Raw genomic sequence first — 115,343 nt, forward strand, 5'->3', positions numbered from 1 at the left:
CAGGCGTCAAGCTGTTTGGACTATCAATGCCGTTAATGCGTTGTAGTAACAGAGCCGGGACATCGTACTGCTGGGCGATGGTCTCCAGGGTTTCGCCGCTGCCGACGGTGTACGGTTCTTCCAGCAGGTGTTCCATCGAATAGGCAATCGTACCGCCAAGTTTGTTGAGTAGTACGTTCAATTCGTCTTTCTGGACAGGCGTCAATTCAGGGCGATTTCGCCACGGGGTCAGGCGACGGCAAGCTTCTACGAGATCGCGTTGGGCAAGGTAAACCTCGGCTTCATCCCAATCCGTTTGGAAATCGCCCGGAGAGGGGCCGCCCATGGCATGATTACCCGCTGGCATGCTGTTCATGTCGCTACCAGACGAGTAGACCGACGCCAGTTGATTGCGGGATTCATCTGGGGAAGAAGGGATCTGGGATTCAGTCGGAGGAGCCATCTCAGCCGGATTCTCAAGGGTAGACCCTCCCAGGGGCGGTAAGTCGTTTGCGCCTGCGAACTGCGGTACGTACGGTGTTGCTGGGTTGTCGGAAGCCTTGTCGTCGGGAATCGGTGTCGTCGGAGACGAAGCGAATGACGGTGCCGAGTCGTTTGACTCGCCCAATTGCGGAGCCGTTAGTCGACCGCTAGCAAAGCCCTGCGGACTCGCTGGGTCGGAGTTGAACGGTGGAGGACTCGACGAAGCGGTACCCATCGAATTCATGGCATCGGGCGCCGAGGAACCACCAGGCATTCCCATTCGCGAAAAGTCTGGCAGCGAGAGATCCATGTCACCCGCGGCGTTGGCAACTTCGGGCGGAACTTCTTCCGGCTGATTCAAGACGGTGTAGACGCCGTAACCAATGGCCATCAGCACAATGACCATGCACGCGGTTTTGATCGTTTCCACCTTCGTCCTCCCTGACGATTTCGGCTCATCAAAGGCAATCCATTGTGCCGATAAGTGATGATGCCGAGGTGTGCTCTGACGTTATTTAACCCATCCTCAAGGTCATGCACGACAGCGACGAATACGACGACGAAGATTGGACCGAAGACTACCTGGACGAAGACCAGGAAGATACGATCGAATGCCCCGAATGCGGAGCGGATATCTTCGACGATATCGATGTTTGCCCGAGGTGTGGCCACGCGATTATCCACAGTACGAGTCCCTGGGCTGGGAAATCGTTGCCGTGGGTGATCTTCGGCCTTCTGGGCATCATCGCAGTGATCGTGATGATGACGTGCATTCCTCAACCGCCTGCCTAGCCCGACAAGCGTTCTCAGATAGTAACGAAACCCCGATTCCGCTCAAAGGCCGGTTTCGTAGCGTGCTAGCTGGCCAATTCTCATTTCCCTTGAACGAGGGGAATCCGTCAAAGAAGAAAATTGACCACAGATAATGCAGGTGGGAATCGATACGAAGTAGGACAGCCGTGTGCCCCGGATATCCTGCCCGCGCGAAGCGGGTAGCAGGGCTCACCGGGCGAGATGCTCGTGGCACACATACTCTTCTTGTCGCCATAAACCTCTTGCCGCAACGTCTCCTGTTGCAAATCAGTCGTCTTCACCTCGAAGTCGTTTTCGATAGACTTCCACCCGCTTTTGCAAGGTTGCTTCGAAGCCGCGGGGGACAGGGCGGTAGTATTCGCGGTCGATGCCAAGGTAGCTTTGGGCGGCGATACCATCCGGGGCATTGTGGGCATATTGATATCCTTCGCCATGCCCGAGATCCTTCGCCCCGCCGTAGTGAGCATCGCGAAGGTGGGTCGGTACTGGCTGGACCCGTCCTTCGCGGATGTCGGCCCTGGCCTCGCCGATCGCCACGGTTGCAGCGTTGCTCTTAGGGGCACAGGCCAAGTAAGCGACCGTTTGCGAAAGCGTGAGTTGGCACTCCGGTAGTCCGATCATCTCGCAGGCTTGCATGGCGGAAACCGCGATCGTTAGGGCGTGCGGGTCGGCGTTACCAATATCTTCGCTGGCCGAGATGATCAATCGCCGTGTAATGAAGCGAATGTCCTCGCCTCCTTCCAGCATCTTGGCCAGCCAGTAGATCGAAGCGTCGACATCGCTTCCGCGGATGCTTTTGATTAACGCGCTTGCCGTATCGTAGTGCGTGTCGCCGTCGCGATCGTATTGGACTGCTTTCCGCTGGATGGTTTCCTCGGCCAGTTCTCGTGTGAATTCAATTGGCTTCTCATCGCTCGATAGGACGCCGATCTCCAGCGCGTTGAGCGCACGTCGGGCGTCCCCGTCGCAGACCTCCGCCAGGAACTCAGCCGCTTCGTTGTGCAGTACGACGTCGTGTTTGCCGAGCCCACGATGCGGATCCTTCAAAGCGGCATCCAACACTTCGCGAATTTCTTCCGATGAGAGCGGTTCAAATTGGAAGACCTGGCTGCGGCTGACGAGTGCGCTGTTGACCGCGAAGAAAGGATTGCTGGTAGTGGCCCCGACCAGGATTACGATTCCGTTTTCGACATCTGGGAGTAAGGCGTCTTGTTGCGACTTGTTAAACCGGTGGATCTCGTCGATGAATAGCAAGGTCTTGCGACCCCCAGTGGCGACTTCGCTCTGCGCCTCCTGCAAGACTTCGCGCAGCTCTTTGACGCCAGATGTCACTGCATTGAGCTGGCGGTAGCGACTTTTGGTTTCGGAGGCCAACAATTGGGCGAGCGTTGTCTTGCCACATCCTGGTGGACCATAGAACAAAACGGAAGTCAGCCGATTCGATTTGATCAGGCGCCATAACAACTTTCCTTCGGCCAGGAAATGCTTTTGGCCAAAGAACTCGTTCAAGTTGCGAGGACGCATCCGGGCCGCGAGAGGTTTGGCGCGGTCGAAATTCTTCGATTCGGCTTGTTCAAACAAAGACATAACTCGTGCCGTGGAGCAGGGGAGGGGATCGACTCCTTCCATTGGACCCGGCACCCCGGTTCAGGGCAACCGCCAGGCGTTTTCCACCGGCGAGAAAAATAATTTGCCCACCTTAAAAACGCAACCTATGTTTCAAGTGTCCGGCCGAGTGGGCCCTTTCAGATGGTTGCTCCAATCGTCTGCGGTCGGACAGGGACGCCGCACGGAGCGTTAAGCAACTTCCGCGGTGTGAGCCCGACGTACGTTGATGCTTAACAAACGTACGCCGGGTTTTTTTATTTCTTGACCGGGAAATCTCTCACGCGAACGGCTAGGCTAACGCTTCCAGCATCCCGTTCCAAAGCAAACGCCGGGCTTCGAGGCTTCTAACAGCTGCATCTTCGGCAGCTTGCCATTTGTCGTCATCGTCGCCGCAGAGATGCGAAAGCAGACGATGGGCCATCGGACCGTGGTGGTCGCCGTCGAGTTCAATGTGCCGCTCGAGGTAGAAAACGAATTTCGAAGCGGAGCCAGAGAGTTCGGTATTCACTTGCTGCACGATCTTCTGGAAGACTCCTGGCAGAAGATCTTCCCGCCCGTAAGTGAATCCAGAGGCAATCGCCGGAAGGTTGTCGCTGGCGATTAAGTCAAACGTGTTGGTCACGAATTGAACGATTGGACGCGGAAGATCGGCTTCGTAAAGCGAGGCCGTCACGTCGCGCCCTTGCTCAAGGCGTTGCAGGAAACGGTCGAGCAGGTAACTGTCGGCACCGATCTGCTGCATGGACGACTGGTAGAGCTCGAAGTGGCTGCAGAACCCTCCGTCGCCATCTTCGTCGCTTTCTTCGCCGAGCACGATTTCGTTTACCAAGCGACGGCCCAACTGATTGTCGGTGGGCAGCCAAGGTACCTGAACGCACGTCAGGCGAAGTTGCAGGGCCTTCAACAGCGACATGAAGTCCCACACGGCGAACACGTGGTACTGCATAAACGTACGCAGTGCTGCCGCGTCGCCGATCCGTGCATAAACGGGATGTTCGAGCAGTTCGAGCCGTTGCGGTTCTAGGACTTGTTCGATTCGATCGAGGCGCTCCTGCGCCGCGGGAGGCATCACAATCATGGGACTCTGTTGGGTTACAGCAATGGGGGTTGGATGGGCGGGAACGTGCCCGACCAGCTGAGATTGAAAGCTATCACATATGGTACCAAGCGGGAATGCAACTTCGGCGTTCCGTATGGGAATGAGGCACTAAATAACGAAAAGGTTCCATGAAGTGTTGAGATCGATTAATGTCTTGGTATACGGAACCTACCCCTTCGTAGGGCCGCCTAGGAATCTTTCTCGCCCCAATTACTTCCGAGTACCCCTCTAATGCGCCGACCTTTCGCTTGCCTAATGTTATTTCTGAGTTGGCTGGCACTATCGTCGTCAGTAACCGCAATTCATGCGGCGGAAGCAACGGGCGATCCTGCGGTCGTCCTCCAGACGCCAGGATTGGTTTCGTTTTGGACGTTCGGGGAAGAAGCCGGCCAAGCCCGCAAGTCGATTGCTGATGAGGGGGAATATCCCTTGAGCGAGGTGAATGGTCCGATTCCTCGTTCCGACCGAGGTCCTTACTCTGGCTTCAGCATGGACCTCAACGGCAAGCAGTATTTGCAGTTGCCCTATGAGGAGACCGGCAAGCTGAACATCAGTGGGCCAGAGGCTCAGGTCAGCATGTTTGCCGTGGTTCGGATTATTGATTTGAATCAAAGCCGGACAATCGCTGGGATGTGGAGCGAAGGGAAAGGAAGAAACGACGACACCGGGACGCGCCAATACGCGATGCTGATGAATATGCCGACGTACGGTGGTCCCAAGCAGCTTGTCCCGCACATCAGCAGCGAAGGGGGCGTGACCCGCCGGGCAGATGGCTCGGCATTTCCATGGTGTGCCGACTACGCGGCGACCAAGCAGCAAGTGCCCGAAGAAGAGTGGTGTACCCTCGCGTTCACGTACGACGGCGAATACATACGCGCCTACATCAATGGCACATTTGAAGAACGAAAGCTCGACGCAAAGAAGGACCGCCGCGACGACCCTTACTTCACACAGGAAGGGCCAGACGGAAAGGATCGTGGAATGAATCCGTATTACCACGGTCGTGGCATCTTCGCCTACGATTCCGACAAGCATGCTGAGTCGAAACCGGGAGGCGGGGCCGACTTTACCGTAGGTGCTCGATATGCGGTGGGCTCTTTTCTGCGAGAAGCCACCAAAGGAAAGTTCGGCGGCCTGGCGGTCTTCAATCGAGCACTGACCGAAGAGGAGATTGCCGCACTACACAAGTCGGCTAATATCGAAGCCCTCAACACTCCTACCAACGATTAACTCACCTTCCAAGAGATTAAGGCCACCCCGATCATGAAACGTCGTACCTTTCTACAAGCTTCGGTTGCTGCGGCCATTGCCGCAAACGTTTACGCCGCGCCTGCCAAGCGGCCTCGCATCTTGCTTCGTTCCTCTTGGCAGGTCGTCAACATTGGCGACATCGCGCATACGCCAGGCGTATTGGCTCTCCTAGAAAAGTACGTGCCGGAGGCGGAAGTCACCTTGTGGGCCTCAGGCGACTTCTCGGAAGTAGTCTCGGCCATGGAGAAGAAACGTTTCCCTAAGCTCAAGGTCGTGAAGGGATCGATCGGTGAGAACGGCAAGGCATCGAATGCCGATCTTCAAGAAGCCGTCAGCAGCAGTGACTTTTTGTTGCATGGTTCGGGACCGTCGTTTGTGGCGGCCCGCGATACGGGAGACTACGTCGAACATACCGGCAAGCCATTTGGGATTTACGGCATCACCTTCGGCGGAGCTGGTCGCAACACGCTTGGCTTGATGAGCAAGGCCAAGTTCGTTTTTTTCCGTGATACGGTCTCGCTGGCGAAAGCGAAAGAAGTTGGCATCAAGAGCCCGATCATGGAATTTGGTCCAGATGGCGCGTTCGCATGTGATTTACGCGACGATACCTCGGCGGAAGCATACCTCAAGCAAAGTGATCTCACGGAGGGAAAATTTCTCTGCTGTATTCCGCGTTTGAGATACACACCCTATTGGTTGGTGAAAGAAGGGCGAGCGTTTGACGAGAAGAAGCATGCTCGCAACGAGCAGATGAAGGATCACGACCATCAGCCGCTTCGCGATGCGATTAGTAAGGTCGTGTCGGAAACCGACTACAAGGTGCTGCTCTGCCCGGAAGACATGACCCAGATGAAAGTCGGTAAGGATAACGTCTACGACCACCTTTCGGAGGATGTTAAAAAGAAAGTTGTTTGGCGGGAAAATTTCTGGCTGACAGACCAGGCTTTGAGTACTTACGTTCGTTCTGCCGGATTCTTTGGGCTCGAGATGCACTCGCCGATCATGTGCATCGGCAACGGAATCCCAGCGATCGTGGGGCGGTTTGAAGAGCAGACCTCGAAAGGCTTTATGTGGAAAGACATTGGCCTGGGAGACTGGCTCTTCGATGTCGATCAGCCGCAGCAGGTCGCCAACTACGCCAGTACTGTGTTAAACTTGATCGAGAAGCCGGAAGCCGCTCAGGAAAACGTAAAAGCGGGCCAGGCTGTCGTCACTATGCGGCAGCAAGAGACCATGGAGGTCGTCCGACAATCGGTTGGATTGTCTTAATTCAGTCGAAACCTCGTTTCTCTGCTCCCTAGTTTCTTCGTGAAGAGGGGGCAGAACCCAATGCTCATCCTTCTACCCTTCCTGGTAACGACGAATCATGCTCAAGTACTTTGCCACGTTGTTAGTCGCTGTCGTCGTACTGGGCTTGGTCGCACCGCGACTTGCTCAGGCCGAGACGAAAAAGCCGAACATCATCTACATCATGGCCGACGATCTGGGGATCGGCGACTTGGGATGTTACGGCCAGCAGAAGTTCGAGACACCGAACATCGATCGCATGGCGGCTGAAGGGATGTTGTTCACGCAGCATTACTCCGGCAGCACGGTCTGTGCTCCTACGCGAAGTGTGTTAATGACGGGGCTTCACACCGGCCACACCCCAGTCCGCGGCAACGCGGAAGTGAATCCTGTCGGTCAACAGCCGATTCCCGATGAAACCGTCACCATGCCAGAACTGCTGAAGAAGGCAGGCTACGTGACCGGTGCGTTCGGCAAATGGGGGCTGGGCTATCCCGGCTCGGAAGGAGACCCGATCAAGCAAGGGTTCGATGTTTTCTATGGTTACAATTGCCAGCGGAACGCTCACACCTATTACCCAACGTGGTTGTACGACAACGAAAAGAAGATCGAACTGGATGGGAAGACATACTCGCACGATCTGATCATGGATCATGCCCTACAGTTCATTCGCGACAACAAAGACAAGCCGTTCTACTGCTACTTGCCGATCACCATCCCGCACGCAGCAATGCATGTGCCGGAAGAATATTCCGAACCGTTCCGCAAGAAGTTCCCCGAGTTTGAAAACAAGAAAGGCAAGTATGCCGGCACCACGGTGACCAATCCGATCGCCGCGTTCGCCGGGATGTGTACCAAGATGGACGAAGACGTTGGCCGCGTGCTGCACTTGCTCAAGGAATTGAACCTCGACGACAACACGATCGTGATGTTCACCAGCGACAACGGGGCCCATCAGGAAGGGGGCCACAATCCAGAGTTCTTCGATAGTAACGGTCCTTATCGCGGTCACAAGCGAGACCTGACTGACGGCGGCATCCGCACTCCCTTCATCGTGCGTTGGCCTGGGCACGTTAAAGCGGGGAGCGAAAGCGACTTGATCAGCGCTCACTGGGATGTGCTGCCGACCTTGTGTCAACTGGCAAGCGTTGAGGTTCCCAAGAACATCGACGGGATCAGCATGGTGCCGACCTTGACTGGCGAAGGCAAACAGGCGAAGCACGATTACCTGTACTTCGAGTTCTTCGAGCGAGGCGGCAAGCGAGCCGTGCGAATGAATCAGTGGAAGGGTGTTCAGAACGACATGACCAACGACCCTGACGCTCATATCGCTTTGTACAACATCGAAGAAGACGTCGACGAATCAGATGACGTTTCGGAGAAGCATCCAGAAGTGGTTGCCAAGATTCGTCAGATCTTCGATGAGGCGCATACCGAGAACGACCGCTTCAAGTTCGGTTTCGAGCGGAATAAGAAGTGACGCTACGTGTCTGACTCGAAGCCAGATATAGTAACTCAGACAACGCCCACACCAGAGCGAACAATTCGCTTTGGCGTGGGCGATTTTCTTTTGGTCATTGGGGTGACGGGCTACCTGTGCGGGCTGGTGACGCTTGGAAGATCACAGCAAGGTATTGTCTTGCTACGTACCCTAAGCGAGTTGCAACTTCATCTTGGGTTGTTCAGCATGGCGATGACATTCATTGCGCTATTGTTATTCCTTCTTAGCCCGCTTTGGTTCGCGGTGCTTGTTATTTCCCCCACACTGCGACCAAGGCTGTTTCCCTTCGCAAATGCATTGACGCTAATTGTTGCGTGCGTCCTGCCATTTGTAGATCTTACTGTGGCCGGTACAGCACAAATGGCAATCCTCGGCTTGGGGGCAGTCCCATTGGCGGTCGCATGGTGCACGCAACGCTGGATGCTCAGCATGCCGCTCGATCGATCGGTTAAGTTTTGGTTCTGGAGCTTGGTCGTTGCTGATCTAGCGATAGCTAATTTTGCTGCAGTGATTTACGGCATCGATTAGCAGGGAACTAATCGTCCTGTATGGGCGAGTGGAGGAAACGAAGTAGTTTGTGGATGAGCAACGATCGAGAACCGAAGCATCAGATCAACCATTTCGCTTCGGTCTTAAAGACTTGGTGTTGATGACGGGCATCTTCGGCTACTTGTGTGGACTGGTTTCACTTGGCGTTTCTGCGCCTGGTAGCGTGCTACTATCCCACTTAGTCGGCTGGTTTGGGCAACTTGGGATTCTTGCAATTTTTCTTTGGCCGATCGTATTGTTTGGAAGCTTGGCTTGGTCCATTGAGGTTTCGTTCGTGGGCGACGATTGGACTAAACCGAAAGCATTTCTGCTAACGAACGTAGTGGTTCTCTTTCTCGCGAATATCTTGCCGCTTGGTTTTCGCTTGTGGGCCATCGGAGACGAAACTTTATCGTTGGCTGTTACTCTAAGTGTGGGATCGATACCGCTTACTTTGGCTTGGTTGGTGCACCGAGCGTTATGCGATCTACCTGTTCTGGTTCCGCAAGTCTTGAGGTGGTTGAACGGTCTGCTATTGTTGGAACTGCTGAGTATCGCAGCAATCGTAGGTTTGCAGTGGATTAGCACGTAAGTTCTACTAGGAAGACAGTCGGGACAGATAGATATCAGGTAAGTACTCTGGAGGCCAGAATTTGCAAGATCCTTTGTCAGATCAGCCGCTTCGCTTCCGCCTCAAGGATTTAATGCTGGTGACCGGCATTCTTGGGTACCTGTGTGGGCTGATTTCGTTCGGTGTGACCGGATTTGGCTGGCGAGTTATTGTGCATCTGGGGAAGGGGATCGGCATGCTGGGGCCCGAGATAACAGCTGCCTGGCCGTTTGCTTTCTTCGGAAGTCTGGCAATGTTGGTTGTCGTTAGCTTGTCTGAAAACTCCGGACGAAGCCCCAAGCTATTCTTGCTGCTGAACCTAGCCGTTGTTCTCGTCTCGTGTTGTTTTCCGTTGATTACCTTGGACCACGGAATCAACATCTCAGGCATGTCACTTGCGGCCAGTTTTGCTATCGGGGCGATTCCATTGTCGGTCGCATGGCTGGTGCATCGATGGATACTTGAGTTTCCCCTGACTCCCGTCGTTTCGCGAACGTTTTATACCCTGGTATTTCTCGATCTGATGGCGATTGGATCGGTGCTTGGTATGTGCGTGTTTGAATCATACTATTGAACGTCACGAAGACGAAAATGTGACCATCCATGAAAAAGCCATGCCCGCGAGTACGACGGCATGGCACCCAAGCTTGATTGCGACCCTACTTCAGCTTCTCACCAAACTGCTTCCGGAATTTGTCGACCTTCGGACGGACGACCATCGCACAATAGGGGTTGCTCGGGTTGTTGGCCAAGTATTCTTGGTGGTAATTCTCGGCCGGATAATAGTTGTTGATCTCGGTCACTTCGGTAACGATCTTGGCTGGGAACGCGCCAGTGTCATTTAGCTTCGCGATGAAAGCCTCAGCTGCTTCTTTCTGGGCCTGGCTGTGGTAGAAAATCGCGCTGCGGTACTGCGGGCCGACGTCGTTCCCTTGGCGATCCTTGGTGGTCGGATCGTGCGTTTGGAAGAAGATTTCCAAAAGGTCTTCGTAGCTCACCTCATCAGGATCGAACGTGATTTGAATCACTTCGGCGTGGCCGGTTGTTTTGGTGCAGACTTGTTCGTACGTCGGGTTGGCAACATGCCCGCCTGCGTAACCAGAGGTAACCGATTCGACCCCGCGCAGTTCACTGAAGACTGCCTCGGTGCACCAGAAACAACCGCCACCAAAAGTCGCCGCTTCGATTTCCGCCATACTTCACTCTTCCGTTTTCTGACCGTTCAACAGTGGTTTCAAATATTGGCCTGTATAACTCTCAGCGACTTCGGCGACTTGTTCTGGGGTGCCAGTTGCGATGATTTTGCCACCGCCAGCGCCCCCTTCGGGACCGAGGTCGATCAGCCAGTCGGCACTCTTGATGACGTCCAGGTTGTGTTCAATCACCAGAACGGTGTTCCCTTTTTCGACCAGCCGAATCAATACAGACAGCAGCCGGCGGATGTCCTCGAAGTGAAGTCCAGTGGTTGGTTCGTCTAGGACGTACAGCGTCGAACCGGTTTCGGTACGGGCCAATTCCGTGGCTAATTTTATGCGCTGCGCTTCGCCGCCGGAAAGGGTTGTGCTGGGCTGACCAAGCGAAAGATAGCCCAGGCCCACATCGCATAAACTGGACAGTACCCGGTGGATCGTCGGGACGTTCTCGAAGAACTCAGCCGCTTCTTCAATAGGCAAGTTCAGTACGTCGGCAATCGAGAGGTCCTTGTATTTCACCCGCAATGTCTGGCGGTTAAACCGTTTGCCGTTGCACATTGGGCATTCGACAAACAGGTCCGGCAGGAAGTTCATTTCGATCTTCCGTAAGCCTTGTCCCTGGCATTCCTCGCAGCGTCCTCCCTTCACATTGAAACTGAAGCGGGACGCTTTGTAACCGTACTGCTTGGCTTGCCGCGTGCCGGCGTACACTTTGCGGATTTCGTCGAACACGCCGGTGTAGGTAGCCGGGTTGCTGCGTGGAGTGCGACCGATCGGCGATTGATCGATTGGAATAACCTTATCGACTTGGCTGGTTCCCCGAAGGCTGCTGAAGGGGCCTGGCCGCTGGGATGGTTGCCCCAACCGGCGAAGCAGGGCTGGCGTGATCGTTTCATTGACGAGCGAACTCTTGCCGCTGCCACTTACCCCGGTTACGCAGACGAGTGCCCCCAGGGGGATTTGTACCGCGACATCCTTCAGGTTATTCGTCGTTGCCCCTTCGAGCGAGATCATGCGGGTCTTGGCGATCTTACGACGTGATTCAGGAACGTCAATCTTTCGGCGACCGGAGAGATATTGCCCTGTGATCGAGTCTTCGACGTTCGAGACCACCTCAGGCGTGCCTTCGGCGATGATCTGTCCGCCGTGGTGCCCGGCGCCAGGACCGACGTCGACCAGGCGATCGGCGACCCGCATGATGGCTTCATCATGTTCGACCACGATCACGGTATTGCCGTGATCTCGCAGGTCGACTAGAGCTTCGATCAAACGATGATTGTCGCGAGAATGGAGCCCAATGGAAGGTTCGTCCAGGATGTAACAGATTCCGACCAAGCCACTGCCGATGCCGGTGGCTAGACGTACCCGCTGAAGTTCGCCACCACTAAGCGTATCGGCGGCGCGATCAAGCGTGAGGTAATCGGCCCCCACCTTTTCCAGAAACGTCAAACGCTTGGAGATCTCTCGCACAATTGGCGTGGCGATCAAGCTCTCGTGCTCATTAAACTCAAGTTGATCGAACCAGACCCGAGCATCGTTAATGCTCAGACGGACGATTTCATGAATGTTGTTGCCGGCGACCCGCACGGCCAAGGCTTCGGGACGGAGCCGTGCCCCATGGCAGGAAGGGCAGGGGAGTTTGCCGCGGAACTTGGTCAACTGATCGAGCCGCTTCTTTCGCGTCGTGGTGACGAATTCCTTTTCCAAAGCGATGAGAATTCCTTGGAATTTATCTTCGCCGGAAAGCAGCTTCTCGCGCTGTAGATCGGTCCACTCACTCAGTTTAGTATCGCGATCAAGCTTATGCTTCGTAAGGAAGGCATCCAGCCCTTTCGCCAATTTCGCAACGGCTGCGGACGTCACGCCACGCCACGGAGCAATCGCGCCTTCTTCGAGCGAAAGCTCTTTGTCTGGTACGACCAAGTCAGGGTCGAATTCCTCACAGATGCCCAGGCCTTCGCACTTGGGGCAGGTTCCATAAGGACTGTTGAAGCTAAACGTGCGAGGTTCGATATCGATGAAGCTGAGATTACATTCGACGCACGCCAACTCGGTGTTGAAGATCTGGTCGACCCACGTGCCTTTCGGGTGCTCCTCGTCGACGAGTTCGGTATCCAGGTGGCACGATAGTAAGCGGCCATCTCCGAGCTTTAAGGCCATGCCCACCGAATCACTCATCCGCGATCGAAGACCCTCGCGAATGATAATGCGGTCGACGATGGCTTCGACCGTGTGATTCTTCTTCGGATTCAGTTCAGGAACTTCGTCGATTTGGTAGACCTCGTCATCAACACGGACCCGCAACAAGCCTTCGCGGCGAATTTTGTCGATGACTTCCTTATGAGCCCCTTTGCGTCCTTGAACCATGGGGGCCATGATCATCAGCTTTGTCTCCTCAGGCAGATCGAGGAGTCGGTCTTGAATCTGTTCGGCTGTCTGCTGTGTGATCGGTCGACCACACTTCCAGCAATGCGGTTGCCCGAGGCGGGCCATCAGCAGACGCAGATAATCGTAGATTTCAGTGATCGTCGCGACCGTACTACGCGGGTTTTGGCTGCCGGTGCGTTGATCGATGCAGATGGTGGGCTGCAAACCAACAATCAAGTCAACGTCAGGCCGTTCCATCTGGTCGAGGAACTGGCGAGCGTATACCGACAGGCTTTCGACGTATTGGCGTTGCCCTTCCGCATAGAGAGTGTCCAGAGCGAGTGAGCTTTTTCCGGAACCACTAGGACCTGTGATCACAATCAGCTGGTCGCGGGGTAGGTCGATGTCGACGTTTTTGAGGTTATGTACCCGTGCTCCACGGACACGAATGTTGTCCGATTCCTGGGTCGGGTCGATGGCAGTCAGCTTGTCTCGATGAAAATCCACGATGGCAGACCGTCATGCTTGGCTGAAAGACCGGGCCTCGCGCCGTGCCCCTGCCATGGGGCAAACCCGACCTTAAAGGTATAAATGAATAGTGGCAATTCAGTTCAGGCTATCAGGCCCCGCCAACAGTGGCAACTAGTGGACTTCGATCGCAGCGCGAGGGACCTCCTTGGTGATCGTCGCGGAAATCCCTGGGCACCGCTTCAAGTAGCGAACTAAAAAGAAGTTACGTGGCGTCTCGGGTCACTCAAAGGGATTGAGTCCGCAAGAAGATCTCGATCCAATCGCTAGAATTGGTGGCCGTAACCTTAGCATTGCGGCAAGAGAAGGGGACAGCGGAAGGAATTATGCATAGCTTCATGCATTACAACGAGCGGGAAGAGCGACTTCTGGCTCCTTACGCGCTGCGCAGCAAGCATTCTCGGGGTCGCGAGTTCGACGAAGCGGAGCACGCATATCGCTCGCCATTTCAACGTGATCGCGATCGAATCATTCACAGCAGTGCGTTTCGTCGCCTGGCCGATAAGACCCAGGTGTTCATGAACGTCAGCGATTACCACCGGACGCGACTGACGCACACTATCGAAGTGGTCACCATTGCACGGACGATTGGCCGCACGCTGGGGCTCAATGAAGAACTGATCGAGGCCTTAGGTCATCTACACGACATCGGGCATCCGCCGTTTGGCCACTCCGGCGAAGACGTATTAAAGGAATGCATGGTGGATTGTGGCGGTTTCTCGCACAATGCATTCGGCTTGGTACTAGTAAAAAACCTGGAAGTTCGTAGCCCTTACTACGAAGGTTTGAACCTCTCTTACGAGGTCCTTGAAGGGCAGCACACACGAGTCGATAAGCGGCAAATGACGTTTCTGCGACCTCTGTTAGAGGCTCAAACGGTCGAAACCGTCGACAGTATTGCCTACGACGCTCACGATACGGACGATGCCTGGAAGTTGGGCCTGGTCAGCTTTGAAGAACTGATGCAGATTCCACTGTTCGCGCAGAGTACTGAGCGGGTCTATCAGCGGTTTGGCGAGTTGTCGGGTCGCCGACTTCGGAAGCTAGTCGTTCGCCAGCTAATTGATTTTCAGGTGACCGATGTCCTGGAGACGGCCATGGAGCGTCTGGCGAAATGGTCGCCAGGGAGTCCTGAAGAAGCCGAGATGTGCGAGCCTATCATTACGGTTAGTGATGATCTGCGTGCACGTAAAACACAGTTGGAACAATTTTTGTTTCACCGTGTTTACCGTCATCCCAAGATTGTTGAATTTCGACAGCGAGGCCAGGATCAGCTTCGCCGCATGTACGATGGCTACCTGCGACGCCCGGAGTTGATCCGGGGGAAGCTAAGCGAGTGGCTCGACGTTTGGGGCCTGCCGCGAACCGTTGGCTACTATATAGCCACCATGACCGATTCGTATTGCCAACGTGAATTTGACGCCCATTTTCGCTAAGCAATGGGGATGCTTTCCCTGTAATTGCAGGGTAGAATGCTACACTTGGAACATTGGAATAGGTTTATACTTTGGGGAGTTCGCATATCTGCGCGGGGTGTGCAATCACTCCTCTTGTAGGTCGCGGAAGTCTTCTGCAGGGTCTTCATGGCGCTGATTGTTTTAAGAGTCGTATTTATTCTTGTCGCCGCTGGCGTCGGGATCACCTTAATTAAGGTCGAAGCGTTTCAGAGTGTCCTAAAGGATGAGCCTTGGTGGGCTTTTCTTGGGATCATGGTGCTCGCCCTGGCGGTGATCGGTATCGATGTCGGAGTTAAGCAGAAACGCTACGACACGATTTCGGGTGTTTACTTCGGTCTGCTCGTCGGTCTCTCTCTTACTTATGTCCTTGGTCTGATCACACAGGTTTGGTTTCCGGCCGACAATTACAATGCAGTGACTGCCCACCGGGCATTGCAGCTGGTTGTGGGGATGGTGCTTTGCTATGCGTGTATCAGCCTCGTGTTACAAACCAAAGATGACTTCCGCTTCATCATTCCTTACGTTGAGTTTGCCAAGGAAGTGAAGGGGCCGAAGCCGTATGTGCTGGATACCAGCATCGTCATCGACGGTCGCATCGCCGACGTGGTCGAGACTGGCTTCTTCGATAACGTCCTGATCATGCCGCGCTTTGTTCTGGCTGAACTGCAAGGCATCGCCGATAGCAGCGACAAGCTTAAACGCAGCCGTGGCCGCCGCGGGCTCGATATCCTGAATCGCCTGCGAAATAACGATCGTGTTGATCTGAAAATCCACGATCGCGAGACGCCCGACATGGAAGGCCAGCCGGTCGATATGAAGCTGGTTCTGCTGGCGAAATTGCTGGAAGGGAAGATCGTTACCGGCGATTACAACTTGAATAAAGTTGCCAAGCTACATAACGTGGATGTGATCAATCTGAACGAAATCGCCAATGCCTTGAAACCCGTCTTTTTGCCAGGCGAACATCTTTCAGTTCGGATTGTCAAAAAGGGGGAAGAAGAAAGCCAGGGAGTTGGTTACCTCGACGACGGCACAATGATTGTCGTCGAAGGAGGCCGCGATCATATCAATACCCAGGTCCGTATTTTGGTGACCAGTGTACTGCAGACCAGTGCCGGTCGTATGATCTTTGGCCGCTACGAAGCGGTTGAGGGCAGCCAAGGTGGTTCTTCCGGCGGTGGACACAAGTCGCACGCTAATACCTCAGCCTAGTCGCGAGACTCGGCTGGTTTCACTACTAAACCTTCGTTCCTTAAAGCTTATTTCGTGACTGATTCCGAAACGTCTGACAACGCTGCTGGTGGAGAAAACCGTAGCCTCGAACTTGCAACCGCCGCTGCCCAAGTCATTGAAGACAACAAAGGTCGCGACATCTGCATCCTCGACATGCGTCACCTGACGCCGATCTTTGACTACTTCGTGATCGGTACCGGTGGAAGTCGTCGGCAGTTGCACGCGATGAGTGAAGAAATCGACGACAAGCTGGAAAAGGAACTTGGTGATCGCCGCATGGGCCGTGAAGGCTACGACGAAAGTCGCTGGATCCTGCTCGATTACGGCACGGTCGTGGTGCACTTGTTCGATGAGGAAACCCGCGAATACTTCCAGCTAGAGCAGCTGTGGGCCGATGCCAAGAAGGTTGATCTGACGGGCATTCTCCGCGAGAGCAGCGAATAACCCGATCCCGGGTGCCCCTCTGGGCTAATTTCGCGATAATCGACGTATCAGTTGGGTCTGTCCGTGCGCACAGGTCTCCGTTCAACACTATGTCCGTTGTCTTACCGGGCATGGTTTCGATGTTTGCCGTTTCCTTTTGAAATCTTCCATGAACATTCTTGCCCTGCTTAAGGCCCGGTTTCAGCCAGTTTTGGAATCGATGTCCGAAGACGTTGGACCGCTCTTGGAAATGATCCGGCCCGCTGGCGATCCCAAGTTCGGCGATTACCAAGCCAACTTTGCGATGGGCTTGGCGAAGAAGGTTGGCAAGAACCCGCGCGAACTGGCGTCGGAAATCGTTGCCGCAACGCAGCTAGAAGATCTATGCGAATCACCTGAGGTCGCCGGACCTGGCTTTATTAACTTGAAGCTCCGCGATGATTGGCTGCAGGCACAACTCGCTGCTGCACAAATCGACCCACGCGTCGGTGTCGAGAAGGCGGCCGAACCGAAGACGTACATTGTCGATTACTCCTCGCCGAATGTCGCCAAGCCGATGCATGTAGGGCACATCCGCAGCACGGTCATCGGTGATTCGCTTTGCCGCACGCTTAAGTTTCTCGGCCACACTGCGATCAGCGACAATCATCTTGGCGACTGGGGCACCCAGTTCGGGATGATCATTTACGGCTACAAGAACTTCATCGACCAGGAGGCTTACAAGAAGGCACCTGTTCCAGAGCTTTCGCGGATCTATCGTGTCGTACGAGGTTTAATGGATTACTTCGATGCCAAGAGTGCGTTGCCGAAGTTAATCGAGAAGCTCGCCGAGCGCACCGCAGAATACGAAACGGCGAAGAACGCCCCTGAGACAAGCGACAAGGCCGAAGCCAAAAAGCAGAAGAAGGAAGTGGGGCGGCTACAATCGCAAGTCAAAGAGCTCAACGAAGAGATCAAAACGACCAAAAAGAAGATTGCCAAGACCGAGGATTCACCTCAGCTGGCGAAGCTCGCTGAGGAGCATAGCGGAATCGCTTCGGCCGTACTGCAGGAAACGGCTAAGCTACATTCCGGAAACGACGAAAATATCGCGCTCTGGAAAGAGGTCTTGCCGTTCTGCGAAGACGAAATTAAACGGGTCTACGAGCGGTTGAACGTCACGTTTGATCATCAGTTAGGCGAAAGCTTCTATCATGATCGCTTGGCTGCCGTAGTCGAGGATTTTGAGAAGCGGGGACTGGCAACCGAATCGGAAGGGGCGACGTGCGTCTTTTTAGACGGTTTCAAAGCGCCCATGATCATCCGCAAGCGAGATGGCGCGTTCCTCTATTCGACGACCGACTTGGCAACGATCGCCTATCGAATGGAAACCTGGAAGCCGGATGCGATTCTGTATGTCGTCGACTTCCGCCAGGGGGATCACTTTGACAAGTTGTTCGCCGCGACTCGGCTGTGGGGCTACACCGATATCGAACTGAAGCATGTTAGCTTCGGCACGGTGATGGGGGACGATGGCAAGCCGTTTAAGACCCGTTCAGGCGATACGGTCGGTCTGGATGGGCTGCTGGATGAAGCGGTTTCTCGGGCCTACAAGATTGTGCAAGATGCTAGTGCTGCCGGAGGTGATACGTTAGAAGACGCTCAGCAGAAGTCGGTGGCGGAAACGGTCGGAATCGCTGCGTTGAAGTATGGTGACTTGTCGCAAAATCGCGAGTCGGACTACAAGTTCAGCTACGATAAGATGCTGGCACTCAACGGAAACACCTCGACCTACATGCAGTATGCTTACGCTCGGGTGCAAAGTATTTTCCGTAGAGGTGAGATCGATATCGCGGCCCTGCGTGATAGTGGCGCGAAGATCACTCTCGAGCATCCTGCCGAACGGCAGTTGGCTTTGGCGATCTTGCGATTCTCGGAAGCGTTGGACGACGTGTTAGTCGATTATCGGCCGAATTACCTGACGAACTACTTGTTCGATCAGCTGGCGAAGTCTTACAGCGGATTTTTCGAGAATTGCCCCGTGCTGAAGGCGGAGTCTGACGAACTGAAGAATAGTCGCCTCTTGCTTTGCGACTTGACGGCTCGGGTGATACAACAAGGCCTGGGTTTGCTGGGTATTCAGACGGTCGAAAAGATGTAACCACCGGGGAACGATATGCCAAGGAAGGTCGAAAGCAAAGCTACACCAGGCTTTGAGCTGAACACCGTCTACCACGGCCACGCACGCGACGTGTTAGCGACGTTCCCCAACGAGGTCGTCGATTGCGTGGTGACCAGTCCTCCTTACTTCCAGCAGCGCAACTACGACGGCGACGATCAGATCGGCCAAGAGAAAACGCCAGACGAGTATGTCACCAGTCTCGTTGAAGTCTTCCGCGAGGTTCGTCGCACCTTGAAAGAGACCGGCGCCCTGTGGCTGGTGTTGGGAGATAAGTACGTTGACGGCGACCTGCTAGGCTTGCCGTGGCAAGTTGCTCTCGCGCTGCGGACCGACGGCTGGAAGCTCCGAAGTGATGTGATTTGGCATAAGCCCAACGCCATGCCCAGCAGCGTGAAGACCCGGCCGACAACCGATCACGAGTACATCTTTCTGCTGGTGAAGAACAACCAGTACTTCTACGACGCTGATGCCATTCGCGAGCCGCACGTTACCTTCAGCGAAAACAGCAAAATGAAAGGTGGCCGTAATCATTTCCACCGCCGGGGCAGTACGCCGGAGGCGGGTAAGAACGGTGGCAACAGCAACCTGCACGATGCCCGCTGGGATCAGGCCTTTCATCCCAAGGGACGCAACAAGCGGACGGTCTGGTCGATTCCCCTCTCGAAGTTCCGCGATGCTCACTTCGCGGTATTTCCAGAGAGCTTAGTCGAGACTTGCATCAATGCGACTTGCCCGGAAGAGGGGGTGGTCCTCGATCCGTTCCTTGGAAGCGGCACGACCGCGTTGCTCGCCAAGCGATTGGGCCGCAAATACTTGGGGATTGATCAATCGGCCAAGTACACCGAAATGGCGCGCAGCCGTTTAGCGGAAGCTAGGGCCGATCAGTTGAGCTTGCCAGGACTTGAAGGCTAGTCTGTGTGCAGCGGAAATCTCAGCCGAAACTCGCGGAAGGCTATTTGCCAGGAACCTTCAGTCGTGCAGGGTCAAGCACCACATGCTTGATCGTCTCGCGACGGTACGTGTACGTGATGTGTACTTTGCCGTCCGAGGTTTGAATGACCGCCGGGTACGAATATTCGCCTGGTTGGCGTTCAAGTGTAAGCACGGGGTGCCAAGTGTGGCCATCCTTCGAGATCGCAACGTTCAACATGTTTCGGCCAGCAGGGAACTCGGACTGCTTGATCGTGTGGTTATAGACGAGAAGCTGCGTACCGTCTTTCAGCGTAACAGCATCCGTACCGGAGTTCGGGTTTGGCAGATCGGTCGCGCTCAGCGCACTCCAGGTCTTGCCACCATCTTCCGACCAGGCCGAGGCCACGACGTTCTCGCGAGTGCGGCAGACGATCTGCATTTTGCCGTCACCATAAGTTAAAATGCTGGGCTGGATGGCGTTGAACAGCTTAGCGTCATTGATTGGGCCAATCACCTCCCAGGTTTGTCCGAAGTCTTTGGTTGCCTCGAAGTGTACCCGCCACCCTTTATGTTCCGTACTGGAGGGGCAGACGATTGTTCCATCTTCGAGTTGGATCGGTTTGTTCTTCACCGGGCCAATCAAGTGACCGATCGCTTCGTCTTCGCCTAAGCGTTTTGGTTCGCTCCAAGTTATCCCGCCATCTGTTGAGGTGATTAGCATGCCCCACCAGCGACTCGGACTAGGGCCAACCTTGTAGAACAGCATCAGCGGGCCTTCCTTCGGCTGGAAGAGCACCGGATTCCAAGTGGGATAACGAACGTCTTTCGATTCCTCGCCGTGAGCAACTTCAATCGGCGTTGACCAGCCATTGCCTGTGTTTCGCGAGATCCAAATGCCAACGTCCGGATTGTTTTCGTGGGTGCCCCCAAACCAAGCCGCCACGAGACCTTCTGGAGTCTCGACAATTGTCGAAGCGTGACTGTTCTTAGTCGGACGGTTATCGGCTGAGAAAATATCTTCCGCACTCACAAACGCAGGCGTATCGTTACCAACGACCTTGGGCAGGCGAACGTTCGGTGAATCAGCTGCCAAGCATGCCCCGGTATACCCCAGCACGCTAGCAACGAGGCCGATCAGGCCAACGGTTCTTCTCTTCAGTTTCATAGCGATCGTGGTGAGTTGTCAGGTGCAACCCGGCTCGAACAGGGAAGGTGGGAAGTCGATTGAGCAAGTCGTGAGTAACTCAATGTTCCGACATTCGGCGATCCGTGTCAAAGTGAATCGTTCAGGTAAAATCTATGCGATCCATTTCTCTCTTAAAAATTTACATTCTGAAAGCTATCGCGCACGAAAAAACCCTCGGACACGTGGTATGTATCCGAGGGTTTCGATGTTTTCTCAATGGCCGAAGCCGGGGCGATTAGAGGGCGCCCAACTTCTTGACCAGGTCAGCCGTTCGAGCCGAGTAACCAGCTTCGTTATCGTACCACGAAACGACCTTGACCAGCTTGCCGCTGATGACCGCGGTGAACGGAGCAGCGAAGATCGAGCTGTGTGGGTCGCCGATGATGTCGGACGAGACGATTGGGTCTTCGGTGTAAGCCAAGATGCCCTTCATTGGACCTTCCGCGGCTGCCTTGACGGCGGCGTTGATCTCTTCGACGGTCGCTTCCTTTGCCAGGTTGGCGGTCAGGTCGACGACGCTACCGGTTGGAACTGGAACACGCATGGCGATACCAGTCAACTTGCCCTTCAATTCCGGAATGGCCAAAGCAACGGCTTTAGCAGCACCGGTCGAGGTTGGGATGATGTTCTGAGCGGCAGCACGAGCACGGTAAGGGTCTTTGTGCGGCAGATCCAGAACGTTCTGGTCGTTGGTGTAAGCGTGAATAGTGGTCATCAAGCCGTTTTCGATACCGAACGTGTCGTTCAGCACCTTGGCGACGGGAGCCAAGCAGTTGGTCGTGCAGCTGGCGTTCGAGACAGTGGTCATCGCGGCGGTCAGCTGATCGTCGTTCACACCCAAAACACAGGTCAGATCGGGGGCGTCCTTGGCTGGGGCCGACAGGACGACCTTGCGGGCACCAGCGTCGAGATGCGAGTCATAACCTGGCTTCGAGTCGGTCTTCTTGCCAGTGAAAACGCCGGTGCTTTCGATCACCACGTCCACACCCAGGTCACCCCAAGGGAGGTTGGCTGGATTGCGTTCTTCGAGAACCTTAATTTTCTTGCCGTTGACGGTCAGGCCTTCGCTGTCGAATTCGACCGTGCCTGGGAAGCGGCGGTGCGTGCTGTCGTACTTCAGCAGCGTCGCGAGCATTTCGTTGTCGGTCAGGTCGTTGATCGCGACAACTTCGAACTCCTCAGGACGAGAAATCATGTTGCGGAAGGTGAGTCGACCGATGCGTCCAAAACCGTTGATTGCAACCTTTACTGCCACGGTACGTATTCTCCTGAGGGGGTAATGCGTTGAGCGGCGATCGATTCGCCGCAGTGATTCGTTGTTATTTGCGTCCCATGGGGACATGCCAAGCGGGGCGTTTTCTCGGCAACACTCACACGCCGTGGGGCGTGTCCCGGCAGGCAAGACTTCCGTGCCTAGAACTGCGAGGTTAGCGCCAAGCGAATTTATCGATGCTTGCGTCGCTTTCCTAGAGAAGGCGATTATACGACCCCTTAATTTGATGCACAAGCGGCATAAGGGAATGCCCGTGGAAGTCGGCGTGTTACTCCGTAAGGGGTTTCATTGCCCCGATATGCACAGCGCAGCGGACGCTAGGGCTCCACAGTACGGAGTCTCCGAACTGCTTCACGGAAAGTTTATGCCGAGACGGCTTCTCACAGTGTTGTCAGCACAATCAACGGGAGCCCTGCCAGCGGATATCCGGGCTTATCGAGCTAGGGCCGTTGGATGATTATGCGAGTTGCCGGAGGCGGGCGATTTGTCGGCCGAGGATGAGTCGCTTAAAGAGAGGGATTCGAGGTTATCTTGACCCAGCCCCAGAAAGCGATGAACACCATACATCACCGCAGCGACGGCACACCAAGCAGCAGGATAAGCCAAAATCCCGGGGCCGAGCACGATTGAGCCGAGCAGGCACCATAGGACAACAATGGAGCTTAGTAGGGTAACTAATTTCATCGCGATTCATCTCCTTGGCCGTTGCGTGACCATTCCACTCCTCGGAATGTTTGCTATGTCACTTGTGGAAAATAAATCCACGTTAGTGGGGTTCTATGGCAATTATATGCACAGAGTAGGTTTCGGAGCTACACAAACTTAGTCTGCAAAAAGGAAGCCGTACGGGGATCGTTAAAGTGATTAGCCCGAATTCCTGCCATTTTGGGGAGTAAATGGCTGGGTTAAGCTACTTGCGGTCGGTTATCCTAGGCGGACACTCAGCTAAGACGCGGCCACCTAGGAGGAACCTGATGACCGAAACCGACCAGCCAGCCCAACACGACAACAGCGTGCAAGGCCTGATCCTTATTCTTCTGGGTATCTTTCTGGGCGTTCTGCTCGGGCTGTTCTACGGCAAGACGATGTGGCAAGCCTCGGAAGGGCCTGAGAAGCTGCAGACTCGGCTTGAGCAAACCATCGAACAGAAAGAGAAAGATGCAACGCGCTTTCGGAAACAGGCGGAAGAAGCCCAAGATCCCCAAGAGCAACAGCGGCTGAATCAAGAGGCCGGTCGACTGGAGGGGCACATTCCGATGATCGAGAATCGGCTCGATCGTTTGAAAAAAGAGATCCAGGTTATCGATGCCGACAAGGCAGCCGGAAAATATGGGTTGGCCCAAACGGTTTGGATCTTCTGCGAATTCTGTGGTGACCTCTTCCTACAAGTGCTCAAACTGTTGGTGATTCCCTTAGTGGTAACCAGCATGATCAGTGGCATCACCTCGCTGGGCGATATTCGCAAGATGGGACGTGTTGGTCTCTCGACCATCATTTATTACTTCAGCACCGGGGCAATCGCCGTATTCATCGGTATTGTCCTGGTGGTCATCATCCAACCAGGGATCTCCGCTGACGATACGTTCGCCTACCGAACTGACACGGTCGAGGCGAAAGAGGGACAGACAACCATGGAGGTCTTCCTTGACGTATTCCGCGGTCGCAAGGGGGATCCGGGTAGCGGCATGTTTCCGTCGAATCTGTTTGAGGCGGCGACCAATACCAACGTTTTGGCACTTATTGTGTTTGCCATCGTGTTTGGCGGAGCACTGACAACGCTGGGTGAGGAAGGGATGCTTGTAATTCGCTTCTTCAATGTCTGTAACGAAGCGGTCATGAAGATGGTCCACTTGGTGATGCTGTTTGCGCCGATCGGGATCTTCGGATTGGTCTCGGCCAATATCGCTAAGAACGGTGGTGGGGCTGGCTTCCTCGAGCAATTACATGCGATTGGCTGGTACGTGGCAACGGTTGTTGTTGGCCTACTGATTCATGCGATCGTGCTCGGTACCCTTCTGTGGACATTGGGTAAACGGAACCCTTTCATTTACACGTTCAATTTGCTGCGAGCTTTGCTGACATCGGTGAGCACAGCCAGCAGTGCCGCGACTCTGCCGGTTACCATGGAATGTGTGGAAGAAAACAACGGTGTCTCGAATCGAGCGGCGTCGTTTGTTTTGCCATTAGGGGCAACGATCAATATGGATGGAACGGCACTTTATGAAGCGGTCGCCGTGATCTTTATCGCACAAACACTAGGGATCGATCTCAACATGGCTGACCTAGTGATCGTCTTCTTAACCGCGTCACTCGCAGCGGTTGGTGCGGCAGGTATTCCAGAGGCCGGCTTGGTGACAATGGTGATCGTGCTGCAAGCGGTTGGTTTGCCGATGACTGGTATCGGTACGATTTTGGCCATCGACTGGTTCCTTGATCGCCTGCGTACAACGGTGAACGTCTACGGCGATGCATGTGGGGCTGGCATTATTGATACGATGGTCGTGCAGAAGCAAGCAGCGACGCCAGCCGCTGTGACAGACTAATCGTCTTTGTGCTGCGAGGGATCGTCGCGGAAACCAAGCACGCGGCGAATTTCGGCCGGGCTAGTGACGCCAGAGGAAAGAAGTTCTTCCGCTTCTGGCCATCGGGTCTGCATCCCGGCGCGGACGGCCCAGTCTTCGATCTGAGCGGAAGTTGCCGCGTCTAAGGCCAGCTTGGCCAGGCGATGCTTATGTGGGACAAGCCACTCAGCCAAAAGAGTTCGACCAAGATAGCCGGTGCCACGGCAGTCGGGGCAGCCGGCTGGTTGCTTCATTCCCAGAATCTGAAAGCCAAAGCGGTTGTCGTTATCGCATGCGACCGCACAGTGGCAAAGCTTGCGAACCAAACGCTGGTGCAGCACGCCTAATAGACCGCTTTGAATCATGTAGGGAGGAATTCCCATATCGATCAGGCGGCGGACGCTTTCTGCCGCACTACCACTATGAAACGTACTGAGAACCAACTGCCCGGTCAGGCTGGCCTGCATGGCTGTCTCAGCCGTCTCGGGATCGCGGATTTCCCCAACGAGGATGACTTCCGGATCTTGCCGCATGAGGCTTCGCAGGCCAGCCGCAAAATCGAAAGTTGTATTGGGGCGAATATTGCTTTGCGAAATACCAGGGATCTCGGATTCGATCGGATCTTCCAGTGTGACGATACTGCGTGCTCCTTCGCCCTGCGCATTAATATGCCGCAAGCAAGCATACGCGGTCGTCGATTTTCCACTACCAGCCGGGCCGGCGACTAAGATCATTCCAGACGATTCACTTAGCAGTCCTATCAGATCGTGTGAAATCACCGGGGGCAGTCGGAGATCACCCAACTGTTGCAGTTCGACTTGCTGCCACAAAATTCGGATGACAACACGCTCACCATGCAAGGCAGGAAAAGTGCTCACACGCACCTCTTGCCCGAACGACATTTCACCGACGCGACCTTCTTGCGGGATATCGGTTCGATAGGTCAACAGCCCTGCCATGATCTTGAGCCGTGCTGCGATGTCCGTTTTCTGGCCGTGCTTTACCATGCCAAGCCGTTGCAGTACGCCATCGATCCGAACCTTAACCAGAAAACCCTCAGCAGTTGGCTGCAGGTGAACGTCACTAGCCTGAAGCTTGACTGCGCCGTCGAGTAAAGTGTCGACAACCTTCTCGGCATACGTTTCTGCGGAAACATCGTGGCTGAGCAGACGTTGGTGAAGTTCTGAAAGTTGCATGAGCGTAATGCGTGGGTGGCAGCATCGGGGCAAAGCCGCATTCACCGAAAGAATCCGAATGGCGATCAATGCGGCAAATGCATGGAGGATTCGTTTATCCTATCGTCGTCTGCCAAATGATGACAAACAAGCCGACGGCGAAACACCACCAAGCGAACCAGTGTAGTCGTCCACGTTGGACCATCTTCAAGAGCAAGACGAGGGAGGCCCAGCCAACAGCAAAGCTAACCACGGCGCCTAACAGCAAGAGCCAAGCGGGCATCCCGCCTTCTGACTCGCCTGATTCTCCCAGCTTCTTGGCCGTCTCCAAGGTGATAGCCCCCAAGATCGCAGGTACGGCCATTAAGAATGAAAACGTCGCCGCGCCTTCGCGTGAAAGGCCCAACGCTTGCCCGCTACAAATGGTGGAACCACTACGTGAAATACCCGGCAAAATGGCCATGGCCTGTGCGCAGCCAATCCACCAGGCCTGCCACCAGGAAGTCTCAGCGTACGATTCCTCCGTCTGGTTTAACTTCTGTGAAAGCAAGAGAATCGCCCCGGTGAATAGCAGGCAAACGCCAGCCACCAAAGGAGATTCGAGCATCGCATCAGCATCTGTTACTTTCAGCAAGATTGCCGCAATCACCGCTGGGATGGTCGCGATAGCCAAGAGAAACAAAATTCGCCAATCCTTGGTCAATGCTTCATAAAGTTGCTTGCGATAGACAACCAAGATCGAGCCAAGCGTGCCCGCGTGCAACACGATGTTCAGTTCGATCAAGTCAAATGTTTCTGCGTCGGCACCTAGCAGTGTGGCCAGTACGACCAAGTGACCCGATGAACTGATCGGCAGGAACTCAGCAATTCCTTGCACAACAGCAAGCAGAATGATCTGCCAGACAGGTAGTTCCACGTAAGTAATTTCCCAAATCGAGAGCGAAGCGACACTGTAGTTTCCGCCGTGCTCGAAGCCAAGGCATGTAGCACGAAGGGGAAATGTTACGACGATTCGGGGAAGATGGGGTTAAGGCCCGAAGAATCGTTAGAACCAGCAAGGTTCAGTTTGCTGGAGATGCCGGTTCGGCGTCAGGCGGCGAAACGACTTCGACATATCGTACCACCGTTCCCAAGCGACCTGAACCATGGGCGTCGATTACCAAGCGATAACGGCCTGGCTGCTGTGGTAGCGTGACCGGGAGGCTTACTTCGCCGCTCGTATTCGTTGAAAGGCGGGGCAGCCATAGAATTGGTTCTTGCGTCTGTTCTTTCGCGTTGGCCTGTTTTCCCATGCCGCTAGAGGCCATGCTGCGTGGTGCGAATGGGGTTGGCGATGGCGAGGCTACTTCCGGTACGATTGCATCCATCGGGGCAGTCTCGGCCGCTGGTTGGGGGGCAGCGCCACCGTAGCCGCCGAGTTCCCGTGGACTGGGAGCATTAGCTGATCGCATGCCTGCTCCTCCGGCGGCACGTGAACGGTTTGTGCTTTCGACGCCAGGAGCCATCATCGGAACGGCTGGCTGGTTGGTGACCGCCGGACCGGTACGAAGTTTGACTTGCGAGTTTGATTCCGAACGCTGCATCTGCATTTCGGCGTCAGTTTGCATCTCCGCGTCGGCGGCAGAGTCGGAATCGTCCTGCAGCTTGGAGAAACTTTCGAGCGTTTCCTCTTGAGCACTCTTGGCTTCTTCGCTTACAGCAACTTGATCGGTCAAGCTTCCTGGAGAGGACTGCATGTTCGTCAGCAGTAGGTTGGCTGAGAACATTCCCCATAGGATAGAGCCCAAAGCAACAAGTAAACCGGGAGCCCACACACCGATGCGTCGTCGTCCTTGAACCACGGCTAAACCGAGTAAGCAAATCGCGAGAATGCCACCACCGCCAATCAGCATCCAGCTTGAGGTTTCGCGAACTTCGTCCATGCGAGATTGCAACTGCTGCTTGATAACAGCGAGAGCCTGTTGGTATTTCGATTGGATCGATTGACGATTGCTTCGCCGAACGACTGGAGTTGGGCTCGACTCGGATGGGGAGGTGGAGAGGTTCTGTTGGGCCAACTCGAGGGATGCCTCCGGGACCGATGGAACGGCATCCCGACGCCAATCGGAAAGCACTAAGACCTGGTCGAAGAAATCTCGATCTTGTTCAAGCTGCCGAACATCATCTGGCAGTTCAGCGGCAGTCGGAGGAAGAACGATCCGTTGATTCAGTAGGAAATCGCCTTCCAAACCTAGTGGTTGGCTTACCGGATTCGCGACTTCTGGCATGCGTTCCATCTGCACACCAAGCGTTGCTTGAGCTGGATTATTGTATTCGTTCTTCACCGAAACGTGTAAATCGAGTTGATCGCCGGGGGAGGCAGTGGTTGGCAACCCTTGGACGTCAACGGCATAGCGATGAACGGGAATGCGATAGATGATGCGTTCGGCGAGAAGCTCGGGCTTCTGCTGAGTTTCACCCGCGTCATCGAAATTTAGGCTGTACAACTGCACCCGCTGAGCACCGGTCGCTTCGGCTGGCAAGTTCAACTTCACTGGCTGCGTGATCGGTGCATTCACACCGACATCCCACACGTTGTGACCGATCGTTGAATAATCGTCACCCGCCACGAGTGCCATCGTGGTATTGGGAATCGCCACGCGAACATCGACTTCGAGAGGTTCGTTGGCGAACGCAACACCGTTGTTGACTTGTAGCGTTGCAGGAAGCTTCTTCGCGACAAACGATTGCTTGGCGACAGGACCCTGTTGTTCTTCGACGACTTCGACGGTGTACTGTTCCGCTTGCGTGGGAACGAAGCGAAACTCACCAAATTCGACCTTGGCTTTTTCCTGTTGTTGCTGAAGTGCCGGGACCTGGGCTGGCGTGTTGGCTGAGCTTACTTGCGTTCTAGCGGGTGGCATGTCTTCCAGGACCACTTGATTCGAGAAGTACAAACGATTCTCGACACCAGCGACCAAAGTGCCACCTTCCGGTTTGGCAGCAAGCCGAGCACGAGCTTGCCCAGCCGTGTTTGTTCTCGCGTAGCCATAACCTTGCGTCTGTCCGGCAAATGCGGGAGCATTTTGGCGGTCGGCTACCACCGACAATTCCCGTTGCTGGAAGTTGTTCTGCAACTCAGCACTTTCAATTGTCAGTTCGACGTTGTCCGCGGGTTGATCTGCGGGAATGGTCATGCGACCTTGGGCAACCCCTTTTAGTGTCGACCGCTCGGCACTGGCTATCTTGTTCAGCGTACCGTTGTTTTGCATGGACCAGAGGAAGTCGACATTAGCCGAACGGTCTTGCTGGTTTTGCGGGTCGAGCACAACCGCCCGGAAATTGACCGTTTCGCCTGGCTGAGCGAATTCTCGGTCGGTCTGCAAAACGGCAACGGGCTTCGGTGGGGCCGCTTTGACATCGAGCCCCAAGGTGCTTTTCACCTCGCCGCGATGGGCGATCACCTCCAACTTGGCAGCACTCGAGACTTCATCGGCCGGGATCTGGCAAACGACTTGACCATCCTTCGCTTCGGTCAGCCCGTAATAGACCGTCTCGTTCGCGGGTGATTTGAACCAATATTCAACTTTCGCATCGACGGGTTCGTTGTCGGCGTTCTCGACCGAAACAAAGAACTCGTTCCGTACCTCGGTCGCCATAAGCGAGGGGCCGGTGATCGATAGCGAGAGGTAATCGTCAGCCAGCCCTTTCGTCTGTTGCTGGAAAGCTACCGTTTGCTGTTGTTCCGTGAAGGTCAGCTTGGGGTAGGCTAGGGCGGCTACTAGCAGGCAAGCCGCGAGCGCTGAGATCACTTGCAGGGTACGTGTAGCCCAGTTCGTGCCGGCAACCGACTTGGGCATCGGCTGATCGGGTTCGCCTGCTTTGCGTTTCCATTCGCTGTAGTTCGGCGGCTGAGTTGAAACCTTGGTGACCTCGGCCAAAAGTTCCGTCCGTTCCTTAAGCTCGGCATAGTCCCGCGCCAGCTCGCCATCGGAACTGATGCGCGCGACCAACTCCGCGGACTCTTCGTCCGAGAGTAAGCCGTAGATCAGTTCCAGCATCTGCTGCTGGAGTAGTTCGCGGTCGTCCATAGCTCGTTCAGTTCTGCCTAAATGATTCCTGGTGAAATTATAAAGGATTCTTCCGTGGGGTTTCGGCTGGGGCTAGGTGTTGTCTCAGGTTGGCCAAGGCCATACGCATGCGTGTTTTGACGGTGCCCAAAGGGATGGAAAGTGCTTCGGCGATCGCTTCGTACGTAAGGTCTCCATTCTGACGAAGCAGGAATACTTCCCGTTCTTCGTCACGGAGCTGCGATACGGCAATCCGTAAGTGTTCCATCTGTTCCGACCTTTGAGCATGGTGGGCTGGCGTAGCTTCGCCGCTGGGTACCGAATGTTCTTCGTCTCCCAACGCTTGTCGCTTACGCCGCCAGGCGGTCATCCGCATATCACGGCCGGTATTCACGGCAATGCGAAAGATCCATGCCCGGACATTTTCAATTTCGGGTAGTTGTTCTCGGTTGCGCCAACATTTGATAAACGTCTCTTGTAGGGCATCGTGAGCATCTTCCATATTGCCTAACAAATGGTACAGCGTGCCCAATAGTTCCCCATGAAGGCCCGAAAAATGGGTCTCCAGCATTTGCCCTCCATTTTCTGGAGGGGGGGTACAGCTTGCGCGACGCGGATGCTCCACAATGGGCCCTTACGCAAAGATAGACGAGGTGGTCGACTAAAACGATTCAGTCTAAGCATCGATTTTTTAGCAGAATGAGTGCGATTTAACACCAGATTGGCCGGTTTTATGGGTTAGCGACGAAAAGGAACCCCTGGAAATCGCGGGATCGGCTTGTTTGGCACCCCTCTGTATCAGAATAATATTTATATGTGGCCTGAGACCGACAAGACGCAGCAATTACTCGAAGGTGCCCGAAACGGGGACACTTCGGCCCGTGATGCCCTTCTACAGCGGCATCGAGACTCGCTTCGACGGATGATCGAAATGCGACTGGATCGTCGTATCCAGCAGCGTGTCGACGCCAGCGACATCGTCCAGGAGGTGCTCGTCGATGCCAATCGACGGCTAGTCGACTACTTGGAAAATCCGAAAATGCCGTTTCATCTTTGGCTCCGACATATGGCCAAAGATCGCATTATCGACGCCCATCGTCGTCATCGGGTTAGCGGAAAGCGAAGTGTCGACCGCGAGCAAAACATGAATGTTGGTTTTAATATGGACCAATCTTCGGTTGATCTGGCGGCCCAGCTTTGTGATCAGAACGCGACGCCCGGGGCAGCTGCTACCATGCAGGAATTGCACGTTCGCTTTCAGGCCGCGATTGAGGAGCTGGAAGATCAAGATCGCGAGGTGGTGATCATGAGACACTTCGAACAACTCTCGAATCAGGATGTTGCTGCGGCGCTTGATCTGACACCGGCAGCGGCCAGTATGCGGTACTTGCGTGCGATTCGCCGTCTGCGATCCTTACTGGGACCAACGGCTAACGACGAGTAGTTCTCTCTTGCAAGGTTCGGCATGCCTCTAGACCCCGATCAGCTTGACCAGCAACTGGCCGAATTGCTCGACGATTTGACCCTTCGTGCCCAGCGGGGCGAAATGGTTGACCTAGATGTGGTGGCTTCTCAGCATCCGCATCTGGCGACGGAGCTACGAGAAGTATGGGGGGCCGTCATGTTGGCTGATGCGGTCGCGTTCAACATCTCGGTGACGAAGCCGAGTGCCAGTGACGAGGAACTTCCCGAAAAGCTCTCGCAGTTGAAGCTGCCACTGAAATTCGGCGACTACGAGCTGCTGGAAGAAATCGGCCGCGGTGGTATGGGAGTGGTCTATCGCGCACGTCAGATCAGTTTGAACCGCATCGTTGCCGTGAAGATGATCCTCAAAGCGCAATTAGCTTCTGAGGACGAGCTGAGTCGTTTTCTTGCGGAAGCGGAGTCGGCTGCTCGCTTGAGCCATCCTGGCATCGTGCCCGTCTATGAAGTGGGGCAACGGGATGGTCGATACTACTTCAGCATGAAGTACATCGAGGGGGAAACGTTGGCCGAACGTCTCGCTCGCGGGCCTATGCCTTCCAAGGAAATCGCTTACATGATGCGGACTGTTTCCAGTGCGGTGCACGAGGCGCATCAACACGGGATTCTGCACCGCGATTTGAAGCCGTCTAACATCTTGATCGATCGAAGCGGCGCACCGGTCGTAACCGATTTTGGTTTGGCGAAGCAGGTCACCGGCGACGTGGAAAGTATTACGCGAAGTGGTGCGATTCTAGGGACTCCAGCTTACATGGCTCCCGAACAGGCCAGTGGCGATCGTGGTGCTGTCGGGCCGGCGAGTGATGTGTACGGCTTGGGAACCATCCTTTTTGCGATGCTGACAGGCCAGCCTCCTTTTCAAGGGAAGCAACCGGTAGATGTGCTCCTGAAGGTTCTCGAGCAAGATCCGCCTTTCCCACATCAAGTCAATCCGCGTGTCGATCGTGACTTGGAAATGATCGCGCTGCGCTGCATGCAGAAACCGATCGATCTGCGATATCGTGACGCTCAGTCGCTTTGCAATGACTTCGATGCCTATTTGAACGACGAAGCAATCTCAGCACGCAGCGGCCAGTTTCTGCAAGTGTTCTCACGTTTGTTTCGTGAAACGCACAATGCCCATGTGTTAGAGAATTGGGGCGTGCTTTGGATGTGGCATAGTTTGGTGCTGCTGATTTGTTGCGTCGTGACTCAGATTCTTGAATGGAACCACGACGAGGTACGCTGGCATTACATCTTGATCTGGACCGTGATCTCGGGAATCTGGGCTGCTTTTTTCTGGTATATGCGCAGAAGGATGGGGCCGGTGACCTTTGTCGAACGCCAGGTCGCGCATGTTTGGGGATCTGGACTGATTGGCGTGGCGTGCCTATTTCCCATTGAATGGATGTTGGGGCTTAAAGCGCTTGAACTTTCACCACTTCTGGCGATCATCAGCGGGATGATCTTCTTAGTGAAAGGGGGTATCTTGACCGGCTGGTTTTATTTCCAGGCCTTAGCCCTTTTCCTATGCAGCATCCCCATGGCGCTGTGGCCAGATGCGGCACACCTGATTTTTGGCGTGGTGGCCGCAGGCAGTTTCTTCATCCCTGGGCTGCAATACTATCGGCAGCGGTTACGCACCCGGAGCGAAATGGGGAAGATTGCCGCCCCCTCTACTTTTGTAGAATGAGCTTGCCCGACTTGGTCTCGCACAGTCGATAGATCGAATCGCCGTGCTGGATCCAGATTTCTTTCTCGCCTGCCAAGATTTCTTCGGAGGCGATGGTTCGTTTGTGAAGCGGTGCCGCACAATTCTCCTCGGCGGCCTGGGACGACGATGTCGAGGCTTGAGGATGGTCGTGAGAGGTATTCATACGAGGACTTCTCGATGCTTTCAGATTCAAGCGGAAGCTGAGTAAAAGTCGCTGATGTCCGTTGACACTGGCTAACACTCTGATAGGTTATAGCGATATTGATACTCGGTATCAACCTGTAAGCTTGAAAAAGCACTTGGTTGCTCTGGAATTGAGATCAAGCGTGCCAGCCGGTCGCCGCCAGCCAGCTTTCGTACCACCCAATTTGTCCCAGCGTTCCTTCTATCGGGGGGGTATTATCTGGCATGCGTTCTATACAATTTTGCGGTTACGCGACCATGTCGTGGTGGTGGACAGCCATTCGAATGGTGTCGCTTTTTACCAAGCGGGCATTTCGCTTTTCGAGTCAAAATCCTGTCGAGGCGAGTGTTCTTCTGGTACTCGGGATGGCCACGATGCTCCTCGCCGTCGCGTGGCTTTAGGTTGTCATCTTTGCCTCAGTCCCGTTTAACTCTCATCGTTCGCAGAGGTGTTTCAAGCCGAAAATCAGACAACGATCGACACAGTAATATCGATCTCAAAGAGTCTCTCCAGCGAATGCCGCGTGTGGATCTTTTGTCGCAGAAAGATCCACCGCGGTCTTTTGGTGGTTGGCTCGACCAAGGACGCTTTGGGCTTGAGCGTCCAAGTGCTGCGTGATCAATCTTTCTCGACGGAAGTTTCCCAGCCTTCGTACTTGCCTTCTAACGCGTTGGCCAATTTCAGTAGCTCGTTTGTGACGTCGTTGATTGAATTCCAGTCGACGTAATCAGTACGCTCAAAACGGACGCAATACGGATATGGGGCTTCTAGCGTTTCAGTTGTAAGCTCGTGATTAGGTTGAAAGCCTCGCTGGCGAATCGCGTCGATAAACTTGGCTCGTGAAAGTTCGCCGGTGAAGTGAGCCCAATGGAAGACGAGCCGTTCCTTCTCAAGCTTGTCCCCTTCGTCACTCAGTAATTGCACGACCTGACGGTTCTTCATTATTTGCAGATCGTAGGCCGTTGGGTACATAAACTTCAGATAATGTTCCCATTGCGGGTCTTGCTTGGAATCGCACGCCCAATGATGCGTCCCAATCGATGTCATCACCTGCTCGACATTTTCTTGGAAACCTCGTGCCGACCGAGCGTAGAAATAGAGTTCGCGTCGTCCTTCGCGTGCGACACAACCAACATGCAGAGCACGGACTTCGCTGCTAATCGCGTCGGTCAAAGCATCTTCGATCGCATGGATCGATTCGTATTCGTCGTCGGTGATCATGCCGTGACCGTCAGGGGAATTCAGCTTGATCCATACCGAGAGAAGACAGTGACGATCCGAGTCAGGGGCCTTGTTGGCGATACCAATATCAAGCAGTACCGAGACGAACTGATGATTGATCGTGGTGAAGTAGACATCCCAATTGTCTGACATACCGCAGTCCCTACGAACGTGAAACAAAAGAGTCTGTGTCGCCAATATATCGGGTGATTACACCATGCTCCAACGTTTTCGTAGATACCATTCCCAGCCGAGAAGACCCACAATTAAGATCAGGTTTATCCAACTATCGCGATTCGACTCAGGCCAGGTCCACTTCGTTTGCACTTCGATCTCGGTTTCCGGTGGACGGTTCTTGATCTCGTCGAGAAGTTGTGGAAGTTCTTCTGGAGTCCAAGTTCGTCCACCGTATTCCTGGGTGATTGCCGACAAAGCGGAAAGCTGCGAAGGTCTAGCCGATGGGTCGGCGAGTTCCAAATCTTGATCGAAAACAAAGAAGCGGCCTTGGCCAGTACCAACTGTCGTACCCTCTTGGCTGGCGGTCACCTCAATGGTGTAGTCCCCTGTGGTTTCGCCCGCATCGAAGCTACCTTCGATCACGTTCTCGCCTGGCAAAGTGCGCAGCGGCGTACGGCTGCCGTCTGGGCCGATCAGGAAGGTCTCGAACGTGACGTTACGAAGCGGATCACCGCTTTGTGAATTGGCACCAGCGGTGAATCGTATTGGTGCCCCTGGGACAAATCTTCGCTGCCCAAGCTGCACCCAGACATCACGAGTCTCGAGGCCATCCTTTTTAGCGAGCCACAGGATAATCTGTCGCCAGAAGCGTTTGTGAATCGCTTCCTTACCAGCGAATCCCCATTGCCAAGTGCTGTCTGCGAGGAAAGCCAACGTACGACCGAGTCCATATTCGCCGGCAACCAACAGGGGATCATCGTTTTGCGATTCAAAAATGATCATGCCACGTGGCTTGGGCCTGACAATTTTGTTCGCTCCCTTCAAACTCGGCACGACATCCAATGCTGGGCTGCTGTCGGCATCGGTGCCAAGTGAAGAAAGGAAATGATTTTGCGAGGCGACGATCTGTAGTGGGCCTTGGATATGCATATCCGTGCGAATCTCAGCGCCGAGATCTTGTCGATCGAAACGACTCATCTCAACCGGTAAGACCTTCTGCAAAATCGTCGTTTGGTAGCCGCCAGCTCCAAACGAGTTGAAGCCGCCCAGCATGATCAACCCTTTTCCATCCTCAACTTCCTTGGCAATCGCGTCGAGCGTTCCCTCAGTGAGGGCGGACGAGTCGAGATCGCCAATGATGAAGACATCGTACTTCTCCGCTTGGAGATCTTCGGTCAAGTCAATTGGCCATGCATCGCGGCGACGGCGATCAATCCAGCGGAAATCGAGTTCCATATCGGCGGACGAAGCAACAACGCGGCGGATTCCCATTTGTTCTGGGCGATCAACCGTGCGTCCTTCGAGATATAGGATTTTGAGGCCGCCATCTAGAACATTCAGGTATGCGCTCAGGCTGTTGTTCTTCGTGACAAGCTCACCATCCTGATCAGGGACGACAACGCTCAGCTTGTACTGGCCGGCGGTTTGGGGCACGAACTGAAACGAGACGTCGACTACCTCTTGTACGTTAGGTGTCGAAGCATCCTTCGTTTCGACGATCGTCTTCTGACCCTTCGCGTCTTCCAAGACCAACTGTACGGGAATCGGAAGATTCGCCATTCCTTGCACGCGAATGGAAGTCTTCACGGTGAGCTCGTTCTTTACGAACACCGTGTAGTGATCGGAGAGCGTTTCAACCGCCACATCACGGGCCTGCGCGGGATCGATGGCTTTGCCATAAGGAACCGTGTGCAGAGGAGTTTCCAATCGTGCTAAGTCGCGGGCCGCTTGCTGCATTTCAACCTGAGGTGTGTAGACTCGCTGAGCTCCATCCGACAAAAGCAGCACGCCAGCGATCTTCTTGCCGATATTCTGTTGCATCACGGTCGCGAGCGACGAGCCAATATCGGTGAAGCGGCCATCGGGTTGATCAGGAAAAGGAAATCGACCATTGGTGAAGTCGAGCCGCTTTGCTTCCTCATCGAACTGATACACGGCAACTTCGAGGTTTTCGCCCAGACCAGAAAGTTGCGGCTCGAGACTCTTGAGCGTTTGTTTCTGCGCTTCCCAGCGGGTTGTCCCGTCACCGGCATCGGGAACCGTCATGCTTCGACTCGAGTCGAAGAGCAAAATCAATAGCGAGGCCTGGGTTTCCTTTACCGAGCGAACCCAAGTCGGTCGTAAGAGTGTCAACGCAATTAGGAAGATGATCGCGAAACGAATTCCGGTCAGAGCCCAGTGTCGTTTGGTCGTCAGTCCCTGAAACTGTGGGCGAATTCCCAACAGCGCAACCAACGCGAAGACCAATATCCCCACTAGGAAATAGCTCTCGCCCAAAGGTTGCAGGTACCAGTACGACATGATGCTTCGCGACGATCCGACGCGCGGATGCTAAGTAGTTTCCACTTGTTGACGATAAAAACGATTGGCCATGATGTGCTCCAAGGCAAACACGATCACGACGATCAGCATAAGCCAGGGAAATAGCGGTACGCCGAGGCGAGCTTTGCCTTGCTCGCGTACAATCTGCTCTTGTTGCCGAGCTAAGCGATAACGTCCTTCGCCTAGGACTTCATCGAGTTCTGTTTCCGAAAGCTTTTCCATTCGTGTGGCAAACGGCGGTAAGTTAACGCTAAAACCTGAAGATTTCCCGCCACCCAAGGGACGAATTCGATAAGTGCCTAAACTGCTGGTAAAAGGAATGGTGATCGTTCCGTTGTCCGGGATCACTTCTTGAGGATCAATTCCGTTGGGTGTGAACAGAAGATGCGTGGCGGTCTCGTTGTCTTTCGATGTTTGAAGCGTTGCAACATCGCCAGCGACATAATTGAAGTGCTGATCCCCCATCTGTACGGCGTATTTTGCCATTTGATTCACCAACACAAAGAATGGCCAGGACTGAAAACCGGTGAGCAGTGTGTTCCAGGCATCCTCCTTCGAATCAGAGATCGATGACGTAAACGTAAGCACGACACCTTTGCCAATTCGCTGTTCGATGAGTGCAGCGACTCCATTCTTGTAGGGGACAACCGTATTGGTTCCTTCCTTCATATCAGTCAGCGACCAATGTCGGTCGACGCGAAAGTCGCTCCAAGGAACGGAGGTGCCGATGTCTCGGAATGGGGCGAGGATCGAGTGCTGGTATTCGCGAGGATCCAAGTACCAAAGTCGGTCGCCCGCACGCCACTGACGTGCCAGCTTGCCTGGTAAGACCGTTTGGGCGGCTTCGGTGTTGAATGCTTCTTTGACAGCCGATCGCCCCAAGAACATCATCAAGCCGCCACCCCGCGTAACGAAGCGAGAGAGGGCCTGCCACGTGGTGTCGGACATCGGGCTAGGATCGAGTAAGACGACCGCTTGGTGCCCTTCCATCTTCGCTGGTGTGAGCTCGCTTTGCTTGATGACATCGATCTTGAATGGAGCTGGGTAACCAGGCGGTGCCAGGGCGTTAACTAAATCGCGACTGTTTGCATTGGCGGACTCAACCACCAACAGTGACCAGGGTAGTCGTGCTTCAATGGTAAACCACCGCTTGTTATCGGCCTCCAAACCATCGTCGCCAACCAGATCGATCCAGCCATGGTGCGTCCCCGCGGTTAAGCCAGGTAACCTAAACATGACACTTCGTGGCTGGCCATCGACCAGCTCAATCGTTTGACGATTGCGCCGGGTTGCCGTAGGGGTGATTAACTCTCCATTCTCGACAATCGGAAGTTTGTCATCGGGCGTTTCAATGAACAGTTCGATTGTCTTTGGTTCGTTGGAGCCGTCCGAGACAATTTCGGCTTGGAGTGTGACGTCGTTGTTTTCCGGAATCACTTCGGCTGACATCACCAAATCGCTGATCGCGACATTCCTAATTTCGTCGGCACCAACATCGATTACGTACAGAGGAATATCGGGTTGTTCGGCGAGCTTGGCCTTCAAACGCTGAGCGTCCTCTTTGTTCCAAGCCGGGGCAGCGAGATCGGTTAGAATGTAGATTTCTTTTCGAGCTAGTTCATTCGTGTCGAGCATGTCGAGTGCGCTTTCGGCCAGCTCGATCAGCGACTTGCCGCCCACAGCGATCTCTAGTCGCTGAATTGCCTGGCGTGCCGCACCCCGATCTGGCGCAAAGATGGCGGACCGTGCTCTTTGATCGAGGACGGCCATTTCGCTGTCCTCCGGGAGCTGCGAAGTAAGCCATGTGCCGAGCTCTTGTGCTTTCTCCAGGCGTGTTTGATTTTGAAAGCGATACAGCATCCGAGGTGAAGTATCACAAATAATCACCGCCGCAACGGGAGCCTCTTGTTCGCCAACGATTGGGCCACTACTACTGCCGAGGGCCATCACCGCTGTGACAATCGCGCCGACTCCGACGAGCGAAGTCAGCGCGGTGAGGATGTAAGCCAAGGTTCGATTGGTACCGGCAAGCCAAGCCGCTGCCGTTACGAATGCGCCAATCAAGAGGATCAAACCCAACGATCCGGAGAGAACCCACTTCCCCAAAGCTGCCGAAGCAACGCCAGGACGGGCCAATGCGGCGACTAGCAACAGCACAGCCAGACAGCGTAAAGCCAACAAGACCCAATGTTTCAATTGCAAGCGACGCGTGTTTTGCACGCTGCGCTGTCGCACAAAACGGAGGGCAGGGAACTCCAATTGTTTCGGCTGCTGCCGCATCACCAAGTGCAAGATGATGGGCACGGCGACGAGCAGGCCTCCTAGCAGCAGGCCGACGTTGGCAAACTGCATCGGTTAAAACCTTGATTGGCGATTGATGAGATACTCGGTGAGGGCCTTGTCGAACTGCATGCTGGTGTCGAGCGCAACGTAGTCGACGCCAGCTTGAACGCAGTCTTGGCGATACTTGTCGCGGTAAGCGTTGATCTCTTTCTGGTAGTCTTGGCGATAGTTGTTCGCGTCGACTTTCATCTTCTCTTTCGTTTCCGGATCTTCCAGTTCCACCATCCCGTCGAATGGAAACGTAACTTCCGCTTCATCCAAAATGTGAAACAGGATCACATCGTGATCGCGATGTCTCAGTTGATAGACGGCTCGCATCACTTCATCGGGCTCGGCGAGAAGATCCGAAAAGATCATCACCACGCTGCGATGTTTCAACATGGCAGCTAGTTGCGAGAGGCTGTGGGCGATATCGGTTTCGCCGGTTGGCTTCAAATTGGCCAGCAGGGATAAAACATCGCCGAGTTGCTTCCGCTTCGATTTCGGAGGGAGACTTGCGCGGATTTTCGTATCGAATGTGACAAGCCCCACAGGGTCTTGCTGATGGACCATCAGGTAGCAGAGTGCGGCAGCCAGCGAGATGGCATAGTCGAACTTCGTCATCTCTTGCCGATAGGTGTATGCCATCGAGCGGCTGAGGTCCATCACCAGGTAACCCGTGATGTTCGTTTCTGCTTCAAACTTCTTGATGTAGTAGCGATCGGTCTTCGCATAGACCAGCCAGTCGATATCTTTCGGGTCATCACCATGCTCGTAACGGCGATGTTCACTGAATTCGACTGAGAAGCCGTGATAGGGACTCGCGTGTAATCCTTGCAGAAATCCTTTGACGACGAACTGAGCGCGCAAGTCGAGCCGTGAGATCTGGCGGATCACCTCAGGCTTCAAATAACTTTCGGCAGTGGTCAACGTTCGAACTTTTCGATCTTGGGTTCTGGGATTTCAGCCAACAGCTTCGTGATCACATCGACGTTTGTCATTCCTTCCGCTTGGGCTTGGAAGTTGGTGCCGATACGATGCCGCAGCACGGGGATGGCGATCTTTTTGACATCTTCGATCGCAACCGAGAAACGGCCTTCCATCGCGGCGATTGCCTTACCGCCGTTAATCAGGTTTTGTCCAGCACGTGGACCAGCGCCCCAATCGACTAGTTCTTTAACGAACTGCGGTGCTTCACTGTCACGTGGGCGGGTTGCACGAACCAAACGGGCGACGTACTTAATGACGTACTCGCTGACGGCGACCGATTGGACCAATTTCTGGATGTTGAGAATGGCTCGGCTGCTGAAAACTTTGCGAACTTCGACTTTCTCTTGCCGGGTTGTCGCCATCAAAATCTTTTCTTCTTCATCGAGCGTAGGGTAGTCGATGATGATATTGAACATGAAACGATCGAGCTGGGCTTCTGGTAGTGGATAGGTGCCTTCCTGCTCGATCGGGTTTTGCGTGGCAATGGTGAAGAAAGGGTCAGGCAATTCCATCGTATCTCGCCCGACGGTGACTTCATGTTCTTGCATCGCTTGCAGCAACGCGGCTTGGGTCTTAGGAGGCGTTCGGTTGATTTCGTCCGCCAGCAGAATGTTGGTAAAGACAGGGCCTTCGACGAAGCGGAAGTTACGGCGACCTTGTTCGTCTTCTTCCAGCACGTTGGTACCAGTGATGTCGGAAGGCATCAAGTCCGGAGTGAACTGAACACGTTTGAACTGCATATCGAGGACTTTAGCCAGTGTGCTGACCATTAACGTCTTCGCCAGACCAGGCACCCCTTCCAGGAGGCAGTGCCCCCGAGTAAAAATGGCCGCGAATAGTTGCTCGATTACTTCGTCTTGACCAACGATCACCTTCTGCAACTCTTGTTGCATGACGATGCGTTGCTGCTTGAACTCTTGGAGAACTTCGCCCAGGTTTCTGGTTTTGCCCACGATAGACGCCTTGTCTTGGCTCGGAATCGTCGATGTTGATAAGGGATTCGCTTCAGCGGGACATTTGCCTGCTCTTTGCTTCCCTTTTTCGGTATCGCACCGAAGGAAGCAACAAACAGAAAGTCCCCTACGAACTTATTCGTCGGATAATTGTAAGTTACGCAAGGTGAATGGGTTGGTTCTCTTCAAACAAATCCCGCAAACGTTGCCAAGTGATTGTAGGAACGTACTGCAAGGGAAACAACGCAGGCACATTTTCCTTGTGGCATTCCGACGCAAACCTAAGATGTAGAAAGCGAATGCGACGTGTCCTTGGGGAGAGTTTGGGTTTGACCCCACTTCGAATCACTAGCTGCTGTAGTCTGATTGTAGCGATCTTGCTGATTGTGCCCTCGGTACGGGCGCAAGCAGTTGCCGCGCGCGGTGGCGTAACGCCCCAAGACGTACGCGAATCGATGGAAAAGGCGGTTCGCTATCTCAAGAGCCAACAGAAACAGGACGGAAGCTGGCCAGATTACGCAGAGTTTGAGGCCGGCGTTACGTCGCTGGTCACCTTGGCACTTCTCGAAGCGGGTGTTCCTAAGGACGATCCAACAATCCAAAAGGCGATGACCTCGCTCCGCAGTGCACGGCCAGACAAAACTTACGCCTTGTCGCTGCAAACGATGGTTCTCTGTGCCGTCGATCCACAGACCGATCTTCAGCTAATTAAAGCCAACGCTGCTAAGCTTGAGAGCTTTCAGATTACAACGGGCGAGCGTACCGGATTGTGGTCGTACAGTGCGCCACGTGGCGGTGGAGCAGGGGGCGATAATAGTAACAGCCAATTCGCCCTGTTGGCCCTTGATGAAGCTGCCGAACATGGTGCCTCCGTCAGCGAGCAGACTTGGCGTCGGGCATTTCTACGCTGGAATACGATGCAGAACGGCAGTGGGTCGTGGGGGTATTTGCCTAATTCCCCCGGAACCGGCAGTATGACCTGTGCCGGCATTACCTCGATGCTGATCACCACGAAACGTCTCGAGCAGGGGGACGCCGAAATCAACGGCGACCAAGTCAATTGCTGCTTACCTTTGAAACAGGATTCAAAGGTCGACAAGGGATTCGATTGGCTGGCTCGTAACATGACGATGCGAACTAACCCGTCGGAAGGGGGCGGGGGTGGAAATTCGCTACTCTATTATCTGTATGGGATCGAACGTGTTGGACGCTTGAGCGGCCGGCGGTTTATCGGGACCCATGATTGGTACCGTGAAGGAGCGGAACTGCTGGTCTCTTGGCAAGATTCGCTTGATGGAACGTGGCGTGGTACCGGAGTTGTCGAGCAAAGTAATCCGCTCGTTTCGACTAGTTTCGCATTACTATTCTTGGCGAAAGGCCGCCGGCCGGTACTCGTATCGAAGCTTCGCTACACAGCTAATCAGGATTGGAATCCCCATCGGCATGATCTGAACAACTTGAATCGCCACGTCGAAAGTCTCTGGCAGCAGAAAATGACTTGGCAAGTGATCGACTTCGGTGCCGTAAAAAGTGCTGAGGAACTCCTGCAAACGCCAGTCCTGTGGATCAGTGGGAAAGAAGGCTTTCAGATTGAACCTCGCCATGAGGAGCTTTTAAAGCAGTACATCGAAGCTGGTGGGTTTATCTTCGCCGAGGCGGGCTGTGGTGGAGGAAAGTTTGACAAAGACTTCCGCGCGATGCTTAAGCGAATCCTGCCTGAAAGCGACTTCCGATTGCTTCCGCCAGATCATCCCGTTTGGTTTGCTGAGGAGCCGGTCGACCCTGACTACGCGGTTCCCTTGTGGGGGCTGGATGCATGTTGTCGAACCAGCGTGGTTTATACCCCAGAGGATTTGAGTTGCTACTGGGAATTGTTTGGGAGCCGTAGCTTTCTCGATGACCAGTCGATTTCGCAGAAGGTGCGCGACAAGGTCAAAGCGTCGAATGCCATGGGAGCAAACGTGTTGGCCTACGCCACCGGCCGGCAGTTAAAAGATAAGTTGGAACGCGTCGAGCTGACCACGGATAGTGGTGTCAAAGATGAATTAGATCGCAACGTGCTTAAGGTTGCCAAGATTCAGCATCTGGGCGGATCGGATGATGCGCCCGCGGCATTGGCCAACATGTTGCGAGTCGCCGGAGAGCAACTCGATATTCGGTTCTCGGTCGACAAGCCCATGGTCACGCTGAGTGATGATTCGCACCAGTTTTACCCGATTCTATTCATGCACGGTCGACGAGACTTTGGCTTCAATTCCAAACAGCGAGAGAATCTAAAACTATATCTCGAACGAGGCGGGTTTCTGTTTGCGGATTCAATCTGTGCGAGTCCCCAGTTCACAGCAGCGTTTCGTCGCGAACTTGCTGCGATCTTCCCAGATGCCAAGTTAGAGGCGATTCCAATCGATCATCCTATGCTGAGTGCAAATTATGGTGGATTCGACATTACGAAAGTCGTACTGAACGATCCACAAACTCGCTCGGCAGACGGGGGGGGCCTGAAGTCAATTCGCCGAGAAACCACGCCCACGCTAGAGGGGCTATGGATTAACGATCGGCTGGCGGTTGTATTTAGCCCGTACGATATGAGCTGCGCCATGGAGAGCGGAAGTGCCCTGCAGTGCGAGGGTTACATCAAAGAAGACGCGGCTCGAATCGCCACTAATATCTTGCTGTATTCAATGCAGCAATAAAAAAACTCAAAAGTACTGGAAAGTGTCTCAGCGACTTGCTATTCTATTGTGAGTAGACCCGATCTCCCTGTTAGGGGTATTCTTGAGCGGATACAAATCGGACAACCAGCACCCCTGGGTGGCGCCAGGAAAAATAGAAAATGTATTAATTAATCCTAAGTTGGAATATGTTGATTAACCCGTAAGGGTTGGCTACCATTCAAGCCGTGGCACGGTGTCTTCTCTGCCATTGCCGTGCGTGAGCTATCTTTTATCTGTATTCGCTCATCTTTTTGGTTTGAAACGGAAGGGTCTTTATGTCCATTAAGCGACATGGTTTCACTTTGGTGGAATTGCTCGTGGTTATCGCCATCATCGGCGTGCTCATTGCTCTATTATTGCCAGCTGTTCAGCAGGCTCGCGAAGCAGCACGTCGCATGGAATGTACGAACAACTTGAAGCAGTTCGGTCTCGGCATTCACAACTGGCACGATACCTACGGTAAGTTGCCACCGCTGGTTTTGCACTCCGGTCGCGCCAGTATGTTCGTTCAGATCCTGCCCCAAATGGAGCAAGGCAACGTTTACGACATGCTTAATGGTGGCAACCAAGACACGACGAACAAAACCTATCTCGGTCTGCACATGGAGACCAACTGGGACCGTTTGAATCAACGCGAACGCGAATCGTTGGCCAGTATTCCTTTCATGACTTGTCCTTCGCGTCGTACCGGTTCGGAAGCGATTCGCGACAGCGGTACCAGCCGTGGACCACTTGCGGACTACGCCATGGTTGCTATCCGATACGACATTTCGTTGACCAACGATACAACTGATTCCACCGAAGCAGAATGGTGGAACCATCACAACGGTAACGACTCGTACCACGTCAACATGTTGAAGTCAGCCTTCATCGTGGCCAAGCCTGACCTGACTCAATCGGGCGATGCCCAGTTCGAGAAAGCCAAGCCTCGTCACTCGTTCGCTCGGATCACTGACGGTTTGAGCAACACGGCTCTCGTGGGCGAAAAAGACGTGACTGCCAACGAGTTCGGTCGCTGCTGTGGTGGTACCGACAATGCTGACGGTAGCTGGTTGTTCGACGATGGTAGCTGGCGTGAATACAACGCTTCGCGTAACATTCGTCACCGCTTTGGTCGTGGACCAAACGACACCGGCGATCAGACCGACCCTGACCGTGAAGTTGGTTTTGGTAGCTGGCATCCAGGCATCGTTCAGTTCCTCTTGGGTGATGGTTCGGTTACGAACTTGAGCAAGAACACCCCAGAACTGATTCGCCGACAATACGGTCACTGCAGCGACGGTACCGTGATCAGCCGACAGTAGTCTGAATACTGACGAATTCGGGATAACAGGTTTGTTCTCCCCGGCTCTTTAGCAAGCGAAAGCGCCATTTCATCATCGAACTGGCGCTTTTCTTCTTTAACCCCAGGCTACACCGCCGTGTTTGCGGCGCTGATCGACAGGAAATGAATATGTATCGCGCACTAGGACTGTTAGCTGTTTTCGCTTTAATTCCCATGGTTGGGTGTGGCGGACAAACCGGTAATGAAGTCATCGCAACGGTCAATTACGAAGATGGAAGCCCTGTTCCACAAGGAACCGTTCGTTTCGTTAGCGATTCGTACGAAACTTTCGGGAACATTGTGGACGGTAAGGTGAACATTGGCGACATGGATGGTGGCGTGCCAAACGGTACCTACAAAGTTGCCGTACAAGCTACCGAGCAGGGTGGCGAAAGTGGTGGAACTTACGGTACGCCAATCGTTGCCAAGAAGTTTGGAAACCCCAATACTTCCGGTATCGAGATTAAGGTCGAAGAAAACAAAGACATCGAAATCGTTGTTGGAAAGAAACCATAGTGTTTCATTCGATATCGAAGGCCACTCGCTTGATTGGAGTGGCCTTTCTTTTTTTGGTGCCAGCCTGGGTTGGGTGTACCTCTCAGCCAGCGGATGACAGCGAGATCGAATCACCTGATTCGGCGGCTGTCGTCGAAGATGCTGACGCAGAATCTCCGCGTACATCGGCACTGCTTCCCTCGGAACTGCCACGCGAGCCAATCGATCGACAACCTCAAGACAGCGACTGGTTTGAAGAGGTCGCCAAAGGTAGTGGTGTCGATCATGTCTACCGAGCCGGGTTTGAATCGTCGCTTTACACGTTGCTCGAAACCGTGGGCGGAGGTGTCGCGATGGTCGACTACGATCAAGATGGCGACATCGACCTGTTTTTTAGCGGTGGTGGTGTCATTGAGAAAGGAACTCCGGTAATTACCAAAGGATTGCCATCCCGACTCTTTCGAAACGATGGCAATTGGAAATTCACCGACGTTACCGAAGAACTCAAGATTCCAACTCAGCCGTTCTATTCCCATGGCTGCAGCACAGCTGACTTCAATCGCGATGGTTGGCCTGATTTGCTGGTCGCTGGTTACGGTGGCGTGCAACTACTTAGGAATGATGAGGGGCATGGTTTCATTGATGTGACCCAGGATTCAGGTCTAGCCGAACATAAGCACTGGTACGTTCAAGGAAGTTGGCTCGATTTCGACAACGACGGATTCCTTGATCTTTACCTCATGACTTATGCTGATTGGGCTCCAGATCCTAATCGAACCTGTCACAACGAACGCAACCAACGTGATGTATGCGGCCCAACGCTCTTCGAGGGGCAGCGCGATGCGCTGCTGCGTAATCAGCAAGATGGCACCTTTTCGGATATCACGGAAAAGTCGGGTTTAGTTCCTGAGAACCGAGGCTTAGGGATCATCAGCGCCGATTTTAACGAAGATCAGTTAACGGACATCTTCGTCGGCAATGATGTCCAGTTCAATCAGCTATACCTCGGCCAAAAAGAGCTCCCATTTGTTGAGGAAGGACTTCTCGCAGGAGTTGCCGTTTCCTCGCGTGGCGAACGTGAAGGAACGATGGGTGTAGCGATTGGCGACTGTAATCGCGACGGGCTGCCAGACCTTTGGTACACGAATTTTGCCAATCAAGACAATTCCCTCTGCTTGAAAGAAAGCGCGGAGACAACCCTGTTTCAGAACGCCACCGTGAATGTTGGCCTGGCTGGCGTTTCACGGCCGTGGGTTGGCTTTGGCACGGTTTTGGCTGATTTTAATCACGATGGTTGGCTTGATATCTTCATTGCGAATGGACATGTGGGATACGAACGCTTGGAAAGTCCCTACTTTCAGCCTCCACAGCTTTTCCAAAGCAAAGAAGGAAAGCAATTTCAGGAAATCTCGAAAGAGGCTGGGCCTTATTTCGCCGGCAAGTATTCTGGGCGCGGCGTTGCCGTCGGAGATTTGAACAACGATGGCGCTCTCGATTTGGTGATTGTTCACCAGGACGAACCGGTCGCGCTGCTTAAGAATCGCCTTTCTTGCCCGCATTGGGTCCGGCTACAATTGATGGGAACCAAATCCAACGTCGATGGTATTGGTGCTAAGGTGAACTTGTTGAATCAAGAGCTTCCTTTTTCGACTTGGGTGACTGGCTCAGACAGTTATGCCTCTTCGTCAGATCGACGCGTCCTGTTCGCACTCGACGATGACTCTCCCGTCGACGTCGAAGTAACCTGGATGTCGGGCACCAAGGAAGTTTTCTCAAACCTTCAACCACAAGAAACGCATGAATTGGTCGAGGGACAAGGCCGCTCGCTTTGAAGATCAACTAGCGATTGATGAGGCCAAGCGATGGAAGCGTGCCGTGGCAACACTCGTTGTCATCGTTCTGCTTTTGGTTGTCGCTATGGTTGTGCTGATAAGCATGATGCGCGGCGACCCGGAGGACTATCTACGTAAGGCCCGCGAAGAACTCGCCGTGGCCAACAGCTCCGGCGATCTATCGGTGAAGCTAGAGCATGCCTCGAAAGCTCGAGATGCCGCTGAGCGTGCCGTGGGGTTGGATGGTGACTCGCCCACTGCGAGCATCCTGTTGGCGGCTTCTTTAGTGATTCGTAAGGACGATCCGAATTTTCTCATCGAGGAGACCGATGCCCTGCAAGAGGCTCGCAGTAAGATCGATCCGGCAGAGACCAAAACCGTTGATCTTATTGAGGCTGGGACAGCATTTTTCTACGCGGGTGACAACGCTTATGCTAATGAGCTACTCACGATTGCCTATGAGCGAGATCAGTGGCGAGCGGAGGTTCTCAATCAGTTGATTCAAGTGCGGTACGACCTGGGGGCCGAAGACGAGGTTCTGGAGCTAGGCGACGAGTTGGCGAAGCTGGAGCCTAATAATTGCTTGCCGTGGGTTGCCATGTCGTACGTTTTCGAGGATCGCCAGGCGTTAGAACAATTGGTGGCGACCTATCGCGAACTTCTCAAACGCGATTGTGCCGAACAAGACTTAACGCGTTGGAAGCTGATTGAACGGCTAATCGAAATCGGTCTGGCTGGGGAGGCACAACAAGAGTGGGACAAGTTTGTGACCAACTCCCCCGAAGCTGCCAAGGCGAAGGTAACGACGAGAGCGAAGTTGCTGTTCCTGCAAGGCAAGATCGAGGAAACGGAAGAACTGGTTGTCGAGGCCTTGGAAAAGAACCCCGATAGTGTCGACGCCATGCTGTTGCGAGGACAAGTCGCGATGGCAAGAGGGAATGCTGAAAAAGCGATCGAAGACTTCCAGAAATTGAGTAAGATCGATCCAACGCATCCACAAGTGCATTATCTGCTTGGTCAGGCTTACGCAAAGGCCGGCATGCGGGAATTAGCTACCAAAGAGTTGGCGATGCACGAGAAGTTGTCGACTGCACTCGTTACACTTCACGGCATGGAGCGTTTTGCCGCGAAAGACACGAGCAACGCTGGTATTCGGTGGGCCATCGCAGCGAAGTACGAAGAGCTTGGGCTCGATGAAATCGCCGAGTATTGGCGCGAGCAAGCTCGTGCGATTCAAAATCGCTAGATCGGCCACTCTCTTGGCCGTTGAGTTCTAGGCCGAGTTACGGGTCAATGCCCAGAAGGGTATTTGACTCCCTCTTTCGCCGCCTCCACCAGCGGCACACTCGCTCGACTCCTGATGCTTGTTCGCGTGTTAGGTCGTATCGATCAGATCAGCCTGACCACTCTCGCGAAACATCGCAATGGATTACTGAGATTTTGCGTCATTTTTGATCTCTCGAAAAATCCCCCTGGATTAAGGTGGCAATCGTACCTAAAAGTGTGTTTGTGCGGTTTTTTTTATGCGCAAACACGACTGCGGGTCGCTGGAAGCAGCAGTTTCGATGCAAACTTACTGTCAGCTAGCTCGCGATTTACGCGCTAATTCCCGAGATATCTTAACGGCCTCCTGGAAATGGCTAACAATAAGTGTAAAAAACAAAAATTAATAACTTGCGTAGCGATGGGTTTTATAGTTACTATAGTTGCGTCAGCATGGTGCTCTTCCTGCCGTTGCTGATTGATGCTCTTTATCGATCGATCTTTTCTGTTTTTGGAGGTCTACATGACTGCGCGACGAAATGGCTTCACGCTTGTGGAGTTGTTAGTGGTGATTGCGATCATCGGGGTGTTAATTGCCCTGCTTTTACCTGCGGTGCAGCAAGCCCGTGAAGCTGCTCGACGAATGGAATGCAACAACAAGCTGAAGCAGCTTGGTCTGGCATGCCATAACTTTCACGACACCTACAAACGCTTTCCGGCAAGCTGTCGTGAACCTCTGCTGAAAGACAAGCAATACAACGACTGGCGTGATGCCCGTGACCGTTGGAGCTACTTGGTCGTGTTGCTTCCGTACATCGAGCAGAACGCGCTGTACGAGAACATGATGAACAGCGTGATTGGTACGGGTGACCGTCCTTGGAGCAACATCCCAACTAGCAATGCATCGATTGACTCGTTCCATTGTCCTTCGGATGGTTGGGCCAAGGCTGTTGCCGACGGTCGTGGTAAGACCAGCTATCACGCCAACAAGGGTGACTACTGGCTCAACTGGGACTGGCACGAAACCCGCGGTGTGTTCGGTCGTGGTGATCAGCAGATGCACAGCATGGCCACGATCACTGACGGTACCAGCAACACGATCATGATCGGTGAAGTTCAAGTTGGTATTCAGGAAAGCGACAACAACGTCGGTTCCGGTGTGGCTAACGACATTGGTTGGTCGAACCCCATGGCTCCATCGAACTGTCTGGCTCGTGTTGGTGCCAACAAGACTCTGACCGGTTCGGTCTCGGGCAACGACTGGCAAAAAGGCTGGCGTTGGGCAGACGCGATGTCCGTCTACTCGCAGATGCACACCTTGTTGCCGCCAAACGGCCCAAGCTGCGGTAACAATGCCGAAAATTACATCATGGTGACACCAACCAGCCATCACCCAGGCGGTGTCAACATTCTCTTCGTTGATGGTTCGGTGCACTTCATCGCTGAAAACATCAATGCAGGTAATCCAACCCTGACCGTTCAGGACTCGGCAACTCCACCAGCTGGTAACCCGCAGAACTACACTGGGCCTTCGATGTATGGTGTCTGGGGTGCTTTGGGGTCCTCGGCCGGTCACGAAGCGGTTTCGATCCCATAGGCCAATCTGCGAACGCAATTGGTTGTTAACTGCTTTCGAGGTTCCGGGAGAGGCGCGGCTCCCGGAACCCTTTTTTTGAACGCGATGCTTACCGCCTATCGAGCGGATTTATGAATTAGGTGAAGAATCTATGGGTACAATCTTTTCTAGAACAGCGGCACTTGCCGCGGTGATTGGTTGCCTTGGGCTCATGGGTTGCCAAGGCGAACCCACCCTGCCAACCGAGTATGTTGAAGGTGTCGTGACGCTCGATGGCTCGCCTGTCGAAGGTGCCTCGGTGACCTTTGTGCCAGTCGACATGACCACAGGTATCTCCGCCGTGGGAACAACCGACGCAAACGGCGTGTACAAGCTGACCGCCACTCAAGGGGTCGACGACAAGATGCCAGCCCCAGAAGCTGGTGCGATGCCAGGGGACTACGTGGTGACGATCCGCAAAGTGGAAGCTGCCGATTACGTCTCGCGCGAAGAAGCGGAAGCACAAGGTATCAAGCCAACCGAATATGCTCCTGGGCAAGAACCAAAGCCAAAGTACATCGTTCCCAAGAAGTATTTGAATCCAAGTAGCACGGACCTGAAAGTCACCGTGAAAGAAGGAAAGAACGACATTCCTTTCGATCTCAAATCGAAGTAAGCCAAGTCGCAATAACCCCATCATGCTGCGATAGCCCTGGTTCTTTCCAGGGCTTTTTTTGTGTCTTGATTCTGATTGGAAAACCTAGAAACGCTGAAGTTAATTCAGCGTGCGCGCACGAAAAAGACCACCCAGGATAGCCCACCATACGGAGGACAGCCTGGATGGCCTTTTTCAGCGCTTCCAATCTTTTCGGCACATTCTTGGAGGAAAATGTCTCGATGGAATGGTTACGGGGCAGTTCGCCGGATGGTTCGAGGCAGGTTCAGATTTCGCTAGAAAAAAATCCTCCTGTACCCCAACTTCTTCCCGGGGTACGGCGACCCGTCATGACCGCCATGATTCGAGTCCTATAATGACGGTCTTCGGGCGCCTGGATGCAGGGCTCGCTCGTCACGTATTCGGGAGGGCAGGGGTTGTCAGATACAGCAGTAATCATGCAGTTGGCCGTGGGGATGCCGCAAGAATATGGTAATCCTGAGGCAACGGACCCAATGGATAAGCCTTGGAGCACTGGCTTCTTTAAGCAGCCAGTTAGCAGCCCCGTTTCGCTGAAGCATCTCGGATTTGATGGGGACGGAGTTGCTGACCATGTAAATCATGGGGGAGCGGACAAAGCCGTTCTCTGCTATTCAGCAGAGCACTATCCCGTTTGGCGGGAAGAGTTTCGGCAGATTGATTCGATTTCTCAACGACTTGCCGTCGAGCAATTCGGGCCAGGAGCGTTCGGGGAGAATCTCACCATTCTCGGCCAATCGGAAGATACGGTTTGCCTGGGAGATACCTACGAAGTGGGGCAAGCCGCGATTCAAATTTCGCAGCCGCGGCAACCGTGTTGGAAGCTGGGACGACGGTGGCGAATGAAGCAACTCACGGCACTGGCAGTCTCGACCGGGCGAATGGGCTGGTACGTTCGCATACTACGCGAAGGAGAATTGTCTGCCGGGCAGGAGGTGCGTTTGATCGGTCGACTGCTACCAGATTGGCCAATTTCTCGCCTCAATGAACTGTTCTACCACGATCGTCATAATGTCCAGGATGCGGAGATCATGGCCAATTGCCCTGTTTTGGCTGCGGCGTGGCGAGCTGAATTTCGAAAGCGAATCGAAAAATCTGCCAGCTAGCAAATCGAGATAAATCGGTACGAGACACGAGAATTCTCGCAAAATAGAATGGTGCCAGGATTTGCTAAACGTCAGGGGCACCTCAGGTCGAAAGATATTCTTCGTGCTTCCGACCTATCCTCGACCTAATTGCGAGGTAAAATAGGGGAGCATCAACAAGACATTGGATCTAAGCCTTCGGCCTCCATCCGGCAGAGGGACCAATTTTTTGCGAATGCCCGTTTCACAAACGGCTAGTGCAAGTGCACGCTCAGAAACGCGCATTTCTCGCAGCGACTCCACTCGTCGCATTGGCCGAAGGTTTACTTACAAAAGGCGCCCTGCTGACTAAGCAGGGCGTTTTTTGTTTCTTGGTTACTTCTTGATGGCGGAGGTTACGATTTGGTTCCTTCCAGTGGCACCAAATTCTCCTTGGACAACCGCCGTAGTTGACCGCAAGCGGCGTTGATTTTGTCCCCCTTGCGGTGCCGGAATTTCACCGTAATGCCGTAGTTCTCCAAGATCTCGCGAAATCGCTGTTGGGCGTGGATCGACGGAGTTTCGTATGGCAGGCCCGGGACCGGGTTATAGGGGATAACGTTCAGAAGAGCAGGGCGTCCCTTGAGCAGGCGAGCCAACTGCTGGGCGTGTTCTGGGCGATCGTTCAGTTCGGAAAGAAGAACGTACTCGAACGTCAGACGCCGTCCGCTTACATCAAAGTAATGGTCCGCTGCTTCAAGAATCGAATCGATGCCGATGGTCTTGTTTACAGGGACAATCTGGGTGCGTAGCTCATCGTTGGGGGCATGCAACGAAACAGCCAGGTGAAAACGCGTGTCGAGCTTCGCCAGCTTGTTGATGGCCGGCGGCAGCCCGACGGTGCTGATTGTAATCCGCCGTGCACTGATCCCCAGGCCATCTTCGTCGGTTGCGAAATTGAGGGCTTGAAGCAATCGATCAACATTGGCCAGCGGCTCTCCCATGCCCATCACCACGATGTGACTAAGCCGTTCGCCCTCAGGCAGCAGCATCTGCAGCCACAACATCTGCTCAGCGATTTCTCCTGCTGTGAGATTGCGTTCGACACCGTCGAGTCCGGAGGCGCAGAAAACGCAGCCCATGGCGCAGCCTACTTGCGAGCTAATGCAGATCGTTCGCCGATCCCCGTCTCGCAGCAAGACACATTCGATACGGCCTCCATCGTGGAGCTGAACCAGCAGTTTTTCGGTGCCATCATCCGCGGAAGTGTGCTTGGCGATCGTGGTTGTCCAAATTCGGCAAGACTGGGCCAGCTTCTCCCTGAAAGCTTTGGGGAGGTTCGTCATCGCCTCGAAAGAATCGACCCGTTGCTGGACGATCCACTCCCGCAACTGCTTGGCGCGGAACTTCGGTTGGCCGAGTTCCTTGACGGTGGCTTCCAACTGGTGGCTTACGATTTGTTCAACAAGATCAATCATTCCAGCATGGTACTCAACCGACCAGTAAAACGTAGGGGGAAAGAGGGGGAAAGGAGCGAAATCCGCGGAGATCAGCAGGGCTTCGCACCGGCTGCCTGTGTAGGCTACGGCTACTCAGCGAGCAGTGAGAGCATTTTTGGTTAATACGTCTGCCCATAGTGAAACCGGCCAAAATCCGTTATACTGGCGAAAATCACTATCAGGCGAGGTAGGGCGGATTCGGTAGACTCCTCTTTCAATAGATTCTCTATTTCGCTCGTACTTGGTCAACTTACCACAACGGCAAGATTGCACTATGGCCCGAAAAGTCGCTAATCGCAAAGAGTTGCGTGCTCAAGTGGAGGCTGCAGAAGCCGCCGAAGCACAGGAAGACGGAGCACCAAAGAAGAAGAAGGCGAAACGGAAGTCCCGCAGTAAGAAGACCACCGAAGTCCGGATGAAAATGTTCTGGGGGGTCTTCAATCAATCGATGAAGCGGGTCGCTTTGTACGAATTCGACCAAAAGGAAGAAGCCGAAGCCAAGGCAGCCGACTTGAGCAAGTCTGGCAAGCCTCAGCACTTCGTGCAGAAAGTCAAAGAAACGATCGAAGAAGTTGTCGAGTAATCGCGGCTTGGCGTTTCTTGTCCTGCGGTTTCGGCCGCGGGGATCTTCGTAGTCCGTTCGTCCTGAGTGCCAGTACCTCAAGTCCTTTTTGAGTGCGGGAGTTTCTGATGACGCTGCGAATCAATCTAATGACATGCGCTGTCATTTCTGTGATGGCGCTGGGATGCTCTACGGAGTCACCATCGCAGTCGTCTGGCGACACGGCTCCTGCTGGGCACGATTCCTCTGACTCAAAAGCCAGCCCTAAGACGCCGGCCATCTCGCTCGCCCCAGCTGGCGATCCTACGCCTCCGCTCGATGGAGGTCGCGTGCAGTCGACGATGCCGAAGGGGTGGAAGTTTCTACCACGCTCGAACGATTTTCTTTTTGCTGCATACTTCGAGGAGAAAGGTGGCGTGCCGCGACTTGTTCTCCGCGAACAGGAGGCTGGCGATTTACCGGAGACCGCTTCGGCCGAAACAGCCAAGCCGTTAGCCGAAGCGATTCGCAAGGAGTTTCCTTCTGGAAAAGAGTCTCCCCTTACCGTCTTGAATATTGGCGACAACTGGTTTGTCCGCTTCGAGAAGAAGATGTCGTTTCGGAGCCTGCCTGCCAGCGGCGTGTTCCTGGTCACAGTCCAAGATGGGAAGCGGTTTACGCTGGAGCTACTTTCGTATGCCGAAAAGAAGGATCAGTTTCTTCCAGCTCTGTATCGGTTTGCGGGTGACCTCAAGGTTCAAGAGATAGAAACACAGGATTCAGGCGAATCGGTGAATGACGTCGAGGCTTCCAGTGAATTGAAGGGCGATTCTGGCAGCGACCCTTTGTGATATGACTCGCTGTTTATTGAGAGATGAATTCTTGGCGAACCTGTGTAAGGTGTCGCATCTCCTTCCGGCATGAAATACTTCACGCTGAAATGGTGGCTAGGACTTCAGGATGGGCGTGGCGAGGATCCGGTTGAGGAATTCCAAGATCACGTCGCCTCGATTCAGGATGTGCTCCCGAAAGACTTTCGGACGCTCTCGGAAAGCGTGTCGCTGCACGATGCCAGGTTGCGAAGAATGGAGTTCGATGCGGCTACTCAAGCGCTTGAGATGAAGCTCGATGCTTGTGGAGGCGGCGGCAAGTCTCGAAAGCTGACACTGCGATATCTTCAGGTCGATTCGTTTCTTTCGACTGCGAATCCGGCCCTTGGACTGCCTGGTCCGTTTGGCTACGGCGACTTAGGCTATGACGAACCGCATCGGTTGGCGGACGGTCGTTTTGAGCATCGTATTCTATTTTCTTCAGGTATCGAACTTCGCATTCGCTTTAGCAACTTTCAGCTTGTTGACTAAGGGTAGCGATTTGATTCCATGGCAAGAACGAAAAAAAGCGGCTTCGGTGAGGATGGATGTCACCGAGGCCGCTTAATGAAAAGGAAAGGGGGGATCAAAGAAGAGAATGGGGTGGAGTTCGTGTTAGCCGAAGAGTGCCGTAACGGCTTCGGCCTTCACTAGCTCGCGGGGCTGATTTAGGTGGTTATACACAATGGTTTGAGGGTCGATTCCAATTGCGTGATACATCGTAGCAAGCAACTCGATCGGATGAACTGGGTTATCTTTCGGCGCGGAAGCGGTTTCGTCCGACTCGCCGTAGACCTGGCCACGTGCGATGCCGGCACCGGCAACACACGCCGTGTAACAATAAGGCCAGTGGTCGCGGCCATCGGCACTGTTGTTGTTGCCGGAAGTGCTCACACCGCGTTGTGGACTGCGACCGAATTCACCTACGGCAACAACCAAGGTTTCATCTAGCATTCCACGATCGTCCAAGTCGCCGATTAACGCGGAAAGTCCCGAGTCGAGCATCGGAGCGGATTGGTTCTTCATCCGTTTGGACAGGTCAACGTGATGGTCCCAACTGTGATTGTCGGAGTTGGCAACCTTGGGCCAAATCACTTCGACAACTCGCGTGCCTGCTTCAACCAATCGGCGAGCCAGCAACAAGCTTTGGCCAAACGTGTTTCGGCCATAAGTGTCCCGCGTCTTGTCCGTTTCTTTGGAAAGATCGAACGCGTCACGAGCACGACCGCTGGAGATCAGATTCAACGCGGTCTCGTAGTATTTATCCAGATCGTACGATTGAACGGCTTTGTCGAGCGCTGGCATGCCGGCGTTGATCATGTCACGCAGATGGGCTCGTCGTCCGAGGCGCGTGCTAGTTACTTCCGGGCGGAGCTTTAGGTCGTCGACGTTGATGTTGTCCATCTTGTTCATATCCATATCACCCCCGGGCGGGAACAGATAATACGGATCGTAGGCTCGGCCGAGAAAGCCGGCTGTGCCTGACTTATTGACGACGTTGCTTTCCTGCAGCGGACGGGGCATCATCACGAACGGCAACATCGGGACTTCGGGCGGCTTGAACTTGATAATGTTACAGCCGAAGTTGGGGAAGTCTTTCGGCGTGGGGGGCTCGAGCTGACCGCTAGGGCTCACTTTGTCGGCCGTGTACCCAGTGTGCATTTGGTAAATCGCGGCCGTGTGATTGAACAAGCCGACCGGCGTGTAGCTCATTGAGCGAATCAGCGAAAGCTTGTCGGTCTGTTGGGCGAGCTTCGGCAAGTTCTCGGTTAAGTCCATGCCGGGGACCTTGCTGCCGATGCGTTTGAAAACGCTTTTCACATTATCAGGCACATTATCTTTAGGGTCCCACAGGTCGAGATGGCTTGGGCCGCCCTGCAAATAAACCAGGATAATGCTCTTAGCCTTACCGAAGTTAGGTCCGTGGGTGGCAAGATCGGCTGCTTGAGCTTGGTTGGATTGGAGGTTGAGCATCTGTCCCAGCGAGAGGCCCAGCATGGCGGAACCACCGACTCGCAACAGATCGCGTCGCGTTGCCCCAAGATGGGGATCGCAGACGTCCTTCGCTTTGCTGCCAGGGATGACGAGCATGGGAATGCTCCTTACTCAAATGGGAGGAACTCCATGCAGCGGTTGGCTCCATGGAAAACTCATGAGCAGAGGTAGGCGTGCCTAAATCGCTAAGTGGGCAGCGACTCATCAGGTGAGGGAAAGACTCCCTTACTGGCATCCGGCGCTTACGGGGATAGCGCGGTCCTCGTCACCATCGACTGTTAGGAAACCCCCTAAGTAACAGTCGTGGGAGGCAGTATAGGGTTTTCAAAAGAGGAATGTCAAGCTTTGCTACATCACTTGTACTTAGTGGGAAAATGCTGTGCATTAAACCGCTCTGCGAGCTGCTAGCGGGAACCCGACGGATGTTGCTCTTGCCGGGGCGGCCTTGTTTCTGGTATTCCACGCGACCGACTTTCTCTTAAAGGCGAAGGAGTGTGGCAATGCGACGTCGAATATTGAAATGGATTGCAGGTAGTTTGGCCGTGGGTTCGCTGAGCGCGTTCGGGCATGGCTGGCTTTCTCCCCGTTCATCAATGGCGGTCGATACAGCGAATCTGCAGCAGACACTCGAAAAAGGCCTGTATGTTCGTCTACCCGCGCAGTACGAATTCATCGCCGCTGTTATTTATCTTGTTGAACAAGATAAGCTGCCACTGAAGTTGGTATACTCCACCTTTAAATGGTCGCAGCAGTACTCCAAGGGAAGACGCTACTACTATTTCGAACTCGGAATGCGGAAACGAGCCGAGCAAATTGGTGTGACCATCTAAGCTTTGGGCGAATTACTAAGCCTACGAAACTCTTGACCTATTTGAAGATTCCGTGAGAATCGGTGCGAGCGGACCGACACCTGCGAATAGCTGCGCGGTTCATGTCTATTAGCGGTAGCCCCACCTTTTCTACCGCAGATCTCCACGGAACAGAACGAACAAGAGAACGAGGCGAGAGAATGACGGAGCAGACCAGGAAGAATATTACACAGGTGCTCCTCCCGGGGTTATTCCTGTTTGGAGCGCTCGGTCTAATGTATGGGCCGACCTACTTCCAGTATGTTCGCAGTCACTGGCTCGACTACAGCATTCAGCGCGAATCTCTGCTCGGTCCTGTCTGTTATGACGTCCGCCTAAAGTCTGGATTCGTATCCGAAGTGGGCGACAACTGGCAAGTGTACGTCATCACCGACATGAACCCAGAAAAGTCGGAAGCAAGCAACCGTCAGGAACTGCTTCTCGTTGACCAATGGGGCAGCATCGTCAAGCGAGATCTGCAAACCGATGTTGGGGCGATCCAAAGCACGCACTTGGTTCCCCAAGACGGCTACGCCATGCTCGAAGTAATTCGTCACGTACCGGGTGATTTGTTTGCCGCGGAAATTGTCCACTATCAGGTTACCTCGCAGCAAATTGCCATGGTCGAAAGTGAGACCAAGCGATTCAATCCTGGCTGGCGCTGGAATTTTGGTCCTCCTCACGAAGGACCTCCTGGACCGCGAGATTTCGACCACCGCTGGCGCGGACGTGGTCGAGGTGACGACCGCGATCCTGACTTCCGGAATCGCGGTGATGCTGACGCAGACTCACGACCTCGTCGCGGTCCTCGGCCAGAACCAGAGTATCACACCGGCGACGTCGCTCAATCTCGTAACGATCGAAGCAGAGCAGCTTCTAAAGTCAATGGTGGAAACTTCCAGCGATCAAAGTACGAAGAAGACATGCAGCGATCGCGCCCCATGGGCTCCGATGACAAGGGACTGCTCGATGTCGGCAGTCTTGGAGGGGCCTGAGACGAAGCAGCCGAACTGGTTGGCCTGCCAGCTGAGTTTCTGGTAGGCCTCGGCTAAGTTATTCACAATCACATCGTCAACTTGCCCGCCAGGGCAGTGCAGCACGAGGCCGACGTGCTGGGGAATGAATAACACAACCCGATGCCGGATGGCGGCATCGGTCACCCACACGGCGGCGTTCTCCGCGACCGCAAATTCGCCAGGCAGAAGGGCGAAGTCGACATCTTCCAAAGCGTGGGGATCATCGATCCGATCGAGATCGATATTACCCATCAATCCGTCGATGCAGCTAACGGTCTTCTTCGCGTCCACATAAACAGGCAGCTCGGCGAGCGACTCCGCCAATCCATCGAGGCCTTCGACGACGACGGCTGTACCACCGACAGCAGCGAGAACATCGCCAAAGTGGGCAACGGGATCCGCGTACTGAATCCATTCTTGCTGCATGCTGGGTAGATCGACCGACGGAACCAACTGGTTGCGGACCGATTTTAAGATGTGATCTTTGCTGCTCATTTCGATTGATTCTTCTTCGCTCGCTTGGCGTATTGCTGGCGGAAGCTCTCGGACGGGGCTTCTGGCATCTCCCGATTCTTGCCCCATGGGTTCATGCCGTTGTAGATCATGAACCGAGGCAAGTTCCGCAGAAAGAACTTGCCGATGCCTCCGAGCCAGGCATACAGCTTCGGACGCTGAAAGACCCATGATGCGATTCGCATCGGCATCGTTTTGGAGACTGGAAGCTGTTTTTGATTCTTCACTTCCGTACGCAGCGTAAGAAGTTGTTCGTGCAAATTGATTTGCACGGGGCAAACGTCCGTGCAGCTTCCGCATAAAGTACATGCGAACGGAAGCGACTTGTGATGCTTCGCGTCGCGGAGGGGATTCAAGATCGAGCCAATCGGCCCTGGCACAGTGGCAGCATAGCTGTGACCGCCACTGCGTCGATAAACCGGGCAGGTGTTCATACAGGCACCACAGCGGATGCACTTTAGCGCGTTGCGATAGTCGTCGCTGTTCATCAAATTGCTGCGACCATTGTCGACCAAGATGATGTGCAGTTCACCACCTTCACGTGGCCCATGGAAGTGGGACGAGTAAGTCGTGATCGGTTGACCGGTTGCACTGCGAGCAAGCAAGCGCAGGAATATGCTGAGGTGATCCGCAGAGGGAATCAGCTTTTCAATGCCCATGCACGCGATATGAACATTTGGCAGAGACACACCTAGGTCAGCATTGCCTTCGTTCGTACAGACAACAATCCCGCCCGTATCGGCCAAGGCGAAATTCACACCGGTGATTCCAACGTCGGCTTGCATGAACTTGTCACGCAAGTGTTGACGAGCCGATTCGGTTAGGTAGCAAGGATCGTTGTTGCCGGCTTCGGTGTTGAGATGCTGGTGAAAGGTTTCGCTGACGTCTTCCTTCTTCAAGTGAATTGCCGGCATTACAATGTGCGAAGGGCCTTCTTGGCGGAGCTGCACGATCCGTTCGCCCAGATCGGTATCAACAACCTCGATACCATTCTTCTCCAGGAACGGATTTAAATGGCACTCTTCGGTGAGCATCGACTTCGATTTAACGATTCGCTCGGCTTCATGCTTCTTGAGGATGTCGAGCACGATCTGGTTATGTTCTTCAGCGTCCTTCGCCCAGTGCACAATGGCACCGCGCGCTCGGGCATTCTTCTCGAACTCTTCCAGGTAGTCGGCCAGCTTGCTGACAGTGTGGGCTTTGATCTGAGAGGCGCACGACCGGAGCGTTTCCCATTCGGGTAGACTCTTGGACATGCGATCGCGTTTTTCACGAATGAACCACAGTGCCGAATCATGCCAGTGAGTACGGGCTTGATCCTGGTTAAAGCGATTAGCGTTTGTGGGGTGATCGAATTTAGTGCTGGTGCTCATTGGGGAACCTCGTATCCGGCGAGGATTTCGGCGATGTGCATGACGCGAATGGGATGTTTGTCTCGCTGGATCAATCCGGCTAGATGCATCAGACACGACATGTCGCCAGCGGTTAAGACTTGCGTGCCCGCTTGGAGGTGGTCGGCGATACGGTCACGACCCATCGTGCAACTAACCGCTTCCTCTGAAACCGCAAATGTGCCACCGAAGCCACAGCATTCGTCCTTGCGTTTTAGATCGGCAAGCGTGATGCCGTCAATCATTTGCAGAAGCTGGCGAGGTTTGTTGAACTCGGACGTGTTGCGTTCACTGTCGCTGGCCAGTCGTAACTCTCTTAAGCCATGGCAACTCGAGTGGAGACCAACAACGTACGGAAAGTTGCCGGGCAAGGAGTCGACCTTCAGCACATCGACCAGGAACTCGCAAAGCTCGAAAATCTTTGTGCGGATTGTCTCGTGCCGCGAGTCGCCGTGGACGATATGTTCGTAGTGATTCTTCACCATGGAAACGCAGCTGCCGCTTGGCGCGACGATGGCATCATAGCCGGTGAAGATCTCTAAGAAACGTTCTGCTAGTGGAGCGGCATCGGTATCACAGCCGCTGTTGAGCATCGGTTGCCCACAGCATGTTTGTGCTTCTGGAAATTCCACTTCACAACCTAGTTGCTCCAGCAGATCTAGCGTTGCCATCCCAACGCGAGGATATAGCTGATCAACGTAGCAAGGGACGAACAGGGCGACGCGCATAGCAAGTAGGGGCTTATCTTTGGTTGGCGAGAATGGAGGCGTGCGAATCGAACATTATAACCGCGAATAGGCGATTTCCGACGTTGCTTAGCCGAATGCCCGCGATTTTTCCCTGTTCCGGAATTTTTTCTTCGCACTGTCGAGGGGGAATTCAATGCACAACTCGCAGCCGAGCTCTGACGAAGTCCTTCGCTCGATGGTGCCATTTAAATATTCGACACACTCCTGGATACGGCCTTCGTGACTTGAATCAAACGGCGTTTTGCCATCTGGCGTGCCATTGCTGGTGATCGACAACTGAAGAAGTTCGTCATTTTGTCGCAAGTCGATCACTACGGTATCGGTCGTCGAACATTGACGAATTTCATCGAGTGTTTCACGTACCAGCTGAACCAATACACCCTCGGCCATGGGGGTTAAACGGTCAAATTCGATATCTTGACGAAAGAGAATCGACTCGATTGAAGGTTCGAATTGCTCGATCAAACGTTGGATTCCCGCTACGACACCTTCGTCTTGGGTCATGTTGGGAGACAACAAGTTCATGGTTCGACGCGCATGACGAAGACTCGTGCGGATCATTTCAATCGACATTTCCAAAGATTCGCGACTGGTGTGCGGGCGATCCAGTATGACCTCCAGCTGTAGCAGCGAAGAAGTCAGGTTGGGCAAAACCAGATCATGTAGATCGAGGGCGAGGAGTTGCCGCTCTCGTTCCTGATTCGATTTCACAAATTGCAAATAGGCTTTATCTTCCAGCAGTTCGAGGTGTTCGAGTCGGAGGGATTCGAGATCTTCACGTAAACTTCCTAAGTCTTCGGCCACGTTTGAGTCGGTTATTTTCGCGTTACGCTGTTTTCCGAGCCATTGTGAAGCAGCGAACACACCAAGAATGGCCGCGCCTAGAGCGGCAAGCAGTATTGCCAAAATCGTAGATGGAATCACGAATGGCGCAAGAGATGCTGTTAGGCCAACGGCTAGGGCAAGAAGTCCGATTGCGGCGAGTATAACACGGCAATAGCGCGATTCCTGCATTGATGCTGCTCCAAGTTATTTGCTGCGAAACCGCAGTGAGATATCTCACACTTTTGATACCACTACGCAACGGCTGATGCAGCCCCTCCCGCAGGTTGCCCGTCAGACGTGCCGTTATAATTTGCCCAAAATGCACAAGAACCTAATTTAACCCGAAGGTCGCAGCCGCTAGAATCGGTTTTGGCCAGCCACTACCCAATGATTGACTTACAGTTTACGAAGCGTTCCCGATATACGCTCCATTTATGGCCCAATTTCGCTCCGCATGTTTCTTGGGGGAAACTTTCATGATGCTCCGCTCTGTATTACTTCTGACAATGACCTTTATGATGTTCCCGCAGATCGCGGACGCAGGACGTCATCGCTGCCGTACAGCTTGCTCGCCATGTGTAACTTGTAGTGACACCACGAGCTGTTCTTCGTGCGGTGAAGCCGCACCGGCCGAGATGGTCGAAAAGACGGTCATGGTCCCGACGACCGTGATGGAAACTCGCACCGTCACCAAGACTGTCTGCAAACCAGAAACACGCGAAAAGACCGTGAAGGTCGCCAAGTGCGTTTCGGAAACCAACTACGTCACCAAGGAATACACGGTTAGCGTTCCGACTTGGGAAACCAAGGTCGTCGAATACACCGTGAACAAGCCTGTCTACGAAACCAAGACCGGTACCAAGACTGTGATGGTTCCGACCTACGAAACTAAGCTGGTCGACTACACCGTTTGCAAGCCTGTCTACGAAACCAAGACTGGTACCAAGACGGTTATGGTTCCAACCTGGGAAACCAAGACTGTTCAGCAAACCGTCTGCAAGCCTGTCTACGAAACCAAGACCGGTACGAAGACTGTGATGGTTCCGACTTGGGAAACCAAGGTTGTTGACTACACCACTACCAAGCCAGTTTGGGAAACGAAGACCTGCACCAAGACGGTCATGGTTCCTCACCAGGAACAACGCACAGGTACCAAAACCGTTTGCAAGATGGTTCCTGAAACCGTCACCAAGACCCGTTGTGTCGATAAGGGTTGCTGGCAGACCAAGACGAGCACTGACTGCTGCGGTTGCCCAACGACCTGCAAAGTTTGGGTTTCCAATGTGGTCCAGGAATCGTACGACTGCACCGTCATGAAGCCAGTTACTGAAGAAGTGCCGTACACCTACACGGTGTGTGTCATGAAGCCAGAAAATAAGGACTATACCTACAAGGTCTGCAAGACGGTTTGCGAAACCAAACAGAAAGAAGTTAAGTACATGGTCTGCAAGCCAGAAACCAAGGAATACACCTACCAGGTGTGCAAGATGGTTCCTGAAACTGTGACCAAGGAAGTCAAGCACATGGTTTGCAAGCCGGAAACTCGTGAGTACACCTACCAAGTGTGCAAGATGGTTCCGGAAACCAAGCAGAAGGAAGTCAAGGTCAAGGTTTGTGTTCCACAGGAAAAGGAGTACACCTATCAGGTCTGCAAGATGGTTCCTGAAACCAAGACCAAGGAAGTGAAGCACATGGTCTGCAAGACCGAGACTCGTACCAAGGAAGTGCCCGTCACGACCTACAAGACTGTTTACGAAGACAAGGTTTGCAGCTACACCGTGATGGTTCCGCACACTGTGACCGAAGAAGTTCAGGTCCCAGTTTGCAAGATGGTTCCTAAGACCATCCAGGTTCCAGCCGCCAGCTGCGGTGGATGTGCTCCAGTCGCTTGCACCACTTGTGGTGGCTAAGCCCTAGGCATGAACCAATAAGTCAGAAGCCTGCGATCGAATGGTCGCAGGCTTTTTTCATGCGCCAAGTGTAGGCAAAGAATTTTCTGGTTGGATTTATGCTTCGCCAATGTAAGCAAAACGTGGTACTTCATGTCCGTCGAGCGTGAGCGTTTCGCGGAACATGGATAGTGGCCGGACCCACAGGCCTCGCTCGCCATAGTCTTGCCGATAGACCACCAGTTCTTCTTCCGTTTCACTATGCCGGGCGATACCGATTACAATGTACTCAGCACCTTTGTAGTGACGATAACGCCCAAGTGGTATCGAAAAAGACATTACGGCAGAGTTGCCTCGCGAGAGGCCTTCGTCGGTGTATCTGTTCCGAGAAGGCAGAAGAAGAAAAAGGGTGGGTAGAGGGATTCGAACCCACGACCCCTGGAACCACAATCCAGTGCTCTAACCAACTGAGCTATACCCACCACAATTGAAGCGACTTAGTTTAAATTCCGGCGGGCACCTCGTCAATTGGCCGGGGAGATTTAATTTTTCAAGTGCTTTGTTTTCAACGCTTTACGACGGATCGTCGAGGATAAACGGAAACGCATCGTCCAGCTTCGCATCAGAAAGCTGGACCAGAAAAGGGGCCAAGCGGTTCACTAGCAACTGCATCAATTGCTCACCTTTTTCCGCACTCGCTTCGTGCGGGTGCCCCGAACCACTGTTGGTTGTCAGCAGATGCCAGGGGCGTGTGATCGACACCCAGCCCTTCTCCAATGCCTCAAATTGCATCGGTCTGGTCGCGCCTGAGTCAGCGTCCAGCGACCCGTCTGGACGTTTGGCGACCAGCTCTGGGCGATAAGCCAAGATCATGGATGTTTCCATTTCGCCGGCGTGATCTTCCATGTGTTTGAAGATCGAAAAGTACTCTTCGTTCGTGAAGGCCTTGAACCAGTTGCAGAGAAATACCTGAGCCTCGGTCTTACCGTACAACTCACGCAGCAGCGGTTTCATCTCGTTGCCGCCATGGCTGTTGAGTAGGACTACCTTTTTGATTCCACTTTGAACGAGAGATGCGATCAGGTCGGTGACCACGGCGTACAGCGTCGATGGATCGAGGTTCATCGCCAGGGGAAACTCCCGCATGTTGGTTTCCGTGCCGTAGGGAACGGTCGGCAGGAGGATCACTTTGGCTCCCTGGGCGTGGGCCGCTTCGCAGATTTTTTCTCCAATTTGCGTTCCTTCGTAGTCGTCGGTTCCGTACGGCAGATGGAGGTTATGCGGTTCGGTGGCGCCTAAGGGAAGCACGGCAACTTCGTACTGAGATTGTTTAACGTGACCGTAGCTGACTTCAGAGAGCTTCCAGGGACGAGGGGCAGGCATTGGTGTGGCTCCATCAGGAAGGGAAGAAAACGGAAGGAGCTATCGATTCTAGATTACCGGCGGCCACGCTTCCATGCCACGGCCTGCGGTAGTGGCGATCCTTAAAGATGGATCACGACGTCGGGCAATGCCTGCTTAAGTCGTTCGGCACCGGCTGCAGTGATGCGGGTTTGCCGGGCATCAATCATTTCCAAATTCTTGAGCCGCGAAAGCTTTAGCAGTCCTGCGTCGGAGATCTGGGTGACCGCCATTCGTAGCACCTTCAGCTTCGAAAGAGATCCGAGGTGGCTCAAGCCTTGATCGGAAACGGCCGTTCCACTGATGTCGAGTTCTTCTAGTTGGCTAAGCTGGCCGATGGTTGATAGCGCGGCATCGTTGATCCGTGTCGAGGCGACGCTGAGGTCCCGCAGTGATTGGCAGCCCTTCAGCGGAGCTATACCTTCACCGGTTATTGAAGTGAAGGTCAAATCGAGCCACTTCAACTGGGCGAACGTACCAATTCGTTCCAAGGCACGATCGTCGATGCCGGTGCATTTTCCCAGTGCTAAGTCGGTCGTAGCAGAGCCTTGTGGCAATGCGAGAATTTGTTCGGTACTCACGCTAAGGTAAGCTGCGTACTGAGGATCGATTGCTGCTAATCCTTTCTGTCCCAGTCGCATTTCCAAGCTATGCGCTCGATCGTTTCGCTGATAAATATCGACCAAGTATTGGGTGAATGGCTCGCGTCGCTTTTGTTGATCGCCGTCGAGAAAGAAATGGGCCAGCCCGGCCGATTCGCTGTAGATCGCGCCTATGTCATCACTCTTTTGTAGTTCGCTTCGTCCCATCGCGACGAGTTCTTCAAGCTTGATGTAGAAGTCTCCCATCAAGAAGCGATTGCGAGCAAATTGCAGTCGCGTTGCGTCGATACCTCCGAGGGTGACATATTCGTCTTCGATGCGGAGCGATTCCATGTACATGGCGACCGCTTCGATGGCCCAGGTATTGTAGTTGACGCCAACATCGTTTGAGGCCGATCGATATTCTTGAAACAGTTGATGTGCGACCTCGTGATGCCACGTAGCGTGGGCTTGGTCGCTTTCATCATGAAATAGGAAAACCATCTCCTCGTCGAACTGGTAGATCCCCAGGGTGATGCCAATTCGGGGCTGTTTTGCTTCCAGGTAGTTGACGTACTCGCCCCGTGATTTGAAGAGCACGACGTCAAACTTTTTCCGCACCGGGCTGGGCGTGCCTCCATCGAAATAGCTGGCCAATTGGCGTTCGTTACTCCAATACGAGAAGAACATCTGTTCCCATGCGGAATAGACGATCTCCAGGCGTTCGCCCAACTCTAGTCCGGCCGCTTCGCTTTCGTTGGTCATGATCTGGAAGTGAGGCGTATCGATCTGCCAGAACGATCTCGAGGGCCAACCTAACTTTGGATGATCAAATCGCGGTTGCTTGGCTCTGGTGGTAACCCCGGGGCGACGCCAAGTACCATTGACCTGGTTGTAGCCTAATATCCGTCTCGCATCGGCGTGGTCGGGATTCTCTCGCAGCACTTCATGCAGCGTGCGATACGACGCTGGTCCGTTGTTGGCGATTAGAAGTTCTTGGGCGTGTTTGTAGAGAGCATCTGCTTGGGTGTTGCGTAACGTGCGAAACTTGTTGTGCCAGAATTGAACTAACTGAGGGGCATCCTCTTTCGGTTGATGCGTATCTGTCTCTGGAACGAGAAAAAAGAGGTTCTCTTCGCCATGTGGTTTCACGATCCATTCGCGAGTAATCTTCGCTTGGTCTGGTAAGCCGACTTCATCGCATTTAGCAGCCAGTTGAGCGAGTTCGGCCTGATAACGCTGATCGAGCTCGCTACGTGAAGGCGCAGCGGCATTCAGTGTCGCGGCAGAAACGAGCAAGATGGCAATCGTCAAATAGTGCACAGGCAACTCAGCGAACAAGACGAAAGTCTTTCCTAAGACAAGAGATTTAACTCTTCTATTCTAGTCTCTCAGGGGAATAATTCCCCGGCGATTACGAAGCCAATTCGGGCTACGTCGCTTAGCCGACCACTTGCATAGGCCGGTTTGTAGCGTTTGTGCGAAAAACACACGTTCGGTTGCCGCCGTCTTAGCTAGCGTAGTGGGGGTGGTTGTTGGAGGCCAGGTCCGCCGCGGTGCGGTCGTTTCACGTACCCATCAGGAGCATCCTTGATGCTGTCCAGGCATTCGTCCGAGCATGCATGGATTAACAAGGGAACAATGTCAGAGCCCATGCGGCGTGAGGTCCATCGCTGCAAAGGTGCTTCGGAGAATTCACGATCGCACATACTGCATGTTTTCGGTCGAAGCAGCGTCGAATGTTGCGGCAAGGCAGGGAAGGGAGGACGAAACTTGTAGTTGCCGTAGATGGCCCGCGTACTAACGACGCTGCTTCGCAGATTTTTGCAACGACGAATTTCGTAAGGAAACCAATGTAAGCGATACGAGGTGTAGGGACTGAAGTCTTTGAGCGACGTCATGTCACCAATTTCGGGTGGAATGCGTACCAAACTGCTTCCGTAAAGCACCAAACGTTTGACCTGTTTGAGCTTCGAAATTGAGGGAGGAAGCGTCACGATCTGGATTGAATGCTCAGGTGGCATGTTCGTCAGTGGTTCAAAAACCTCACGCCCATCTGCTGCTGCCTCGTCGACCAATTCCAATAGGCGAATCCACCCAGGCGATGTTTCATCTTGAACCTCTTGATGAATTGTTAGCTCTTGCCAGCGTTCATTCTTCTGAGGCAAACGCATGCACTTGCACGCTGGACGTTCGACTGAATTGATGTTGGCTTGCCTCGCAAATTGATTTTGAAGAGGCGGCAGGTCGTTGTCGTTCACCATGATTCACCCGCCTTGCCATTCGAGGTAAAGCAAATTGTTAGAAGTAATGCCGGCTCAGCCATGATTTCTTCGCTAGTTGGAGAGTAAGTTCACGGTACCGCGAATCAAACATCCTGGCAAGGAAATGGATTTCGGCTCGCCAATGCGGTACGTCGCTTTAAATCGACTTGCCACCAACGGCCGCGACGGCCTGATCGATGAAGTGACGCATCTCCGCAGTGCAGCGATCGTGTGGTTCATACCATTTCCACTCTCGTTGCCGGGCTCGTCGGAGCGAACTCAAAATGATAGCACCTTTTGGTCCAAGCTTGGCCACGGCCGCACAAAGCCCTTGTAAGCGATCACCCACGTCTTCCGTTTCGATCGCTGCCGCGAGAAGTGGGATAAAGAAAGCGTCGTTCTCACCCCAGCCAAATTCAGCAACATATTCGCAATATCGATCGATGCAATCGTGCGATGATTGGCCCTGCAATAAGTCCAGCATGATGAACTCAATGATTTCGATCCAAGCACGCATCTGCTCGCGATCCTCGTTGGAGATCAACTGGTTACGGACCAGCATACTGCCATCTGTGATTGCCCAGTTGCGAGCTTTAACCGTGATGACGAAGACCGCTTCGACAAGTTCTCGTTCGATTAACTTGGGTCTAGCAATCGATTCGCCGACCGAAAGAAGGGCTTCGATAACCGAATGGAAGTTGCAGGCTTTAATGCCGTTATAGGGACGCAGACACCCGAGAAAGCCGGAGTCGTAGAAATCGTCGGTGATACCAGCGTGACGGATTAGCTCGGCTTTGGCGGCGTCGTATTCCATAATTCAACCCATGCAATTGAAGCGTTAAGGCGTTTCGTTTTAACGCTCTGGGTATTCGTTGACAGTCCCGTCTCGTGAAGTGAATGGAATTGCCGGTCGCTGAAATGCTACTTCGGTTGGAACGGCGGTAGATTAAGTAATGCCAATACCCCAAATACGATGACCATCACACCAAGAAAGGCGTAGAGCATTCGTGCGTTTTGTCTTCCAAAAAACTGGACTGCCAGCTTTTGTCGGCCTCGTGAAAAGAACCATTCCCAATCGAGACAACCTGCGCAGACAAAAAACAAGCCAATCGGAAGTCCGAGCAAACCCCAATAATTCATGCGAATGACACCTCGCCTCTTTCGAGCTCTGTGGTTCAACGTTTACTACGACAATGTAGATCAGGTAACACGTGTGTTTTCAAAGTTAGCTGATATTCGTGAGCTAGTTATAGTGCACGCCGGGTCGACACAAAACCTCTTGCTGTGCGATTTCTTTCTGCCATTCCCGATGCATCTCTTTATCGAAATGGAAGGAACAACGGCAGCGAAGCGATGCCTCTTGATTCGTACTGGCTAGATCTGCAGGCGAGACGAAATGGGCGTGTTGATGTCTTGCTCATGCTCGATTGCTGCGCGAATGCCCACCTCGACGCCTGTGGCCGACGTTTCCACGGACATGCTCGGCGATCCGAGGTTCTCTGGCAAAGCAGCAACTCGGGGAAGGTGCGGTAGGTGAATCCAGCCGACTCGCAGAGGCAGCTTGTTGATCGATGCGTGATGCAAGATTCCATACATTAAGTGATTGCAGCAGAAGGTCCCAGCGGCATCTGAAATGTCGGCGGGAATGCCTGCATCACGCATCGACCTTACCATTGCCCGAATGGGAAGTGTGCTGTAGTAGGCGACCGGACCGTTGGGGACCGTCAGATCTCCTTGCAACGCACGTTTTGCGTTATCGACCAGCCCATAACGCGTCGAGTCGTTTAGATTCTGGGCAATGCGTTCGACGGTAATCGTCGCTCGCCCGCCATACTCGCCTAGCATAACGACAATGGCCGGTTGGACTTCGGCAATCGCGTTGACAACGTACTCGATACATTGAAAGAAGCTGTTCGGTACGATTCGCGATACGATTTCTACATTCGCCACCAACTTACCATCAAGATGTCGGGCTACTGATTCAGCCGGATTGTACGGCGTGTTTCCATAGGCTTCAAATCCTGTCAACAAGACCTTCGCCATTGCTTCCCCTTCGATGAATCGCAGCGACTTTAAGAACAACTGCAAACGGTTTTACTCTATTCTAGCGGGTGACTAGTTTGTTTGCGTTCCGAGAGCGGAGATTGTTCTTGGTGAAAGATTGTAGGAATTATTCGCAAGATTATCTTCCGATTGTTGGCTTTGTTGTATTATCTAAATGGCAAGAATATGAACGTGACGATTCCATTCTCTCGATGTTAAAGTTTGGCTCGATTCGCATCGTCATCTGATACGAGGTCTCATGGTCATTCCAATTCCCATTCCCGTCACCGAAAGACTCGTCGTCGCGGCGGAAGGTGCGGTTTGGAAGTTTGTCACTTGCTCGAGTTGTCAGGAAGAATTTGCTTACTTGCTACAGTTGGAAGCGATCGGTGAGGTGAGCAAAGTGATTTTCATGGACAATGAAGAAGCCACGCAGGAGGCGTATGCGCATGCACAGCGTAATCTGGCCAAGAAGAGCGAAAACGTGGTGCTGCCAACTCCTTGTCCGTGTTGCGGGATGTATCAGGAGGAAATGGCCGCCATTTTGAAGGAAGAGGCCTATCATGACCGTATCTTCGGCGTCGGTATGGCCGTGACCGTGCTTTCTTTCATTCCGCTGGCGTTGAGTATCCCCAACAATTGGCTTGTTACGATTTGTGGTGTCGCGATTGGCGGTGCTATTATGGGATATGTTGAATTGGCAGCTGCCCTGTACGATCCTAATAGCGGCGATCCAGAACCGAGGAAGCGACTCGGAAAGAAGCATACCGTATGGGGTGAGAATTTGGCGAAGCTGCGAGCCATGCTTGCTGAGAGCGAGCCCAAAGTTCAACGCCCGGCATCCAAGTAAGCTCATTCAGGTAGTGCGTCCTTCGTATCTTTTTCTGGCCGAAGGATGTTATTCGTGACAACGGCTTGCTGGCCGGTAACGCGGACTGATTCATCTTTCTTTCCGTCAGATAGGGCGATGTTGTCAAAGGCATTTGCTGGTTGAGTTGAGTCATGGATCACGATCGCCGTTTCCATAAATCGTCGAGTCGTATTGTGGATCGCCCGAATCTGTTCCGCCTTCGAGGCGAACAGGGCGTGTCGCCAGCCTTCGATCTGATTGTCGATGAAATCGACGCTTGAGCCTTCGTGGACCCAAACGGCGAAGTTCGGTGGTCCAGGGCCTTTACGCGGCCCATTACCGTGAAAATGGTTTCCTGAAATCGTTGCTGTGCCTTGAACCAGGACGCCAGCGACGCCACCGCCTGTGATGATGTTATTGGAAATTGAGGCACGCGAACTGCCTTGAATTGCAATCATAGGTGGCATGCCGCCGGTTCGACTGAGTTGATTGTCGATGATTTGTACTTGGGATTCATTCTGAACGCCGATCGCAACTGTCTTGTTATCCGTGCAGCGATTCCGGATCACGATCGCCTTGGCCTTGTCGCGAATGCCAATGCCTGATTCTTGATTCTCGAAGCAATGATTGCCAACGATGATTGGTCGAGCGTCCTGCTGCGCTCCAATTCCTGACATCTCATTCTGAAAGCAATCGTTCCGTTCAATCACGGGCGATGCTCCGGTTCGACAGCCGATTCCTGCTTCCCGGTTGCGATAGCAGCGATTGAGACGCAGCGTGGGGGTGGCATCCTCACGGACACCGATGCCGGCCATGTGGTTGTCGTAACATTCGTTGTGTTCGACCAAGGGGCCGGTATCCTTACCTGTGCGAATACCGATTCCTGCGCGGCGGTTTTCGTAACACTTGTTACCACGGACGACCGGGCTCGATCCTTCACTGATTCCAATTCCGGCGCGGATGTTGCCGTAGCACGAATTATTGATGACCATCGGACTGGCGTGATTTGCGTGTCCGATGCCTGCGTAGAAATTCTCGAAGCAGGTATTCGCTTCGACGGTCGGCGACGAGTACGTCATCACCCCTATCCCGCCACCCATGTTCCGATAGGTAACGTTTCGAAGGATCTTTGGAGAGACTCGTTTGCCCTCTGCTCCGATAATGACAATGCCGGTGTATCCAACATGGTGGACGATGTTGTTGATAACTCGGCAATCCGCGATACCGATGACGCTGATCCCTGCGATGCCTGGTTTGCCGATATGCTCCTCCGATTGTTCTTCACCTTGCGATGCATGGTGCTGGTTCCAGGCGTCTTCGTCATAGCTGCCGATTCCGGTGACCGAAAACCCGTCGAGGGTTGCATCTTCCGCCATCGCGATGCCAGGGGAGTCTTCATTACCATCAGTTCCATCGATAATCGTTTGTTCGGCTCGCATCAGGCCAAGTTTGCCCTGCGTGTCATCTCCGGCGCTACGAAGGGTAATTTTGTCCTTAAGTTGGATTCGCTCGCGATAGGTCCCTGGACCGACCAGAACGGTATCGCCTGAAGCGGCGGCATTGATTGCTGCTTGGATCGTCTTGTGATCCTCCGGAACACGCAGCGTCGCCGCTTCGGCTAACGGAGATTGTTCGACGAACAATATCAACAAGAGAAGGGGGACGGCAGATCGTAGCTTTGGCATGGGATCGGTCCTTGTTTCAAGACATCCGTTATTCGCGAGAAATGGACATGGCTTCTAGGATGGCATCTGGGGAGAAGCGGCGGATTAGACGCCGAGAGTTGGTAGGTACTTTCATGATACTTTCTCGTATCGCTGGACGCTTCTAGAAAATTGCCCGTTCCTCCAGAAGCGTGTTTTCTAGTCGTTGGTCACTTCGTGGGCTTGGAGGCGAAACGAAGATGTCGGTCGCATTGACAATTAGGGGAAATGCGATAGTCTGTCTGGTGTTCGAGGTGATCTTTGCTGCTGTGCAGCAAGGTGAACAGGGAACTCCGGTGCGTCTTTCTTAACGAAGACTATTCCGGGACGGTCCGGCCGCTGTGTGCTGCCCGCGATTTTGAACCGATCGCAAGTGTTGCTCCTTTCTTTGGATTGAGCCATTGTCCGCCTGAATCATTCAGGTACCACGGATGAGAAGGCTGTGAGCAAGTGCTAAGGCAGTGAGTCAGAAGACCTACCTCGAATTTGACGATGTGGTGCCCTCCTGGATTGGGGCAATCGTTGCCGTTGATCGCCACGTATCCACCTTTGGTTGATGTTTGTGGTGTGCGGTTGGTTTCTTTCTTTTAACGTCTTCCCGTAGTAGTCGCACTGTAATCGATTGTTGATACGCCTTCGTTTGGTCCTGGTTTTAAGGACTGGCGGCAAGGTGACGCTCGGCGTGCGCGCGAAAGTGATTGTCATGCGAATCATCGCAACCTTGATGTTGTTGTTTCTCGTTTCTCATGCTCAAGCTGCCATGGTCATCGACTTCGAGTCGTTGCCGGTCGCCGGTGGTGGTTATTACAACGGCGATGTGAGTGATGGGGCTCCTTTTCGTGATAGCTACACCACGCTCGGTAGTGGACCGGGGCTATACGGGGGAACCGAATACGCCCAAGTTTGGACCAGCGGCGGTGTTGAATTTAGTAACACCTTCAACGCTGACTACGGCAGTTGGAGCGGATGGAGTTGGTCGAACGTTGCCGATGCCACCACGCCGGGTTACTCCAATCAATATGCATCGTTCGCTGGAGGTGGATCAGATGGAGCTGGCGGAGCGATCGCTGGTGGAAAATATGCGGTTGGTTTTGGCAGTGGTACCATCAATTTGCCTGGCAATGCATCGCTGAAGTCGATGGATATCACGAATGCGACGTATGCTGGTCTTTCGATGCGGGATGGTGACGGATTCTCGAAGGCGTTTGGTGGGACTAGCGGAAACGACCCTGATTACTTCAACGTCGTGTTCACTGGTTTCGATGGGTTCGATGGAACTGGTAGCGAGATCGGGTCGCAGACGGTCGCGCTTGCGGACTTCACGTTTGCCGACAATAGTCAGGACTATATCCTTAGTGATTGGCTGAATGTCGATCTTTCCTCGCTAGGAGCTGCTCGTTCGATCGCTTTCTCATTCGAGTCGAGTGATTCCAGTATCTACGGGATCAATACGCCAGTTTATTTTGCAATGGACAACCTAACGATCACCACCGTTCCAGAGCCGTCCACGCTGATGTTGGTTGGAAGTTTCGCAGCTGCAACCGGTCTGTTTCGCTTGAGTCGTCGAAAGCGAATCGCGAACGGCGATCGTTAAAGGATGGGAACTGTTATCGGTTTCTCGCCACGAAATGGTTGGGCGAGAATGACTGTTTACTGAGTTGCCTCGCGAGGATGAGTTGATGTCGTTACCGTTGTTCCAGCGACCGCGACTTGGTTTCACGCTGGTTGAACTGCTGGTGGTGATCGCGATCATTGGAGGTTTGATCGCCATTCTTCTGCCGGCCGTCCAGCAAGCTCGTGAGGCTGCTCGGAGGATGCAGTGCCAGAACAACCTCAAGCAGATTAGCCTGGCCACGCATCTTTACAACGACACTTATCGTGCTTTGCCGATGGGTGGGTACGGCGGAGGTTTGTTTAGCTCCGCCATGGAGAACCTTCCCAACGCGATCAAGTATCGTCAGGTCAGCTGGGGGACGGCGCTGCTTCCGTACGTCGAGCAGAACGCGTTGTACGATCAGTTCGATTCAAGCTTCTGGTATACCCAGGCCCCGAATCAGCAGATCTCGCAGACCAAACTGTCGGTCTTTGTGTGCCCGTCGAACCCCAGCGGTGATCAGCTAAAGCCAAACGGGGATATTCCCACTTCAACAATCCTTTATGGCCGCAGCGACTATGGTGGAAACAACGGAGAACGTAGTCTCCGCTGTAAGCCGGAGTCGGCCACCGGGGCATGCCAAAACAACTACGGAAACTCCGATTCTGGTCCGCGTGGCCCGGTTCAAGTGAGTCTGGCCGGACGGCCGAACATTGCCATGCGAAACATTACCGATGGAACATCGAATACGATTTGGGCTGGCGAAGCACCCAACGCGCAGCATGGCTTGTGGGCTGGGCATAAGAATCTGTTCGATCAAAGTGCACCGGTCAACGCAAGAATCGGCGACAAAGAGCCTTGGCGAGATGCCGTCTGGCAATCATGCACGACCGCATTCGGAGAAGTCGGCACCATGAAGTGCGACTACGGCCAAGAGTTTCACAGCTACCACCCCGGCGGATGCCTCTTCGCTTTCATGGACGGCCACGGAGTCTTCCTCTCCGAGACGCTCGATCACAAGGTCTTCTGTGCCTTATTGAGTTACAAGGGAGGTGAAGTGGTCACGGACTTTTGATGGCTCGAGTTGATGTTCGCATCAATCGGTCTTTCTCAGCGGTATCTCTAGCCCAGCTTCGGCCACTTCCATGATAGGCGTGGAGTCGTCGAGCGTCTTATCTGTGACTATATCGCGGGCAATATACTTCAGATGCCGTCGCGCGAAAAAAGTCTAAGCTAGGAAGCCGGCGAAGAGAACGACAGCGATCAAGTTCAGCGCGAGTATTGCTTTATACATGGTTCAGCTTGGGTTGCCATTACAGGCTTTGGTCAACAGAAGTTACCTTCTTCGGGACTTTTCCCGCATGATTGAGAAACGGACGGTGTGTTTCTCGATAGCAAGCGGGACAATTGAACTACAAAGATCACGCCCTCCTTACGCATCTTGAAAGGCGGTCCTCACAACGATCAGCCAAGTATCGGGCAAGACAACGTCTAAGTTATGCCCCGCCGCGTGGAGTGACGCGATCACCTTTTGACGGCTGATCACTTCGAATCCCAGTCAGCGTCAATCCAACCTGCTGGCCTTTTGAGGCTTGTTTTAGATCACCTTGTTGGATCGATTCGATATTGTCAACGTCGACATCGACTGGCCCTGCAGATGTATGTACCACGAGCTTATCTCCTACGCGCACAGTACCATCGGTTATCGTCCCCACCAAGATTACACGATCGACAGGCGGCTGGATATAGAACACCTCTTCGACGGTGAATTGCATCTTCCGTACCGTTGCTGTCGGTGCCGCCGCAGGACTTGTTGCGGGCGTTGTCGCATCACATCCGCAAAACGAAGTGCCGATGAGTAGGACGATTGTTGTTCGTAGAAAGGACATAACGTTACGGATCACACGGCTGCGGCGAACGATTCACCACTCCAAAAACCACCACTCCGCGGCTCGCCGTGCATCCGATCGTTACCCGCGTTCTTATCCGTCGCGATCGGAGCATGCAATATCAGCCGCGTCAATTAAATCACGTTCATTGTCGAGCACATATTTGACGTAGTCAAAAAATGAAGGGAATACGATGTCCCCTGCAATATCGTCAGGCACGAATTCCCAACCAGTGATGTAAACGGAATGTGTGTTGGTGTCAGGGATAACTGTCGTGTCAAGTAGCACCACACCGCCGTCGTGGTGGTCATAAAGAACCACGAAGTTGTGCGGAAGACCGAGCGAATCGCGAGCAGTCAGCGTGTCTGTCACAGTGTCGGTGAGTGAGCAAATACCGGTTGCGTGCCAATATCCGTAGGTTGTGAGTAGCCAAGTAATGTCACTTGGGAGTTGCACGCCGAGCGATTCCTCAGCTGCGGAGATCGAAGCTTGCGTTTCAGGAAGCCGCCCCGCGAACCAAATGTTGTTGTCTGCGACGAAGCGACGAAACGGATTAAGTGCGGAGTCAACCATCATTCATTCGGGTAACTAGTGTTTATTCGGAATCCAGGCTGTCGCAGTCAGCCGGGCTGCGGACGCCACGGCCTTCCTGTTTCAAAACATGAGTATAAATCATCGCCGTCATAACATCACTGTAACCAGGGAATTCCTGTACTGTGCGGATGTCATAGCCCGATTCGATCAGATGGGTTGCGAACGAAGAACCACTGCGGAGATTGCCTTCGACAGGGTAGATTCGTGCAAGTGATGACGCTGCCGAATACGACTGCGAGGATCAACAATCCCGCAGGACCAATCCTTGCAATGATCTGAGTCCTCGAACTTCATGCACCTCCCAGGTCGAAACGTCATGTTCTGAAATAACAAGTGACCAATGTCATGCCCTCCTCATGCATCATTGCTTGAAAAAATTGTGGTTTGTCCGATGCGTGCCTAGGACGCGGCCATCCAGCTTTGATTTGGGAAACCGCGCGATCCGCGGCTCGGTGTTCATCGCTTTGTTATCCGCTTTCTTCCGTCACAATCCTTTGATGTCGATTCCGCCTGAGAATCAAGATGAGAATGATCGGCAATGCAATGACTGAAACGTCGGCAATGACTGGAGAAGCAAAAGCTCCACGAATCACGATGGCATTTGATGGAATAACTAGGGTCTGTGCGGCGGTAGACGCCTCAACATATTCATGCCGAATAAACACGACAGAGCCATTGAGCCGGTTGCGGGCTTGAAAACTTGCTGGCGGTTGAGAGCTTACTGCGCATCGCGAAATCGGGATCACCAGTAGGTCCGATCGCTCGTCCATTACGTTGTAAGAGTATCCAGGAAAAGACGCAGCTACCGAATCCGAGATTGTGCGTCGGAACCAGCGCCTATAGTCCTTCTCTCCGTGGATGCGGTATTCGTCAATATGCTGTACTGCCTCTGTAGGCCTATCTTGAATGCACCCGGCTAACTCTACAGCTGGTATGCGAAACCATCCGATCCAGAGAGCAACGCCAGCAGTCAGAATGAATAACTCGCCAAGTGAAAAGCGTTTAGGCATGCGTTAGACCCAGATCGACTTCGCTTCATTCGGATAACTAGACTTCTAAACACAACAAACGATTGACCCTTGACGGCAAGGCGCTAATTACTATCCATACGCAAAGAATCACTCGGACACACTTATTTTGTCACACGCTGTACCAATGACGCCAACAAATTACATCGATCCGGCGGACGATTCCAGCAGCAACTAACTTTCGACACAAATTGCAGATAGTCCAGCTCAACGCAGCGTTATCAATAATGACCTTCGCTCTTCAACCGTATCCATTCGGCAAGTCCGTCGTTGGTGGACTTGGCACTCACCCCAACCTTGATTCATTTGGACGTTAGGAGCTAAGGACGAATCGTCCTGAGCATCTTTTGGGATTTACAACATCGTCAACTACAAGCTTAACAACTCCCACACAAAAAAAGAGCCGGACCTCAAATGGGCCCGGCTCTTTTCAATTCACTCTCAAGCAGCGTTGTCCATTTACTGCTTCTCTTTATCAAATGCCGAGTCGAACGCCACGTCGCTCGGGGCGAAGTCGATGCTGCGGACGAATTCGCAAGACTCTTCGGCCCCATGCAGGCGGTCCATGCCGCTGTCTTCCCACTCGATGCTTAAGGGGCCGGTGTACTGGATGTCGTTCAAGGCGCGGATGATTTCCTCGAAGTTCACGCCGCCATGGCCAGGGCTGCGGAAGTTCCAACCGCGGCGATGATCGCCGAAGTCGATGTGGCTACCGAGGATCCCAGTACGACCGTTGAGTGTGGTGATTGCGTCCTTGATGTGGACGTGATAGATGCGGTCTGGGAAGTAACGAATGAATTCGACCGGGTCGATTCCTTGCCAAAGCAGGTGGCTTGGGTCGAAGTTGAAGCCGAACTCTTCGCGGTGACCGATTGCATCCAGGGCCTTTTCGGCGCTGTAAATGTCAAAGGCGATTTCAGTCGGATGAACTTCCAGACCGAACTTGATGCCGCACTCGCCGAATACGTCCATGATCGGGTTCCAGCGATCGGCGAACAGCTTGAAGCCATCGTCGATCATCTTTGGTGGAACCGGTGGGAAGCTGTACAGAAGATGCCAGATGCTGGAACCGGTAAAGCCGTTGACGACCGGCACGCCAAACTTCTGGGCGGCGCGGGCAGCATTCTTCACGGCTTCGGCGGCACGATCGTTGACGCCAGCCGGATCGCCATCGCCCCAAACCGATTCAGGCAAGATTGCTTTGTGACGCTCGTCGATGATATCGCATACAGCCTGGCCGCACAGATGCGTGCTAATCGACCAGCAACCGAGGTCGTACTTGTCGAGCTGTTCGCGTTTTTTATCGCAATAGTCGTCTTCGGTGACAGCCCGGTCGACCTCGAAGTGATCGCCCCAGCAGGCCAATTCAAGACCGTCGAAACCAAACCCTTTCATGGTTTTGGCCATATCGTCCAGTTTCATGTCCGCCCATTGGCCGGTGAACATCGTGACAGGTCGAGCCATGCTGTGCTCCTTACTCGGTGAAAAACGCGTCGATGGAATGTCTATGCAAAAGTTCGGGGAACCTACTGAATCGGTATTTTGTCGCTTGCCGTGGCAGGATGCAACCAGACAGACCTGACCAGTAAAGGATTTCCAAGGGTAGTGATTTTGCCAATCCGGGGGGCTGCCGCGAATAGGATGCTATATTGAAGCGAGGATCCATTCATAGGAGTTTGAAGTAATGCGCGCAATCCGAACGTCGCTGTCCCTTTTGCTGGCTGTCGCTTTTTTCGGCTTGGCGAGCGCCGAACATCGCGTCACGCTTGAGGTGATCACGGAAAAGGGGATCTCGATCACCGCACTTCAGGCCTGGAGCAAGCTGCTGCAAGATAAGGGGGCCGATAGCGTTCAGGTGCGGGGCGGACACGACGGCGAAAAAGTCGAGATCGAAGAACTCGGATCCGGACGGACGAAGTCGTTCAAAGTGAAAGCAATCCTCTCGACGAACGAAACCTTGCATATGCCGGACGGCAAGCGGTTTACCAAGCGAAATATCGGTGATTTACCGGCCTGGTTCAATCGCATCAAGGTCGGGGGGGAAGAAGAGCTGAAGCGTGCACCGGGCAAAGATGGTATGACCGCCCCAGAACGGGAGGACTTAAGATCGAAACTCGCCAAGAAGATTGATTTCGATACGAAGGGAGAACCGCTCGCCGATGTTCTTGGTCGTATCCGCGAAACGACAGGACTTGAGTTTCGAGCCTCCCCATCGATCATCGCCCGGGCGCAGAATCTTGCGGCGATGGACGATGTGAAAGGATTGAGCTGTGGAACCGCAATGGCGATCCTCCTCCGCCCGCACAGCATGGTGATGGTTCCCAAGCGTGAGGTAGGGGGCGCGGTCCGGTTGCATGTATTTCCGCTAGGCGGGCAAGACGATGCGTGGCCGATCGGTCATCAGCCGCAGGAGAACGCCGGTCAAACCTGTCCGGTACTTTTTCAGTTCATTGATGTCGAAATCAACCGAAAACCGCTTGAGGAAGTACTCGCGGCGATTCTACCCCGGCTGAAAACGCCGTTGTATCGCGATCATTACAAAATCGAGAAAGACAACCTCAATCTAAACGTCGACGTCCGCTTTCCGAAGGACAAAACCTTCTACAAGAAAATCTTAGATCATGTTCTTTATCAAGCGATGCTGACCCTAGAGCTCAAGGTCGACGAAGCGGGGACTCCCTTTTTGTGGGTAACTTCGGCAAAACGCGGGTAACCCGAAGCTGTTAACTTGGGATTCTTTGATTAGAATTGTTTGAAATCGCGCAGCGTCGTCTGACGTTGCTGCACTAAGAATCCCACCTTCAACTGCTTGGATAACCGCACGCATGTTTTCTCGCTTTGCTTGCCAAACAACGGCGCGCCGCTGGTTTCATTGTCTCTTGGCTACCTCTCCGCTGCTTCTGGTAGGCCTGGCTGCTGCTAGTGTCGAAGACAATGAAATGGCGGCCTGGAAAAAGAACGACGAAGTCCCCAGCTACTTCGTCGACTTGGGTGATCAGCGGTGGTTGGAAGTGGAACCAAGCGGCAAAGAGTTTCGCTTCGAGGAACTTGAACGCAAAGACCAACAGGTCGAACTGATCGATCGTCGACGAAACATTAAGGTGAATCTCCACGCCGATTATGCTGAGCTGTCCATGCAAGGCAAACCATACGTCCGTTGGCGTAAAGGGGAGTGGGTTAAGTCGGAAGACTTGCCAGACTATGCCCAGGTTTCACCTGTCGATCACAAAGTGCGATTGATCTACTTTGTACCGACCGATCGTGAGCCTACGGCCAACTTTCGTGAGAAGATCAATACGTTGATGCACTTCGTCAACGAAACCTATAAGTATGAATTCCGTCGTCGTGGCTTGCCCGATCGTGGACTCGTGTTCGAAACGGACGACGAAGGTGTGCCGATCGTCCATTTGTTGCATGGGAAGAACAAAGCTCAGTACTACAACGGCGCGCCGAACTACGATCCTTATTTCCAATTGCGACAGTTGCGTCCCGAAATTCCTAAGAGCATCGGAAACGAGCACACGCACTTGGTAGTGACCTTTTTGGAAACGTACGACTCAGGCCCCAATCAATTTGAATGGCCAGGCGGTATCGCCCTCGGTGGCTGGCGTTCGGCCGACGGTGGCACCGCAAATTTCTCGGCTTGGGTACTGCAAGACATGTTCTGTGCGACCAACATCGATGATCAAAAGAAGCTATTTCGCGATCGCACGCCGATTGAAGGACGCACCGCATTAGGATATGGCCGAAAGAACTCGCCGCGATTCGAGTTCATTGAAGACGGCATGGGGGCCGTGATCCATGAAGTGGGGCACGCATTGGGATTACCGCATGATCAGCGTGATGATCGACATTACATCATGGGAAATGGATTTCGTAAGATGAGCGTGAACTTGGATGAGAACACGCCTGTCGAGCAGCGAGCTCGTTTCTCCGATGCGAACGCTCGGATTCTTGCCCAGTCGCGGCTGCTCAATCCAGAGGTCGATTTAACAGACCGAGAGTCTCCCAAGTTCGAGCTTTCACTCAGCAACACCGATCAACGGAACGTTTTCAAAGCCAAAGTGAAAGCTACCGATGACAAGGGGTTAAGGGCCGTGCTCTTCTTCGATGATGTGCGCGGCAGTGTCGTCGACGGCGATGACATGGATGGACAAGCCGCGGAGAAAGAGCTTGAGCTGGAGCTTCGCAAAGATGAGAAGGAGAACAGCGTTCGCCTGGAAGTGAAAGTGGTTGACCAAGGGGGCAACATTTCCACCGCCCGCGTTACGCACAAATTGCCGTAACACCTTTTGGGACAAGAAAACAAAACGCACCAGGGTCGGTGACCCTGGTGCGATTTTGTGCATGATGGTGCGAGTTCGAGCAAAGGGGGCTCGAGCTTGGATTTCACCAAGCTCTAAAATCCTACTCCATAAACGGGCCCATAGCCATATCGGCCGTAACCCATTGCGCCCCCGACGCCATAGCCACGATAGCCGCCGTAGTACAATGGCGGGTAACTGTTGTAGAACGGCGAAACGTTTACCGGGCGGTTATAGTATCCCCGGTAATATGTTGCTCGGGTTGGATAAGCGTTGTACGGCGTGTAGCCGTAACCGCCACCATAGCCGCCGTATCCTACTCCGCAGCCCCAGCCTGCTTCGGCACTCGATGCGAACGCTAACCCAATTGTGAGTACTGCCAGAAATGCAAGTGAACGAATCATCTTAATCTCCTATGGAATTCGCGAATGCTGTTCGACCCTTCCTCCCCCACTCGGTTGTCTAGACCCAATTAACTAATTATCTCGCTGCGAGGGAACACAGCGAGCAAATCAATTGGTTTCCCCTGAGAGCAGCGAAGACTGAAAGTGGACATTTAGTGCTAACGGCCAGTCCGCGCAAAGCAAAAGCCGATGCTAACTGAGCGTTGTTCGCACCGGCTTCACTGCTATTCGCTCGATTGATTCCGCTTAGAACCCAAAGCCGAAGCTAACCCCAGGACCATATCCATAGGCGCCGTAGTAGCCTGGGTATCCGTAACCGCCATAGTAGTTCGGGCCGTATCCTCGATACCCGTAATGGGTTGGTGCGTAATAACTTCGGTAGTACGGCGAGCCATAAACAGAAACACGCGGCGGGCGGGCATAGCGATAGTTTACGGCATTAGCCCGGTAATATCGGCGGCCCCATCGTGCGTCAGCATTGGGCGTTGCTGTGAAAACAAAGCCAGCAGCGATCACGGCGGCTATCAGTAATGTGCGGAACATGGTTCTTCTCCTCGAATGTCAGGGACGACGGTTGATACCCTCCCCACAGGTAACTATTCGAGTTCAAACATCTGCACGAATCGTGCCAAATTCCATTACGAGGAGAACCTTGCCGACCATTCGGCTGCTCGTGGACATGAGCTACGAAATGTCCACAACAGGCTTACCAAGTATGTCCATCCGTGGCTGAATTCCTAAACCAGGTTGATCCGAGGCTTTCATGCGCCCGTCAACCCGTTTGGGGGCACCTTCCGCAATGCTGGTCGTGACGTAGCTATTAAAGTCGGTCGACGTGAACAAGTGCTCCGTTGGCGTGCTGTGGGCCAAATGCGAGATCGCTGCCGTAACAATGTCGCCACCCCAACTATCCTCGATCGTGACAACGAGCCCTTGGGAAACTGCCAAGTCGCGAGCCAGCTTAGCCTTGGTCAGCCCGCCAAACTTGCTGATCTTGATGTTCACGGCGTCGGCTGCTCGATCGGCGATGCAGCGGACCAGCATGTCGTGACCGTCGATCACTTCGTCCAGCACGAAGGGGAGTGAGGTCTTCGCACGAATGACGCTGCACTCTTCATAAGTCGCACACGGCTGTTCGATGTAGACATCGACATCGCGAACGGCGTTGACTACTCGCAAGGCATCGTGCGGAAGCCAACCGGTGTTGGCGTCGGCAATCAGCTTGTCACCTGGCTCAAGTACTTCAGCAACGGCCCGAATCCGGGCGATGTCGTCGGCTGCCTGGCCGCCAACTTTCAATTGGAAACGGCGATATCCTTCGGCACGATAGCCAGCGACCTTGGCGGCCATTTGCTCTGGCGACTCTTGCGAAATCGCCCGATACAGCACGTGGTCTTCGCCAAAGCGGCCTCCCAGTAGTTCGCAGACTGGCAAGGCAGCGACTTGACCAAGGATATCCCAGCACGCGATATCGATCCCCGATTTAACGTATGGATGTCCCTTCAAAAGGTAATCCATACGGCGGTTAAGCGGCGCAAGTCGCGTGGGATCTTGTCCGATAAGTTGCGGACCGATTTCCGCTAACCCGGTTCGCACACCATTGGCATACGCCGGTAAGTAAACCGGACCAAGAGGGCACACTTCGCCATGTCCTACGATGCCACTATCGGTCTCGACACGTACCACCGTGCTATCGAACGTCGTGACCGACTTTCCTTCGCTCCAGGCGTAGTTGCCTTCCACTAGCGGGAGGTCGACTTGATAAGCGGCAATGCGTGTGATTTTCATAGGAAGGCTTCGCGACGTGTGGTTATTTCAAAAGACGTTTCATCGCCGAGGCGACACCCAGCGTGACTTGGGCCATCGTACCATAGTTCAACGTGTCAGGCGTATCGGTCGGTTGGTGATAATGAGGATTTCGGAGGAAGCTAGTGTCGGTCAGCATGAGTGCTGGATAACCTTGGTCCCAGAAGGAACTGTTATCGCTCATGCGAATCTCGCGAATCACTTCCGGCAAAGCAATCGAGAAGAGTGGCATCTTCGTGCCGCGTTTGAATCCTCGGCGAAAGTGATATACCAGCTGCCAGGAACGCAAATTACCGACGGCCGCTAAAAAATTGCCGCGTTTGGGGAACACACCGCGTATCCACTTGGGGATTTTATCAGGCACCAATTGCGATCCGTCGTCATCACGAAAGTAGCCCACCATCTCTAGGCATAACATCCCGACGATTTTTTCATCCCGTAGCCTGGCTTCACGGGCGTGGTGCTGGCTCCCCATCAACTCAACGTGGTAGTACGGTGGTTCTTCACAGGCAAACGCTACGTAGCGAACCGTTCGTTTGCCGATGTGGTCCTTCAGAAGACGAGCGACCTCTAGCAAGACCGCCACTGCCGAGGCGTTGTCGTCCGCGCCAGGTGTCTCGGGGACGGTGTCGTAGTGCGCGCCGAGCAGGATAACCTCATGTGGTCGCCGGCTTCCGGGAGTCTCGGCGATAAGGTTCGTCGCCGTGTCTCCCATGGCATCGTAAGTTTCTTCTATAACCTGGTAGTCAGATTGCTCCCATTGACTGCGGATGTAGCTTATGGCCGCGTTGATCGAAGTGGGACGCTGCAGTGTGCGTGGCCCAATGAGGCCTGCTAAGCGATCGACGTTCAGGAACAGACGCTCCTCCAGGTCGAGTAGGTCGTGCATGTCCATCGCAGTCAGACTTTGCCGTTCACAGCGGCATGAACGATTTGATCTACGGTTGGATCGTGTGTGCCGAAGATTTCGTGGGGAAAGAAAATTAGATCGGTCTCGGCCGGATGCTGGCAATTGTGATTGAAGGCCATTACCCGCAACATCTCTTCTGCTTCAGTATCAGCGGGGCCTTCCAGCATAGCCGTGATAAGTTGCCGCAGTTCCTCCTCATTCAAAGCCCGCTTCGTAGCGGCCATGCCCAACGAAACATCGACAATGGTATCGGTTGGCCAATCGTAGCTGCATAGCGTGGCAATATCACACTCGGGCACATGCGACTCGAATTCGATGATAAGTGCGTCGACTTCAAAATTCATATCGACGCCATTTCGGATTTCGCCAGCAAGCTCAATCAGCTTTTCGCGGTCGATCGGTTGGGAGTTCATGGCTCACTGAGTGTTAATAGTCAAATCGGCCTACGGATCTGCCATGCTGCGTGCGAACGATTTGGCAGCTACTTACCGATCATAAAAGAAGATGACCGTAGTTAACACAGATGGGCACGGATAATTTGTTATCCGTGCCCATAGGGGAAATCAGTGGTCTCGCTCGGGCTTGTCCAGTGGCGAGGATTACAGCAGGTCGTCCAACTGGTCGACCAAGCTTTCAAAGTGGCTGAGGGCCATATCGACCGGCTTCGGACTTTCCATGTCGACCCCAGCATCTCGCAACAGATCAAGCGGATACTTCGAACAGCCGCCCTTGAGGAACGAGAGATAGTCATCCAATTCCTGCTTGCCGCCGTTAAGGACACGCATGCTCAGAGCGATCGCTGCCGACATACCGGTGGCGTACTTGTAGACGTAGAACGCACGATAGAAATGTGGGATACGCAAACACTCTAGCGACAACTGTGGATCGATCGCGAAGTCTGGACCGAAGTACTGCTCAAGCAGCTTTTGGTACGTTTCTTGAAGCGACTTGGACGTGAGCGGTTCGCCTGCTTCGCACATCGCGTGCGTGATCTTCTCGAATTCGGCGAACATTGTTTGACGAATGATCGTCCCTCGCATCGCATCGAGATCGCGATTGATCAAGAAAGCACGCTGCAAATCGGTGTCGGCATTCTCTTGCAGATGTTGGCTCAGCAGTTGTTCGTTGAAAGTACTCGCAACTTCCGCCACGAAGATCGTGTAGTTGTAGTACTGATACGGCTGCGTCTTGGCCGAGTAATGGCTGTGCATCGAGTGGCCAGCCTCGTGAGCGAGTGTGAACACATCGTCCAGCACGTCTTGCTTGTAGTTCATCATGATGAACGGTTCGGCATCGAAGCTGCCGCAACTGAACGCACCACTCTGCTTACCTGCATTGGGGTATCGATCACACCAGCGAGCGCTCGAAAGTCCCTTTTGCAGCACTTCGCAGTATTCGCTGCCTAGCGGGATCATGGCGTTCATGATCACTTCGACTGCTTCGTCCCAGGTGTGCTTGGTCTTGAGATCGCTGAGGATCGGGACATACGTATCATAGTGGTGGATATCCTTTAGCTTCATCTTGCGACGTCGCAGATCGAAGTAGCGGTGAACGGCCGGCAAGTGGTTATGGACCGAGTCGATCAGGTTGTCGTAAACCGACTCTGGGATGTTGTCGCCATACATTGCTTGGTGCCGCGCACTCTCGTAACCGCGGACTTTGGCGTAGTAAACGTCTTTTTGGATTGAACCAGAAAGTGTAGCGGCCAGTGTGTTTTCGTGGGCTTGGAATTGGGTGTAGTATTGCTCGAATGCCTTCTTGCGAACCTTACGTTCCGGCGAGAGCAGGAATTCCATGAAGGTCGAATTGGTTAGCTCCGACTCTTCTCCCTTTTCGTTCTTGCAGGTACCAAACTTCATGTCGGCATCCAGAAGCTGGCGGAAAGCCTTGGAGGCAGCTCCAGCCATTTCGCCTTGCATGGCGATAATGCGTTCTTCCTTCTTGCCCAGCGTGTACTTCTTGTACCGCGTCATTCGTTCAAGCACGAGCCGGTACGGTTTGAGGACTTTGTCGTCCATCAACTCTTGGAGACGTTTGCCAGGGATTGCTTGAATCTCGGGAGCAATGTAGCTGGCTGCTTCGGCAAGTTTGCTGGCGACCGATTGAAAGCGTGCCATACGTCGTTGTGCTTCGTCGTTGGCCTGGTCTTCGGTCGTCTTCAGAAAAGCATAGACTCCGAGTCGTTCACCGAGTCGATCGACCTCGGTATCGAATTTTAAGCAAGCCAGCAGTTCTTTCGCACCTTGGGCCAGTGTGCCGCGAAACTTTTCGAAGCCTGCTTCCTTCTTGGCTAATTTAGCGAAGTCCTTTTCCCATGCTTCCGCATCAGGATAGAGGCTCGACAAATCCCACGTGTCTTCAACGGCAACTTGATCGCGGGAGAGAGCTTTCTTAATGGAATTCTTCGCAGTCTTGGCCATGATGGTTCCTTGCGGGATATGTTCAGATCAGCGGTACTCGAAGCCAATCGTACCGCTTCGTAGTGGTCGACGAAAGGTGAAGTCGTTTCGGGCAAGCGGCTGCGATCATGAATCGTGCTCCCCAGACTTCCCGTGTAAGGATAGGACATAAATGCCAAGATGGGGGGAGGCTCGTCCGAGCGGGAGAGGTCCGCTCGGTCCCAGTCATTGATCGACCTGGCTTACCACTGGAAGACGGTTGTACCCCAGGAGAGACCGGCTCCAAATCCGCACATTAACAACCGATCGCCCGGCTGGATGAGCCCCTTTCGGGCCGCTTCGTCCAATACAATCGGCACGCTGCCGGCCGATGTGTTCCCATACTGATCGAGGTTAACGATCATCTTCTCGCGCGGAAAACCGAGGTTCTCGCACGCAGCGTCAATGATACGGACGTTGGCCTGATGTAGCAGTACCAACGAGATATCGTCCGGAACCAAATCGGCATCGTCCAGCACATCGCGGATCGAATCTTCGATGACCCGCACAGCCCATTTGAAAACGCCGCGGCCATCCATTTGCAGATACTGTTTTCCTTCGGCGAGGTTCTCCGGCGTCAGTGGTTCTTTCGAGCCTCCGCCCGGGACGCACAGCATGTCGGCGCCTTCCCCTTCACTTCCCAGTGTGTAGGAAACCATCCCTTGTTCGCCGTTGCCTGGTCCGAGTACCACGGCACCAGCTCCGTCTCCGAAGAGGGGATAGGTCTTCTTGTCATTGGGGTTGGCAATCCGGGATAGCAGATCTGCACCGACCACCAACGCACGGCGGCTGGTTCCCGTCTTAATGAACTGGGCGGCCGTGATCATGGCATATAGAAAGCCAGCACAAGCGGCGCTCACATCCATTGCTGCGGCGCGGATCCCTAAACGCTGTTGAAGACGACAGGCAGTCGACGGTGTCAGCGAATCTGGCGTGAACGTGCCAACGACAATCAGGTCGATCTCTTGGGAATCGACACCAGCAGATTCGAGAGCTGCCACAGCCGCTTCGTAGGCCATGTCGCTGGTGGCAATGTTCTCAGGGGCATGACGCCGTTCACGAATCCCGGTTCGCTGGATGATCCATTCGGGATCACATCCCAACGAAGAAAGGTCCTCGTTAGGGACCACCTTGTCCGGCACGTAACTGCCGGTACCCAAGATCTGAAAACCAAGCAGCGAGCGAAGATGGCTACGACCAGAGGGAACTGGACGAGCGGAAGTACCTTCGCTGCGGGGAGAGGAATTAGGTTGCGCCGTCGCCATTCTGTCTTTTCATCGAGGAAGCGGTGCGGGAAAACCGATCAATGTACCAGATTTCCCCCAAGTTCTCACGTCTATTTCGGTTGTCGGAAACCGCAAGTCAACGAATTCGACGTGATTCTGCTTACCCGAGTTCCGATCGAAGAACGGTCGCTTCGACAAAAACAGGACCGTCAAATGGAGTCGGGAAGACGGCAACCTTCAAACGCATCCGCACGAGCTTATCTACCCAGCGATCTTTAAAGCTGGAGAGCTTGATCGACTTTGGGGAATGTTGTCCCCACTTATCCGTAGCGCAGAGGCGGGCATGTGCCTCATCGGGCCAAACAACCAATCCCTTTTTGCCGTCAGCGTCGGCCTCTTCCGCCCAGCCATCGACGTAGAGCCCCCAAAGCTCCTGGTTTTCTTTTACCTTGCGAATAAACATCTGCAGTCGGTCCGGACCACTTAAGTCGACCGCTGCGGAGAATTTCCCCGAGGACATTTCACCTCTCCAAATTTGCTGTTCCGGTTGCCGATCAGGCGAAAGCTTCTTTGCTGCGTGCTGCGTTAGCTTTGCTGGTCTAATTCGGCGAGTAAGTCTGGTATATCGACTTCCAAACCGTAAATCCAGGTGTGCAGTGGATTATGGCTCCCAACTCGGCAGAGATCGCCGCTTGAGATCCGGATTCGGATGGTCGAAATGCGCAAACCGCATGATAATCGATGCGCCAGCCCGTTGCACTACTTTTAGGTTGTGTCCTCCCGTCTTTTAGTGCGGTTTGCTAATGGATAATCAAGCCCGATGGACGAGCCGGATTGAGACCGCTTGCGACTTCTCAAATTACCCAAATTGATATGCGTACGGCCGTCGCTTCATTTGACAAGATGCCCGCATGAAGTCGGTTTGATAGCTTTTTTGCGGGGAATACCACATGTTTTTGATCGAGATTCGTCGATCCGATGCAGTTGACGGATTCCCCTAAAGGTGGTGAGAGCGGCTATTTATTGCCCGCAGTCGAGTGAGAGCCGTGTTATGCCCTTTCGAGAAAGTTGTTTTAACAAAAATTTAGGTACTCGGCCCCCATTAAAGGGTGTCCGAATAGGGAAAAAAGAATAGACTCAAGAGGATTAAATGAACCTTGGGGCGTGACCAGGGCAACTGATTTTCTCATCCTCGAACCCCCGCTCTTTTGCAATATGTGCCTATTGGCAATTCAATACCGAAGCGTTCCCGAGGCTCCGATTTTGGTCGCGGCCAACCGGGAAGAATTTTACGATCGCCCCACCTCGGCCCCCTCGATTCAGTCGGGTAAGCCCCGTGCATTGTGCGGCATTGATCAGCAAGCTGGGGGAACCTGGCTGGGTGTCAATCAGCACGGTCTGGTAGTCGGGTGTTGCAATCGTCGCAAAATGAAGCGACCTCCTGTTCCTCGTTCGCGAGGCATGCTGTGTCGCGAACTGCTCCGAGCCAGCTCTGCTCAGGCCGCCGTCGAAGTGGCTATGGAAGGGCTGATGTCCGAGCAGTATGACGGTGTCAATTTCATCATGGCCGATGCCGACAGCGGTTGGGTTGTCCATGGTGGTGATGACGTCAATGCTCAGCGTTTGGAAGACGGTTTGAACCTGATCGGTGGCATGGATCTTAACGATCCACGTGACGAACGCGTCCAGCTGGCTCATCGCCTGATGACCCTGCAAACGCTTGACTCTGCCGTGAAGTTCCTGGCCGTTTCCAGCAAAGTGTTCGCTCGTCCGCCGGCTGCCCAAGGTCGTCCTGGCATGGTAATCGAAGGTAAGGAATGGGGAACGGTTAGCTCCACGCTGATCTCGCTCGGCAAAAAGCCGCGCGACGCCATCTTCCAATACGCCGACGGTGCACCGACGAAGGTTGGTTATGAGGATTACTCGCCTCTCCTACGAGACATTCTCAGCCGTGGTCTTCGTGAAGCCCGTGCAACACGAGCAGAGGCCTAACTAAGTTTCGGCTCTGCCTCCAAATAGAATCAGAAGAGCATCTCACCATGGTGAGGTGCTCTTTTTTTGTTGTCACCTCAACCTAAATTGCTTGCGATGAATCAACCTTCTTGGCGGCCAACCGCTTCGCTTGAGAATCTCCAACGCCGTAGCCAAATCACTCAGGCAGTGCGCCAATTCTTTCTCGGACGCGATTTCTGGGAGGTCGAAACGCCGTTGCTTTCGCAAGACACCGTCGTCGATACCCATCTTGATCCTGTTCCGGTATCAGTTGGGTGGGATCCAGCCAGACCGACTTCAGGGGAAACGTACTATCTCCAGACTTCGCCCGAGTTTGCGATGAAGCGGCTAGTTGCCGCTGGTGCGGAGGCGATCTTTCAGATCACCAAGGCATTTCGTTTGGCAGAAGAAGGGAGTCAGCACAACGTTGAATTCACTCTGGTCGAGTGGTACCGGGTTGGCGACGGATTAGAGGCTGGCATGCAATTGCTCTCAGATTTAGCGGAAGCGGCATTAGGACGGGGACCTGCGGAGCGAATCACCTACCAGGCTCTTTTTCAGCAGCATATCGACCTCGATCCTTTGACTGTCTCGCTGGAAGATTTGCGGCTGGCTTGCCAAGAGCGGCAAATCGGCGTGCCGGCTTCGTTCGACGAGAGTGATCGCGACGGTTTGTTAGAGCTGTTGCTTTCCGAGGCGATCCAACCGAAGCTGGGCCTCCAGCATCCATTGATCCTCTACGGCTATCCTGCTTCCCAGGCCGCACTTGCCCGGCTGGGGGAAGAAGACCAACGCGTCGCTTCACGCTTCGAGCTGTTTGTCGACGGGATGGAATTGGCAAACGGCTACGATGAACTGCAAAATGCCGACGTGCTGATTGCCAGAAACCAAGCCAACAACGCGGCCAGATCGCGGTTGGGCAAGCCGCTTCTTCCAAGCAATAGCCGACTTCTGCAGGCAATGCAAAGTGGATTGCCGGCTTGCAGCGGGTGTGCGTTGGGGCTGGATCGATTGATGATGGTGGCTTTGGGTGCAGAATCAATCGATCAGGTCATCCCGTTTCCAATTCGCCAAGCATGACCAACCGGCGGTCGTAAGAAATATTCGCTTCGTTCTTAGCCGATCTCAACGTTGATTACGCGTTGAAGTGGGGAGATGGCTTCATTTTGGCTTAATTGTAATTCGTAGGCTTAGCTGCGAGATCGTTCAATGAGTGCTTCGATTAATTGCCGGAAAATCGCTAACTTAGTCGTATTTTCGGTGATTCTGCTACCTGGAGCGACCGTTGTTGCCGACGAAAAGGAGCCGCTGAAGCAGACACGGGATTGGTTGACTATTCCATTAGAGAAGCTACCGGATGGGGTCGTGCTGATGAAAGTAAACGATCCGCCAGAAGGTTCTCCGTTTAAGGAGTCTCCTCTGGCAACGCGCGATCAGGCCGTCTTGACCTTCCTGTGCAAGATGATGGGAGTTTCCCCAAGGCAGATGCGAGAAGATGTCGATCACGCAGGGATCGCGATCTACCACGACCGAAAGCCGAGCGACGAAATTGGAATCTATGTTCTTTGCTTCCGCGAACCTAAGGTGATCGATACGATCTGGAGGGAGAAGGAAGCCGATTTCGCAAAGGCTGACTGCTTTCGGCAGGGAAGGCGCATGGTCTTTGTCTGGAAGGATCCTTCTGCCCGAGAGGAAGCGAAATCGGAGATTGCGAAATACCTTAGAAATCATCCCGATCCTCTCAGCAACGACTAACTCGGACATCATGTGTCAATTCAATACAGCGACGATGGCGCCGGGTGGCAACGGAGAACTGGTCCGCCATCTTGCCAGGCAGTCACGGCTTAAATGGGAGCCGCTTGGCAATGCTTTCATCGTGAACCAGTTAGAACGCGGTGAAACCTACTTCTTCACGACCTGGGGCATGTGCGATTGCGGATCAGAAGTGGGACGTGCATCTCGCGAAGCAGCTCCCGATGATGAGCTAGGAGATCGAAGCCGCGATATTAAGAAGTTTCGGAAACTAGGCTGGAGCGAAACCAAGATTCAACGCTGGATCGATCAGCAGAAGCAAGACCGCGTGCGAAAAAAAGGTGAATGGGAAGCTCGTCACGCCACGACTGGGGAAGAGCTTGATCGATGGATTGCGTTTGCAAAGAGGGTCATCGAGCAAGACGCCGCGCGATGGATCGGCGTGATGCATCACTTTTATCATCATGGAATTGATTCCGCGAAAGTCGACATAACGCGGCGTTGGATCAAGATTGATGACTTGACGCCAGCGTGCCTCCAGCAACTTGAAGCGAATGTTCTGCTGGCCTGCGCACGGAAGGTGTGAACTCGACACAAAAAAAGAGCGAACCTGCGGGTCCGCTCTTCTCGCGTTCACGTCTTGATTGTGGCGTCGCTTAGTCGACCAGAACGTGGCTAACCGATTCCCAGCGGCCAGAGCGTTCGCTGCGGAAGATCGCTTCGATCACTTCCATATTGGCCACGGCATCTGCGATCGGGGTGGGCACCTCGGTGTCGTTCAAGATAGCTTGCGACATCAAATCACCTTGGCAGGTGTACTGATCTGCCGTGGGGATCTCGATCTCGGTGATCTCTTCACCTCTTTGATGCCACAAGATGCATGGACGATCAGGGGGAGCGTTAAACGGGATTTGCAGTTCAACGCGTCCCTCGGTCCCGTGAATGTGAACACTTTGGTACGGGGCGAGCTTCGTGCCGCAGGTGAATGTCGTGATCAAGCCGCCGAAATCGATCATGCAGGAGGCAACCACGTCGGTCTTAAATTCTGGATCTCGCGTGACTGAGGCCATCACTTTTTCTGGTTCTCCTTCCAGGATGAAGCGAGAGACCGAGATCGGGTAGCAGCCGATGTCCATGATGCCACCACCGCCCCACTCGGCATTGTTGCGAATGTCGGACGGGTTGTCGTTGAAGTAGGAGAAAAAGCTTTGAATCGTGACCGGCGTACCGATTCCACCTTCTCGAACAATCTCTCGCGCCTTGAGCCATTGGGGATGGTGGCGATACATGAACGCTTCCATCACCTTGAGTTCGGGGTGGCTGTCAGAGATCTCTTGCAAGCGGCGTGCTTCATCAACGCTTAAGCCGATTGGCTTTTCACAGAGTACGTGCTTGCCAGCTTGAATCGCTTTGACAGCCCACGGCACGTGCATGTGATTGGGCAGGGGAATATAAACCGCATCGATGTCGGGGTCTTCCAGCAAGGCCTCGTACGATCCGTACGCTTTGGGCATGCCTAGCTTGTCCGCTGCCGCTTGGGCGCTCTCGAGCGATCGCGAGGCAATGCCAACCATGTCGCAGAAGTCGCTCTTCTGCATGCCAGGGATGACCTTCACGGTGCCAATTTTCGCGGTGCTAAGTACACCCCAACGAACTTTACTCATCGGGACTAATCCTATCGTGTTCTTTGCATTAAATGTGGGGAGAGAGAAGTGGGTTGGCAGGAGCGTCCTAGTGTAACGCTACCCAGCCAGATTCATCGGGCGATGGTGAAATTTTGCAATAAAAAAGGTCGGAAACGACGGTGTTTCTCGATGTTGTTGAGTTATGTGCTTGGGTTATTGAGTTTTGTTCCAATAGATTTTGACATTGTGTGTCTGGCGTCCGACGGCAACAACATCGGCTTTTCCGTCATCGTTGAGGTCGGCCACGGCCAGATCTTCGATGGCAACAGCACCTGGGTCGATTACCGTACGTTTGAACTCAGAGCCATCGGCGGCAACCGGATCGAACAGGCGTAGCCCGCGACGCGTGCTATCGCTTTCGTCATCCCGTACACCAATGATTAGCTCGTCATCTGCGTCGTTATCCAGGTTTGTGCACCAGACGGCATGTCCCCAACGCAGTTGATCGTCCAGGACATAACGCTTCCACAGGCTGTGCAGTGGCTTGTCCTTGTCCTTCGTGTAAACGACCACTTTATTGCCATGCCAAGGCTCGATCGTGGCAATATACTTGCTACCATCGGCCAGCTTGCCGACTTTGACCTCGCTTGCTCCACGGCTCGGCCGCGACTCTTGGTCGCCACTGCCTAGTTGAGTTTTTTTCCAGCTACCATCCTCCTGACGCTCGTGCAGGTGAACTCCCTCGTAGCTGGCCGAGAGAATGTCGATCTGGCCGTTGCCGGTGAAGTCAATCGGCAGAAAGTTGTGCATCACGGGGAGCGAGTCGTCGATCAAGTGCACGGGCCACTCGTCCTGCTGTGGATTGGCAGGGATCTCCAGAGCAATTAGGCGAACGCCAGGCTCGCGATCCCGTTGTCCGAACAGTGGCGCCACGATCAATTCTGGCTTGGCATCTCCTAAGACGTTGGCAAATCGAATGCGATGGGTCGTGGGCTCGATGCGAATCGGATGAACCGCCCAGTGATCTCCCTTGCCACCTTCTGCAGTGATCCACTGAATCGTCCCTCGTGGCGTGTTACCACCACCCCAGCCGGCGGCTAGGGCGAAGTCAAGTTGTCCATCGCCGTTGATGTCGTGTGGCGCGAATGCGACGTTATCCGCGTTGGTTTGGCCGTCTCCTACGATTTCGTGTTCGGTCCAGCTCGGGTTTTCTAACCAAAGGACACGGCGTTGGTCGACGATGCAGATGTCGAGTTTGTCGTCCCCATTCATATCGAGCAGTCGCACTGCGTAACCGACTCCGAGGTTCGTTTCGAGTTGTTCCCCTTCGAACTTTAAGTCGCCGCCAAAAACATTTCCGGCGAACAGTGAGGCAGTCAGAATGAGAGTGGCGACGTATCGCATGGCAGGAACTTTCAGGGAGGGAGGCGGATAAGTTCAGACGAGCAATTTCTCCACGCGTTGGACCAGTTGCAGGCACAAGCCCCACGGATCGCGCAGAAAGCAAACCAAGTCGCCGTTAGGCTGAGTGTTTATCGAGTCTTCTTCTTTGGCTCCCGCTTCGATCAGCCGGGCTCGGTCTTGCTCTATGTTATCGCTCACGAGAGCCAGATGGAAATGTGCTGGCGGAACATTTGCTTGATTGGGGACATCGAAATTGTCGTTGTAATAGATCTCGATCAGCATCTGGCCTCCATCATCGGCCAGGAAATGTGCGAATGGTGGCTCTTTGCTGCCGCGCTGAATCGTCATGCCCAAGTGGACGACGTACCAGCGCGCGACGGCGATCGGATCAGCAACTTGAAGGGCAAAGTGTTCGATCTTCATCGAGGAGACTTCCGAAGTGAGCCTGGAAGAGAATGAAAAAACGCCGCCGCCCAGGCCAGGCAGCGGCGTTTACTTTTTCATCGAAATCGAAATAGCTTAACGGCGAGCTACTTCGTGCTTCAGCGGCAACCAAGCACCGTCCTGACCGCTGCTCGCGACGCACTGCTGGATGAAGTACATTCCTTCGACGCCATCGTGAATGTTGGGATAGATGGTATCCTTCTTCTCGAAGTCCTTGCCAGTTGCTCGCAGAGCCATCGCATCGAAGGCGGCGCGATAGACATTGGCAAACGCTTCGAAGAAACCTTCGGGATGACCGGAAGGAATGCGGCAGGCGGCCACGCCAGCGGCGTTCATGAAAGGGGCGTTTGGATCGCGCGTGTAGATCTTGTGGGGCTCGCCGTTCTTGCGAATGATCATCTCATTGGGGTTTTCCTGACGCCAGCTAAGGGCGGCTTTGGTACCGTCGATTTCGATCGACAGATCGTTCTCGCGACCATGGCTGATTTGCGACGCGGTCAGCGTACAGAGGGCGCCGTTTTCGTAACGGATAACCGTCGTGCCGTAGTCGTCTAGCTTGCGGCCTTCGACAAACGTGGCCAGGTGCGAGCTCACTTTGTCTGGCAGCAAACCGGTCATGTAGCGGCCCAAGTTGTAAGCGTGGGTACCAATGTCACCATAAGCCCCAGCAGCACCACTCTTGGCTGGATCGCTGCGCCAAGCGGCTTGCTTTTGGCTGGCATCGTCTTCCAGCTTAGTTCGCAACCAACCTTGGATATATTGAACTCGGATCGCGTTGATTTCGCCCAACTCGCCATCGAGGATCATTTGGCGGGCCATGCGAACCAAAGGATAGCCGGTATAGTTATGCGAGACAGCGAACACGGCGCCTGACTTCTCGACGACTTGATAAAGCTCTTCCGCTTCGGCCAAGGTGAGCGTCATTGGCTTGTCGCAGATCACATTGAAGCCAGCTTCCAAAGCCGCTTTAGCGACAGGGAAGTGCATGTGGTTTGGCGTTGCCACCGAGACGAAGTCGATTCGCTTGTCTTCTGGTAGAGCGAGTTCTTTCTCGATCAGCTCTTGATAGCTGGTGTAGGCACGATCTTCTGGAATATCGTAATCGGGAGCTGAAGACTTGGCTCGCTCGGGATTCGAGCTGAGGGCACCGGCAACCAAAGCGGCGCGGTTGTCGAGCACGGCGGCAGTGGCATGGACGCGGCCGATAAAGGCACCAGATCCGCCACCAACCAAAGCCATGCGTAGTTTACGATTCAAGTCACCGTTGGTAGCCATGGGGGCAATGCTCCTCGATTGTGAGAACTGAACGAGCTATGGGGGTAAGTTCAATACGGAAACCTAGTTTTAACACACCCACGGCATGGTGTCATTCGGGCGAGTGGTCCCAATGGCTGATGAATTGGGCTTTGATTTCTGGGCGGAAAAGCAGAACTAGACCCCAGATAGGGAGGAATGCCGGAATCAAGAGAAGTGTCGTCAGATTACAGCATGGAAGCAAGGATAGAATCATGCCTGTCACGGCTGAAGTCCAGTTCCCAAGTCGTCTGGCTTCATTCAATGCAAAGAGTGTAGCTACTTGTAGACCAACGAGAATCATGCCCCCAGCCAAACGCGCGACCCAACGCGGATCCTGAAATGGTTGTCCAATGAAGCTAACAACACGAGCGGCAAGTACGACTAAGGCAAGGAATATCATAGCCGTCGAAATAGCCATCAGGATGACGGAGAGGACTACGAGCGTTTGACGTCCCTTTCCCGCACGCTCGTGCATCCACATCTCATCGTCGGTAGTTGTTGTCGTGTACGGCGCTGTGATACCCCCCTCATAAGCGATCGCCTCAACATCGGCGAACGGATTGTTCGTTAGTTCTGGAGGGGCGGTCGAAGTGGAGGTTGGAGGTGAGAAATTGTTCGCCGGCTTATCTTCTGTTGAAGGGTTGCGGGGATATGTTGGTTCCCAGCGTGACTCATTTTTGCCTGTAATTCCCAGCGGGTCTTCCACTTCTCCAGGTTGAGCGGTCTTCTTCTGTTTCTTCGGTGACGGCTTGGAAGGTGCCGGAAAAGGAATCAGTTGGATCGAATAACAATCGGGACAGCGCGTCGGCTTCCCTTCCGATCCATCCGGAACACGAATAGATCGCCGACAGGTTTCACAGCGAAAGCTGATCGGCATATTGGACTTTCTCTCGGAAAACTTAGCTAAGGAAGGCGGAATGCTGATTTGACGGAATCATCGAGCATGACGACGATGCCCCATATCGAAAACGGCATCGCAAGAAAACAGAAGCAAAAGTTGGCGCACGGAGTCATGGCCAAAATGAATCCAGTGAAGACGAATCCATAGCTGCGAATCGCAAATCCACGGAGCATCGCGATAGTTGTTAGCAATCCAACGCAGAAAATAACCGCGTAGAAACCAAAAAATCCAAAAAGGAAGCCAGTACGCTCGGCGTCGGTATCGAAATCTTGCGCTGCGATAACTTCGTTGAGGTTTGCGATCTGAATGGCACCACTCACCGCGACCAACAATACACCGAGTATGGTCGAGATCAGCACGCCGATAAACGGCCCCATTAGCTTCGCACGTGCCGATTCGCGAGAACCAGGATTATGGCCTGGCACTGCTGGCGAAGAGTATGGGTTTTGCCTAGGAGCTCCAAACGGGTCGGGGCCATCCCCAAAAGGGTTCGGGCTCGTACTGGCGGTTGTTGACGTTGGTTCGCTTTCCAGACTGGCCCATAAGCTTTCACTCTCTTCCTCGCGTTTGCTGGCAAGTTCCTCTGGAGGCGTTGCCGGCGGGGGAGTGATCGGCGGGGCCTCAGGGATTCGCTGGATTGCCTCGCACTTCGGGCACTTGGTCTTTTTACCCTCGGTGCCATCAGGAACGCGGATCGTACTTTGGCAGCTTGAACAGCGGAAGCTAATCGGCATGAGCTACGGCCTATCCAGAGGGTGTCGGAGGCGGGAGGGGGTGGCGATTATGACGTAAACTGTCGCTGAACACTTCCGTCAGATAACACCATCATACCCCACACACTGATAGGTATCGTCAGAATGCACAGAAAAGAGCAGGGAAGTAGGGCGATAATAAATCCGGCCCAAGCCAGACCGAAGTTCTTCAAATCTCGGGCCTGGAAAGCTCCGTAAAGGGCGAGTCCCTGCATGGCGGTCGCGAATGCAATGATCACCGTCTGAATCCCCACCGTGACCGCAGCATTCGCCGCGTCCGGCGCGGAAAGTGTCCAGATGGTCATGATGATCAAAAAAACCAAGTTCGTCGCGATGCCCAGCCCGGTCAGGATGACGCAAATCAGCGCCGGCGTCTGTATCTTTTCCAAGGCCTCCGCCCGGGCCGCATTCGCACCGACTTGGCTCGAGTAAGTTGCCGGCGCGGCGTAGGGATTGGGAGCTTCTTCCTGGTCGTTGTCGCCGTAAGGATTTCGTTCTGGTTTTGGCGGAGCTTTCGAGGGTAGCGTACCAAAGACGTCATCTAAGCTGGTGGAAGAAGGTTTGGCCTGCGATTTATCTTCGAACTCCGAGTCCTTCAAACGGAATTCATCTTCCTGACCGGAGGGAACTGGCTGAATTGCGTGACATTTGGGGCACTTGGTTCGCTTCCCTTCGGCCCCATCCGGGACACGAATCCGGTGCTTGCAAACAGCACAATCGAAGTCGATCGGCATCTTCGGAATGACTTTCTCTAGACGGCAGCGGATAGCGACAAGAGGGGGAGAGTAGGACCGATTCTCAGTCTATTCCAAAACGCGTAGTCACTCCAGCTTGGTTCAGCAGTTTTCCGCTTGTGGTGGGCAGTCGCTGCGAATCCCGATAGAGTGAAGGATTGGTGAACCAACGATTCCCACTTTTTGGCTATACAAATCACGGATGGATAACCTGACCATCGGCGATGTGCTCGGTCCTGAGGGACTGATTGCCCGCCGATTGCAACAATATGAAGATCGCCCTGAGCAGATGGCCATGGCCGAAGCGGTTGGCCAGGCGCTCGCCAAGAATCGTCACTTGGTCGTCGAGGCAGGCACCGGCGTTGGAAAGAGTTTCGCATACTTGGTGCCTTCGATTCTGTGGGCTTGCGGGCAGCAGGGGAACGGCGAAAAGTCGCGGCGCATCGTCATCTCGACCCATACAATCAGCCTGCAAGAGCAGCTGCTCGCCAAAGATATTCCCTTGGTCAACGCCGCGGTTCCTCTGGAATTCACTGCCGTTTTGGCGAAAGGGCGGGGCAATTACGTTAGTCTTCGCCGGCTGGGATCTGCCTCACTACGAAGCGCGAGTCTGTTTGCCAAAGATGAAGAAACCGAGCAGATTCAAACGCTCAAGAAGTGGTCGAAAGAGACCGCCGACGGTTCGCTCAGCGATCTCGACTTTCGTCCCGCGGTGGGAGTTTGGGACGAAATCGCAAGCGACAGCGGCAATTGCTTGGGACGAAAGTGTCCCACTTACGATGATTGCTTCTACTATCGTGCCCGGCGGCGAATGCAAAACGCCCAAGTGCTGATCGTGAATCACGCTCTCTTCTTCAGTGACATGGCTTTACGACGTGGGGGCGTGAGTTTGCTTCCCTCGTATGACGCGGTGATCTTCGACGAAGCCCATACTTTGGAAGGGGTTGCTGGCGACCACCTTGGGATGTCGGTCACGTCGACGCAAATTGATTTCGCGCTGAACAAACTCTTCAACGAACGAACCCAGAAGGGGCTGCTGGTGCATCATGAGTGCGCCGACGCGATGAATCAGGTGGTTCATACGCGTTACCGAGCGCAGCAATTTTTTAATGAACTTGATAGTTGGCTCGAGGAAAACCCTGGCGGTAATGGTCGTGTAACTGTTCCCGAACTCGTGCCGAACGTGCTTTCGCCGGCCATGGCCAAACTGGCCTCGATGGTCAAAGCGGAAGGAGATCGCTTCGAAGAAGAGGGAACTCGACAAGACTTCCATAGTTTGTCCGATCGCATCTTCCTGATGGCCGATTCAATCGAAGCCTGGCGGATGCAGAAGATGGAGCGGACGGTCTACTGGGTAGAAAGCAGCCAGCAGCGTGGGCCGTATCGTCGTGTGAAATTATTCGCCACACCGATCGAAGTCGGCCCAGTCTTGCGGGAGGAGTTGTTCCAAAAAGTCGACAGCGTGATTTTGACGAGTGCTACGTTATCGGCATCGCCCGATCATGGATTCGACTTCTTCCGCGATCGCATAGGTCTGATGCGAAACGATGCACTAACGGTAGGCAGCCCTTTCGATTACAAGAAGAATGTGAAGCTGGTTCTCGTCAAGGGAATGCCTGATCCTGGCAACCGTCGCGACTACGACCAGGCTTTGGCAGATATGGTGAAGCGATATGTCGAGCAGACTCAAGGGCACGCGTTTGTACTCTTTACTAGCTACGACATGTTGCGGAATTGTGCCTCACGGGTCTCGCGTTGGATGACACAGAACGGATACACACTGTTCAGCCAGTCCGATGGGATGCCACGTGGGCAAATGGTGCAAAAGTTCAAAGAGACGCCAGGCTCGGTATTGTTCGGTACAGACAGCTTTTGGCAGGGAGTTGATGTTCCTGGTGATGCCCTGCAAAACGTGATCATCACTAAGCTTCCATTCAGTGTGCCCGATCACCCGCTCCTTCAAGCTCGGTTGAATCAAATCAAAGAGCGAGGGGGGCAACCTTTTTCGGAGTATCAACTGCCGGAAGCGATCATCAAGCTCCGCCAAGGCTTTGGCCGCTTGATCCGTGGCCATGCCGATAAGGGAATGGTGGTCATCCTCGATCCACGGATTCAAACCAAAGGCTACGGACGAGCTTTCTTAAAGGCGCTGCCCGAATGTCAGCTAGTTGAAGACAGCTTTGCTGGGGCTGGCTCGGCTGGGCCGCAGTGGGACGACTATATTTAGTCGTTAGTGCTCCAATAGCTTCTCAACTTTACGTTGTAGAGTTACTTCGTCTCCTTTATCGAAGCCGTGGTGGTAGTCGCGGATGACGCCTTGCCGGTCGAGGAAGAAAGTCATGGGATACGAGGTGACGGTGTACTTTTCTCGGGCAATTTTACTTCCCATGACGACGATTGGGTGCTCCAGCGCGAGTTGCTTGATGTTCTGGCGAATTGCTTCCGGCGATTCGTCGTAACCGTTCACCGAAATTACCTTCACACCTTGGTCTGCGAATTGTTTTTGCAGCGAGGTCAGGTGAGGTGCCTCTTGTTGGCAAGGAGCACAGGCAATGCCAGAGAAGTTCAGCACGGTGACGTTGCCTTGGGCGAACTCGTGTAGGTCAACCTCTTGCTCGTCCTGGTTCTGAAGCTGAAAGTTAGGAGCCTTCTTCCCGAGAAGATCTTCCAGGGCAATTCCCATGATCCGCGTTCCGACGCGGCACTGTTTAAAACCAAGTTGTTTCGCGAACTGGTCGGCCGGCGAAGGTAGAGAGGCCCCGAAGGGGTCGTTTGGGTCCCAATTTCTGCTGCAAAATTCTTCGACTGCTTTTTGGCCATCCCGCGTTGTTTGGCATCGCAGCAGAAGGCTTTCACGGGCCTGAGGGGCCAATTCGTCGACGATTTCTTTCAACTGGGCGACCACTATTGGCGGAAATGCCTGAAAATCGCGCGTGATCGGTTCGTCGAGAATCACGAAGATGTCGGCCCCATAGGTCAAGCGGCGGGCAAGGGGCGAGGTCACGCGAAACGCCTCGAAGCCGTCACCAGCCAGACGTAGGTCTGTTAAGGTCTTCGTTGTGTGATTGGGCAAGGTGAAATCGGGCTTATCCGCGAAGCGGGTGCCGCCACCTTCCAGGACGGTGCCTTTGAGGCGGAGCTTCGGCTCGAACGAGGTTTCCGCAAAACGCTTTTTCATTTGCTGAGTCAGTTTGCGAACGTCGAAGTACTCGGTCACCGAAACTTTGACGTAGACGCGGGGAGATGTAAGCATCTGATCGTGGACGATCTCCCGTAAACGAGCTTGAACTTGCGGCCCCAGAACGTATTCAGGTCGGACTATTTTGTCGGCAGAGATCGGATCGCCGTCGATCTCTAAGTAAATGTCCGCGTCGGTCGTTTCTAGTAGTTTCTGTTGCAGCCCGGTCTCGATGGGAAAAGCAACGAACGACGGCTTATCTTCTTTCTCAGCAAAGGATTCGAGCGGTGAGAGCAGGATCGCCAAGAGCGGAAGAAGGAGCAGGGACCGCATGGTGGGGATCACCTTTTTAAGATGGGGGAAACCTTGTTTCGTGAGACCAAGCTATCGCTCTCCGGTGACCCAAGCAAGCAATATTCTCAGAAGGAGTGTATGGAGGATCCGTACGAAGTGGCGGACTTGATGTTCCGCATGAAAGTTTCGCTGGAAAGTCGGTATCGCGGAGATGTTCCACAGCTCTCCCCATTCAAGTGGGGTTAGTTGACCCTGTCGCTTGTCCGGCTTACAGTAGATTTGCCTTTCTACGGGCCCTTTTCTGGGTTCGAGATCTTCCTTGCAACTCTTTCTGAAAGCTGCGGTTAGCATCGATGTTGGCCAGCCGTGTGATACCGTGTTTGGACGTCAATCAGGGGCGTGTCGTGAAAGGAACGAACTTCGTTCAGCTGCGCGACGCCGGCGACCCGGTTGAAGTTGCTGCGCGATACGAGCGTGAAGGCGCGGATGAACTCGTTTTTCTCGATATTACTGCCAGTCACGAACAGCGTGATATCATTTTAGATGTCGTAAGTCGAACGGCTGAAGTGGTTTTCATGCCGCTGACCGTTGGCGGTGGAATTCGCACGATGGAGGACATTCGCGCTTTATTGAATGCAGGTGCGGATAAGGTCTCGATCAATTCCACCGCGTGCAAAGACCCTGAGTTCGTCCGTCAGGCCGCCAAGAGATTTGGCAGTCAGTGTATTGTGGTAAATATCGATCCCAAACGTGTCCAGAAGGATGGCCAAGAGGTATGGGAAGTCCACATTCATGGAGGGCGAACCCCGACCGGCTTAGAGGCAGTTAGTTGGGCGAAAGAGGTTGAACAGCTTGGGGCTGGCGAAATCGTGCTGACTAGTATGGATCGCGACGGCACCAAGGATGGCTACGACTTGGAAGTGACCCGAGCGGTTAGCGAAGCGGTGAAGATCCCCGTGGTGGCCAGCGGCGGGGCGGGTAGCCCAGAGCATTTAGCCGACGCGATTCTCGAGGGGAAAGCGGATGCGGCCTTGGCGGCAAGCATTTTTCACTTCGGGCAATACAGCATCCACGAGACCAAAGAATTGATGCGAGATCGAGGAATTTGCGTAAGGCTTTGATTCTGAGGCCACGACGAATCAAAATAGTAGGCTTGTCCTAGCACATAGGAACCAAGGGAACAGAGACATGGCTGAAATCGACGAAGCGATTGCCGAGAAGTTTCTTAAGAAAGATGTCGAATACGAAGTCGATAAGATCTTCCGAGCCTTGGTGAAGCTGGAAGGCTCGGACTTGCACATGAAGGTGGGGCGACCGCCGATTGTTCGCGTGCACGGTACGTTAAAGAACTTGAATCGTGGCCCGATCGAAGCGGAAGAAATGCTGCGATTATTGTGGCCTTTGCTGGACGAACGCAATGCAAGAATCTTTAAAGAAAACGGCGGTGCCGACTTCGCGCATACCGTCGACGTTGATGGAGAAACGTGGCGTTTTCGTGTGAACATGTTCACCCAGTTGGGCAACGTCGGCCTGGTGGCTCGTCGTATCAATAACTGGATTCCAAACTTCGAGGGGCTCAATCTTCCGCCAGTGATGGAGAGCCTTTGTAAGTTCGACCAAGGCATGGTGTTGCTGGCCGGGGTGACGGGTTCTGGTAAAAGTACGACCATTGCGTCAATGCTGAACTGGATCAATCGCAATTACTCGAAACATATTCTGACGCTCGAAGATCCGATCGAATTCGTCTATTCGGAAGATAAATGCCTGATCAATCAACGCGAGATCGGGCAAGACGTGAAGGACTTCGAAATCGCGATGGCGCATGCCGTGCGTGAAGACCCTGACATCATTCTCATCGGTGAAATGCGTGATCAGGAAACGTTCCTCACGGCGATTCACGCGGCGGAAACGGGGCACTTGGTGTTCGGGACGATCCACGCTTCAAGTTCTTCCAGTACCATCGGTCGTATTCTCGACTTGTTCCCTGAGGAAATGCACGGCGCGATTCGAAGTGCGATCGCGTTTAACATGAAGGGCATCGTCGCTCAGAAACTTCTCAAGTCGATTAAGCCGGGCGTTGGCCGCGTGCCGACGGTCGAGATCATGACGATGAATCCCACCGTCCAGAAACTGATTCTGGAAGGGAAAGACGCGAAGCTCCCCGACGCGATTCGTATTGGTAAAGACGACGGGATGCAAGACTTCACGATGAGCCTCAAGTCGCTGATTGACAAGGAATTGATTGACCGCGAAACGGCATTCGCAGTGGCTCCAAACGTCGAAGCTCTGAAGATGGCACTCAAAGGCATCAATGTGGCACAACCTGGGATGGTTTAATGCGAAGACTCGCTCTGTTGGTTTTTTGCCTTCTTCTGTTGGCGATCGGTTTCAATTTATTTGGTTTCGAGTCCACGGCTTTTGCTCAGGCGGGCGATACGGCTGCGTCGAATCCGGAAAAGTACAAATGGACCACCGATGAATATGGCTACATAAATCCAATCATGTTGGCGGCCATGTTCCTGCTCTTCTTCTTGTGGGTATGGACCACCGATTGGGTTGGCCAAGATTGTCCTGATCGCAAGTTGCCGGTACCTGCATGGGTGATTCCCAATGTGCTCGTCTTCGGTTTGACGTTTTGGATTATCTCGGCCGTCGTGCCGTTTTTCCTTGGGTATGTACTCGCCATTCTGGCGTGGGCGATCCCGCTTGGAATCTACATCAAGACACGCAACAACCTTGTCGATCCACACGAACGGGTCATGACGAAGGATCACATCCGATACGTCGTCTCGAAGCTTTCCGGTGGAAAGGTGAAGTCGGAAATCAAAGCTGGCTGGGAAGCTGGTCCCGTTATGGAGATCCAGGCTCGGGGGGCAGATGATACGAAGAATACCGAGAATCTATACAACGCTCGGAAGCTTCCCGACGCATTCGTCTGGGTGAAAGAACTCATTGCCGAAATGGTAACCCGTCGGGCAACTAAGGTAATGATGGACTACACCAAGGACACCGTTGCAATGCGTTATCTGATCGATGGTGTTTGGCTGGCGGGTGAAAACCGCGACCGTGAATCAAGCGATCAGATGTTGATGGTGATGAAGTTGCTCTGCAACCTCAATCCGCAAGAACGCCGTGCCCGTCAATCAGGCGAGTTCTTCGTCAAATACGACGGTCGAAAGCTGAATTGCTCGGTGACCTCGCAAGGAACGCAATCGGGCGAACGCGTTATCTTCGTGGTGCCGCTGGTCTTGTCGAAGCTGGAAACGCTGGAAGATCTGGGGATGTCGCCGGAAATGGTTCAGGAAGTGAAAGGGTTGATGGGAATGCCCAACGGGCTTTTCGTCTTCACGGCCAAACCAGAAGGGGGCATGTCGACGCTGTACTACGCCGGTCTGAGTTCAACGGACCGCTTGATGCGAGATTTCGCCGGTATCGAAGCGAAGAGCTCCCGCGAACCGGAAGTGATGAACATTGCCTTACAGCATTACGATGAAAGCAGCGCCAAGAAGCCAGAAGAAATGCTGGCCGCTGTGATTCGTAATCAGCCGGACGCTTTGGTCGTTCGCCGCATTGAATCGCCTGCCGTGTTCAATGTGCTGTTAGAGCAAGCGAACAGCACCCGTATCTGTTTCACTAGTGTCAACGTGAAGGAGGACGCGGCCGAAGGCGTGTTGCGGTTGCTTTCGCTGAAGGTACCCGCCGATCAGTATGCGTCGGCCTTAATTGGCGTGCTCAACACGCGGTTGTGTCGCCGGCTGTGCAAGAACTGTCGCGAAGAGTTTCAACCGAACCTGCAAATGTTGAAGCGTCTTGGCTTGTCGCCTGACAAGGTCGACAAGCTTTACAAAACGCCAACCCCTCCAGGTCCGGACGAACCCCAAAAGCCGCCGTGCGAACACTGTGGCGGGGTCGGTTACTACGGTCGAATTGGCATCTTCGAGCTGATGAAAGTCAACGACGGAATTCGTCGGGCAATCGTCAAAACACCCAAGCTGGACGCAGTGCGTGCTGCATCGAAAGCAGCCGGCAATCGAACCTTGCAGGAAGAAGCCATCCGCCTGGTGGCGACTGGGGTCACTTCGATCGAAGAAATCAGCCGCGTACTCAAAGAATAACAAAGGGCGATCTGAGTATCTTCCCTTTTTAAACTTCCATCAGGAATATCTGCCGTGGGCTTACATTTTTGGGTTTTCGTCGTCGGGCTTCCCGTCGTACTTTTTGCAGTGGCGTACAGCCAATGCTTTTGGACGAATTTTCTGAACTGCCTGTTGATCATTCTATGTAGTGCTCTGTCATTCAATTACGCCCAGCTTCTAGCCAATCTGATTAATGACCAAGCCCCCGAATGGAGCGCCTTTACCGAGTTCGCGTGCATGTGGCTCGTGTTTATCATCACTTTTTTGATAGCAAAGCTGATTTGCAATCAACTTTCCAAGTTCCCAGTACGTATGGGAAAGAAGTATGACACCGCGTTCGACTGGGTTGGTTGCGGTTTGCAGACAGTCGTTCTGTACGGCTGGATTTGTTTCTCGCTGTTCTCCTCGCCAGTCGGTGACGACGGATTTGCTCAGATGATGCGAAGTGGTGTTCCTTCTAGCGTGGGGCAGATCTACGGCACCGTGGTCGTTGGATTGCCTTCCAGCTTAGGTATGAGTATGGGAGGCCAGTCGTTCGACGTCAGTAAGTACGCTAGAACTCGCATCCAACGAGCTCAGGACGAAGTTAATCACGACAAAAAGTAGTGGGCTCCCTTTCCCAGAAACCGTACTTCTTCTCTAACCGACGACTACCGAATCATGGCCGATTCCGCCCAGCAGCATACGAGCGCCGGATTTTCCGCTGAAAACGAAGACCTGATGCAATACCGCGAAATCAGCCGATTGGCGATCGTGGGATTGGTATTGGGGATTCTTTCGGTCTTGGCGGTATTCACTTCGGTGCTGTGGATCGTCCCGGTCATCGCAATCATTCTTAGCCTGGTTGCCTATTACCAAATCGGTCGCTCGGAACTTCTCACTGGACAAGGGATGGCCCTGGCGGGAATGGGCCTGGCAGCGTTGTGGCTTGGTCTGAGTGTTACGCAGTCTGCGGTGAAACAGCATGCGTTGGTAACCGCTTCGCGTGAAATGGCTGCCGATTGGCTCGATCTGATCCTTGAAAAGAAGTACATGGAAGCCCATCAGCTGACGACACATCCCTCGTCGCGTCCGCCAGCCAAGACGTCGCTGCCGGCGTATTACGCGGAAAGCAGCATGCGTGAGGAGGAACTCGAAGGCTTCGAGTCACGCGACATCATTCGCGAGATTACCAAATGGGATGGCGGGCCCCTCGAGGAAACCTACGTCCGCGATTTCGCAACAAGTGCCTTTGAAGGGACTTATTACGTCTCACATATCTTTCTAATTTCCGACAAAGAAAGTGGAAAACCTCTCTGGGATGTAAAGGTCACTGTGAAGCGGCAGAATGGCAGTGGTGACTTGGAAGGTTCATTCGTCTGGATTGCCGACAGCATCGCGATGGAAAAGAAGTATCGCTAACACCACCAGAAATATTCAGCGATTCCATTAAAAAGGCCCCCTGCAATTTGCTGGGGGCCTTTTGCTTTGTCGGGTTTTCCCGTTCGTCAGCGACGGAACTAGCTGGTCGCTTCGGCAACGCTGGCCTTCATCTTGTCGAGACCTTCCTTGGCGACTTCCAACGCGTCACGCTTCCAGTATTCGGCGTTGAAGAGTTCGAGCGAGAAGACGCCTGCGAATCCGTTGCCCAGCAAAGTCTGGATCATTGACTTCAGAGGGGCAACACCGTCGCCAGGAAAGACGCGCGCTCCGTCGTTGATCTTCTCGCGAGGCGGGTCGGCTGGGTAGTCGTTCATATGAAACACTGGGATTGCGTTGCCGCTGATTACGCTCAGGCCGCTGAAGTCGGAGCCGCCTTTGTAGATGTGGTAAACGTCCGGCATCATGCATGCATCAGGATGGTTAGCTTCAACTACCACCATAGCGACTTCTCCGAGACGCGATAGATTCGTCGAGAAGCCCCACAGTTCTAGTTCCGGGACAACGCCCGTTTGCTGTCCAACTTCCAACAAGGCGTGGTACCGTTTGGCCACTTCCAGCAAATCCAGCTTGGGGCCATTCGTGGCGCCGGCCGGGGGGGCGGCGATTCGGGTACCGCCGATCTCAGCTAGTAGGGCCATATCACGCTTAGCGTGTTCAAGTCCTTGCTTGCGCTTATCCGGATCTTCGACAATCCACTGCGCGAAGCCGATCGCGCTTTCGACCTTCAAGCCGGAGTCGTCGATTCGCTTCCTCAAGTCAGCAAGACTCTTGCCCGCCTTCTTGTGGTCTTCAATCTTCGAAATCCACGGTTCGATCCCTTGATAGCCCGCCTTGGCGGCGATGTCGACTTCTTCTTCGATCGTCAGATTTTGGCCTCGGATCGTGCTGGTGTTGAAGCAGTAACGGATCGAGGACGCATCTTTTGGGGCCGCTTTGGCTGACGGTAGACCACCCAGGCCTAATCCCACCGACGCCAATGCACCTGCTGCGGACAAAGAAAGCATTTGACGACGATCAAGAAGTGTGGACATGTGGCGAAATCCTTAAGTAGCAATCGTTACGCGAGTCGTCTATTTTGCTTGGACGCTGAAGGGGATGCAACGGATGGAGGGTCCGTTCTTGTCGAGCTTAGCCGTTCCATCAACGTCGTGTCAGCCGACGAGAGGTTTGTCCAGCGTCTGGTTCATGCGGCGAAGGCTGCCCAAACGGCATGGTTGTTGCGGTGAGCGTAAGTTATGATGCGACAGTTCAGTTTGAGGGGAAGTGGGGAGAAACAGCATGTGGGAAGCCTTGGTCGCGGTGATTGCTCTATCCGCGATGGAAATTGTTCTCGGGATCGACAACATCGTCTTCATCGCGATCGTTTCGGCACGTTTGCCGGAAGCTCAGCGACCTAATGCCCGCCGAATGGGGCTTCTCGCGGCGCTCGTCATGCGGATTATCCTGCTATGCACGATCTCTTGGGTGATGAGCTTAAAGAGCGATATCTTCGAGTGGACATGGCTGGTCGGTAACTCGGAACTGCTGACCGAACACCCTGAAATGAACGGCGTCACCTGGAAGGACATCATCCTTTTTGTCGGTGGCCTATTCCTGATTTGGAAAAGTGTTGGCGAAATCCACGAAAAACTAGACGATGAAGAGCACTCGGAAGAGGATGCCAAGAAGGTTAAGGCGACCTTTAGCGGTGTCATCCTGCAGATCATGGCGCTTGATGTGATCTTTTCGCTCGACTCAGTGATCACGGCCGTCGGAATGGTGAAAGAGCAAGTGAACGTTTTTGGAGTGGCCATCTCGGGCATCTGGTTGATGGTCACCGCCGTGCTGATTTCGGTTGGCGTGATGATCGCCTTTGCGAACACGATTTCTGATTTTGTCGAGCGGCACCCAACCCTCAAGATGCTGGCCCTCAGCTTCTTGATTTTGATCGGCGTGATGCTGGTAGCCGAGGGAGCCGGGGCTCACTTCGACAAAGGATACGTCTACTTTGCGATGGCGTTTGCTCTAGGTGTCGAACTGCTTAATATGCGAGTTCGATCTCTGCGACTCACGCCTATCGAAAAGAAAATCGCCGATCGCAAACGGCAAGGGGCCAAAGAGGGGACATAATCGCTCTAATGCCCCTCGTGTGGCGGGCGTAGGTGGCTAGGGCTGGGTAAATAGACTTGGACCTAGCCGCAGGGTCACGGTACAATAGGTAGTGCACGAATCCTTCGTGTTCCCGCCTTTTTGAACCTTCCTCGCCCTCCCTCAGCGTATCATGCCCATGCGGATTTTCGCGTTATCCATCGCGACGATGGTGTGCCTTCTACCGTCGTTTGCGTCTGCCGAAACCAAATTCCCGGCCGAGCACGTCGAGTTTTTCGAGAAGTCGGTTCGTCCAGTCCTCATGAAGCACTGCATCAGTTGCCATGGTGCCGAAAAGCAAGAGGCGGGTCTGCGCCTCGATGCACGTTCCGCGATCATTAAGGGGGCCGACTCCGGTAAAGTCGTCGTCGAGGGCAACCCCGAAGAGAGCAGCTTGATTCAGGCTATTCGGTATGAAACCTTCGAGATGCCTCCTTCCGGTCAAATGAGTAAGGAAGAGATCGGCGCAATCGAAGAATGGGTCAAGTTAGGGATGCCTTGGCCTGGTGAAGCAGAGCCGATCCAGGCATTGTCTTTCGATCAGCGACTGGTTAATGATAAGCAGCACCATTGGGCGTATCAGCCAATTCAAGATCCGCCTGCCCCAGAAGTGACTGGTGATTTCGCAAAGAATGAAATCGACCAATTTGTCGTTAAGCGTCTCGCCGACAACGGGATCGTTCCGGCGGAACTGACCGATCGCCGCACACTCGTTCGCCGAGCGACCTTCGACCTGACTGGTTTGCCTCCTACTCAGGCGGAAGTTGACGCGTTCGTCAACGATGAAAGCCCGGACGCTTACGAGAAGCTTATTGATCGTCTATTGGCCTCGCCGCAATATGGCGTGAAATGGGGACGCATCTGGCTGGACGTGGCTCGTTACTCCGATACGCGGGGCTATTTGAACGACGGACAAGATCGGCGATTTCCGTACGCTCACGCCTATCGTGACTATGTGATCGATTCCTTCAATCGAGATACGCCCTACAACGAATTCATCAAAGAACAACTTGCTGCGGACTACTTCGCTGAAGAGGGAGATCGGCGGTTGGCAGGGCTTGGGCTGATTCGAATCGGCCGTCAGTTCTTAAAGCATCAAGACACGATCGACGATCGAATCGATGTCGTCACTCGTGGCGTGTTAGGTCTCACCGTCACGTGTGCTCGTTGTCACGATCACAAGTACGATGCCATTAACATGGCCGACTACTATGGCCTTTATGGTGTGTTCGATCCGCTCAATGAAACGACGCCGCTGATCGGAGCGATTGATTCTGACCCACGTTATCCGGAATTCAAAAAACGCTACGACGAACTCCAGCAAGAACTCGCCGATCATCATGCCAATGTCGAGAAATCAGTTCGGACCGAGGCCAGTACTTATTTCTTCGACCTAATGGTGCGTGCGGTTTCGAAGCAACAGGAAGTCGAGATCGCCAAGTACGAGCAAAACGAACAGGAAGCAAAGAACGTACGTCCTCACTTGGTCAACAAATGGAAAGCATTCGCTGATCAGCAGTGGAAGCCAGATCATCCAATTTGGGGACCGCTATTCGAGACCCGCGAACTCGGCGAAGAGAAATTCGCCGCTGAGCACAAAGCATTGATTGGTAAGTGGACGGCGGAAGGCAGTACGCTTAATCCAGCTGTTCGTGAAGCGATTGCTGCCAACCAGCCCGAAACGTTGGCGGCCTTGGTTGATGTTTACGACGAATTATTAAAACCGGTTGGCAAGGCTTTCGTCGAGGCAAACTTCGATCGAGCGTTCGTCGACAAGCTGGAAGGTACGCAGAAGGAACTAGGCCAAGCGTTGATGCAAGGCAACTCACCTCTCGCTTTAGGCGATAACGATGTCCGCGCGGCAACGTTCACGAGCGAGCATGCCGTCCAGAAAAAAATTGAAGGGAAAATTCGCGGGCACGAGATTGATTCGCCAGGTGCCCCGCCTCGGGCAATGGCGGTTACCGATCGTGATCGAATCGGGCAACCGGTGATCTTTCTACGTGGGGATCCCGGACGTCGAGGCGACAAAGTGCCGCGGCAATTTGTCCGCGTGCTGAATGAAACCGAAGCACCTTCCTACGAGAAAGGAAGCGGGCGGCTAGAGTTAGCGGAAGATATCATCGCCGATGACAATCCGCTAACCGCACGTGTGATCGCCAATCGAGTGTGGATGGGGCACTTTGATCGGCCGCTGGTCTTAACGCCAGGCGACTTCGGTGTTCGAAGCGATCCACCAACCCATCCATTGCTTTTAGACCACCTGGCCAGCTACTTGAAGAAGAACGATTGGTCGCTGAAGAAACTGCACAAGCACATCATGCTTTCGGCAACCTATCAACAATCGAGTAAGGATCGACCAGAATTGCGTGAACGGGATCCCGAGAACCGTTTACTGTGGAAGATGAATCGCCGCCGCCTTACGTTTGAAGAAATGCGTGATGCCATGTTGGCTGCCAGCGGCGCGATGGATGACTCGCTGGGTGGTCGCGCCGTCAAGATTCTGGAAGATCCGTACCCGCCACGCCGAACCGTATATGGGTTTGTCGATCGACAAGACTTGCCGAACTTGTATCGTGCGTTTGATTATCCCAGCCCCGATGCCACGAGCCCGGAACGCTCGAAGACAAGTGTTCCTCAACAAGCGTTGTACCTGCTCAATAGTCCGTTTGTTGGTCGTCAGGCAGAAAAGCTAACGGGCAGTTGGGCGGATCAACCGCAGATCGGCGATCACGAAAAGCTTAGCCATCTGTTCCACAGCATCCTGCAGCGGCCTCCGAAACCGGAGGAAGAAAAGATGTTCTTGGAATATATCACTAATGCCCAGAAGAGCGACAACTGGTCGGCTTGGGATAGCATTGCCCAAGTGTTGTTAGTCTCGAACGAATTCATGTTTGTCGACTAACAGTTTTGCTTGATCTGCCCCCATCTCATTTGCCCTTCAGAGATACGAATCGGAACATTGACGATGAATAGCCAATACTCACACCGACCGGAAGCTTGTCTCAGTCGTCGCGATATGTTGACGCGAATGGGAACCGGACTGGGAATGATGGGGCTCGCCGGTTTGCTGGGTGACGACAAGCTGTTGGCTGCCGACGCTGAATCGGCCGCCCAGGCAGCTTCTTATCAAAACCCACTTGCACCGAAGCCACCTCACTTCCGGGCGAAAGCGAAGCATGTTATTCATTTGTTCATGACGGGTGGTCCGTCGCACGTTGATACCTTCGATCCGAAACCACTGCTAAACAAATACCATGGTAAGCCGTTGCCGGGCGGAGAGAACCTGCGCACAGAACGAAAGACGGGCGCTGCCCTTGGTTCTCCCTTCAAGTTTCAGAAGTATGGGGAGAGCGGGATCGAAGTTAGCGAACTTTTTTCGCACACCGCCCAGCATATCGACGACATCGCCGTGATTCGTTCGATGCATGCCGAAGTGCCCAATCATGAGCCTTCCCTGGGCTTGATGAACTGTGGGGCCTCAGTGGCCGTGCGTCCTGCATTTGGTAGTTGGCTAACCTACGGCATGGGGACCGAAAATCAGAACCTGCCTGGCTATATTGTGATGTGCCCGCATGGCTATCCGACCAAGCAGACCCAAAACTGGCAGTCTGCCTTTTTGCCAGGTGTGTACCAAGGAACGTATGTCGACACGCGGTATACGGAAGTTGAAAAGCTAATCGAGAATGTGAAGAACTCGCATCTCTCGCTGGACGCCCAACGGCAGCAGGTCGATCTTCTTCAGCAAATGAATGCTCAACATCGAGAGCAACGTGGATTTGATCCCGCGCTGGAGTCACGCGTCCAATCGTTCGAGTTGGCTTACCGAATGCAAATGGAAGCGACCGACGCCTTCGACGTTTCGCGCGAACCAAAGAATGTTCTAGAGGCCTACGGCGATGGCATCCAGGCCCGTCAGATCTTGATTGCTCGTCGGTTAGTCGAACGGGGTGTTCGCTTTGTTCAGGTCTTCCACGACCAAGGTCAGCCTTGGGATAGTCACGACGACTTGGAGAAAAATCATCGCCGCCTGGCAGGTCAGTGCGATAAGGCCATCGGGGCGCTAATCACCGATCTCAAGCGATTAGGTTTGTTTGAAGACACCCTGATTCTGTGGGGCGGTGAATTTGGCCGGACCCCGACTGTTGAACTGC

General features: G+C 53.7%; 101 protein-coding genes, 1 tRNA gene, 1 pseudogene and 1 riboswitch (2 of these 104 only partly in view). Of the genes and pseudogenes, 48 read left to right on the forward strand and 55 right to left on the reverse strand.

From position 1 onward, the window contains the following. Positions 1-892, reverse strand: partial view of a LysM peptidoglycan-binding domain-containing protein gene (locus C5Y83_RS20510; protein WP_105331607.1) — the 5' portion only. 377 nt of this gene lie to the left of the window's left edge; the window shows 892 of its 1,269 coding nt (coding positions 1-892); it begins with the start codon at positions 890-892; its stop codon lies beyond the left edge, outside the window. Positions 893-996: 104 nt separating this feature from the next. Here C5Y83_RS20510 and C5Y83_RS20515 point away from each other — a divergent pair, with 104 nt between their 5' ends. Beyond that, the gene (locus C5Y83_RS20515; protein WP_105331608.1) at positions 997-1,254 is read left to right on the forward strand and encodes a hypothetical protein; all 258 of its coding nucleotides are present in this window, start codon (positions 997-999) and stop codon (positions 1,252-1,254) included. A gap of 288 nt (positions 1,255-1,542) precedes the next feature. Here C5Y83_RS20515 and C5Y83_RS20520 read toward each other — a convergent pair whose 3' ends face one another. Both C5Y83_RS20520 and C5Y83_RS20525 read right to left on the reverse strand, forming a co-directional pair. After that, positions 1,543-2,862 (reverse strand): replication-associated recombination protein A, encoded by a 1,320-nt coding sequence (locus C5Y83_RS20520; protein WP_105331609.1) that lies wholly within the window; start codon positions 2,860-2,862, stop codon positions 1,543-1,545. Positions 2,863-3,172: 310 nt separating this feature from the next. Beyond that, positions 3,173-3,961: a DUF3050 domain-containing protein gene (locus tag C5Y83_RS20525; protein ID WP_233207297.1), complete on the reverse strand. Its 789-nt coding sequence runs from the start codon at positions 3,959-3,961 to the stop codon at positions 3,173-3,175. Positions 3,962-4,213: 252 nt separating this feature from the next. Here C5Y83_RS20525 and C5Y83_RS20530 point away from each other — a divergent pair, with 252 nt between their 5' ends. From C5Y83_RS20530 to C5Y83_RS20555, 6 genes are all read left to right on the forward strand, one after another. Next, positions 4,214-5,212 carry a LamG domain-containing protein gene (locus tag C5Y83_RS20530; RefSeq protein WP_233207298.1) on the forward strand — a complete coding sequence of 333 codons (999 nt, stop codon included), beginning with the start codon at positions 4,214-4,216 and terminating at the stop codon, positions 5,210-5,212. Between the two features lie 33 nt (positions 5,213-5,245). After that, entirely contained in the window at positions 5,246-6,502 is a 1,257-nt protein-coding gene (locus C5Y83_RS20535) for a polysaccharide pyruvyl transferase family protein (RefSeq protein ID WP_105331611.1), read from the forward strand. Between the two features lie 97 nt (positions 6,503-6,599). Beyond that, positions 6,600-8,000, forward strand: a complete 1,401-nt coding sequence (locus tag C5Y83_RS20540) for an arylsulfatase (protein WP_105331612.1) — start codon at positions 6,600-6,602, stop codon at positions 7,998-8,000. Positions 8,001-8,006: 6 nt separating this feature from the next. Beyond that, entirely contained in the window at positions 8,007-8,549 is a 543-nt protein-coding gene (locus C5Y83_RS20545) for a hypothetical protein (protein WP_146117855.1), read from the forward strand. 49 nt (positions 8,550-8,598) lie between these two features. Continuing rightward, entirely contained in the window at positions 8,599-9,141 is a 543-nt protein-coding gene (locus C5Y83_RS20550; protein WP_105331614.1) for a hypothetical protein, read from the forward strand. 61 nt (positions 9,142-9,202) lie between these two features. Next, complete coding sequence (locus C5Y83_RS20555) at positions 9,203-9,733, forward strand: hypothetical protein (protein ID WP_105331615.1); 531 nt, start codon at positions 9,203-9,205, stop codon at positions 9,731-9,733. A gap of 85 nt (positions 9,734-9,818) precedes the next feature. Here the strand turns inward: C5Y83_RS20555 and msrA are convergent, their stop codons facing one another. Beyond that, on the reverse strand, positions 9,819-10,355 hold the full coding sequence (msrA, locus tag C5Y83_RS20560; RefSeq protein ID WP_105331616.1) for a peptide-methionine (S)-S-oxide reductase MsrA: 537 nt from the start codon (positions 10,353-10,355) through the stop codon (positions 9,819-9,821). Positions 10,356-10,358: 3 nt separating this feature from the next. Further along, positions 10,359-13,226 (reverse strand): excinuclease ABC subunit UvrA, encoded by a 2,868-nt coding sequence (gene uvrA, locus C5Y83_RS20565; RefSeq protein WP_233207299.1) that lies wholly within the window; start codon positions 13,224-13,226, stop codon positions 10,359-10,361. Between the two features lie 347 nt (positions 13,227-13,573). Between uvrA and dgt the strand changes: the two genes are divergently transcribed. From dgt to C5Y83_RS20590, 5 genes are all read left to right on the forward strand, one after another. Further along, positions 13,574-14,683: a dGTP triphosphohydrolase gene (gene dgt, locus C5Y83_RS20570; protein ID WP_105331617.1), complete on the forward strand. Its 1,110-nt coding sequence runs from the start codon at positions 13,574-13,576 to the stop codon at positions 14,681-14,683. Positions 14,684-14,830: 147 nt separating this feature from the next. Further along, positions 14,831-15,916, forward strand: a complete 1,086-nt coding sequence (locus C5Y83_RS20575) for a PIN/TRAM domain-containing protein (protein ID WP_233207300.1) — start codon at positions 14,831-14,833, stop codon at positions 15,914-15,916. Between the two features lie 54 nt (positions 15,917-15,970). After that, entirely contained in the window at positions 15,971-16,381 is a 411-nt protein-coding gene (gene rsfS / locus C5Y83_RS20580) for a ribosome silencing factor (protein WP_105331618.1), read from the forward strand. Positions 16,382-16,529: 148 nt separating this feature from the next. Beyond that, complete coding sequence (argS, locus tag C5Y83_RS20585) at positions 16,530-18,500, forward strand: arginine--tRNA ligase (protein WP_105331619.1); 1,971 nt, start codon at positions 16,530-16,532, stop codon at positions 18,498-18,500. A gap of 15 nt (positions 18,501-18,515) precedes the next feature. Next, complete coding sequence (locus tag C5Y83_RS20590; RefSeq protein WP_105331620.1) at positions 18,516-19,433, forward strand: DNA-methyltransferase; 918 nt, start codon at positions 18,516-18,518, stop codon at positions 19,431-19,433. Positions 19,434-19,473: 40 nt separating this feature from the next. On the opposite strand, the gene C5Y83_RS20595 is transcribed toward C5Y83_RS20590, so the two are convergent. The 3 genes from C5Y83_RS20595 to C5Y83_RS20605 all read right to left on the reverse strand — a co-directional run bounded on the left by C5Y83_RS20595 (position 19,474) and on the right by C5Y83_RS20605 (position 22,576). Further along, positions 19,474-20,598, reverse strand: coding sequence for a sialidase family protein (locus C5Y83_RS20595; RefSeq protein ID WP_105331621.1), 1,125 nt, complete (start codon positions 20,596-20,598; stop codon positions 19,474-19,476). 256 nt (positions 20,599-20,854) lie between these two features. After that, a complete protein-coding gene (gene gap, locus C5Y83_RS20600; protein WP_105331622.1) occupies positions 20,855-21,874 on the reverse strand; it encodes a type I glyceraldehyde-3-phosphate dehydrogenase in 1,020 nt (339 codons plus the stop codon). A 450-nt stretch (positions 21,875-22,324) separates the two neighbouring features. Further along, positions 22,325-22,576 (reverse strand): hypothetical protein, encoded by a 252-nt coding sequence (locus C5Y83_RS20605; protein ID WP_105331623.1) that lies wholly within the window; start codon positions 22,574-22,576, stop codon positions 22,325-22,327. A 290-nt stretch (positions 22,577-22,866) separates the two neighbouring features. Between C5Y83_RS20605 and C5Y83_RS20610 the strand changes: the two genes are divergently transcribed. Then, a complete protein-coding gene (locus tag C5Y83_RS20610) occupies positions 22,867-24,435 on the forward strand; it encodes a dicarboxylate/amino acid:cation symporter (RefSeq protein WP_105331624.1) in 1,569 nt (522 codons plus the stop codon). On the opposite strand, the gene C5Y83_RS20615 is transcribed toward C5Y83_RS20610, so the two are convergent. From C5Y83_RS20615 to C5Y83_RS20630, 4 genes are all read right to left on the reverse strand, one after another. Continuing rightward, positions 24,432-25,649 (reverse strand): GspE/PulE family protein, encoded by a 1,218-nt coding sequence (locus tag C5Y83_RS20615; RefSeq protein WP_105331938.1) that lies wholly within the window; start codon positions 25,647-25,649, stop codon positions 24,432-24,434. The two genes, C5Y83_RS20610 and C5Y83_RS20615, sit on opposite strands and share 4 nt — an antisense overlap. Positions 25,650-25,743: 94 nt before the next feature. Next, complete coding sequence (locus tag C5Y83_RS20620) at positions 25,744-26,544, reverse strand: undecaprenyl-diphosphate phosphatase (protein ID WP_105331625.1); 801 nt, start codon at positions 26,542-26,544, stop codon at positions 25,744-25,746. Positions 26,545-26,689: 145 nt separating this feature from the next. Beyond that, positions 26,690-29,698, reverse strand: a complete 3,009-nt coding sequence (locus C5Y83_RS20625) for a hypothetical protein (RefSeq protein WP_105331626.1) — start codon at positions 29,696-29,698, stop codon at positions 26,690-26,692. A 37-nt stretch (positions 29,699-29,735) separates the two neighbouring features. Further along, positions 29,736-30,248 (reverse strand): RNA polymerase sigma factor, encoded by a 513-nt coding sequence (locus C5Y83_RS20630; RefSeq protein ID WP_105331627.1) that lies wholly within the window; start codon positions 30,246-30,248, stop codon positions 29,736-29,738. Positions 30,249-30,491: 243 nt separating this feature from the next. On the opposite strand from C5Y83_RS20630, the gene C5Y83_RS20635 reads away from it, so the two are divergent. Together C5Y83_RS20635 and C5Y83_RS20640 are read left to right on the forward strand one after the other, a co-directional pair. After that, positions 30,492-31,121, forward strand: a complete 630-nt coding sequence (locus C5Y83_RS20635; protein ID WP_105331628.1) for a sigma-70 family RNA polymerase sigma factor — start codon at positions 30,492-30,494, stop codon at positions 31,119-31,121. Between the two features lie 21 nt (positions 31,122-31,142). Then, positions 31,143-32,831 (forward strand): serine/threonine-protein kinase, encoded by a 1,689-nt coding sequence (locus C5Y83_RS20640; protein WP_105331629.1) that lies wholly within the window; start codon positions 31,143-31,145, stop codon positions 32,829-32,831. Here the strand turns inward: C5Y83_RS20640 and hemP are convergent. The 6 genes from hemP to C5Y83_RS20670 all read right to left on the reverse strand — a co-directional run bounded on the left by hemP (position 32,815) and on the right by C5Y83_RS20670 (position 40,961). Further along, the gene (gene hemP, locus C5Y83_RS20645; RefSeq protein ID WP_105331630.1) at positions 32,815-33,015 is read right to left on the reverse strand and encodes a hemin uptake protein HemP; all 201 of its coding nucleotides are present in this window, start codon (positions 33,013-33,015) and stop codon (positions 32,815-32,817) included. The genes C5Y83_RS20640 and hemP overlap by 17 nt on opposite strands. A 639-nt stretch (positions 33,016-33,654) precedes the next feature. Continuing rightward, entirely contained in the window at positions 33,655-34,410 is a 756-nt protein-coding gene (locus tag C5Y83_RS20650; RefSeq protein WP_105331631.1) for a DUF695 domain-containing protein, read from the reverse strand. Positions 34,411-34,467: 57 nt separating this feature from the next. Then, positions 34,468-36,735 (reverse strand): glutamine amidotransferase, encoded by a 2,268-nt coding sequence (locus C5Y83_RS20655; protein WP_105331632.1) that lies wholly within the window; start codon positions 36,733-36,735, stop codon positions 34,468-34,470. Between the two features lie 30 nt (positions 36,736-36,765). Beyond that, positions 36,766-39,108: a BatA domain-containing protein gene (locus C5Y83_RS20660; protein ID WP_105331633.1), complete on the reverse strand. Its 2,343-nt coding sequence runs from the start codon at positions 39,106-39,108 to the stop codon at positions 36,766-36,768. Positions 39,109-39,111: 3 nt separating this feature from the next. Further along, the gene (locus C5Y83_RS20665; protein ID WP_105331634.1) at positions 39,112-40,008 is read right to left on the reverse strand and encodes a DUF58 domain-containing protein; all 897 of its coding nucleotides are present in this window, start codon (positions 40,006-40,008) and stop codon (positions 39,112-39,114) included. Further along, positions 40,005-40,961 (reverse strand): AAA family ATPase, encoded by a 957-nt coding sequence (locus C5Y83_RS20670; protein WP_105331939.1) that lies wholly within the window; start codon positions 40,959-40,961, stop codon positions 40,005-40,007. Before C5Y83_RS20670 ends, C5Y83_RS20665 begins: the two co-directional genes overlap by 4 nt. A 389-nt stretch (positions 40,962-41,350) precedes the next feature. Here C5Y83_RS20670 and C5Y83_RS20675 point away from each other — a divergent pair, with 389 nt between their 5' ends. The 8 genes from C5Y83_RS20675 to C5Y83_RS20710 all read left to right on the forward strand — a co-directional run bounded on the left by C5Y83_RS20675 (position 41,351) and on the right by C5Y83_RS20710 (position 52,004). Beyond that, positions 41,351-43,714, forward strand: a complete 2,364-nt coding sequence (locus C5Y83_RS20675) for a DUF4159 domain-containing protein (protein ID WP_158262431.1) — start codon at positions 41,351-41,353, stop codon at positions 43,712-43,714. A gap of 296 nt (positions 43,715-44,010) precedes the next feature. Next, positions 44,011-45,039, forward strand: a complete 1,029-nt coding sequence (locus C5Y83_RS20680) for a DUF1559 domain-containing protein (protein ID WP_105331636.1) — start codon at positions 44,011-44,013, stop codon at positions 45,037-45,039. 149 nt (positions 45,040-45,188) lie between these two features. Then, positions 45,189-45,575 carry a hypothetical protein gene (locus tag C5Y83_RS20685; RefSeq protein WP_105331637.1) on the forward strand — a complete coding sequence of 129 codons (387 nt, stop codon included), beginning with the start codon at positions 45,189-45,191 and terminating at the stop codon, positions 45,573-45,575. Next, positions 45,575-47,386 (forward strand): CRTAC1 family protein, encoded by a 1,812-nt coding sequence (locus tag C5Y83_RS20690; RefSeq protein ID WP_105331638.1) that lies wholly within the window; start codon positions 45,575-45,577, stop codon positions 47,384-47,386. The genes C5Y83_RS20685 and C5Y83_RS20690 overlap by 1 nt, the downstream gene beginning before the upstream one ends. Beyond that, entirely contained in the window at positions 47,352-48,632 is a 1,281-nt protein-coding gene (locus tag C5Y83_RS20695; RefSeq protein ID WP_105331639.1) for a tetratricopeptide repeat protein, read from the forward strand. Before C5Y83_RS20690 ends, C5Y83_RS20695 begins: the two co-directional genes overlap by 35 nt. A 540-nt stretch (positions 48,633-49,172) precedes the next feature. Further along, positions 49,173-50,246 carry a DUF1559 domain-containing protein gene (locus tag C5Y83_RS20700; RefSeq protein WP_158262460.1) on the forward strand — a complete coding sequence of 358 codons (1,074 nt, stop codon included), beginning with the start codon at positions 49,173-49,175 and terminating at the stop codon, positions 50,244-50,246. 130 nt (positions 50,247-50,376) lie between these two features. After that, on the forward strand, positions 50,377-50,880 hold the full coding sequence (locus C5Y83_RS20705; RefSeq protein ID WP_105331641.1) for a carboxypeptidase-like regulatory domain-containing protein: 504 nt from the start codon (positions 50,377-50,379) through the stop codon (positions 50,878-50,880). 416 nt (positions 50,881-51,296) lie between these two features. Then, positions 51,297-52,004 carry an MOSC domain-containing protein gene (locus C5Y83_RS20710; RefSeq protein WP_105331940.1) on the forward strand — a complete coding sequence of 236 codons (708 nt, stop codon included), beginning with the start codon at positions 51,297-51,299 and terminating at the stop codon, positions 52,002-52,004. A gap of 374 nt (positions 52,005-52,378) precedes the next feature. Here C5Y83_RS20710 and rlmN read toward each other — a convergent pair whose 3' ends face one another. Beyond that, positions 52,379-53,440 (reverse strand): 23S rRNA (adenine(2503)-C(2))-methyltransferase RlmN, encoded by a 1,062-nt coding sequence (gene rlmN, locus C5Y83_RS20715; protein WP_105331642.1) that lies wholly within the window; start codon positions 53,438-53,440, stop codon positions 52,379-52,381. Positions 53,441-53,735: 295 nt separating this feature from the next. Here rlmN and C5Y83_RS20720 point away from each other — a divergent pair, with 295 nt between their 5' ends. From C5Y83_RS20720 to C5Y83_RS20730, 3 genes are all read left to right on the forward strand, one after another. After that, positions 53,736-54,044 (forward strand): hypothetical protein, encoded by a 309-nt coding sequence (locus C5Y83_RS20720; RefSeq protein ID WP_105331643.1) that lies wholly within the window; start codon positions 53,736-53,738, stop codon positions 54,042-54,044. Positions 54,045-54,151: 107 nt separating this feature from the next. Next, on the forward strand, positions 54,152-54,853 hold the full coding sequence (locus C5Y83_RS20725) for a hypothetical protein (RefSeq protein ID WP_105331644.1): 702 nt from the start codon (positions 54,152-54,154) through the stop codon (positions 54,851-54,853). Positions 54,854-54,922: 69 nt separating this feature from the next. After that, complete coding sequence (locus tag C5Y83_RS20730; protein ID WP_105331645.1) at positions 54,923-55,363, forward strand: hypothetical protein; 441 nt, start codon at positions 54,923-54,925, stop codon at positions 55,361-55,363. A gap of 123 nt (positions 55,364-55,486) precedes the next feature. Here the strand turns inward: C5Y83_RS20730 and C5Y83_RS20735 are convergent, their stop codons facing one another. After that, positions 55,487-56,962, reverse strand: a complete 1,476-nt coding sequence (locus tag C5Y83_RS20735; protein WP_105331646.1) for a DUF1501 domain-containing protein — start codon at positions 56,960-56,962, stop codon at positions 55,487-55,489. Between the two features lie 404 nt (positions 56,963-57,366). Between C5Y83_RS20735 and C5Y83_RS20740 the strand changes: the two genes are divergently transcribed. Next, complete coding sequence (locus tag C5Y83_RS20740; RefSeq protein WP_105331647.1) at positions 57,367-57,696, forward strand: hypothetical protein; 330 nt, start codon at positions 57,367-57,369, stop codon at positions 57,694-57,696. Between the two features lie 254 nt (positions 57,697-57,950). Further along, positions 57,951-58,709: a hypothetical protein gene (locus C5Y83_RS20745; protein ID WP_105331648.1), complete on the forward strand. Its 759-nt coding sequence runs from the start codon at positions 57,951-57,953 to the stop codon at positions 58,707-58,709. On the opposite strand, the gene C5Y83_RS20750 is transcribed toward C5Y83_RS20745, so the two are convergent. The 4 genes from C5Y83_RS20750 to C5Y83_RS20765 all read right to left on the reverse strand — a co-directional run bounded on the left by C5Y83_RS20750 (position 58,620) and on the right by C5Y83_RS20765 (position 62,187). Further along, positions 58,620-59,225: a lactate utilization protein C gene (locus C5Y83_RS20750; protein WP_105331649.1), complete on the reverse strand. Its 606-nt coding sequence runs from the start codon at positions 59,223-59,225 to the stop codon at positions 58,620-58,622. The genes C5Y83_RS20745 and C5Y83_RS20750 overlap by 90 nt on opposite strands. Beyond that, positions 59,222-60,616, reverse strand: a complete 1,395-nt coding sequence (locus tag C5Y83_RS20755; RefSeq protein ID WP_105331650.1) for a lactate utilization protein B — start codon at positions 60,614-60,616, stop codon at positions 59,222-59,224. Before C5Y83_RS20755 ends, C5Y83_RS20750 begins: the two co-directional genes overlap by 4 nt. After that, on the reverse strand, positions 60,613-61,362 hold the full coding sequence (locus tag C5Y83_RS20760) for a (Fe-S)-binding protein (protein ID WP_105331651.1): 750 nt from the start codon (positions 61,360-61,362) through the stop codon (positions 60,613-60,615). The genes C5Y83_RS20755 and C5Y83_RS20760 overlap by 4 nt, the downstream gene beginning before the upstream one ends. A gap of 87 nt (positions 61,363-61,449) precedes the next feature. Next, positions 61,450-62,187, reverse strand: a complete 738-nt coding sequence (locus tag C5Y83_RS20765; RefSeq protein ID WP_158262432.1) for a sensor histidine kinase — start codon at positions 62,185-62,187, stop codon at positions 61,450-61,452. Between the two features lie 497 nt (positions 62,188-62,684). On the opposite strand from C5Y83_RS20765, the gene C5Y83_RS20770 reads away from it, so the two are divergent. Beyond that, positions 62,685-64,118 carry a hypothetical protein gene (locus C5Y83_RS20770; RefSeq protein WP_158262433.1) on the forward strand — a complete coding sequence of 478 codons (1,434 nt, stop codon included), beginning with the start codon at positions 62,685-62,687 and terminating at the stop codon, positions 64,116-64,118. Positions 64,119-64,214: 96 nt separating this feature from the next. Here the strand turns inward: C5Y83_RS20770 and C5Y83_RS20775 are convergent, their stop codons facing one another. From C5Y83_RS20775 to pcp, 8 genes are all read right to left on the reverse strand, one after another. Next, positions 64,215-64,436, reverse strand: coding sequence for a DUF1653 domain-containing protein (locus C5Y83_RS20775; RefSeq protein WP_105331654.1), 222 nt, complete (start codon positions 64,434-64,436; stop codon positions 64,215-64,217). A gap of 69 nt (positions 64,437-64,505) precedes the next feature. After that, positions 64,506-64,579, reverse strand: a tRNA-His gene (locus C5Y83_RS20780). A 91-nt stretch (positions 64,580-64,670) separates the two neighbouring features. Next, on the reverse strand, positions 64,671-65,480 hold the full coding sequence (locus C5Y83_RS20785) for a creatininase family protein (RefSeq protein WP_105331655.1): 810 nt from the start codon (positions 65,478-65,480) through the stop codon (positions 64,671-64,673). Between the two features lie 101 nt (positions 65,481-65,581). Further along, complete coding sequence (locus tag C5Y83_RS20790; RefSeq protein WP_105331656.1) at positions 65,582-67,420, reverse strand: hypothetical protein; 1,839 nt, start codon at positions 67,418-67,420, stop codon at positions 65,582-65,584. A 173-nt stretch (positions 67,421-67,593) separates the two neighbouring features. Continuing rightward, a complete protein-coding gene (locus C5Y83_RS20795) occupies positions 67,594-68,253 on the reverse strand; it encodes a hypothetical protein (RefSeq protein ID WP_105331941.1) in 660 nt (219 codons plus the stop codon). A 247-nt stretch (positions 68,254-68,500) separates the two neighbouring features. Then, positions 68,501-69,157 carry a hypothetical protein gene (locus C5Y83_RS20800; protein ID WP_105331657.1) on the reverse strand — a complete coding sequence of 219 codons (657 nt, stop codon included), beginning with the start codon at positions 69,155-69,157 and terminating at the stop codon, positions 68,501-68,503. A gap of 107 nt (positions 69,158-69,264) precedes the next feature. After that, positions 69,265-69,483: an immunity 17 family protein gene (locus C5Y83_RS30180; protein ID WP_105331658.1), complete on the reverse strand. Its 219-nt coding sequence runs from the start codon at positions 69,481-69,483 to the stop codon at positions 69,265-69,267. Between the two features lie 234 nt (positions 69,484-69,717). After that, complete coding sequence (gene pcp / locus C5Y83_RS20815; RefSeq protein WP_199195081.1) at positions 69,718-70,431, reverse strand: pyroglutamyl-peptidase I; 714 nt, start codon at positions 70,429-70,431, stop codon at positions 69,718-69,720. A 214-nt stretch (positions 70,432-70,645) separates the two neighbouring features. Here pcp and C5Y83_RS20820 point away from each other — a divergent pair, with 214 nt between their 5' ends. Then, positions 70,646-71,236: a hypothetical protein gene (locus C5Y83_RS20820; RefSeq protein WP_105331660.1), complete on the forward strand. Its 591-nt coding sequence runs from the start codon at positions 70,646-70,648 to the stop codon at positions 71,234-71,236. Positions 71,237-71,238: 2 nt separating this feature from the next. Here the strand turns inward: C5Y83_RS20820 and C5Y83_RS20825 are convergent, their stop codons facing one another. After that, on the reverse strand, positions 71,239-72,921 hold the full coding sequence (locus tag C5Y83_RS20825; RefSeq protein WP_105331661.1) for a right-handed parallel beta-helix repeat-containing protein: 1,683 nt from the start codon (positions 72,919-72,921) through the stop codon (positions 71,239-71,241). Positions 72,922-73,174: 253 nt separating this feature from the next. Beyond that, positions 73,175-73,437: riboswitch (cobalamin riboswitch) on the forward strand. A gap of 205 nt (positions 73,438-73,642) precedes the next feature. On the opposite strand from C5Y83_RS20825, the gene C5Y83_RS20830 reads away from it, so the two are divergent. Together C5Y83_RS20830 and C5Y83_RS20835 are read left to right on the forward strand one after the other, a co-directional pair. Beyond that, on the forward strand, positions 73,643-74,533 hold the full coding sequence (locus tag C5Y83_RS20830; RefSeq protein WP_105331662.1) for a DUF4465 domain-containing protein: 891 nt from the start codon (positions 73,643-73,645) through the stop codon (positions 74,531-74,533). A gap of 85 nt (positions 74,534-74,618) precedes the next feature. Next, complete coding sequence (locus C5Y83_RS20835; RefSeq protein ID WP_105331663.1) at positions 74,619-75,608, forward strand: DUF1559 domain-containing protein; 990 nt, start codon at positions 74,619-74,621, stop codon at positions 75,606-75,608. Between the two features lie 421 nt (positions 75,609-76,029). On the opposite strand, the gene C5Y83_RS20840 is transcribed toward C5Y83_RS20835, so the two are convergent. From C5Y83_RS20840 to C5Y83_RS20860, 5 genes and pseudogenes are all read right to left on the reverse strand, one after another. Then, positions 76,030-76,308, reverse strand: a complete 279-nt coding sequence (locus C5Y83_RS20840) for a hypothetical protein (protein ID WP_105331664.1) — start codon at positions 76,306-76,308, stop codon at positions 76,030-76,032. 207 nt (positions 76,309-76,515) lie between these two features. Then, positions 76,516-76,998: an SMI1/KNR4 family protein gene (locus tag C5Y83_RS20845; RefSeq protein WP_105331665.1), complete on the reverse strand. Its 483-nt coding sequence runs from the start codon at positions 76,996-76,998 to the stop codon at positions 76,516-76,518. Between the two features lie 19 nt (positions 76,999-77,017). Further along, positions 77,018-77,185, reverse strand: a pseudogene (locus C5Y83_RS29625) (tyrosine-type recombinase/integrase); the annotation flags it as partial. A gap of 298 nt (positions 77,186-77,483) precedes the next feature. Next, positions 77,484-78,026, reverse strand: a complete 543-nt coding sequence (locus tag C5Y83_RS20855; protein WP_105331666.1) for a hypothetical protein — start codon at positions 78,024-78,026, stop codon at positions 77,484-77,486. Positions 78,027-78,503: 477 nt separating this feature from the next. Further along, positions 78,504-79,508: a sugar phosphate isomerase/epimerase family protein gene (locus C5Y83_RS20860; RefSeq protein WP_105331667.1), complete on the reverse strand. Its 1,005-nt coding sequence runs from the start codon at positions 79,506-79,508 to the stop codon at positions 78,504-78,506. Positions 79,509-79,728: 220 nt separating this feature from the next. Between C5Y83_RS20860 and C5Y83_RS20865 the strand changes: the two genes are divergently transcribed. Then, positions 79,729-80,757 carry a hypothetical protein gene (locus C5Y83_RS20865; RefSeq protein WP_105331668.1) on the forward strand — a complete coding sequence of 343 codons (1,029 nt, stop codon included), beginning with the start codon at positions 79,729-79,731 and terminating at the stop codon, positions 80,755-80,757. Positions 80,758-80,869: 112 nt separating this feature from the next. Then, entirely contained in the window at positions 80,870-82,330 is a 1,461-nt protein-coding gene (locus tag C5Y83_RS20870) for a hypothetical protein (RefSeq protein ID WP_105331669.1), read from the forward strand. Positions 82,331-82,443: 113 nt separating this feature from the next. Here the strand turns inward: C5Y83_RS20870 and C5Y83_RS20875 are convergent, their stop codons facing one another. The 8 genes from C5Y83_RS20875 to C5Y83_RS20910 form a co-directional block, all read right to left on the reverse strand. Continuing rightward, on the reverse strand, positions 82,444-82,752 hold the full coding sequence (locus C5Y83_RS20875) for a hypothetical protein (protein WP_105331670.1): 309 nt from the start codon (positions 82,750-82,752) through the stop codon (positions 82,444-82,446). A gap of 246 nt (positions 82,753-82,998) precedes the next feature. Next, positions 82,999-83,295 carry a hypothetical protein gene (locus C5Y83_RS20880; RefSeq protein WP_105331671.1) on the reverse strand — a complete coding sequence of 99 codons (297 nt, stop codon included), beginning with the start codon at positions 83,293-83,295 and terminating at the stop codon, positions 82,999-83,001. A gap of 141 nt (positions 83,296-83,436) precedes the next feature. Beyond that, complete coding sequence (locus tag C5Y83_RS20885; RefSeq protein WP_105331672.1) at positions 83,437-84,540, reverse strand: cis-3-hydroxy-L-proline dehydratase; 1,104 nt, start codon at positions 84,538-84,540, stop codon at positions 83,437-83,439. A 22-nt stretch (positions 84,541-84,562) separates the two neighbouring features. Next, a complete protein-coding gene (locus C5Y83_RS20890; RefSeq protein ID WP_105331943.1) occupies positions 84,563-85,447 on the reverse strand; it encodes a M28 family metallopeptidase in 885 nt (294 codons plus the stop codon). An 11-nt stretch (positions 85,448-85,458) separates the two neighbouring features. Further along, a complete protein-coding gene (locus C5Y83_RS20895; RefSeq protein ID WP_105331673.1) occupies positions 85,459-85,881 on the reverse strand; it encodes a bacteriocin immunity protein in 423 nt (140 codons plus the stop codon). A 186-nt stretch (positions 85,882-86,067) separates the two neighbouring features. Continuing rightward, positions 86,068-87,888, reverse strand: a complete 1,821-nt coding sequence (pepF, locus tag C5Y83_RS20900; protein ID WP_105331674.1) for an oligoendopeptidase F — start codon at positions 87,886-87,888, stop codon at positions 86,068-86,070. Positions 87,889-88,109: 221 nt separating this feature from the next. Beyond that, on the reverse strand, positions 88,110-89,171 hold the full coding sequence (locus C5Y83_RS20905; protein ID WP_105331675.1) for a beta-ketoacyl-ACP synthase III: 1,062 nt from the start codon (positions 89,169-89,171) through the stop codon (positions 88,110-88,112). A 121-nt stretch (positions 89,172-89,292) separates the two neighbouring features. After that, positions 89,293-89,652, reverse strand: a complete 360-nt coding sequence (locus C5Y83_RS20910; protein WP_105331676.1) for a DUF2750 domain-containing protein — start codon at positions 89,650-89,652, stop codon at positions 89,293-89,295. Positions 89,653-90,347: 695 nt separating this feature from the next. Here C5Y83_RS20910 and C5Y83_RS20915 point away from each other — a divergent pair. The 4 genes from C5Y83_RS20915 to C5Y83_RS20930 all read left to right on the forward strand — a co-directional run bounded on the left by C5Y83_RS20915 (position 90,348) and on the right by C5Y83_RS20930 (position 93,462). Further along, the gene (locus tag C5Y83_RS20915; protein ID WP_105331677.1) at positions 90,348-91,124 is read left to right on the forward strand and encodes an NRDE family protein; all 777 of its coding nucleotides are present in this window, start codon (positions 90,348-90,350) and stop codon (positions 91,122-91,124) included. Between the two features lie 96 nt (positions 91,125-91,220). Further along, on the forward strand, positions 91,221-92,204 hold the full coding sequence (gene epmA / locus C5Y83_RS20920) for an EF-P lysine aminoacylase EpmA (protein ID WP_105331678.1): 984 nt from the start codon (positions 91,221-91,223) through the stop codon (positions 92,202-92,204). A gap of 129 nt (positions 92,205-92,333) precedes the next feature. After that, the gene (locus C5Y83_RS20925) at positions 92,334-92,879 is read left to right on the forward strand and encodes a hypothetical protein (protein WP_105331679.1); all 546 of its coding nucleotides are present in this window, start codon (positions 92,334-92,336) and stop codon (positions 92,877-92,879) included. Between the two features lie 10 nt (positions 92,880-92,889). Continuing rightward, positions 92,890-93,462 carry a hypothetical protein gene (locus tag C5Y83_RS20930; RefSeq protein ID WP_105331680.1) on the forward strand — a complete coding sequence of 191 codons (573 nt, stop codon included), beginning with the start codon at positions 92,890-92,892 and terminating at the stop codon, positions 93,460-93,462. A gap of 70 nt (positions 93,463-93,532) precedes the next feature. Here the strand turns inward: C5Y83_RS20930 and C5Y83_RS20935 are convergent, their stop codons facing one another. From C5Y83_RS20935 to C5Y83_RS20965, 7 genes are all read right to left on the reverse strand, one after another. Beyond that, complete coding sequence (locus C5Y83_RS20935) at positions 93,533-94,540, reverse strand: Gfo/Idh/MocA family protein (RefSeq protein ID WP_105331681.1); 1,008 nt, start codon at positions 94,538-94,540, stop codon at positions 93,533-93,535. Between the two features lie 174 nt (positions 94,541-94,714). Next, positions 94,715-95,905, reverse strand: a complete 1,191-nt coding sequence (locus C5Y83_RS20940; RefSeq protein ID WP_199195082.1) for an FG-GAP repeat domain-containing protein — start codon at positions 95,903-95,905, stop codon at positions 94,715-94,717. A gap of 33 nt (positions 95,906-95,938) precedes the next feature. Continuing rightward, complete coding sequence (locus C5Y83_RS20945; protein WP_105331682.1) at positions 95,939-96,328, reverse strand: VOC family protein; 390 nt, start codon at positions 96,326-96,328, stop codon at positions 95,939-95,941. 96 nt (positions 96,329-96,424) lie between these two features. Next, positions 96,425-97,624 carry a Gfo/Idh/MocA family protein gene (locus C5Y83_RS20950; RefSeq protein WP_199195083.1) on the reverse strand — a complete coding sequence of 400 codons (1,200 nt, stop codon included), beginning with the start codon at positions 97,622-97,624 and terminating at the stop codon, positions 96,425-96,427. Positions 97,625-97,715: 91 nt separating this feature from the next. Beyond that, a complete protein-coding gene (locus C5Y83_RS20955; RefSeq protein ID WP_105331683.1) occupies positions 97,716-98,522 on the reverse strand; it encodes a zinc ribbon domain-containing protein in 807 nt (268 codons plus the stop codon). Between the two features lie 26 nt (positions 98,523-98,548). After that, positions 98,549-99,280: a hypothetical protein gene (locus tag C5Y83_RS20960; protein WP_105331684.1), complete on the reverse strand. Its 732-nt coding sequence runs from the start codon at positions 99,278-99,280 to the stop codon at positions 98,549-98,551. Between the two features lie 47 nt (positions 99,281-99,327). Then, entirely contained in the window at positions 99,328-100,032 is a 705-nt protein-coding gene (locus C5Y83_RS20965; protein ID WP_105331685.1) for a hypothetical protein, read from the reverse strand. A 202-nt stretch (positions 100,033-100,234) separates the two neighbouring features. Here C5Y83_RS20965 and C5Y83_RS20970 point away from each other — a divergent pair, with 202 nt between their 5' ends. Then, positions 100,235-102,259, forward strand: coding sequence for an ATP-dependent DNA helicase (locus C5Y83_RS20970; protein ID WP_233207301.1), 2,025 nt, complete (start codon positions 100,235-100,237; stop codon positions 102,257-102,259). 3 nt (positions 102,260-102,262) lie between these two features. On the opposite strand, the gene C5Y83_RS20975 is transcribed toward C5Y83_RS20970, so the two are convergent. Continuing rightward, positions 102,263-103,543, reverse strand: coding sequence for a TlpA family protein disulfide reductase (locus tag C5Y83_RS20975; protein WP_146117857.1), 1,281 nt, complete (start codon positions 103,541-103,543; stop codon positions 102,263-102,265). Between the two features lie 21 nt (positions 103,544-103,564). On the opposite strand from C5Y83_RS20975, the gene C5Y83_RS20980 reads away from it, so the two are divergent. The 6 genes from C5Y83_RS20980 to C5Y83_RS21005 all read left to right on the forward strand — a co-directional run bounded on the left by C5Y83_RS20980 (position 103,565) and on the right by C5Y83_RS21005 (position 109,041). Continuing rightward, on the forward strand, positions 103,565-103,750 hold the full coding sequence (locus tag C5Y83_RS20980) for a hypothetical protein (protein WP_105331687.1): 186 nt from the start codon (positions 103,565-103,567) through the stop codon (positions 103,748-103,750). Positions 103,751-103,857: 107 nt separating this feature from the next. Then, complete coding sequence (gene hisF / locus C5Y83_RS20985; protein WP_105331688.1) at positions 103,858-104,625, forward strand: imidazole glycerol phosphate synthase subunit HisF; 768 nt, start codon at positions 103,858-103,860, stop codon at positions 104,623-104,625. 67 nt (positions 104,626-104,692) lie between these two features. Beyond that, on the forward strand, positions 104,693-105,841 hold the full coding sequence (locus C5Y83_RS20990) for a type IV pilus twitching motility protein PilT (RefSeq protein ID WP_105331689.1): 1,149 nt from the start codon (positions 104,693-104,695) through the stop codon (positions 105,839-105,841). Continuing rightward, complete coding sequence (locus C5Y83_RS20995) at positions 105,841-107,619, forward strand: ATPase, T2SS/T4P/T4SS family (protein WP_105331690.1); 1,779 nt, start codon at positions 105,841-105,843, stop codon at positions 107,617-107,619. Before C5Y83_RS20990 ends, C5Y83_RS20995 begins: the two co-directional genes overlap by 1 nt. Before the next feature lie 258 nt (positions 107,620-107,877). Next, positions 107,878-108,246, forward strand: a complete 369-nt coding sequence (locus tag C5Y83_RS29170) for a hypothetical protein (RefSeq protein ID WP_146117858.1) — start codon at positions 107,878-107,880, stop codon at positions 108,244-108,246. A gap of 54 nt (positions 108,247-108,300) precedes the next feature. Beyond that, entirely contained in the window at positions 108,301-109,041 is a 741-nt protein-coding gene (locus C5Y83_RS21005) for a DUF4190 domain-containing protein (protein ID WP_105331692.1), read from the forward strand. A gap of 98 nt (positions 109,042-109,139) precedes the next feature. Here C5Y83_RS21005 and C5Y83_RS21010 read toward each other — a convergent pair whose 3' ends face one another. After that, a complete protein-coding gene (locus tag C5Y83_RS21010; protein WP_105331693.1) occupies positions 109,140-110,093 on the reverse strand; it encodes a sugar phosphate isomerase/epimerase family protein in 954 nt (317 codons plus the stop codon). A 247-nt stretch (positions 110,094-110,340) separates the two neighbouring features. On the opposite strand from C5Y83_RS21010, the gene C5Y83_RS21015 reads away from it, so the two are divergent. From C5Y83_RS21015 to C5Y83_RS21025, 3 genes are all read left to right on the forward strand, one after another. Continuing rightward, positions 110,341-111,171, forward strand: coding sequence for a TerC family protein (locus tag C5Y83_RS21015; protein WP_105331694.1), 831 nt, complete (start codon positions 110,341-110,343; stop codon positions 111,169-111,171). 157 nt (positions 111,172-111,328) lie between these two features. After that, positions 111,329-114,094 carry a PSD1 and planctomycete cytochrome C domain-containing protein gene (locus C5Y83_RS21020; RefSeq protein ID WP_158262434.1) on the forward strand — a complete coding sequence of 922 codons (2,766 nt, stop codon included), beginning with the start codon at positions 111,329-111,331 and terminating at the stop codon, positions 114,092-114,094. A 63-nt stretch (positions 114,095-114,157) separates the two neighbouring features. Further along, a protein-coding gene (locus C5Y83_RS21025) for a DUF1501 domain-containing protein (protein WP_233207302.1) crosses the window boundary here: on the forward strand, positions 114,158-115,343 show its 5' portion. 284 nt of this gene lie beyond the right edge of the window; 1,186 of the gene's 1,470 nt are visible here — the first part of the coding sequence; it begins with the start codon at positions 114,158-114,160; its stop codon lies beyond the right edge, outside the window.

The sequence above is a fragment of the Blastopirellula marina genome (genome assembly GCF_002967765.1).
GTDB lineage: Bacteria > Planctomycetota > Planctomycetia > Pirellulales > Pirellulaceae > Bremerella > Bremerella marina_A.

Excerpts from the sequence above, each read along its gene's own strand:
- C5Y83_RS20515 (WP_105331608.1), top strand. The coding sequence starts at position 997 with ATGCACGACAGCGACGAATACGACGACGAAGATTGGACCGAAGACTAC.
- C5Y83_RS20520 (WP_105331609.1), bottom strand. The coding sequence starts at position 2,862 with ATGTCTTTGTTTGAACAAGCCGAATCGAAGAATTTCGACCGCGCCAAA.
- C5Y83_RS20525 (WP_233207297.1), bottom strand. The coding sequence starts at position 3,961 with ATGATTGTGATGCCTCCCGCGGCGCAGGAGCGCCTCGATCGAATCGAA.
- C5Y83_RS20530 (WP_233207298.1), top strand. The coding sequence starts at position 4,214 with ATGCGCCGACCTTTCGCTTGCCTAATGTTATTTCTGAGTTGGCTGGCA.
- C5Y83_RS20535 (WP_105331611.1), top strand. The coding sequence starts at position 5,246 with ATGAAACGTCGTACCTTTCTACAAGCTTCGGTTGCTGCGGCCATTGCC.
- C5Y83_RS20540 (WP_105331612.1), top strand. The coding sequence starts at position 6,600 with ATGCTCAAGTACTTTGCCACGTTGTTAGTCGCTGTCGTCGTACTGGGC.
- msrA (WP_105331616.1), bottom strand. The coding sequence starts at position 10,355 with ATGGCGGAAATCGAAGCGGCGACTTTTGGTGGCGGTTGTTTCTGGTGC.
- dgt (WP_105331617.1), top strand. The coding sequence starts at position 13,574 with ATGCATAGCTTCATGCATTACAACGAGCGGGAAGAGCGACTTCTGGCT.
- C5Y83_RS20575 (WP_233207300.1), top strand. The coding sequence starts at position 14,831 with ATGGCGCTGATTGTTTTAAGAGTCGTATTTATTCTTGTCGCCGCTGGC.
- argS (WP_105331619.1), top strand. The coding sequence starts at position 16,530 with ATGAACATTCTTGCCCTGCTTAAGGCCCGGTTTCAGCCAGTTTTGGAA.
- C5Y83_RS20590 (WP_105331620.1), top strand. The coding sequence starts at position 18,516 with ATGCCAAGGAAGGTCGAAAGCAAAGCTACACCAGGCTTTGAGCTGAAC.
- C5Y83_RS20595 (WP_105331621.1), bottom strand. The coding sequence starts at position 20,598 with ATGAAACTGAAGAGAAGAACCGTTGGCCTGATCGGCCTCGTTGCTAGC.
- C5Y83_RS20605 (WP_105331623.1), bottom strand. The coding sequence starts at position 22,576 with ATGAAATTAGTTACCCTACTAAGCTCCATTGTTGTCCTATGGTGCCTG.
- C5Y83_RS20610 (WP_105331624.1), top strand. The coding sequence starts at position 22,867 with ATGACCGAAACCGACCAGCCAGCCCAACACGACAACAGCGTGCAAGGC.
- C5Y83_RS20615 (WP_105331938.1), bottom strand. The coding sequence starts at position 25,649 with ATGCAACTTTCAGAACTTCACCAACGTCTGCTCAGCCACGATGTTTCC.
- C5Y83_RS20625 (WP_105331626.1), bottom strand. The coding sequence starts at position 29,698 with ATGGACGACCGCGAACTACTCCAGCAGCAGATGCTGGAACTGATCTAC.
- C5Y83_RS20630 (WP_105331627.1), bottom strand. The coding sequence starts at position 30,248 with ATGCTGGAGACCCATTTTTCGGGCCTTCATGGGGAACTATTGGGCACG.
- C5Y83_RS20635 (WP_105331628.1), top strand. The coding sequence starts at position 30,492 with ATGTGGCCTGAGACCGACAAGACGCAGCAATTACTCGAAGGTGCCCGA.
- C5Y83_RS20640 (WP_105331629.1), top strand. The coding sequence starts at position 31,143 with ATGCCTCTAGACCCCGATCAGCTTGACCAGCAACTGGCCGAATTGCTC.
- hemP (WP_105331630.1), bottom strand. The coding sequence starts at position 33,015 with ATGAATACCTCTCACGACCATCCTCAAGCCTCGACATCGTCGTCCCAG.
- C5Y83_RS20650 (WP_105331631.1), bottom strand. The coding sequence starts at position 34,410 with ATGTCAGACAATTGGGATGTCTACTTCACCACGATCAATCATCAGTTC.
- C5Y83_RS20655 (WP_105331632.1), bottom strand. The coding sequence starts at position 36,735 with ATGTCGTACTGGTACCTGCAACCTTTGGGCGAGAGCTATTTCCTAGTG.
- C5Y83_RS20660 (WP_105331633.1), bottom strand. The coding sequence starts at position 39,108 with ATGCAGTTTGCCAACGTCGGCCTGCTGCTAGGAGGCCTGCTCGTCGCC.
- C5Y83_RS20670 (WP_105331939.1), bottom strand. The coding sequence starts at position 40,961 with ATGCAACAAGAGTTGCAGAAGGTGATCGTTGGTCAAGACGAAGTAATC.
- C5Y83_RS20680 (WP_105331636.1), top strand. The coding sequence starts at position 44,011 with ATGTCCATTAAGCGACATGGTTTCACTTTGGTGGAATTGCTCGTGGTT.
- C5Y83_RS20685 (WP_105331637.1), top strand. The coding sequence starts at position 45,189 with ATGTATCGCGCACTAGGACTGTTAGCTGTTTTCGCTTTAATTCCCATG.
- C5Y83_RS20695 (WP_105331639.1), top strand. The coding sequence starts at position 47,352 with ATGAATTGGTCGAGGGACAAGGCCGCTCGCTTTGAAGATCAACTAGCG.
- C5Y83_RS20700 (WP_158262460.1), top strand. The coding sequence starts at position 49,173 with ATGACTGCGCGACGAAATGGCTTCACGCTTGTGGAGTTGTTAGTGGTG.
- C5Y83_RS20705 (WP_105331641.1), top strand. The coding sequence starts at position 50,377 with ATGGGTACAATCTTTTCTAGAACAGCGGCACTTGCCGCGGTGATTGGT.
- rlmN (WP_105331642.1), bottom strand. The coding sequence starts at position 53,440 with ATGATTGATCTTGTTGAACAAATCGTAAGCCACCAGTTGGAAGCCACC.
- C5Y83_RS20720 (WP_105331643.1), top strand. The coding sequence starts at position 53,736 with ATGGCCCGAAAAGTCGCTAATCGCAAAGAGTTGCGTGCTCAAGTGGAG.
- C5Y83_RS20725 (WP_105331644.1), top strand. The coding sequence starts at position 54,152 with ATGACGCTGCGAATCAATCTAATGACATGCGCTGTCATTTCTGTGATG.
- C5Y83_RS20730 (WP_105331645.1), top strand. The coding sequence starts at position 54,923 with ATGAAATACTTCACGCTGAAATGGTGGCTAGGACTTCAGGATGGGCGT.
- C5Y83_RS20735 (WP_105331646.1), bottom strand. The coding sequence starts at position 56,962 with ATGCTCGTCATCCCTGGCAGCAAAGCGAAGGACGTCTGCGATCCCCAT.
- C5Y83_RS20740 (WP_105331647.1), top strand. The coding sequence starts at position 57,367 with ATGCGACGTCGAATATTGAAATGGATTGCAGGTAGTTTGGCCGTGGGT.
- C5Y83_RS20745 (WP_105331648.1), top strand. The coding sequence starts at position 57,951 with ATGTATGGGCCGACCTACTTCCAGTATGTTCGCAGTCACTGGCTCGAC.
- C5Y83_RS20750 (WP_105331649.1), bottom strand. The coding sequence starts at position 59,225 with ATGAGCAGCAAAGATCACATCTTAAAATCGGTCCGCAACCAGTTGGTT.
- C5Y83_RS20755 (WP_105331650.1), bottom strand. The coding sequence starts at position 60,616 with ATGAGCACCAGCACTAAATTCGATCACCCCACAAACGCTAATCGCTTT.
- C5Y83_RS20760 (WP_105331651.1), bottom strand. The coding sequence starts at position 61,362 with ATGCGCGTCGCCCTGTTCGTCCCTTGCTACGTTGATCAGCTATATCCT.
- C5Y83_RS20770 (WP_158262433.1), top strand. The coding sequence starts at position 62,685 with ATGATGCTCCGCTCTGTATTACTTCTGACAATGACCTTTATGATGTTC.
- C5Y83_RS20775 (WP_105331654.1), bottom strand. The coding sequence starts at position 64,436 with ATGTCTTTTTCGATACCACTTGGGCGTTATCGTCACTACAAAGGTGCT.
- C5Y83_RS20785 (WP_105331655.1), bottom strand. The coding sequence starts at position 65,480 with ATGCCTGCCCCTCGTCCCTGGAAGCTCTCTGAAGTCAGCTACGGTCAC.
- C5Y83_RS20795 (WP_105331941.1), bottom strand. The coding sequence starts at position 68,253 with ATGCGTTTGCCTCAGAAGAATGAACGCTGGCAAGAGCTAACAATTCAT.
- C5Y83_RS20800 (WP_105331657.1), bottom strand. The coding sequence starts at position 69,157 with ATGGAATACGACGCCGCCAAAGCCGAGCTAATCCGTCACGCTGGTATC.
- C5Y83_RS30180 (WP_105331658.1), bottom strand. The coding sequence starts at position 69,483 with ATGAATTATTGGGGTTTGCTCGGACTTCCGATTGGCTTGTTTTTTGTC.
- C5Y83_RS20820 (WP_105331660.1), top strand. The coding sequence starts at position 70,646 with ATGGTCATTCCAATTCCCATTCCCGTCACCGAAAGACTCGTCGTCGCG.
- C5Y83_RS20825 (WP_105331661.1), bottom strand. The coding sequence starts at position 72,921 with ATGCCAAAGCTACGATCTGCCGTCCCCCTTCTCTTGTTGATATTGTTC.
- C5Y83_RS20830 (WP_105331662.1), top strand. The coding sequence starts at position 73,643 with ATGCGAATCATCGCAACCTTGATGTTGTTGTTTCTCGTTTCTCATGCT.
- C5Y83_RS20835 (WP_105331663.1), top strand. The coding sequence starts at position 74,619 with ATGTCGTTACCGTTGTTCCAGCGACCGCGACTTGGTTTCACGCTGGTT.
- C5Y83_RS20840 (WP_105331664.1), bottom strand. The coding sequence starts at position 76,308 with ATGCAATTCACCGTCGAAGAGGTGTTCTATATCCAGCCGCCTGTCGAT.
- C5Y83_RS20845 (WP_105331665.1), bottom strand. The coding sequence starts at position 76,998 with ATGATGGTTGACTCCGCACTTAATCCGTTTCGTCGCTTCGTCGCAGAC.
- C5Y83_RS20855 (WP_105331666.1), bottom strand. The coding sequence starts at position 78,026 with ATGCCTAAACGCTTTTCACTTGGCGAGTTATTCATTCTGACTGCTGGC.
- C5Y83_RS20860 (WP_105331667.1), bottom strand. The coding sequence starts at position 79,508 with ATGGCTCGACCTGTCACGATGTTCACCGGCCAATGGGCGGACATGAAA.
- C5Y83_RS20865 (WP_105331668.1), top strand. The coding sequence starts at position 79,729 with ATGCGCGCAATCCGAACGTCGCTGTCCCTTTTGCTGGCTGTCGCTTTT.
- C5Y83_RS20870 (WP_105331669.1), top strand. The coding sequence starts at position 80,870 with ATGTTTTCTCGCTTTGCTTGCCAAACAACGGCGCGCCGCTGGTTTCAT.
- C5Y83_RS20875 (WP_105331670.1), bottom strand. The coding sequence starts at position 82,752 with ATGATTCGTTCACTTGCATTTCTGGCAGTACTCACAATTGGGTTAGCG.
- C5Y83_RS20880 (WP_105331671.1), bottom strand. The coding sequence starts at position 83,295 with ATGTTCCGCACATTACTGATAGCCGCCGTGATCGCTGCTGGCTTTGTT.
- C5Y83_RS20885 (WP_105331672.1), bottom strand. The coding sequence starts at position 84,540 with ATGAAAATCACACGCATTGCCGCTTATCAAGTCGACCTCCCGCTAGTG.
- C5Y83_RS20890 (WP_105331943.1), bottom strand. The coding sequence starts at position 85,447 with ATGCACGACCTACTCGACCTGGAGGAGCGTCTGTTCCTGAACGTCGAT.
- C5Y83_RS20895 (WP_105331673.1), bottom strand. The coding sequence starts at position 85,881 with ATGAACTCCCAACCGATCGACCGCGAAAAGCTGATTGAGCTTGCTGGC.
- pepF (WP_105331674.1), bottom strand. The coding sequence starts at position 87,888 with ATGGCCAAGACTGCGAAGAATTCCATTAAGAAAGCTCTCTCCCGCGAT.
- C5Y83_RS20905 (WP_105331675.1), bottom strand. The coding sequence starts at position 89,171 with ATGGCGACGGCGCAACCTAATTCCTCTCCCCGCAGCGAAGGTACTTCC.
- C5Y83_RS20910 (WP_105331676.1), bottom strand. The coding sequence starts at position 89,652 with ATGTCCTCGGGGAAATTCTCCGCAGCGGTCGACTTAAGTGGTCCGGAC.
- C5Y83_RS20915 (WP_105331677.1), top strand. The coding sequence starts at position 90,348 with ATGTGCCTATTGGCAATTCAATACCGAAGCGTTCCCGAGGCTCCGATT.
- epmA (WP_105331678.1), top strand. The coding sequence starts at position 91,221 with ATGAATCAACCTTCTTGGCGGCCAACCGCTTCGCTTGAGAATCTCCAA.
- C5Y83_RS20925 (WP_105331679.1), top strand. The coding sequence starts at position 92,334 with ATGAGTGCTTCGATTAATTGCCGGAAAATCGCTAACTTAGTCGTATTT.
- C5Y83_RS20930 (WP_105331680.1), top strand. The coding sequence starts at position 92,890 with ATGTGTCAATTCAATACAGCGACGATGGCGCCGGGTGGCAACGGAGAA.
- C5Y83_RS20935 (WP_105331681.1), bottom strand. The coding sequence starts at position 94,540 with ATGAGTAAAGTTCGTTGGGGTGTACTTAGCACCGCGAAAATTGGCACC.
- C5Y83_RS20940 (WP_199195082.1), bottom strand. The coding sequence starts at position 95,905 with ATGCGATACGTCGCCACTCTCATTCTGACTGCCTCACTGTTCGCCGGA.
- C5Y83_RS20945 (WP_105331682.1), bottom strand. The coding sequence starts at position 96,328 with ATGAAGATCGAACACTTTGCCCTTCAAGTTGCTGATCCGATCGCCGTC.
- C5Y83_RS20950 (WP_199195083.1), bottom strand. The coding sequence starts at position 97,624 with ATGGCTACCAACGGTGACTTGAATCGTAAACTACGCATGGCTTTGGTT.
- C5Y83_RS20955 (WP_105331683.1), bottom strand. The coding sequence starts at position 98,522 with ATGCCGATCAGCTTTCGCTGTGAAACCTGTCGGCGATCTATTCGTGTT.
- C5Y83_RS20960 (WP_105331684.1), bottom strand. The coding sequence starts at position 99,280 with ATGCCGATTAGCTTCCGCTGTTCAAGCTGCCAAAGTACGATCCGCGTT.
- C5Y83_RS20965 (WP_105331685.1), bottom strand. The coding sequence starts at position 100,032 with ATGCCGATCGACTTCGATTGTGCTGTTTGCAAGCACCGGATTCGTGTC.
- C5Y83_RS20970 (WP_233207301.1), top strand. The coding sequence starts at position 100,235 with ATGGATAACCTGACCATCGGCGATGTGCTCGGTCCTGAGGGACTGATT.
- C5Y83_RS20975 (WP_146117857.1), bottom strand. The coding sequence starts at position 103,543 with ATGCGGTCCCTGCTCCTTCTTCCGCTCTTGGCGATCCTGCTCTCACCG.
- C5Y83_RS20980 (WP_105331687.1), top strand. The coding sequence starts at position 103,565 with ATGGGGGAAACCTTGTTTCGTGAGACCAAGCTATCGCTCTCCGGTGAC.
- hisF (WP_105331688.1), top strand. The coding sequence starts at position 103,858 with ATGTTGGCCAGCCGTGTGATACCGTGTTTGGACGTCAATCAGGGGCGT.
- C5Y83_RS20990 (WP_105331689.1), top strand. The coding sequence starts at position 104,693 with ATGGCTGAAATCGACGAAGCGATTGCCGAGAAGTTTCTTAAGAAAGAT.
- C5Y83_RS20995 (WP_105331690.1), top strand. The coding sequence starts at position 105,841 with ATGCGAAGACTCGCTCTGTTGGTTTTTTGCCTTCTTCTGTTGGCGATC.
- C5Y83_RS29170 (WP_146117858.1), top strand. The coding sequence starts at position 107,878 with ATGTGGCTCGTGTTTATCATCACTTTTTTGATAGCAAAGCTGATTTGC.
- C5Y83_RS21005 (WP_105331692.1), top strand. The coding sequence starts at position 108,301 with ATGGCCGATTCCGCCCAGCAGCATACGAGCGCCGGATTTTCCGCTGAA.
- C5Y83_RS21010 (WP_105331693.1), bottom strand. The coding sequence starts at position 110,093 with ATGTCCACACTTCTTGATCGTCGTCAAATGCTTTCTTTGTCCGCAGCA.
- C5Y83_RS21015 (WP_105331694.1), top strand. The coding sequence starts at position 110,341 with ATGTGGGAAGCCTTGGTCGCGGTGATTGCTCTATCCGCGATGGAAATT.
- C5Y83_RS21020 (WP_158262434.1), top strand. The coding sequence starts at position 111,329 with ATGCGGATTTTCGCGTTATCCATCGCGACGATGGTGTGCCTTCTACCG.